This is a genomic window from Streptomyces sp. YKOK-I1 (genome assembly GCF_054660435.1).
Map to the genome: position 1 here is coordinate 2,614,677 of NZ_BAAGDR010000001.1, position 109,659 is coordinate 2,724,335.

Below are 109,659 nucleotides of genomic sequence, written 5' to 3' on the forward strand. Positions count from 1 at the left end.
CGCGGCCACCGAGGTCGAGGCCGGCGGCGGGCTCGTCCAGGAGGAGCAGTTCGGGGTCGGTCATCAGGGCGCGGGCGATGAGGGTGCGCTTGCGCTCGCCCTCGGAGAGGGAGCCGAACGTGCGGTCGAGGTACTCGCTCATGCCGAGGCGGTCGAGGAAGGCGCGGGCGCGCTGCTCGTCGATGGCCTCGTACTCCTCCTGCCAGGCGGCCGTCATGCCGTAGGCGGCGGTGAGGACGGTCTGCAGGACGGTCTGGCGCTTGGGGAGCTTCTCGGCGAGGGCGATGCCGGCCATGCCGATGCGGGGGCGCAGCTCGAAGACGTCGGTACCGGGTGCGCCGAGGGTCTCGTCGAGTACGGAGACGGTGCCCGAGCTGGGGAAGAGGTAGGTGGAGGCGATGTTGAGGAGGGTGGTCTTGCCCGCTCCGTTGGGGCCGAGGATGACCCAGCGCTCGCCTTCCTTGACGGACCACGAGACCTGGTCGACCAGAGCCCTGCCCTCGCGGACCACCGATACGTCCTGAAGCTCCAGAACATCGCTCATGAGCGCGTTGTCTCCCCTTGCAGTGTGGCCGGTCTCGGTTGTCGCGGGTTGCCTGTGGTGGACCGCCGCGCGCGGGTGGGCGCGGCCCCTCGGGAAAATCTACGCCACCGGCCGGGTGGGCCGTTCCATCGGTCCGGTCCTTAGGGTGGGGGGATGTTCTCGGAACCGCGCTCTGGTCGCCTTGCCGCTTGGGGAAATGCCCTGTTGGCCGGACTTGTCTCGCCGGACGACGCCGTCCTCGCCGTCGTCGGGGAGGACGCCGTGCACCGGGTGGAGGGGCTGCCCGGCGAGTCGGCGCCCGTCGGGCTCACGCTGGCGCTGGGCCGGTTGCGGGCGCTGGGGGTGCGGGGGCTGCGGGTGGCGCTGCCCGCGCCGGGGCATCCGCTGGGGCTGAGCGGGCCGCCGGAGTTCAACGCGCGGGCGCTGGAGGCGGAGGAGGCCGTGATCTGTCACGGGGTCGCGCTGGGGCTGGTGCCGGAGGTGTACGAGGCCGGGCCCGCGGGCGATGTCCATGTCGAGGTGGTGTGGCACTGTCTGCCGGTGCGGGAGGCGCCGCCGGCCGATGTGCCGTCGCTGGGCGAGGCCGAGCGGGAGCTGGCGGAGGCGTTGCGGGAGGCCACGTCCGTGCTGTCGAAGCTGGACGTGGCGGGGTCGGGGCCGGTGGCGGAGGCGGCGATCGACGCGTACCGGGCGCGGACGGAGCGGGGGCGGGAGGTGCTGGCGCCGGGGTATCCGCCGCGGGCGGTGCGGGTGCTGGAGCTGGCGCGGCGGGTGGGGTTGCTGGTGTCGCTGGCGGTGGATCGGGGGCATGGGGGCGCGGTGAGTTCCTCCGAGATGGCGGCGCGGGCGGAGGCGTTGCGGCCGGTGGAGCGGACGGCTCGGCGGGCGCAGGTCGCGGCGTACGACGCGTATGTGGAGGAGCAGGAGCGGGGGTGAGCGTCGGGGGTGCCTGAGCGCGTGTGGTGCTCACGTCCCTGGGGTCGCTGCCCCCAGACCCCCGTGTCGGCCCGGACGGCCTCGTCCTCGGACGCCGGACGGGCTGGTCTTTGCTGACGGGCGTCGAGAAGGCCCCGCCAGTCGGTGACTGACGGGGCCTTCGTCGGGCTACCGGTGTCAGTGGTTGACGCCCGTGTTGCCGAAGGCCGGGTTCAGGGCGGCGAGGCCGTTGACCGTGTTGCCGACGATGTTGACCGGGATGTGGACCGGGATCTGGACGGTGTTGCCCGAGGCGAAGCCCGGCGACTTCACGGCCGCGCCCTCGGCGCCGGAGTCGGCGACGGCGGCGCCGGCCGAGGCGCCGGCGGCCACGCCGGCGACGGTGAGGGCCACGGCAGCCTTCTTGGCGATGTTCATGGGGTGCGATCCTCCTGCGTGTGCGTGCGCGTGTCCGACCCGGCCGCGGGTCGTGCGCTGATCAACGGGGAGTGATCGGGAACGGTGTGGGAGGCGGGCCGAGAAGCGCCCGTTCGGATCATTGGAGTGACAAGCGGGTCGGCGGTCCTCAGTCGGCCGCTCCGTGCCGTACGGCCCACAGCGCGGCCTGGGTGCGGTCGGCGAGGTCGAGCTTCATCAGGATGTTGGAGACATGGGTCTTCACGGTCTTCTCGGAGAGGACGAGGGCGCGGGCGATCTCGCGGTTGGAGCGGCCGTCCGCTATCAGGCCGAGCACCTCGCGCTCCCGTTCCGTGAGGGAACCGCCTCTGCCCTGGCCCGAGTTGGACTCCTCCTGGGAGAGCAGGGCGCCGGCGACCTCCGGCTGGAGCAGGATGTGGCCGGCGTGCACCGAGCGGATGGCGCCGGCGAGGGCGTCGGGGTCCACGTCCTTGTAGACGTATCCGGCGGCGCCGGCGCGCAGGGCCGGGACCACCGTGCGCTGTTCGGTGAAGCTGGTGACGATCAGCACGCGCGCGGGGTTGTCGAGTTCGCGCAGGCGGCGCAGGGCCTCGACGCCGTCCATGCCGGGCATCTTCACGTCCATGAGGACGACGTCGGGCTGGAGTTCCTCGGCGCGCTGGACTCCCTCGGCGCCGTCGGCGGCCTCGCCGACGACCTCGATGTCGTCCTGGACCTCGAGGAAGGTGCGCAGTCCGCGGCGGACGACCTGGTGGTCGTCGACGAGCAGCACCTTGATTGCGTCAGCCACCGGGGGCCTCCATCTCGATCGTGGTGCCCTTGCCGGGCGCCGATTGCACCGTCAGGCCGCCGCCGATGCCGCTCGCCCGGTCCCGCATGGAGACGAGTCCGAGGTGGCGGCCGGCTCTGCGGATCGCCGAGGGGTCGAAGCCGGTGCCGTCGTCCGTGACGCGCAGGACCGTGTCGGGGCCGCGTTTGCGCAGGGTCACGTCGACGTGCCGGGCGCCGGAGTGGCGCAGGGCGTTGTGCAGGGCCTCCTGGGCGACCCGCAGCAGGGCCTCCTCCTGGGCGGCGGGCAGGGCGCGCACGCCGTGGCTGGTGAAGGTGACGCGCGCGGTGTGGGCGCGGTCGAGGACCTGGACCTGGGTGCGCAGGGTGGCGACGAGGCCGTCCTCGTCGAGGGCGGCGGGGCGCAGTTCGACGACGGCGGCGCGCAGTTCGTCGGCGGCTTCGGCGGCGAGGGCGGCGACCTGCTGGAGTTCGCCCTTGGCGCGGGAGGGGTCGCGGTCGACGAGGGCGGCGGCGGCCTGGGCGGTCAGGCGCAGCGAGAACAGCTTCTGGGCGACCGCGTCGTGCAGTTCGTGGGCCAGCCGGGAGCGCTCCTCGGCGATGGTGAGTTCGCGGCTGCGTTCGTACAGGCGGGCGTTGGTGAGGGCGATGGCCGCGTGCTGGGCGAGGAGGGCGAGGAGGTCCTCGTCCTCCTCGGTGAAGCCGCAGCCGCCCTCGGGCTTCTGGCGCGGGGGGTGTGGGGGGCTTCCCCCCGCAGGACACAGCTTGTTCGCGAGGAAGAGGGCGCCGATGACCTCGTCGCCGTCGCGGATGGGCAGGCCCAGGAAGTCGGACATGTCGGGGTGGGCGGAGGGCCAGCCCTCGAAGCGGGGGTCCCTGCGGACGTCGGCGAGGCGCTCGGGGCGGGCCTGCTGGAGCATCGCGGCGAGGATGCCGTGCTGGCGGGGCAGCGGGCCGATGGCCTTCCACTGCTCGTCGGTGACGCCGTCGACGACGAACTGGGCGAAGCCTCCGTGGTCGTCCGGGACGCCCAGCGCGGCGTACTGGGCGTCGAGCAGCTCGCGGGCGGAGGCGACGATCGTCTTGAGGACGTCGCGCACCTCGAGATGCCTGCTCATGGCCAGCAGCGCGGAGCTCACCGCGGCGAGGCCGGACCGGGGACCTTGACTCATGTCCTCACGGTACCGGCGGGGTGTGACAGGCCGGATCCGACCTGTGACGGCCGGGGGTAGGGCGGGGGTCCTAGGCCGCAGGTCCTCGGTACGGCGGCGTAGGGCGCCGGGACGGGGTGTGCGGGCTTACGTCGAAGGGCCCCGGCGGACCCGGTCCCGCGCCGGAGGCGGGGCGTGGGAGCGGTTCCTAGGTTGGGGTCACCGCCGAGCGGAGGCGGGCTGACGAGGGGACGGTTGTCATGCCGGTAGCGATCATCACGGGGGCCTCGAAGGGGCTGGGCCGGGCGCTGGCCGAGGCGCTGGCCGCGCGGGGCTGGGATCTGGTGCTGGACGCCAGGAACGAGGGGGTGCTGAAGGAGACGGCGGCCTGGGTGTCGCGGCATGGGACGGAGGTCCGGGCGCCGGCGGGTGACGTCACGGATGCGGGGCACCGGTCGGCGCTGGTGGCGGCGGCCCGGGGGCTGGGCGGGTGCGATCTGGTGGTGAGCAACGCGAGCGCGCTGGGTGCCGAGCCGCTGGTGCGGCTGGACGAGCTGCCGCTGCGGGGGCTGCGGCGGGCGCTGGAGGTGAACGTGGTGGCGGCGCTGGGGCTGGTCCAGGAGGCGCTGCCGCTGCTGCGGGCGGCGCGGGCGGGCGCGGTGATCACCGTGAGCTCGGACGCGGCGGCGGAGGCCTATGAGACCTGGGGCGGCTACGGGGCGTCGAAGGCGGCCCTGGACCACCTCGCGGCGGTGCTCGGCGAGGAGGAGCCGGCGCTGCGGGTGTGGGCGGTGGATCCCGGGGACATGGGGACGGACCTGTACGCGGCGGCCGTACCGGACGACGACGATCCGCGTCCGGAGCCGGGCAGCGTGGTGCCGGCCTTCCTGCGGTTGCTGGACGAGCGTCCGGCGAGCGGGCGGTACGGGGCTCCGGCGCTGCTGGAGGGACGGCGATGACGCTGGCGGTGAGGGTGCCCGGGGAGCTGTCGGCGCGGGTGCCGGTCGAGCAGCGCGGGCCGGGGCGGGGGCGGGACGACGTACGGCTGCTGGTGTCGCGGGGGACGGAGCCGACGCATCACGTGTTCCGGGAGCTGCCGTGTCTGCTGCGGGCCGGGGACCTGCTGGTGGTGAACACCTCGCCGACGCTGGCGGCGGCCGTGAACGGACGGATCGCGCACGCGCGCGTGGTGGTGCACTTCTCGACGCGCGGGGACGCGGCGCACGGCGGTGCGGGGCGGTGGGCGGTCGAGCTGCGGGATCCGGACGGGAGGGGGACGACCCGCGCGCGTGCGGGAGGGCCCGCCGGGACGGAGGTCCGGCTGCCCGGGGGTGTGCGGCTGACGCTGGAGGAGCCGCTGAGTCCCGGGAGCGGGCGGCTGTGGTGGGCGCGGGCGGCCGGCGGGGCGGGGGCCGGCGGCCGGGCCGCGGCCGATGTGCCGGGGCTGTTGCGGGAGCACGGGCGGCCTGTCCGTTACTCCTATACGGAGCGGGACCAGCCGTTGTCCGTGTATCAGACGGTGTTCGCGCTGCCGTCGGCCGACGGGGCGGGCAGCGCGGAGATGCCGAGCGCGGCGCGGCCCTTCACGGCGGGGCTGGTGGCGGAGCTGGTGAGCCGGGGGGTGCAGTTCGCGCCGGTGGTGCTGCACACCGGGGTGGCGTCGGCGGAGGTGCACGAGCCGCCGTATCCGGAGCGGTTCTCGGTGCCGGAGGCCTCGGCGCGGCTGATCAACGCCGTGCGGGCCGGGGACGGGCGGGTGATCGCCGTGGGGACGACGGCCGTGCGGGCGGTGGAGTCGGCCGCGGGTGCGGACGGGGTCGTACACGCGCGTGAGGGGTGGACGGACCTCGTGGTGACGCCCGGGCGCGGGGTGCGGGTGGTGGACGGGCTGCTGACCGGGCTGCACGAGCCGGAGGCCTCGCATCTGCTGATGCTGGAGGCGGTGGCGGGGCGGGCCGCGATCGACCGGGGGTACGAGGAGGCGCTGCGGGGGCGGTATCTGTGGCACGAGTTCGGGGACGTCCATCTCCTCCTGCCGGAGGAGGGTGCGACAGAAGGCCCTCACACAGAGCATTGCTTCAGCAACTGCCCGTGAGAACGGGGGCGGGGCGATGTGAGGCCCCACATAGGGCGCACATCACGTACGAAGGGGCATAGGAGAGAAAGCGGTCCCTTGCGAACGGGGCAGACATTCCAGTCTGTCCCGTTTTGCCCTTCCCTGATCCACTACCGGGGATCGTAGGTCACACCTTTGCCTGGGCATTTTGCGGCCGCTAAGAATTGCTCTCGTCGCTCAGCGCCGCGGGTTTCCGCCGCAGCGTTCGTTCGTGCCAGGAGCACCGTGTCCACCGTCGGACGAGCGACCTCCGCGCTATTTCGAAGAGGTCATTCGCCATGCCCAAGAACGCTCACAAGATCGCGATCGCCGGTGCCGCCACCCTCGGCGCGGCCGCCCTCGCCTTCTCCGTGGTGCCGGCCGACGCGCACACGACCACGACGGACGCCGTCTCCTCGGCCCGGGTCGCGTACAGCACCGAGCCGGTGCAGGGCGTGAAGGGCACGGTGACCGACCAGCTCGCCGGTTCGAACCTGAAGATCGAGGCCATCGAGGCGAAGAAGAAGGCCGCCGCGGACGCCGCCGCGCAGAAGAAGGCCGCCGCCGAGGCCGTGCGCAAGGCCGTCGCCACGAAGAAGCGGGCGGCCGCCGAGGCCGCCCGCAAGGCCGCCGCCGCGAAGGCCGCCGCCGCGCACAAGGCGAAGCAGGCCGCGAGCCGCTCCACGCACCGCGCCGCCGTGAAGCCGGTCGCCGCCAAGAGCTACGCCAACAACCTCGACGGCTGGATCCGCGAGTCGCTCGCCATCATGAAGAAGCACGGCATCCCGGGCTCCTACGAGGGCATCAAGCGCAACATCATGCGGGAGTCCTCCGGCAACCCGAACGCCATCAACGACTGGGACGTCAACGCCGTCAACGGCGTCCCGTCGAAGGGCCTGCTCCAGGTCATCCCGCCGACCTTCAGCGCGTACCACGTCGCCGGCACCTCCTGGAACATCTACAACCCGGTCGCCAACATCACCGCCGCCTGCAACTACGCGGCCGACAAGTACGGCTCCATGGACAACGTCAACAGCGCGTACTGACACCGTCACCACGCGCCGAAGGGCGGCACCCTCGCGCAGGGTGCCGCCCTTCGGCGTCGTACGGGACGGACTACTTGCGCATGACCTCGGGCTCGTGCCGGCGCAGGAAGCGGGCCACGAAGAAGGCGCAGATCACACCGAGGGCGATCAGCGCGATCATGTCCAGGCTCCACGCGCCGACGGTGTGCTCCCACAGCGGGTCGTTGTCGCCGCCGTCCTTGGGCGGGCTGATCTTGTTGAAGTCCAGCGTGGCGCCGGCCGCGCCGACTGCCCAGCGCGAGGGCATCAGGTACGAGAACTCGTTGACGCCGATCGAGCCGTTCAGGGCGAACAGACAGCCGGTGAAGACCACCTGGATGATCGCGAACATGACCAGCAGCGGCATGGTCTTCTCGGCCGTCTTCACCAGCGAGGAGATGATCAGGCCGAACATCATCGAGGTGAAGCCCAGCGCCATGATCGGCAGGCAGAGCTCCAGCAGCGGGGCGCTCTTGAGGATCAGGCCCTCCGTCGGGATCTCCCGGCTGGAGAAGCCGATGACACCGACCAGCAGCCCCTGGACCACGGTGACCAGGCCGAGCACGAACACCTTGGACATCAGGTACGCCGAGCGCGACAGGCCGGTGGCGCGCTCACGCTCGTAGATGACCCGTTCCTTGATCAGCTCACGGACCGAGTTCGCCGCGCCCGCGAAGCAGGCGCCGACCGCGAGGATCAGCAGGACCGTGGTGGCCGTGCCGTTGGGGATGATCCGCCCGCTCTTGGGGTTGACCGGGTTGGGCAGCAGGCTGTTGCCGGAGTCGATCAGCAGGCTCACCGAGCCGAGGACGACCGGCAGGATCAACGACAGGGCGAGGAAGCCCTTGTCCGACACGATCACCGAGGTGTAGCGGCGCACCAGCGTCATGAACTGCGACATCCAGCCCTGCGGCTTCGGCGGCTTCATGGCCTGCATCGGCGGCATCTGTACGGACTGCGGCGCGACGGCGTCGATGTCCGCGGCGTACATCTGGTAGTGCTGCGAGCCCTTCCAGCGGCCCGCCCAGTCGTAGTCGCGGTAGTTCTCGAAGGCGGAGAAGACATCGGCCCAGGTGTCGTAGCCGAAGAAGTTCAGCGCCTCCTCCGGCGGGCCGAAGTAGGCGACCGCGCCGCCCGGCGCCATCACCAGCAGCTTGTCGCAGATCGCCAGCTCGGCCACCGAATGGGTGACCACGAGGACCGTACGGCCGTCGTCGGCGAGACCGCGCAGCAGCTGCATGACATCGCGGTCCATGCCCGGGTCGAGACCCGAGGTGGGCTCGTCCAGGAAGATCAGCGACGGCTTGGTGAGCAGCTCCAGGGCCACCGAGACGCGCTTGCGCTGGCCGCCGGAGAGAGAGGTGACCTTCTTCTCCTTGTGGATGTCCAGCTTCAGCTCGCGCAGCACCTCGTCGATCCGGGCCTCGCGCTCGGCGGCCGTGGTGTCGGCGGGGAAGCGGAGCTTGGCCGCGTACTTGAGGGCCTTCTTGACGGTCAGTTCCTTGTGCAGGATGTCGTCCTGCGGAACGAGGCCGATGCGCTGGCGCAGCTCGGCGAACTGCTTGTACAGGTTCCGGTTGTCGTACAGGACGTCGCCCTGGTTGGCCGGGCGGTAGCCGGTCAGCGCCTTGAGCAGCGTGGACTTGCCGGAACCGGACGGTCCGATCACCGCGATCAGGGACTTCTCCGGGACGCCGAAGGAGACGTCCTTGAGGATCTGCTTGCCGCCGTCGACCGTGACGGTGAGGTGGCGCGCGGAGAAGGAGACCTCACCGGTGTCGACGAACTCCTCGAGCCGGTCGCCGACGATCCGGAACGTCGAGTGGCCGACGCCGACGACGTCGGCCGCGCCCAGCAGCCGCGTGCCGCCCTTGGGGATCGGCTGACCGTTGACATAGGTGCCGTTGTGCGAGCCGAGGTCGCGGATCTCCATGCTGCCGTCGGGCATGGAGCGGAACTCGGCGTGGTTGCGCGACACCTGGAGGTCGGAGACGACCAGCTCGTTCTCCAGGGCGCGGCCGATGCGCATGACACGGCCGATGGAGAACTGGTGGAACGTGGTCGGGCTGCGGTCTCCGTAGACCGGCGGCGCCCCCGCGCCCCCGCCGGAAACGTTCTGCGCGTACGGCTCGTTCGGCCCCGGCTGCTGCGGGACCTGCGGCGCGGCCTGCTGCGGCGGCTGCCAGCCGGCCTGCGGCTGGGCGGCCGGCGGGGCGGTCCAGCCGGGGTTCGCGCCCTGCGCGGCGTAGGGCTGCTGCTGCGGCTGTGCCGCCGGCGCCTGTGCGCCCGACAGGGTCACGCGCGGGCCGTCGTTGGCGTTGCCCAGGTGCAGCGCCGAGCCGGGGCCGATCTCCAACTGGCTGATCCGCTGCCCCTGCGCGAACGTGCCGTTCGTGCTGCCGTGGTCCTCGACGACCCAACTGCGCCCGTTGAAGCTGACCGTGGCGTGGCGCCAGGAGACCCTGGCGTCCTCGAACACGATGTCCCCCTGCGGATCACGTCCGAGGGTGTATGGCCTGGACGGATCGAGCGTCCAGGTACGTCCGTTCAATTCCAGTACGAGTTCCGGCACTCCATACCCCATGAGTAGTCCCCCGAGTTACCCCCATCACAGGGAGTCTAGGGATGTCGAACATCGTCGGGAACTATTTCAGTACCGGCCCCCTGACCGAAAGTCGGGCCTGGAGAGCAGCTTGCACGAGCACATCGGCCGTTCCCGTTGACGGGGTTGAAAACGCCCCGGAGAGTGGTAAACGCACGCGAGGGGGACGGATGCGGCGATCTTCGCCGAACCGCGCCGCGGATCGGGGGGTCTGCATGAGTGCCGGCACTGGGGTGGAGAGCAACGGGCGCGCGCGGTACGGCGGTGGTGTGCCGTGGCTGGACGTGGCGCTGGCCGCGATCGCCTCCGTGAGCTGGGCGTTGATCGGGATGGCGGGGACGGCGGCGCTCGGTCTGCATCTGCTCGGGGCGGACGCGGCGGGTTCGTTGGGCCCGATGACGGCGGCCGTGGTGGCTCTGGGGGCGGGGGGATCCGTCACGCCGTCGGGCGACGTGTCGGCCTTCGGTCTCACCGGGGCCGAAGCGGACACCGCCATCGAGATCACGCCACTGGGGGTGGGCCTGGTCGGCGCGCTGCTGCTGTCGTGGTTGTTCCTACGGTCCCTGCGCGCGGCCGGGGCTGTCATCGCGCCGGGCGAACTCCTCGCCCGGGCGGGCGCGGTGGTCGCGCTGTTCGTGGCGATGCTGGGCGGGCTGGCCTGGGCGGGGCACGACGTGATCACGCTCGACGGCGGCGCGCTGGGGCTGGACGACCTGCCCGGCGGGGGTGGTGGCGGGAGCGGACTGGAGATCCCCGGGCTCGGTGACATCGGGGGGCTGCTGCCCGACCGGATCGGGGATCTGATCGACGCGAAGGCTGCCGTCGGCTTCACCGTCGACACGGCGCCCACCCTGCTGGGCGGGCTCCTCTGGTCGGCGGGGATCCTGCTGATCGCCCTCTTGGCCTCGCGCCGCACCCCGCTGCCGCGCGGGTGGGAGGCGGTGCACCGGGTGGTGCGGCCCGCGGTGTCCGCCGTGGTCACCGTGCTGCTGGTGGCCGTGGCGGCCGGGCTCGCGGCGGCGGCGTACGCGGCGATCGGCGACGCCCATCCGAAACGGATCGCGGGAGCGGCGCTGCTCGGCGCGCCGAATGGGGTGTGGCTGGGCGTCTCGGTCGGCCTGTTCGTCCCCTGGGACGGCCGCGCCACGGGCGCCCTCACGCACGTCCTGCCGGCCCCCCTCGACAGGCTCCTCTCCGTCGGCACGGACCAGCCCGTCACCGTCGGCCGCCTGGCCGACCTGGACGGCCGGGTGTGGCTGCTCGCGGTGGCCACGGCCGTGACGATGCTGTTCGCGGGGGTGCTGGTGGCGGTGCGGACGCCGTTCGGGGTGGCGGCGGGGGCCGGGGCGCGAGGGGCCGGGGCGGGGTGGTTCGTCGGGGCGTGTGCCGTACGGCTGGGGATCGTGACCGCGGTGGCGTTGCCGTCCCTCGGGCTGCTGACGGGGCTGTCCGTGGACGCTTCGCTGTCGGTGCTGGGGTTCGACGCGTTCGGGGCCGGGATCGAGCTGCACGGGCACCTCGGCAGGGCGCTGCTCCTCGGGGCGGCCTGGGGGGCCGGAGCGGGGGCCGCGGGGGCGCTGCTGGCGTGCGCCACGGGGGCGGCGGGACGGCGTGCCGCGCCGTTGGCACTCGGTGACGTGCGGTACGCGGATGGGGGTGGGGCCGCGCGGCACGCCGGGGCGGGGGCGGAGGCTGGGCCGTATGCCCCCAGCGCGTCCTACCGGGCGCCGAACCCCGCGACCAATCCGTATCTCCGGGTGCCGGACGGACCGCCGGAGCCGGAGGACGCGCGCCCCGACGGGTGGCCCGGAGAACACCTTGGCCAGCGGGCCGAAGAGGGGTCCGGCGAGCGGCGCGCAGAGCGGTTCGGCGAGCGGCCGGGACAGGGGGCCGGCCAACAACCCCCAGAGCGGTTCGGCCAGCGGCAGCCAGAGCGATTCGGCGAACGGCCAGGACAGGGGGCCGGCCAACAACCCCCAGAGCGGTCCGGCCAGCGGCCAGGACAAGGGTCCCCCCAGCAGCCCCCAGAGCGGCCCGGCGAACAGCCGGGACAGCGGTCCGGCCAACAGCCCCCAGAGCGGTCCGGCCAGCGGCCAGGACAAGGGTCCGGCCAGCAGCCTGGACAAGGGTCCGGCCAACAGCCCCCAGAGCGGTCCGGCCAGCGGCCGGGACAAGGGTCCGGCCAGCGGCCGGGACAGCGGTCCGATGGCGGGCGGCGTGGGGGCGGGTCGGTGCCGCCCGGTGGCGACGGGCGGGCGGGGCCTTCGGCCGAGGCGCGGCGGTCAGGGGATGTGTTCGGTGCGCCGACCGTGGCGGGACCGGTCGGGCCGGTCGGGCCGGATTCGCGGCGGCCCGGGGGGTCTGCCGGGGACGACGGGCCCCCTCCGCCGCCTCCGCCTCCTCCCCCGCTGCCGCCGAAGCGGCCTGGGCGGCCCGATCGGCCCCGGTGAGTGGGAGGCGGCCCGCTCTACGGGGCCGATCGGTGGACTTCACAAAACCGACATCACCGGTTCGCCCAGTGTTCCGTGTCCGCTAGACGGACCTCTGCGGCGAAAGGCACTGGGTGCCGGATACGGTGGGATACATCATGAGAGCTTCGCAGACTTCGCCGACCTCGTCCTCTGATGCCCCCACGCTCCTTGTCAAGATCTTCGGCAAGGACAGGCCCGGCATCACGGCCGGTCTCTTCGACACCCTCGCGGCCTACTCCGTCGACGTGGTCGACATCGAGCAGGTGGTCACCCGTGGCCGGATGGTGCTGTGCGCGCTCGTGACCGCGCCACCGCGGTCGCAGGAGGGTGACCTCCGCCGCACGGTCCACAGCTGGGCCGAGTCGATCAAGATGCAGGCAGAGATCATCTCGGGTCTCGGTGACAACCGTCCGCGCGGCCTCGGTCGCTCCCTGGTGACCGTCCTCGGCCATCCGCTGACCGCGGAGGCCACCGCCAAGGTCGCCGCCAAGATCACCAAGGCCGGCGGCAACATCGACCGCATCTTCCGGCTCGCCAAGTACCCCGTCACGGCCGTCGAGTTCGCGATCTCCGGGGTGGAGACCGAGCCGCTGCGCACCGCGCTGGTCACGGACGCGCGGGCGCTCGGAGTGGATGTCGCCGTGGTGGACGCGGGTCTGCACCGGCGGGCCCAGCGGCTCGTCGTCATGGACGTCGACTCCACCCTGATCCAGGACGAGGTGATCGAGCTCTTCGCGGCGCACGCCGGCTGCGAGGACAAGGTCGCCGAGGTGACGGCGGCGGCGATGCGCGGTGAGCTGGACTTCGAGCAGTCGCTGCACGCGCGGGTGGCGCTGCTGGAGGGGCTGGACGCCTCGGTGGTGGACAAGGTGCGCGCCGAGGTCCGGCTGACGCCGGGCGCGCGCACGCTGATCCGTACGCTGAAGCGGCTCGGCTACCAGGTCGGGGTCGTCTCGGGCGGCTTCACCCAGGTCACCGACGATCTGAAGGAGCGGCTGGGGCTGGACTTCGCCCAGGCCAACACGCTGGAGATCGTCGACGGCCGGCTGACCGGCCGGGTCACCGGCGAGATCGTGGACCGGGCGGGCAAGGCGCGGCTGCTGCGCCGGTTCGCCGCGGAGGCGGGCGTACCGCTCTCGCAGACGGTGGCGATCGGCGACGGCGCCAATGACCTGGACATGCTGAACGCGGCCGGTCTCGGGGTGGCCTTCAACGCCAAGCCGGTGGTGCGCGAGGCGGCGCACACGGCGGTGAACGTGCCGTTCCTCGACACGGTCCTGTATCTGCTGGGCATCACCCGCGAAGAGGTCGAGGCGGCGGAGACCCACACCGAGTAGGACCACGCTCGCAGGAGAGGCAGGGCCCGGTACCGAGGGGTGCCGGGCCCTCGCGCGTGGGTCGCGGCCGGACGGGTTACTCCTCGGGCGCCCAGTAGTCGGTGAGCGTGGCGACGGCCGGCTCCAGGGACTTCCAGGAGCCGTCGAAGGTGAGGACGGCGAAGGAGGAGGCCGGGAAGCCGCGGCGGGTCATCCGCTCGTGGGCCTCGCTCTCGGCCGAGTCGGTCAGGATGTCGGTGAGGGCGTGGACGCCGGGATTGTGGCCGATCAGGACGACGCTGCGCACGTCGTCCGGCGTCTCGTTGAGCAGGGCGATCAGCTCGCCGGGGGAGGCCTCGTAGATCCGCTCCTCGTAGACCGTTTTCGGCCGGTGCGGGAGTTCATGGACGGCGAGCTTCCACGTCTCCCTGGTCCGGACCGCGGTGGAGCACAGCGCCAGGTCGAGGGGAATGCCGCTGTCGGCCAGTCTGCGTCCGGCGACGGCGGCGTCCATCCGGCCCCGCTCGGCGAGCGGGCGCTCATGGTCGGTCACCTGTGGCCAGTCGGCTTTCGCATGCCGGAAGAGGACGATCCTGCGGGGTTCTGCGACGCTCATGCGTCCCAGCTTCGCATGAAACAGGCCATGGGGCGCAGGGAGTTGACATGGGGCTTTGCCGCTCGTCCCGGGGTGCGGAGCGCGTCCGGGGCGTGCTCGTCACGGCTGGCGCGCGAGGAGACGCTGCACGCGCTCGACGAGGTGGGTGATCGCCGGGTCGCTGCCGGCGGCGTGGGCGTCGGCAGGGTTCAGTATCAGGAGGAGCAGGGTGACGAAGGCGAGGGTCGGCAGGGCGAGGGCCCACCAGGGCAGCCGGGCGTCGATCCGGGCCCGGGCGGCGGTCGGGCGGGGCCGGGTGAGCACAGGGGCCGACATGGATGCCTCCGGTCGTCTTCGAGCGGTCCGTGGTCCGCGTAGTGCGGCCACGTCTCGAAGCTACGGAATCGGCGGCCCGCAACCCATCCGGTGATCCACCCACTTGACCCTGACCCTCACCCCCTAGGGGACAGGGGGGTTAACCCCACCCTCAGGGTGCGGCGATCGTGGCGATGACGGCGATGATCACGAAGATGGCGAGGAACGAGCCGAAGACCATGAGCATCTTCTTCTGGCCGTTCTGGGGGTTCGGGTCGAGCACCATGCGCCCAGTGTCGCACCCGTGGTCCGCCGTGGGGCCGCCGGGGTCAGCGGGCGGCCGCCTCGTCCTCCACCGTGCCAGGGCGGCCCGCCAGGACGCCCACGGCCATCTGCGGGAGCATGAGCGCCGCCATGAGCGCCAGGGGCAGCCCCCAGCCGCCGCTGTGCTGGTAGAGCACGCCGACCAGGAGAGGGCCCGGGATCGAGATCAGATAGCCGGTGCTCTGCGCGAAGGCGGACAGCTGGGCCACGCCCGCGCCGGTCCTGGCGCGCATGCCGACCATGGTGAGGGCGAGCGGGAAGGCGCAGTTGGCGACGCCGAGCAGCACGGCCCAGGCCCAGGCTCCCTCGGCGGGCGCGAGGTACAGACCGGTGTAGCCGGCGAGGCCGCAGACGCCGAGCACGACGACGATCGGGCCCTGCCGCGGCAGCCGGGAGGCGACGCGCGGGATGACGTAGGCCAGGGGCACGCCCATCGCCATGGTGACGGCGAGCAGCAGTCCGGCCTCGCCTGCGGACACGCCCGCGTCCCGGAAGATCTGGGCCATCCAGCCCATGGTGATGTAGGCGGCGGTGGCCTGGAGCCCGAAGAAGACGGCGAGCGCCCAGGCGGTGCGGCTGCGGGTGATGCGCAGTCCGTCCGGTCGCTCCACGCGCGCGTGCGGGGCGGCCGGCCCGCCGGACGCCGGCCGCGCCGGGGCGGGTGTCCCCGACCGCTGCCGGTGTTCCCGGGCGAAGAGCAGCCAGGGCAGTACGGCAGCGGCGGCGAGGCCCGCCCACAGGGCGAGGCCGGGCCGCCAGCCGCCGCCCAGCGCAGAGGTCAGCGGCACGGTGAGCGCGGCGGCGGCCGAGGTGCCGAGGGCGAGGGACATCGAGTAGAGGCCGGTCATGGAGCCGACCCGGTCGGGGAAGTGCCGCTTGACGATGACCGGCATCAGGACGTTGCTGACGGCGATGCCCATCAGGGCGAGGGCGCTGGCGGCCAGGAACCCGGCCGTACCGCCCGTGTACGGCCGTACGAGCAGGCCCGCGGTGATCGCCGCCATGCCCGCGCACACCACGGCGCCGGGGCCGAAGCGGCGGGCGAGGCGCGGGGCCATGACACCGAACACGGCGAAGCAGAGCGGGGGCACGGAGGTGAGGAGCCCGGCCAGGCTGCCGCTCATGCCGAGCCCGTCGCGGACCTCCTCCAGGAGTGCGCCGAGGCTGGTGATGGCGGGCCGGAGGTTGAGCGCGGCCAGCACGATGGCGGCCATGAGCAGCCGGGTGCGCCACGCGCGCGTGGCCGTGTGCGGGGGCTCGGCGGCCGCCGTCGTACGGGTGGGCGGGGGTGTCGTCGTCCTGGTCGTGCTGGTGTCCTCACTGGCCATGCCGCCCATCATAGAATCATGGGATGAATACCTGTCCAGTCCTGTGAAGCCTTGTGAAGCCTTGTGAGAAGGTGTGCCATGCCCCTGAGCCATCCCCGTCGCTCGGCCCTCTCCGAGCAGGTCATCGCCGAGCTGCGCCATCAGATCACCTCGGGCGAGTGGCCGGTCGGCTCGCGGATCCCCACCGAGCCCGAGCTGGTGGAGCAGCTGGGCGTCGCCCGCAACACGGTCCGGGAGGCCGTCCGCGCCCTCGCGCACAACGGGCTGCTGGCCATCCGGCAGGGCTCGGGGACGTACGTCGTGGCGACGAGCGAGCTGGCGGGCGTGATGCACCGGCGGTTCGCGGACGCCGACCCCCGGCACATCGCCGAGCTGCGTTCCAACCTGGAGTCGGGGGCGGCGCGGCTCGCGGCCGAGCGGCGCACGGAGAAGGACCTCAAGCAGCTGGACGCGCTGCTGCTGCGGCGCGAGGAGGCCTGGGAGTCGGGGGACGCGGAGGCCTTCGTCGCGGCCGACGCGACCTTCCACCTGGCGGTGGTGGCAGCCTCCCACAACGACGTCATGACCGCGCTCCACGCCGACCTGGGCGAGGTGCTGCGGGACTGGCTGCGCGAGGACGTCGGCGACGAGCTGACTCCGGAGACGTACATGGACCACACACGGCTGGTGGACGCGATCCGCGCGGGCGACGCGGAGACGGCGGCGGCCGAGGCGGCCGGCTATCCCGTGTCCTGCCGCCCGGGCCGGGTCACGGGGTCCGGCCCGGGCTGAGCGGCGCTCGGCTCAGACCTTCTCGTGGGTGATCCAGACCCGGCCCACCTCCTTCCAGCAGCGCCCGGTGAGCCGTACGGTCAGGGCGGGTCCGGCGTCGACGGGGGTGCCGTCGGTGTCGAGGTCCCACCAGCGCGCGCACTCGATGTGCAGCGTGACACGGTCGATGTCGGCGTAGGGGTTGTGGCAGTGGGCGACGACATGGGAGCCGTCGACGGTGACGCGGCACTCCGCGCCGAAGGGGTCGGGATGCTCGTGGGGCTGCGCCTCATGGGGCGCGCAGAGCACGAGCGCGACGGCGGCGGTCACTGGGGCGAGAGCACGGAACAGACGCACAAGGGAACCTCCTCGGCAGGGCTGGGGAGGGCTGCGCGGAGGTGGACGCGCACTTCATCGTGCCTGTTCGCGGGTGTGTCCCGCCCGGCCTGGTAGGCCGGACGGGTGACACGGAAGGGGTGGCGTCAGGCGCCGATGGCGTGCAGACCGCCGTCGACGTGGATGATCTCGCCGGTGGTCTTCGGGAACCAGTCGCTGAGCAGGGCGACGATGCCCTTGCCGGCCGGCTCCGGGTCCTTGAGGTCCCACTCCAGCGGGGAGCGGCTGTCCCACACCGCGGCCAGGTCGCTGAAGCCCGGGATGGACTTGGCGGCCATGGAGCCGAGCGGGCCCGCGGAGATCAGGTTGCAGCGGATGTTCTGCTTGCCCAGGTCACGCGCGATGTAGCGGCTGGTGGCCTCCAGGGCGGCCTTGGCCGGGCCCATCCAGTCGTACTGCGGCCAGGCGTACTGCGCGTCGAAGGTGAGACCGACGACCGAGCCGCCGTTCTGCATCAGCGGCAGGCAGGCCATGGTCAGCGACTTCAGGGAGTACGCCGAGACGTGCATGGCCGTGGCGACCGACTCGAACGGCGTGTTGAGGAAGTTGCCGCCGAGCGCGTCCTGCGGCGCGAAGCCGATGGAGTGCACGACACCGTCGAGGCCGCCGAGCTCCTCGCCGACGACGTCGGCCAGGCGGCCCAGGTGCTCGGCGTTCGTCACGTCGAGCTCGATGACCTTGGTGGGCTTCGGCAGCTTCTTGGCGATGCGCTCGGTCAGCGTCGGCCGCGGGAACGCGGTCAGGATGATCTCGGCACCCTGCTCCTGGGCCAGCTTGGCGGCGTGGAACGCGATGGAGGACTCCATCAGCACACCGGAGATCAGGACGCGCTTGCCCTCGAGAATTCCGCTCATGGTGATCAGTGACCCATTCCCAGTCCGCCGTCAACGGGGATGACGGCTCCAGTGATGTACGAGGCGTCGTCCGAGGCGAGGAACCGCACCGTCGCGGCGATCTCCTCCGGCTGCGCGTACCGGCCGAGCGGGACCTGCGAGACGATGCCCGCGCGCTGCTCGTCGGTGAGCACCTTGGTCATGTCGGTGTCGACGAAGCCGGGCGCGACGACGTTGAACGTGATGTTGCGCGACCCCAGCTCACGGGCGAGGGAGCGCGCGAAGCCGACGAGGCCGGCCTTGGACGCGGCGTAGTTGGCCTGACCGGGCGAGCCGTAGAGACCCACGACCGACGAGATGAGGACGACCCGGCCCTTCTTGGCGCGCAGCATGCCGCGGTTGGCGCGCTTGACGACGCGGAAGGTGCCGGTGAGGTTGGTGTCGACGACCGAGGTGAAGTCCTCCTCGGACATGCGCATCAGGAGCTGGTCCTTGGTGACGCCGGCGTTGGCGATCAGGACCTCGACGGGCCCGTGCTCGGCCTCGATCTCCTTGTAGGCCTGCTCCACCTGCTCGGCGTCGGTGATGTCGCACTTGACGGCCAGGCAGCCCAATTCGACGAGGGCCTGCGGCGGTTCGCCCGAGCGGTATGTGATCGCGACCTTGTCGCCGGCGTCGGCGAACGCGCGGGCGATGGCGAGGCCGATGCCCCGGTTTCCTCCGGTGACGAGAACCGAGCGGCTCAACGGATCACCCTTTCGATAGGGGTCTACACACCTGCCCGGGACCTGGACGGCAGGCGGCTTCCCTCGAAACCTATCGGTCCGCCGTACCGGGTGCCGAAGCCGGGGGTGACAGGGCGACGGGGCGCTGTCTGTAGGGTTTCCACAGACAGCGCCCCGTCGCCGGGCGCAGGTCGGGCGGCCTCAGTCCGCCATTCCGGGGGCATGGACGGACAGGCCCTCAGCACGTGCCACCTCGAGCATCCTGCGGTCGTACGTCACGAGTGCTGTCAGATCGTCCCGCAGGGAGAGTGCGCTGGCCACATGGATCGCGTCCAGTGTTCTCAGACGCCCGACCAGTACGGCCGCGCCGTCACGCACCTCTCGGGTGAGGAGGATCTCCGTGATCCGCTCATCGAGGTCGTCCATCGCCTTCGGGAAGTGTCCCATGAGATCCAGGGTCCGTACGGTCTCCACGAAGCCGAGCGTGCTTGCGGCGAGAGGCTCAGTGACTCGCCGCCCGAGGAAGGCGTCCAGCTCGGCCCAGTGATTGCGGCGGGTCATCCATGTGACCAGCGCCGAGGTATCCATGTAGATCAACGGTCGTCCGCCTCGCGTTCGGCCAGGAGCAGCGCCACAGGGTCGACGTCCTCCGGTACCTCGTAGTGCGGCATGCCGTGCCGGTCGGCAGCCGTGACCGGCTTCAGCTTGATCTTTCCTTGGGCCACCAGGTGCGCGTACCGCTCCATGGGCCCGCCGGCCGGCGACAGTATCGCGATCACGTTCCCGTGCCGGGTGACCTGGATCGCTTCGCCCTTTTCGACACGGGCGAAGACAGCGCTCGGGTTGTACGAGAACTCGCGTACGGAAATGGTGCTCACAGCCGACTCCCTCGGTACCAGGCGCTGGCTTTGTGCCTACGGCTACATAATTGTACCTACAACCGAGCGCCTCACCGACTATGGCTTTCACCCGAACGCGGGATTTCCACAGCACTTCTTGTACTTGCACCCCGAACCGCACCAACAGGGCCCGTTCCGAGGCGGCGGCCATGCCTCGGCCTGTCCCGTACGGGCCAGCTCCGCCGCGTACGCGGACCGGTCGGCAGGTGTGCCGGCAGACCCGCCCGCTTCGTTCACATGCGCGACCAGCCCACTCACCGTGGCCCGGCCGAGCGCGAGGTGTGTGGCGCCTTGGTCCGACAGCTCGCGCAGGGTGCGCTCGACCTGCCGCAGGTGGCCGGCGTGGTGGTCACCGTACGCGTCCACGACCGTCGGCCAGCGTTCCAGAAGCTGCGCGAACTCATGCGGCGGCCAGAACAGGACGCACGTCCTCAGCGGCCCCGTGGGCGCGTTTTCCTCCTCGTCCGGTTCAGCGGCGAGCTCTTCCATCTCGGCTCGCAGGGCGTCGGCCCCTCCCTCGGCCAGTCGCCTGAGACGGAGCGGGTCGTGCAGTTCGTCCAGGGGACGTACCCGGCCGGGTAGCGGCGCCGCACGCCGGACGTGAAGTTCGTCGGCCACGTGGTCCCAGTCGTCATGCGGCTCGCCGAGCAGGCGCCGCACGCGGTGACGGCCCAAGAGGAGTTCCCCGAGGCCGAAGGAGTCCCGGGAGTCGGCGACCACATCCGCTGTCACCGGAGCGCCGGCACCGAGGGCGTGCGTGACGCCCGTCGTGAACCACTCGGCGGCCGTCGCCGTCTCGTTCACGGACTCGAAGACTTCGGCGACAAGGGCCCAGGCTGCCGCGTCCCTGGGGTGCCGTGCACGGAACGCGGCGGCCGCCGCCCGTGCTTCCTCCTCGCGTCCGGCCTCCCACAACGTGTCGATGCGCCACGCGTCGACCACGTCCGGCTCCCCACAGCCGCCCGACTCGGGATCGAGGAGTCGCTCGAAGAGCGCGAGGGCACGGTCGGGTTCGCCCGCGCTCCGCCAGGCGTCGGCTGCCTCGCGGAGCAGTTCCTCCCGGTCCTCGGGGTACTGCTCCGCCAACCGCTCGCACTCCTTCGCGGCCTCGGAGGGAGTGGGAGTCGCACGGGCCGCCTGACAAGGGACGGAGGCGTGCCTGGTGCGACGGTTCTTGTTGTTCTTGCCGGACGTACGGCGCCTGCTGGCCATGAATTCACGGTAGTGCGGCCCGGGTCGGCGCCGCCGGGGAACCAGAGTGATCACCCGCCCGAGCGGTACGCCGGGCCGACTTCGTGAGCCCACCGGCGCCTCCCGCCCGTCACACGGCGCGCGCCGTGCGCGCCGCGTCGACGGACTCCGCGAGGGCATCGACGGCCGAGGCGAGTTCCCGCCAGGGACGGGACAGGTCGACGACGTGCCTGAAGAGCCTCAACCGCCCCTCTCCCACCGGCACTTCGACGACTCCTTCGCTGCCCTAGGCGTACACGAGGTGCCCCTCGCCGAGGCCGAGACGCATGCAGTACGCCGTCATCTGGTACAGGTCGTCCCGCTGCGGCTTGATCTTGAACTTGGCGTCGAGGACGGCGGCCGGGCGCAGGACGCCGTCGTGCGGTGAGGGCAGGTAGTGCACGAGGTCCGGCTTGAGCCGGTGCCGGCCCGCCGCGTCGAGGAAGTGGCTGCGGTCCTGAGGCTCGGGCCGCCCCCCGACGCGGTGGCGCAGTGCCTCGCCGACCGCCCTGGCGAGGTAGGCCTCGAAGAGCCGCCACATGACGACGAGCATGCCGTCGACGGCGAGGTGGCGGCTGTCCCCGAATTCGTACGAGACGCCGCGGAGGACGAGTTCGGCCAGGCCGAGAGCATGGGCGTAGCGGGCGTTTCGGCGGCCCGGGGTCCATTGCGGCGGGCGGGCTCCCGCGGGCAGGAGACCGACGCCGTCGAGGCGGGCGGTGAGCCGTTGCAAGGCGGCCCGGAGGCCGGGGTCGAGGCCGGGGACACGGAGGAGACGGCGAGCAGCGGCGAGGAGGAGGAGGAGGTTCTCCGCACGACACGGGAGCTGATGAGCGAGACCGCGGAACTGCGGCCCTCCGCGGAGAACGTACCCAGCTTGGCGAGGTCCTTGAGGCGAAGCTGCTCGTACGAGGTGCGGCAGTGCAGGCAGAAGCGGAACGGGGCTGCGATCCACCAGGCGCGCAGATCTCCTCGCGGGCCTCGGCGAACGTGACGCCGGTGGCCATCGTCGCCGATGTCCCGACGCACTGGAGGTCCGGCGCCTCACAGGCATCCCTCAGTCGTCGTACGAGGAGGGCGACGTCGGCGCCCTGGCGGCCCCGGTAGGTGTGCAGCTCGTCGAGAGCGAGGAACCGGAGGCCCCGGGCGGCACCGATCAGTTCTCGCCGCTCGTCGGGGCGAGTGAGCAGGTACTCCAGCATCACGTAGTTGGTGAGCAGGATGTCCGGCTTGTTCCGCAGGACCTGAAGCTTCTGCTCGGAGTCCTCCTGGCTGGTGTACCGGGCGAAGGTCACCTTGCGACGGTCCTCCGGGACGCCCCAGGTGACGTACTTCTTCAGCTCGTGGAGCTGGCTGTTGGCCAGCGCGTTCATGGGATATGGGATAAACGACGATCGCCGAGATCCCGTCGGGATTAGGGTCGCGTAGCACCTGATCGACGATCGGCACGATGTAGGTCAGGCTCTTACCGGAGCCGGTGCCCGTGGTCAGGACGTAGGAGTCACCGCGGTCGGCCGCCACGATGGCCTCCCGCTGGTGCTGGTGGAGGGAGAGGGTACGGCTGCCGGGGTCGTTCTCGTGCTCCTTGTGCCGGAAGTATTCCCGGCACATCGGGTGCAGCAGGCCGTCGTCGCACATCGCGGCAACGGTTCAGCCGCTGCGGAAGGTGGGGTTCAGGGCGAGTTCGGGGTCGGGCCAGCGGGTCCGGCGCCGCCGTTCGTCGTCCAGGTGACGCTCGATGTCCGGGTCCCGCACGGCGACGAGCGAACTCGTGAACGCCTCGTACCCGGCGATGAGGTCGTGATGGACACCGAAGACGTCCATGGATCGGAAGGGCCCCCTCAACTTCGTGAATCCGCTCTGTCACGCTGTGTCCGCGAGCCGACGCCACCGACAGGGTTTGACATGTCACCGGGCGCGCTGCCGGGAACCTATGGTCCCCATGTCGGTCTCCGCGACATGATCGGATCGACCGCCGGTCACTGCCATGCCAACAGGAAGAGACGCAGGTGCCTCATACCATCGACGAAAGCTTCACGGCCCTACCTCTACGCGCCCTCGCCGACGCCGCCCTCGCACGTGCGCGTGCGCTCGGGGCCGAGCACGCGGACTTCCGGTTCGAGCGGGTGCGCAGCGCGTCGTGGCGGCTGCGGGACGCCAAGCCGTCCGGGTCGTCGGACACGACCGACCTGGGGTACGCGGTGCGCGTGGTGCACGGCGGCACGTGGGGGTTCGCGTCCGGCGTGGACCTGACGATGGACGCGGCCGCCCGGGTGGCGTCGCAGGCCGTGGCGATGGCCAAGCTGTCCGCGCAGGTCATCAAGGCCGCCGGGTCCGACGAGCGGGTGGAGCTGGCCGACGAGCCGGTGCACACCGACCGGACGTGGATCTCGTCGTACGAGATCGATCCGTTCACCGTGCCGGACGAACAGAAGACCGCGCTGCTGGCCGACTGGAGCAACCGGCTGCTGGCGGCCGACGGCGTCAACCATGTCGACGCCTCGCTGCTCACCGTCCACGAGAACAAGTTCTACGCGGACACGGCGGGGACGGTGACCACCCAGCAGCGGGTGCGGCTGCACCCGTCGCTGACGGCGGTCTCGGTCGACGAGTCCAGCGGCGAGTTCGACTCGATGCGGACGATCGCGCCGCCGGTGGGCCGGGGCTGGGAGTACCTCACCGGGACCGGCTGGGACTGGGACGACGAGCTGGAGCGGATGCCGGAGCTGCTCGCCGAGAAGATGCGGGCGCCCAGCGTGGACGCCGGGCTGTACGACCTGGTCGTCGACCCGTCCAACCTGTGGCTGACCATCCACGAGTCCATCGGGCACGCCACCGAGCTGGACCGGGCGCTCGGCTACGAGGCCGCGTACGCCGGCACCTCCTTCGCCACCTTCGACCGGCTCGGCAAGCTGCGCTACGGCTCCGACCTGATGAACGTCACCGGTGACCGCACCGCCGAGCACGGCCTCGCGACGGTCGGCTACGACGACGAGGGCGTCGAGGGCCAGTCCTGGGACCTGGTGAAGGACGGCACGCTCGTCGGGTACCAGCTGGACCGGCGGATCGCGAAGCTGACCGGCCTGGGCCGCTCCAACGGGTGCGCCTACGCCGACTCCCCCGGGCACGTCCCGGTGCAGCGGATGGCGAACGTGTCGTTGCGGCCGGATCCGGCCGGGATGTCGACCGAGGACCTGATCGGGAGCGTCGACCGCGGGATCTACGTCGTCGGGGACCGGTCGTGGTCCATCGACATGCAGCGGTACAACTTCCAGTTCACCGGCCAGCGGTTCTTCAAGATCGAGAACGGGCGGATCACCGGGCAGCTGCGGGACGTGGCCTACCAGGCGACGACCACCGACTTCTGGGGGTCCATGGCGGCCGTGGGTGGTCCGCAGACCTATGTCCTCGGCGGCGCCTTCAACTGTGGCAAGGCGCAGCCGGGGCAGGTCGCGGCGGTGTCGCACGGCTGCCCGTCGGCCCTGTTCAAGGGCGTCAACATTCTGAACACCACGCAGGAGGCCGGTCGATGAGCGCCCGTACCAACAAGCCGCACGAGGTCGTCGAGCGCGCCCTCGAGCTGTCGCGGGCCGACGGGTGCGTGGTGATCGCCGACGAGCAGTCCACGGCGAACCTGCGCTGGGCCGGCAACGCGCTGACGACGAACGGCGTCACGCGCTCGCGCACGCTCACCGTGATCGCGACGGTCGACGGCAAGGAGGGCACCGCCTCCGGGGTCGTCTCGCGGGCCGCCGTGACCGCGGACGAGCTGGAGCCGCTGGTGCGGGCCGCCGAGGCCGCCGCGCGCGGCGCCGGGGCCGCCGAGGACGCGCAGCCGCTGGTCGCCCGTGAGGTGGTGGCCCCGGAGTTCACCGAGGCGCCCGCGGAGACCTCGTCCGCGGTGTTCGCCGACTTCGCGCCCGCGCTGGGCGAGTCCTTCGCACGCGCGCGTGCGGGCGGCCGTGAGCTGTACGGGTTCGCCAACCACGAGCTGGTGTCGACGTACATGGGCACGTCCACGGGGCTGCGGCTGCGGCACGACCAGCCGAACGGCACGCTGGAGCTCAACGCCAAGTCCCCGGACCGTACGCGCTCGGCCTGGGCGGGGCGCTCAACGCGGGACTTCAAGGACGTCGACCCGGCGGCGCTCGACGCGGAGCTCGCCGTACGTCTCGGCTGGGCCGAGCGGCGGATCGCGCTGCCGGCGGGGCGGTACGAGACGCTGCTGCCGCCGACCGCCGTCGCGGACCTGCTGATCTACCAGATGTGGTCGGCGTCCGGCCGGGACGCGGCCGAGGGCCGGACGGTGTTCTCCAAGCCCGGCGGCGGCACCCGGCTCGGCGAGAAGCTGTCCGAGCTGCCGCTGACCCTGCGCAGCGACCCGAACGAGCCGGGCCTGGAGACGGCGCCCTTCGTCCTCGCCCACTCCTCCGGGGGCGACTCGTCGGTGTTCGACAACGGGCTGCCGCTGGCCGCCACCGAGTGGGTCGGCGCGGGGGTGCTGAAGAACCTGATCACCAGCCGGCACAGCGCCGGCCTGACCGGGCTGCCGGTCGCGCCCGCGGTCGACAACCTGATCCTCGACGGCGGCGAGGACCGCTCGCTTCAGGAGATGGTCGCGAGCACCACGCGCGGGCTGCTGCTGACCTGTCTGTGGTACATCCGCGAGGTCGACCCGGCGACCCTGCTGCTGACCGGTCTGACCCGGGACGGCGTGTACCTCGTCGAGAACGGCGAGGTCGTGGGCGAGGTGAACAACTTCCGGTTCAACGAGTCGCCGGTCGGCCTGCTGGGCCGCGCCGTGGAGGCCGGGCGCACGGAAAAGACGCTGCCCCGGGAGTGGAGCGACTGGTTCACTAGGGCTGCGATGCCCGCGCTGCGGGTGCCGGACTTCAATATGAGCTCTGTCAGTCAGGGCGTATAACCTCGTACTGACCACGAGCCCACCACAAGGAGATACGAGAACCGTGACGGACATCGTCGACGAGCTGAAGTGGCGGGGCCTGTTCGCCCTGTCCACCGACGAGGACGCCTTGCGCAAGGCGCTCGCGGACGGCCCCGTCACGTTCTATTGCGGCTTCGACCCGACCGCGCCCTCGTTGCACGTGGGGCACCTGGTGCAGGTGCTCACCGTGCGCCGGCTCCAGCAGGCCGGTCACCGGCCGCTGGCGCTGGTCGGCGGGGCCACGGGGCTGATCGGCGACCCGCGCCCGACGGCGGAGCGCACGCTGAACGACCCGGAGACGGTCGCCGGCTGGGTCGGCAAGCTGCGGTCCCAGATCGAGCCGTTCCTGTCCTTCGAGGGTGAGAACGCGGCCGTGATGGTCAACAACCTCGACTGGACCGCGGGCCTGTCCGCGATCGAGTTCCTGCGGGACATCGGCAAGCACTTCCGCGTCAACAAGATGCTGACGAAGGACTCGGTGGCCCGGCGTCTGGAGTCCGACCAGGGCATCAGTTACACCGAGTTCAGCTACCAGATCCTCCAGGGCATGGACTTCCTCCAGCTCTACCGGCGCCACGGCTGCACGCTCCAGCAGGGCGGCAGCGACCAGTGGGGCAACCTCACGGCCGGTCTGGACCTGATCCACCGGCTGGAGCCGCAGGCCGACGTCCACGCGCTGGCGACGCCGCTGATGACCAAGGCGGACGGCACCAAGTTCGGCAAGACCGAGGGCGGCGCGGTCTGGCTCGACCCCGAGATGACGACGCCGTACGCGTTCTACCAGTTCTGGCTGAACGTGGACGACCGGGACATCTCCGGCTACCAGCGGATCCTGTCCTTCAAGTCCCGTGCGGAGCTGGAGGAGCTGGAGCGGGAGACCGCGGAGCGGCCGCAGGCGCGGGCCGCCCAGCGGGCGCTGGCGGAGGAGCTGACCACGCTGGTGCACGGCGCCGACCAGACGGCCGCGGTGATCGCCGCGAGCCGGGCGCTGTTCGGGCAGGGCGAGCTGGGCGACCTCGACGAGCGGACGCTGACGGCCGCGCTCTCCGAGGTGCCGCACATCCAGGTCGCCGAGCTCGGTCCGGTCGTGGACCTGTTCACGGAGGTCGGGCTGGTGGCCAGCAAGTCGGCCGCGCGGCGGACCGTGAAGGAGGGCGGGGCCTACGTGAACAACGTGAAGGTCACGGCCGAGGACGCGGTTCCCGCGAAGGAGGAGCTCCTTCACGGGCGGTGGCTGGTGCTGCGGCGGGGGAAGAAGAGTCTTGCCGCCGTCGAGGTGACGGGAGCGTAAGTGTCGGGGGGCGCCCCTTCGAGTGCGCCTCCCTTCACGCCCGCTGTTTCCTCTTGCCCAGTGTCGCCACATACGCCCTGTCCCCCAGGGCGACCACCACGATCGCTGCCACCAGCTGGAACAGGTGGCGCCACCAGTCGATGCCCGCGGTCTCCTCGACGCCGAAGCCGCGGGCTATGGCGTTGCCGATGACCGCGCCGATGATGCCGAAGATGGTGATCAGCCAGAGCGGGCTGTGCTGCTTGCCCGGGAGGATCGCCTTGGCGATCAGACCGAGTACGAATCCCACGATGATCGCCCACAACCAGCCCATGGCTGCCTCCTCGTACGGCTCGACGTGAGCTTTGCCCACAGTCTTGTTCCGTGCCCCGTACGGCGCATGTCGGGTGCCGCCGTACGCGGTACGGCGCAGCCGGTTCGTCAGTGCGGGAGGCGACCCGGTCTCGAAGGCGGCGCAGCCGCGGCGTAACGTGGAGTGCCGGGGAGTGTTCGATGTGGGTGGACGGTGGAATGCGATGCGGAAGCAGGGTGGCGGCGGGAAGGCCCAGGTGTTCCGGATCACCGGCGCCCGGCAGGGGCTGCAGGAGGACGTGCGCGGCCGGCAGCGGCGGTACGTGATCTCGATGACCGTCCGCACGGTGGCGGTGATCCTCGCGGCGACCCTCTGGAACGTGGAGCGTCATGTCGCCCTCGTGGCTCTGGTGTTGGGAGCGGTCCTGCCGTACATCGCGGTGGTGATCGCCAATGCGGGGCGGGAGAACGCGCCGGGTCTGCCCTCCACGTTCGTCACCGCGCAGGTGCCGCCCATGATCGCGCCGCCCCCGGCGGACGGCTCCGGGACGGAATCGGTTCCGGAGGACCGGGCTGAGCGGCGGCCATGACGGGCCTGTGCGACAAGCTCAGGAAAAGCTCAGATCAATCATGCTGTTCCAGTGCCCTGCGAAGGGTCGGCCGTGACATACTTCGTACGCGCTCCGCATCCCCCGTCGGAGCGACGGACCGACGCCGGGCAGCTCCCCCCGTGGCTGCTCGGCGTCGCCTTTTGTATGGGTATCCGTGGGACGGAACGACGCAACTGTGACTGACGAGACGCCTATCTGTTCCGCCAAGGGGTGCCGGGTCGCCGCGGTGTGGGTGCTGGCGTGGAACAACCCGAAGATCCATACGCCGGAGCGGCGGAAGACCTGGCTGGCGTGCGAGGAGCACCGGGAGCATCTTTCGCAGTTCCTGGGTGTCCGGGGGTTCCTGAAGGACGTGGTCCCGTTGGGCGAGTGGGACGCTCAGGACGTCTGAGGCCCGTCACCCACCGATCGCCGACATCGGGCGGTCCGGCTGGACGAACGACGGGTCGTCCAGGCCCGCTCCCGCCTTCTTGCCCCACATGGCCAGGCGCCAGCGGCGGGCTATCTCCTCGTCGGGGGCGCCGGAGCGCAGGGCCTCGCGCAGATCGGTCTCCTCGCGGGCGAAGAGGCAGGTGCGGATCTGGCCGTCGGCGGTGAGGCGGGTGCGGTCGCAGGCCGCGCAGAACGGGCGGGTGACGGAGGCGATGACGCCGACGCGGTGGGGGCCGCCGTCGACCAGCCAGCGTTCGGCGGGGGCGGAGCCGCGCTCGTCCTGTCCCTCGGGGGTGAGGTCGAAGCGGGTGCGGAGCGAGGCGAGGATGTCCCCGGCGGTGACCATGTCCTCGCGCTTCCAGCCGTGCTGGGCGTCCAGGGGCATCTGCTCGATGAAGCGCAGTTCGTAGTCGTGCTCCAGTGCCCAGGCCAGGAGGTCGGGGGCCTCGTCGTGGTTGAGCCCGGGCATAAGGACGGTGTTGACCTTGACCGGGGTGAGGCCGGCGTCGCGGGCGGCCCGGAGGCCGTCGAGGACGTCCCGGTGGCGGTCGCGGCGGGTGAGGGTCTTGAAGACGTCCGGGCGGAGCGTGTCGAGGGAGACGTTGACCCGGTCCAGGCCGGCCGCCTTGAGCGCGGTCGCCGTGCGCCCCAGGCCGATACCGTTCGTCGTCAGGGACATCCGGGGGCGCGGGGTCAGGGCCGCCACGCGTTCGACGATGCCGACCAGGCCGGGGCGCAGCAGCGGCTCGCCGCCGGTGAAGCGGACCTCCTCGATGCCGAGCGTGGAGACCGCGATGTCGATCAGGCGGACGATCTCGTCGTCCGTGAGGAGGTCGGGCTTGGCCAGCCACTGCAGGCCCTCCTCGGGCATGCAGTACGTACAGCGCAGGTTGCAGCGGTCGGTGAGCGAGACTCTCAGGTCGGTGGCCACCCGGCCGTAGGTGTCGATGAGCACGTGGGCCCCCTCCCCGTTGTGGATCGCGGTTCTTCTGTCGTCACCTGCGAGCCTACGTGACGCCGCTGACAACGAAAGAGGCCGATCCCACGACGTAGGACGCGGCCGCGTCGTGGGGACCCACGACGCGGCCGCGCTCCCGGAGGGGATCAGTGGGCTCCGGTGCCCGTCAGGGAGCGGACCTCCAGCTCGGCGTACTTGCCCTGGTCGGGCTCCTCCTTCGACAGGAGGGTGCCGAGGATGCCGAGGAGGAAGCCGACGGGGATGGAGATGATGCCGGGGTTCTCCAGCGGGAACCAGTGGAAGTCGGCGTCCGGGAACATCGAGGTGGGCTTGCCGGAGACGACCGGGGAGAACAGCACCAGGCCGACCGCGGTGACCAGGCCGCCGTAGATCGACCAGAGGGCCCCGGAGGTGGTGAACCGCTTCCAGAAGAGGCTGTAGAGGATGGTGGGGAGGTTGGCGGAGGCGGCGACCGCGAAGGCGAGGGCGACCAGGCCGGCGACGTTCAGGTCGCGGGCGAGGGCGCCGAGGAGGATGGAGACGGCGCCGATGCCGACGGTGGCGTAGCGGGCCGCGTTGATCTCCTGCTTCTCGGAGGCCTCGCCCTTCTTGATGACGTTGGCGTAGATGTCGTGGGCGAAGGACGAGGACGAGGCCAGGGTGAGGCCGGCGACGACCGCGAGGATCGTGGCGAAGGCGACCGCCGAGATGGTGGCGAGCAGGATCGCGCCCCAGTTGGAGTCGACGCCGCCCAGGTGGAGGGCGAGGAGCGGGGCGGCCGTGTTGCCGGCCTTGTTCGACGCGACGATCTCGTCCGGCTTGATCAGCGCGGCGGCGCCGAAGCCGAGGGCGAGGGTCATCAGGTAGAAGGAGCCGATCAGGCCGATGGCCCAGATGACGGACTTGCGGGCGGCCTTGGCGGTGGGGACCGTGTAGAAGCGGATCAGGATGTGCGGCAGACCGGCGGTGCCGAGGACCAGGGCGATGCCGAGGGAGATGAAGTCCAGCTTGGTGGTGCCGGTGGCGCCGTACTTCAGGCCGGGCTCCAGGAAGGCGGCGCCCTTGCCGCTGTTGTCGGCGGCCGAGCCGAGCAGGTCGGAGACGTTGAAGTCAAACTTCAGCAGGACCAGGAAGGTCAGCAGCAGGGCGCCGGCGATCAGCAGGACGGCCTTGACCATCTGGACCCAGGTGGTGCCCTTCATGCCGCCGATGGTGACGTAGACGATCATCAGGACGCCGACCAGGGCGACGATGCCGATCTTGCCGCCGTCGCTGGTGATGCCCAGGAGCAGCGAGACCAGGACGCCGGCGCCCGCCATCTGGGCGAGGAGGTAGAAGATCGAGACGACGATCGTGGAGGTGCCGGCGGCGGTGCGGACCGGGCGCTGGCGCATGCGGTAGGCGAGAACGTCGCCCATCGTGTAGCGGCCGGAGTTGCGCAGCGGCTCGGCGACCAGGAGGAGGGCGACGAGCCAGGCGACGAGGAAGCCGATGGAGTAGAGGAAGCCGTCGTAGCCGAAGAGGGCGATGGCGCCGGCGATGCCGAGGAAGGACGCGGCGGACATGTAGTCGCCGGAGACCGCGAGTCCGTTCTGGAAGCCGGTGAACTGGCGGCCGCCCGCGTAGAAGTCGGCCGCGTCCTTGGTCTGACGGCCCGCCCAGACCGTGATGACGAGGGTGGCCGCGACGAAGACCGCGAACAGGGTGATGATCAGCGGCCGGTGCTCGCTCGCCTCGCCGGCGGCGAGCAGGGTGGTGTGCTGTGCGGGGCTCATGCGCCGCCCTCCATCCGGGTCTTGATGGCCTCGGCCTTGGGGTCGAGCTTGGCGGCGGCGGTGCGCGCGTACCACCAGGCGATGAGGAACGTGGTGAGGAACTGGGCGAGGCCCAGCACGAGGGCCACGTTGATGTTGCCGAAGAGCTTGGTGCCCATGAAGTCGCCCGCGTAGTTGGAGAGCAGGACGTAGAGCAGGTACCAGGCGATGAAGCCGACGGTCAGCGGGAAGGCGAACCCGCGGTAGGAGCCGCGCAGTTCACCGAACTCCGCGCTCTCCTGCACCGCGACGAACTCCTCGGTGGAGGGGAGTTGGGCTTGGGTTTTCGAGGGGGGCGGTGTCTCGGTGGCCACGGAGTCTCCTCGCTTGCGGACGGTGGGTCGGGCGGGGGCTCGATCGTGCACGGGCTCCCTGTCCAAGGGCACGGCGGCACACCAGGACGGGTTCAACCCGATCGGGTTCTTTCGTAAGTCGTCGCCTTGATCGCCCGATGTCGTTGCTGGGCGGTGAGTCGGGGAGATAGCTTCGGCGCAGCACCACCCGTCATGTACCTGCCCAGACGCTGCGGGCGGGTCCTCTTCTTCCGGATGATGTGGAGACCCCATGGCTCATCTGCCTTCCAGACGCCGCCTCGCTCTCGCGGTGCCCGTCGTGCTGTCGTTGACCGCCGCCGTCGGCTTCCTGCCGACGACCGCCACCGCGACTCCGGCATCGGCCGCGGCCGCGGTGTCGACCGCCCAGGCGGCCGAGGCCGGGACGCTGGCGTATGTCGTCAACACGAAGGTGGACCACCGCACGATCGCGTCGGTGAAGAAGGCGATCGCCGCGGCAGACGGCACCCTGGTGGCGTCGTACGACAGGATCGGCGTGCTCGTCGTGCACTCGGCCAACCCCGAGTTCGGCGCGCAGATACGCGCGGTGCGCGGGGTGCAGTCGGCGGGTGCCACGCGCACCGCGCCGCTGACCGCCGCGGGGACCACCGACGAGGGGGCCGCGCAGGTCCTGTCGAAGGCGGAGGCCGCGAAGATCGAGAAGGCCTCCGACGCGGCGGGCCAGAGCGAGCCGCTCGAGGCCGACCAGTGGGACCTGCGGGCGATCGGCGCCGACAAGGCCGCCACGGTCGACCCGGGCAGCAGGAAGGTCACGGTCGCCGTGATCGACACCGGCGTCGACGACACCCACCCGGACCTCGCGCCGAACTTCTCGGCGTCCCAGTCGGCCAACTGCGTGGGCGGTGTCGCGGACACCAGCGAGGGCGCCTGGCGGCCGTACACCGCGGACGACTACCACGGCACGCACGTCGCCGGTGAGATAGCCGCGGCCCGCAACGGCATCGGTGTGGCCGGTGTCGCCCCGGGTGTGAAGGTCGCCGGCATCAAGGTGAGCGACCCCAAGGACGGCCTCTTCTACCCGGAGAACGTCGTCTGCGCGTTCGTGTTCGCCGCCGACCACGGCGTGGAGATCACGAACAACAGCTACTACGTTGATCCATGGCTGTACAACTGCATGGACGACCCCGACCAGCGGGCCATTGTCGACGCGGTCAACAGGGCTCAGCTGTACGCCCAGAAGAAGGGCACGCTCAATGTGGCCTCGGCGGGCAACTCCAACCACGACCTGGACTCCGACGCGCTGGTGGACTCGTCCAGCCCGGACGACTCCACGCCGGTGACGCGGACGGTCGACCCGCACGAGTGCTTCGACGTGCCGACCCAGCTGCCGGGTGTGGTCACGGTCAGCGCCACGGGCGTCAAGGGCACCAAGTCGTACTACTCCACCTACGGTCTGGGCGCCGTCGACGTGGCCGCCCCGGGCGGCGACAAGTACCAGATCCCGGACACGCCGTCGGCCAACGGCCGCATCCTGTCGACACTGCCGAACAACACGTACGGCTTCCTCCAGGGCACGTCGATGGCGTCCCCGCACGTGGCCGGCGTGGCCGCGCTGCTGAAGTCGACGCACCCCTTCGCGTCCCCGGCCCAGCTGCAGGCGCTGCTCAAGGCGCAGGCGGACAACCCGGGCTGCCCGACCGAGCCGTACGACGGCAACGGTGACGGCGTGGTGGACGCGACCTGCGTGGGCGGCAAGCGTGTCAACGGGTTCTTCGGGTACGGCGTGGTGAACGCGCTGCGGGCCGTCAAGTAGCGACCGCCGACATCTATACATTGATTGAGTCAACCCTGTAAATCAATACTGCACAATACAGTCATGACATCAATCAATGACGTGTGGTCGGAGCTGGGCGGCGATCCCGCCCGGCTCACCCGCGTGTCGACCGTCGTACGCGCGGACGCGCTGCCCGCCCGGCTGCCCGTGCGGGAGCTGGCGCGGGCCTGTGTGGGTGCGTGTGCGCTGGCCGGGGCGGAGCTGGGGGCGCTGCGGGCGGGGCTCGCGCGGGTGCCCCGGGTGCGGGTGGACGACGGCGCGGTGGCGACCGCGTTCACCGGCGAGCGGCGGCTGCTGGTCGACGGGCGGGCGCCGGAGCCGTTCGCGCCGCTGTCGCGGTTCTGGCGGACGGCGGACGGATGGGTGCGCACGCACGCCAACTACCCGCACCACCGCGAGCGACTGCTGAAGGCGCTCGACGTGCCGGACGACCCGGCCGCCGTGGCGGCCGTGGCGGCCGCGATGGCCGGGCGGTCCGCGCGGGGCGTCGAGGACGCGGTGTACGCCGCCGGGGGTCTCGCGGTCGCGCTGCGCACGCCCGAGGAGTGGGCCGCGCACCCGCAGGCGGCCGAGGTCGCCGCGCGCCCGCTCGTCGAACGCGGCCGACTGGACGGCGTACGCAGGCGTACGTTCCCGGCGCTCGCCGGGGCTCCCCTGCTGCCCGCCGCCGGGCTGCGTGTCCTGGACCTCACGCGGGTGCTGGCCGGGCCGGTCGCCACCCGCACGCTCGCCCTGCTGGGCGCGGACGTGCTGCGCCTCGACGCGCCCGGACTGCCGGAACTCCCCGACCAGCACATCGACACCGGGTTCGGGAAACGCTCGGCCCTGCTGGACCTGGCCGCGGACCGGCGCCGTCTCGAGGAGCTGCTCGCGGACGCGGACGTCGTCGTCACGGGCTACCGGCCGGGCGCCCTCGACCGGTTCGGCCTCTCCCCCGGGGTGCTGGCCGAGCGGCGGCCCGGGCTGGTGGTGGCGCAGGTGTCGGCATGGGGTGCGTACGGGCCGTGGGGGGACCGCCGGGGGTTCGACAGCCTCGTCCAGGTGGCCACCGGCATCGCGGCCGTCGAGGGGGCGGCCGGACGGCCCGGTGCGCTGCCGGCGCAGGCCCTCGACCACGGCACGGGCTACCTGCTGGCGGCGGGTGTGCTGCGGGCGCTGACCGAGCAGGCGGACGACGGCGGGAGTCGACTCGTGCGGGTGGCGCTGGCGCGGACGGCGGCGTGGCTCCTGGCGGGGGCCGATCGTGCGGTGGAGGGCGGGGAGGCTTTCCCTGGGGTCGAGGGGTGGCTCGGGGAGACCGACAGCGCGGTGGGGCGGCTTCGGTACGCGTTGCCGCCGGTGTTCTTCGAGGGGGGTCCGGGGGACTGGAGACGGCCGCCGGGGCCCTGGGGGGTTGATCCGGCGATGTGGGCATGAGCGCCCCCGCGCCCCTTTCGGGGCGCTGCCCCGGACCCCGGGTCCCTCAGGAACCGTCTGCCTGGTTCGTCGCCAACACCTTCAGCGCCGTGCGTTCGTCCATCGCCTTGTAGCCGTCCGGTACCGACTCGATGCCCACCCGTGAGGTCGAAGACGGGGGACGGGTCGATCGTGCCGTCGAGGACGTCGGCAGGAGGTCGGGGATGTGGGCGCGGACCGGCGCGACACCGCCGCGCAGGGTGAGGTCGCGGTCGAACATGACGCGCAGATCGAGTCCGGTGCCGCTGCCGTGCGGCACGCCGACGTAGCCGATGGCGCCGCCGTCGCGGGTGATGCCGACCGCCGTGCGCATGGACTGTTCGGTGCCGACGGCCTCGACGACGGCGTGGGCGCCCTGGCCGCCGGTGAGTTCGCGGACGGCCGCGACGGCCGCGTCCCCGCGCGCGGCGACGACGTCGGTGGCGCCGAAGCGGCGCGCGATGTCCGTGCGGACCTGGCGGCGGCCGAGGGCGATGATCCGCTCGGCGCCGAGCCGCTTGGCGGCGAGGACCGCGCACAGTCCGACGGCGCCGTCCCCGACGACGGCGACGGTGGCGCCGGGCCGGGCGCCCGCGCCGAGGGCGGCGTGGTGGCCGGTGCCCAGCACGTCGGAGAGGGTGAGCAGCGCGGAGAGCAGGTGCCCCTCGGAGGCCGCCTCCTTCGGCAGCCGGACGAGGGTGCCGTCGGCGAAGGGCACGCGGACGGCCTCGCCCTGGCCGCCGTCGTAGCCGACGGAGCCCCAGAAGCCGCCGTGCTCGCAGGAGGTGGTGAGACCCTCGCGGCGCAGTAGGCGCACACACCGTCGGACCACATGAACGGCGCGACGACCAGGTCACCGGCGCGGACCGTGCCCACCTCGGAGCCGGTCTCCTCGACCACACCGCGGAACTCGTGCCCGATCCTCCCCCAGTACGACGGCGTCGGTGGGCAGCTGCACCACGGGGTCGGGCACGTCCTCCACCCGCATGTCGCAGGGGGCGTGGATGGTGGTGGCGCGCAGGGCGAGGGTGCTTCTCGTGCGGGTGCGTGGGTGCGCTCAGGGGGTGGTCGAGCGCACTTCACGGTACGCCGTCGGCGGCGCCGCGCGTTCCTGGAGGGTGCCCCGGACCAGCAGGAACTGTGCGGCGGCGTACGTCAGCATGATCCACAGGTCGGGGCGCGGGGGCTGCGGCCAGTCGGCGACGCCGGTGGCGATGAGGGTGTCGGAGAGCAGGAAGAGCACACCGCCGGCGCCGGCGAGGGGGCCGAGGCGGGTGGCGGCGGTGTACGCCATGGCGGTGAGGAGGGTGCTGTAGACGGCGACGGGGGCGCGCAGGTCCGGCGGGAGACCGGGCCACAGGAGGGTGAGGGTGGCGACGAGGACGGCGGCGTAGGCGGGGGCGAGGACGGTGGCACGCGCGCGGGGGTGGCCGTCGCGGGCGCCGGTCGTGAAGAGCACGAGGTAGCAGACGTGTCCGGCGGCGAAGCAGGTCATGCCGGCGAGGAACGCGGGGTCGGCGTCGGACAGGAGGAACACGTCTCCGCCCCAGCCGCACAGGACGGCGGCGAGGAGCAGCCGCGGTGCGCCGCTCACGGCCGCCCACGTGGCGAGGAGGGGCATGAGGAGCGGCTTGGCGACGGCGTGCCCGGGGTGCCAGTCGGCGGCGAGGGAGGCGAGGTCGACGGCCGTCGCGAGGACGAAGGCGGTGAGGAGGGGGCGGGGGCGGAGGGTCACGCGGCGCTGCTCTCCTGGACCGGCGTGGCCGGGTCGGCGACGGGCCGGGCCGGCTGCCATCCCGGCCCCCGGAAGACCCGCCCCGCGCGCTCGCGCCAGCCGCTCGCCGTCTTGATGTCCTTGACGATCGCCACGTACTCATGGGTGGCGACCTTGATCGGGTTGAACGTGTTGATGTTCTTCGTCAACCCGTAGACGGGCCGCTCCAGTTCCGGGACGAAGGAGCCGAAGAGCCGGTCCCACACGATGAGGATGCCGCCGAAGTTGCGGTCCAGATAGCCGCCCTGGGAGGCGTGGTGGACGCGGTGGTGGGAGGGCGTGTTGAGCACGGCCTCGAACCACCGGGGCATCTTGTCGATGCGCTCGGTGTGGATCCAGAACTGGTAGACGAGGTTGGCGGAGGAGCAGAACGCGAGCGCGGCGGGATGGACGCCGAGGGCGATGAGCGGGACGTAGAACGGCCAGACGGTGAGGGTCGTCCAGGGCTGGCGCAGCGCGGTGGTGAGGTTGAACTTCTCGCTGGAGTGGTGGACGACGTGGCAGGCCCACAGGATGCGGACGACATGGTGGCCGCGGTGGGACCAGTAGTAGAAGAAGTCCTGCGCGAGCAGCATCAGCGGGACGGTCCACCACAGGACGGGCACACGCAGCGGGGTCAGCTCGTAGATCGCCGTGTAGAGGGCGACGATGGGGATCTTCCAGAAGAAGTCGAAGACCAGGCTCCCGAGCCCCATGCCGACGCTCGTCGCCGCGTCCTTCGCCTCGTATCCGGCGGCCTCCTCGTCGGGGTGGATGCGGACGCTGATCATCTCGACCACGGTGAGCAGCACGAAGGCGGGTATCGACCACAGCACGACATCGGGCAGGTTCGGCATGTGGGCACCGTAGAACCGCAGGTCGGCCGGGGCTAGACGTGGTTACCGACAAGTATTTGCGGGGGTATGCGCTTGCTTGTTGGCGATCTCCGCCAAGAGCCGGGCGGGTGCTGCCTACGATGCGACGGGGTGACGGACGGGGCGGCGGACGGGGAGGCCGGGGGATGCAGGGGCTGGAGGTCGTGGTGGTGCGGCTGGCGTCGACGGTGGTCTCGGCGGTCGCCCGGTCGGTGCTCAAGCCAGGTCCGGGCGCAAGGCTGGTACCGGATCCGGTACGGCCGCTGCCGAAGCCGGCGGGGCCGGAGAAACTGGCCCGTGTGCTGGGCGGGCGGATCGCCGACGGCCACGCGGGGCTGCCGGAGAACGAGCGGCTGGCGGCGGTCGCGGCGGTGCAGGACACCTTCGAGGCGGCGGGTGAACTCGGCGCCGACCGTCTGTTCGCGGTGGATCTCGACCCGGGACGGCTGGCGGACGAACTGCGGCGTCCCGTCGCCGATCTGGCGGAACCGGCGCAGGACCTCTACGCCGAGCTGCTGGGGCTGTGCTGCGCGCACCTCGTCGAACAGCTCACCGCACAGCCGTCGTTCGCCGCGCGGGCGGCGGTGGAGCAGACCCGGCGGACGGGGGCGCTCCTGCGGGAGCGGACCCTGGAGCGGCGGAGCACCGACGGCGGCTTCGAGCAGCGGTACGCGGACTTCGTCGCCGCGACCCACTCCCGGCTGGAGCTGTTCGGGGTCACCCTCGGCGGCCGTCGCCACGCGGAATGGCCGCTGGACACGGCGTATCTGAGTCTGACGGTGAGCGGGCCACGGCACCACGCCTCCCCGGGCGAGGGGCTGCCCGGCGGGGCGCGTACGCCGGTGCGGGTGGAGCAGGCGCTCGCGGAGCACCGCAGGCTGCTGCTGCGGGGCCCGGCCGGTTCCGGGAAGTCGACCCTGATGCAGTGGCTGGCGCTGAACGCGGCCCGCCGCACCTTCGGCCCGGAGCTCGCGGACTGGAACCTGTGCGTGCCGTTCGTCCTGCGGCTGCGCTCCTTCACGGGACCGGACGGGCTGCCGCTCCCCGAGGACTTCCTGCCGGCGTCGGGCGTACCGCTGCGGGCACCGGCCGGATGGGCCGAGGAACTCCTCGCCGGCGGCCGGGCGCTGGTCCTCGTGGACGGGGTCGACGAGGTGCCGGCGCGCCTGCGCGACCGTACGGAGAACTGGCTGACGTCACTGATCACGGCCTTCCCGCAGGCCCGTTACGTCGTGACGACCCGCCCCTCGGCCGTACCGGAGGACTGGTTGTCGCACCGGCGCTTCACCACGTACTCCCTGATGCCGATGGAGCGCGACGACATCAGGGCGTTCGTCCGGCACTGGCACGACGCGGCGCGGCTGGAGTGCGGTCCGGACGGCGAGCGGGAAGCACTGGACCGGTACGAGGCGCATCTGGGCCAGGCGGTGGCGACCCGCCGTGACCTCGGGCGGCTGGCGACCAATCCGCTGATGTGCGCCCTGCTCTGCGCGCTGAACCGGGACCGGCGAATGCAGCTGCCGCGCGCCCGGAAGGAGTTGTACGACGCCGCGCTCGACATGCTGCTGGTGCGGCGGGACACCGAGCGCGAGATCGCGTCGGTGGAGGGCGTGGTCCTCTCCCGCGACGAGCAGACGGCCCTGCTCCAGCGGCTGGCGTACTGGCTCATCCGCAACGGCCAGGTGGAGGCCTCCCGGGACGAGGTCGTCGCCCTGCTCGACGAGTGGCTGGCGGCGATGCCGCAGGTACGGGAACAGGGGGACGCCGAGCAGGTCTTCGCCCACCTCCTGATCCGCAGCGGGCTGCTGCGCGAACCGGTCCCGGGATACGTCGACTTCGTCCACCGCACCTTCCAGGACTACCTGGGCGCGAAGGCCGCGGTCGAGGCGCGCGACTTCGGAGTGCTGGTGCGCAACGCCCACGACGACCAGTGGGACGACGTGGTGCGCATGGCCGTCGGGCACGCGCGCGTGGAGGAACGGGGGCGGCTGTTACGGCAGTTGCTGCGCCGCGCGGACAAGGTGCGGCGGCACCGGGAGCGGCTGGTGCTGCTGGCGGCGGCGAGCCTGGAGCATGCGCCGGAGCTGGATCCGGCGGTGCGGGGGGAGGTGGAGGCGCGGATGGGGGAGTTGATGCCGCCGCGGACGACGAGGCAGGCGGAGTCCCTGGCCAGGGTCGGGGAGCTGGTGGTGGAGCTGCTGCCGGGGCCGGAAGGAATAACCGATCGGGAAGCCGCGGCCGTGGTGCATACGGCAGGTCAGATCGGCGGCGACGCGGCACTGGGGGTCGTGGCACGCTTCCGGGCCGATGACCGCCTGCGTGTTCGTTCCGCGCTCGATGCAGCTTGGCAGCGCTTCGACGTCGTCGAGTACTTCGAAAGGGTTCTTGAAGGCACGGTTACTGCTGGGCAGATGCTCAACATGCGTGACACGGAGTCGGTGGCGCTGCTTCCGCGGCTCCCACAGCTCACTGAGCTGAACCTGATCGGGGATCACGGCATCCCATCCGTGGTGCTGCGGCACTCGGTGCTGGAATTCCTCGGGCTGGCCCACAACGATGTGGTCAGTGACCTCTCACCGCTGAGGAGACTGCCGCACCTGAAGCAGCTCTCCCTCAACCGCTGTCCGAGCGTCACCGATCTGGGCCCACTGTCCGGCATGCCGTTGACCCACGTCCATCTTTACGACTTCACCGAAGGATTCTCACTCGCGCCCCTGGCGGATCTCCCCGAACTCCGGCACCTGGTCTTCAACTTCGCGGCGGAAGAAACCCGTCTGGACGAATTGTCGTTCGCCCCTCGGCTCACCGGCATCAGGTTCTTCCACCAGGCCTGCGCCACGAAGCTCTCCGGGCTCGATGCCCTGACTTCCCTGGAATCGCTCACGGTCAACGAGAGGCACCAGTGGCACGACTTCCTGGCCGCCGGGGTGTTCTCCTCGTTGAAGACCCTCCACATCCTGGATGTACCTCACATCGATCTCGCGGATCTGGTGCCCCACCAAGGCCTTGCCCAGGTCCTGCTCCGCAAGGTCGAACAAGTGGAGCATCTCGCGGCCCTCACCGAGTTGCCCGAGTTGTCCACGGCCGAGTTCTTGGGCTGCGGCCCCCTCGACCTCACCCCACTGGCCCCCCTCCGGGACGTGACCGTCAATCTCTACGACTGCCCCCAGATCCTCGGCGCCGACCTCTTCCCCCCGGACCGCCTGCACATCGAGTGACGGACTGGGCGCTCACACCCCCGCCGCCCCCAGCAAAACCCCCACCCCGTACGTCACCCCCATCGCCACCGCTCCCCCGCACACGTTCCGCAGGACCGCCCGACGGGGCTCGGCGGCCCCCAGCCGGGCGCTGCTCCAGCCCGTGCAGAACAGGGCGACCAGGACCGACACCACCGTCACGGGCAGGCGCAGGCCGACCGGAGGCAGGACGATCGCGAGGAGGGGCAGCAGCGCGCCGGCGGTGAAGGCGAGGAAGCTCGCCCAGGCGGCGTGCCAGGGGTTGGTGAGGTCGTCGGGGTCGATGCCCAGCTCCACGCGCGCGTGAGCCCGCAGGGCGTCACGTTCCGTCAGCTGGACGGCGGCCTCGCGGGCCACCTCGCGGGTGAGGCCGCGTTCCTCCAGCAGCTCGGTGAGTTCCTCCAGTTCGGCCTCCGGCTGTTCGCGCAGCTCGCGCCGCTCCTGTGCGAGGGCCGCCTTCTCGGAGTCGCGCTGGGTGGACACCGACACGTACTCCCCCGCCGCCATCGACAGGGAGCCGGCCAGCAGACCGGCCAGACCCGCCGTCAGCAGCGCCGCGCGGTCGTCGGTGGCGCCGGCCACACCGACGACCAGGCCCGCGGTGGAGACGATGCCGTCGTTGGCGCCGAGCACGGCGGCGCGCAGCCAGTTCAACCGGGAGCCGAGGGTGCCCTCGTGGCTCTCTCGGTGGGGTGGTTCCGCCTCGGGTCGCGTCTCAGGTTCCGTCACGGGAGGGAGGATGGCATCTGGTGCGTCACCGGTGTCGGCGGCGCCCCGTATCCTCAATGACCATGCTCGCAGACCAGACGACCGCAGCGTCCTCCCCCACGGAGTGGCCGGCCGCGTATCCCCAGGGGTACGCGGTCGTTGACGTGGAGACCACCGGACTGGCCCGGGACGACCGGATCATCTCCGCCGCCGTCTACCGGCTGGACGCGCGCGGTGAGGTCGAGGACCACTGGTACACGCTGGTCAACCCGGAGCGCGACCCGGGTCCGGTGTGGATACACGGTCTGACGAGCGAGGTGCTGGAGGGCGCGCCCCTCTTCCAGGACGTGGCCGAGGAGTTCGCGGAGCGGCTCGCCGGGCGGGTGCTCGTCGCGCACAACGCGGTCTTCGACTGGCAGATGATCGCCCGGGAGTACGCGCGCGCGGAGCGCGAGGCGCCGGTGCGGCAGCGGCTGTGCACGATCGCGCTCTCCAAGGAACTGCGGCTGCCGCTGCCCAACCACAAGCTGGAGTCGCTCGCGGCCCACTTCGGTGTGGTCCAGCGTCAGGCGCACCACGCCCTCGACGACGCGCGCGTCCTCGCGGAGGCGTTCCGGCCGAGCCTGCGGGCCGCGGCGGCGGGCGGGGTGCGGCTGCCGCTGCTCGAGTGCCGGCCGCTGACGGAGTGGACCGACGGGCCCGCGCCCCGCATCGGCCGCCAGGGCGGCGGGGGTTACGGCGGCGGCTACGGCGGCCGGCCGAGCAGCTGGCGGCCGTCGCGCAAGCGGCCCGTCTGTCCGCACCCGAACCCCGGGCGGTACGAAGACGGCAAAAGGCTCAAGCAGGGCATGCGGGTGGCCTTCTCGGGCGACACGTCCGTGGACCGCGAGCTGCTGGAGGACCGGGCCACCGAGGCGGGGCTGCATGTGGCGACCAGTGTGTCCCGGCTGACCAGTCTGCTGGTCACCAACGATCCCGACTCGGGTACGTCGAAGGTGGTGAAGGCGCGGCAGTTCGGGACGCCGGTCCTGGACGAGGCGGCGTTCGGGCAGCTGCTGCGCGACGTCGAGGCCGCCGGCGAGTGAGCCCGCACGGGGCCGGCGGGTGAGCCGTACGTACGGGTGATTACCGGGCGACTCGCCCACCGCCCGCTCGCCCGCGCGGGGGTGAGCGCTCACCCTGTGGCGCATGGCGAGATGCGAAGTTTGCGGCAATGACTACGGAATGACCTTCGAGGTGCACGCGCAGGGCGCCGTGCATGTCTTCGACTGCTTCTCCTGTGCGATTCATCGCATGGCCCCGATCTGCGAGCACTGCCGGGTCCAGATCATCGGCCAGGGCGTCGAGGTCGAGGGCCACTGGTACTGCGGCGCCCACTGCGCGCGGGCCGAGGGGAAGGCGGGCATCATCGACCGCGTCTGAGGAGTCCTGCCCACGGCACCCCTGCGACAGCGCCCCACGGCCCGAGAGGTACGGTCGTGGGGTGTACCGCTTCCTGTTGTCGCGGCAGTGGGTGATCCTCACGTTGGTCGCCCTGCTGCTCATCCCCACGATGATCCGGCTGGGCTTCTGGCAGATGCACCGCCACGACGAACGCGCCGCCCGCAACCAGCTCGTCACCGACGCGCTGTCCGCGAAGCCGGTGCCGGTGGAGCGGATGACGTCGCCGGGACACACCGTCACCCGTGACCAGCGCTACCGCGCGGTGACCGCGACGGGCACCTTCGACACCGCGCACGAGGTCGTCGTACGGCGCCGGGTCAACGCCGACGAGACGGTCGGCTTCCACGTCCTCACCCCCCTCGTGCTGACGGACGGCAAGGTGCTGCTGGTCAACCGGGGCTGGATCCCGGCGAACGGCCCGAGCCAGACCGCGTTCCCGAAGATCCCCGCGCCGCCCGCCGGCGAGGTCACCGTCACCGGGCGGCTGATGCCCGACGAGACGACCGCGGCGAGCGGCATCAAGGACCTCAAGGGTCTGCCGGACCGGCAGATCATGCTGATCAACAGCGAGGAGCAGGCGCGGCGGCTCGATGCGCGGGTGCTCGGCGGGTACATCGCGCAGACGGCGCCCGAGCCGAAGGGCGACACCCCGGAGCTGGTCGGGAAGCCCGGCAGCGAGGACGCGGCGCTGAACTACGCGTACGCCGTCCAGTGGTGGCTGTTCGCCGCGGGCGTCCCCGTGGGCTGGGTGGTCCTGGTCCGCCGGGAGCGCCGGGAGCGTGACGCGGCGGCCGCCTCGGCGCAGGAGAAGGAAGCGGCGCCGGCTGCGGTGTAGCGGCCCTCAGGCCCGGCGGTGGTGCGCCAGGCTGTCCCGCCAGTACGTGAAGGTGCGTTCCGGATCGGGCAGCAGGTCCCACGGGTGGCGGGTCATATGGCGGCCGATGCGCCGGAAGACCGGGGCGGCCTCGTCCGGCCGGTGGGCGCGGGTCAGCGCGAAGGCGAGGAGATTGAGGTCGGCGACGGCCTCGGCGTGGGCCGGGGCGGCGGTGTGGAACCAGCCCGTGAGGGCCAGGTCGATCTCCTGGACCGCGCGCGGTTCGCTCCAGTTGACGTGCGCGCCGAGGGCGTCGAGGGGGGATGCCGCGCCACGATGGGCCGTCAGCTCGACGCGGGCGGCGACGGGGAGCAGGGCCACCGGTGAACCGTGCGGTGCGCGGGCGGCGGCCTGCCAGGCGAACTCCATCATGTCCGGGAGCGTCCCGTGTCCGCGCGGGGAGAGGTATCCCAGCATCCGGTGGTAGGCGGTCCGGTGCCACGGCGCCCGTCGGACGGCCTCACGCCACACGGGCACCGCGTCCTTCACCGGTACGGCGCAGGAGTACATCAGGGACAGCAGGGCCAGCCACGGCGTGGGGTCCTCCGGGCAGGTGTCGGCGGCCCGCAGACAGGTCCGTTCGGCCGCGCGCACGGCGGCGTGCCCCTCGGCGGGCGCGCGGATCGTCTCCACGTGCGCCCTCAGCCCCAGGGCGTCCCCGTCGTCGGGCCGGTCGGCGGACCAGCGCTGCGAGACCACGGCCGGCAGCTGCCCGGCCAGGACGGCGACCCGGTGCGCCCTGCGGTCCCAGTCCCGTCCGGTCGAGCGCAGCAGCCGGGCCGCGGGCTCCCAGACGGGACGCGTGGTGCCCGCGCCGAGCCCGTGGAGCTGCTGGGCGGGCCGGAGCTCGGCGAGGGTCGCGTGGAGCGGGTCGTCGTCGAGCGCGGGACGGATCAGCAGGGAGGACCGGCGTCTGAACATGTTCGTTCCCCGGGTGACGGAGGGCGGGCGGCGGAGAGCGGAGGACGGGTGGCAGAGGGCGGGTCCGGAGGGCGGGCGGCGAGGGCGGGTCCGGAGGGCGGGCGGCAAGGGGCGGGCGGCGAGGGCAGGAGACAGAGGGCAGGTGCGGGGGGCGGGCGGCGAAGGGCAGGCGGCAGAGGGCAGGCGCAGAGAGCGGACGGCGAAGGGCAGGTGCGGAGGGCAGGCGCCGAAGGGCGGGTGGCAGAGAGCGTGCGGCGGAGGGCAGGTGGCAGAGGGCAGGTGCGGAGGGCGGGTGCCGAAGGGCAGGCGGCGGAGAGGGGCCGGCAGAGAGCAGGTGACGGGGGCAGTGGAGCGGGCGGGCGTGCCGTCCGGTGGCATGCCCGCCCTTCGGGGGCGTCAGCAGCAGCGGCCGGGGGAGTCGGCCTCGCGCCCCAGCGTCCGCATCCGCTGGTACTCCCGGCGGGTCGGTACCGGGGCCTGCGGGTGGTGGCGGCGGTGCCGGGCGCAGTAACGGTCGTACTCGGCCTCGCCGCTCAGTTCGCGCGTGTACCAGCGCAGGACGTCCACCGCCCTGCGGACGACGGTCATGAGCCGGCCCCCACCAGCGGCTCGCTGTCGCGGGACGCCGGCCCCTCGATCCGGGAGGCGACGTACGGCGTCTCGGTCGTCGGCAGCGGCTCCGGTGCCCGCAGGGCGCGTGCGCAGACCACCGCGCAGTTGACCAGGACGATCGTGACCAGCAGCAGGAAGACCGCCATGAGGACGCCGTCGACGGTGTTGTTGAGGACGATGGTGTGCATGTCGTCCAGGTCGGCGGCGCCGGGCAGGAGCTTGCCCGCGTCGGCGGCGTCGGCGTAGACGTCGCGCTGGGCGAAGAAGCCGATCTTCGGGTTGTCGGAGAACACCTTCTGCCATCCGGCGGTGAAGGTGACGGCCACGACCCAGGCCAGCGGGGCGCCGGTCACCCAGGCCCAGCGTGCCTTGCCGGACTTGACGAGCATGGTCGTGGTGACGGCGAGGGCGACCGCGGCGAGCAGCTGGTTGGCGATGCCGAAGAGGGGGAAGAGCTGCTTGATCCCGCCCAGCGGGTCGGTGACGCCCGCGTAGAGGAAGTAGCCCCAGGCGCCGACGACGAGGGCGCTGGTGATCCAGATGCCGGGCTTCCAGGTGACCCGGCCGATGGGCTTCCAGACGTTGCCGAGCATGTCCTGGAGCATGAAGCGGCCCACCCGGGTGCCGGCGTCCACGGTGGTGAGGATGAACAGCGCCTCGAACATGATCGCGAAGTGGTACCAGAAGGCCTTGAGGCCGCTGCCGAACACGCTGGAGAAGATCTCCGACATGCCCACCGCGAGGGTGGGGGCGCCACCGGATCGCCCGACGAGGGTCTGCTCCTCGACGGCCTTGGCCGCGGCGGTCAGCTGGTCGGGCGTGATGGCGAAGCCGAGGCCCTTGACCGCCTCGGCGGCGCTCTGCGCGGTCGGGCCGAGCAGGGCGGCCGGGGAGTTCATGGCGTAGTACAGGCCCGGTTCGAGGACGCAGGCGGCGATCAGCGCCATCACGGCGACGAAGGACTCCGTGAGCATCGAGCCGTAGCCGATGAGCCGGACCTGGGACTCCTTCTGGATGAGCTTGGGGGTGGTGCCGGAGGAGACCAGGGCGTGGAAGCCGGAGAGGGCGCCGCAGGCGATGGTGATGAAGAGGAAGGGGAAGAGGGATCCAGCGAAGACCGGTCCGGCGCCGGTGTGGGCGAACTCGGTCACCGCGCCCGCCTTGAGGGTGGGGGCCGCGACCACCACGCCCACGGCCATCAGGGCGATGGTGCCGACCTTCATGAACGTCGACAGGTAGTCACGGGGCGCCAGGAGCATCCACACCGGGAGGACGGAGGCGACGAAGCCGTAGCCGACCAGGCAGAAGACGAGGGTCTCGGGGCTCCAGACGAAGTACTCGGCCAGGGAGGAGTTCTGGATCCAGCCGCCGCCGAGGATGGCGAGCAGCAGCAGGGCCACGCCGATGACGCTGGTCTCCACGACCCGGCCCGGGCGCAGGTAGCGCAGGTAGAAGCCCATGAAGAGGGCGATCGGGATGGTCATGGCGACCGAGAAGGTGCCCCAGGGGGACTCCGCCAGGGCGTTGACGACGACCATCGCCAGCACCGCGAGCAGGATGATCATGATGGCGAAGACGCCGATCAGGGCCGCGGCGCCGCCCACCCTGCCGATCTCGTCCCGGGCCATCTGGCCGAGGCTCTTGCCGTCCCGGCGCATGGAGAGGAACAGCACGATCATGTCCTGGACCGCACCGGCGAAGATCACCCCGCTGATGATCCAGATCGTGCCCGGCAGATAGCCCATCTGCGCGGCCAGCACCGGGCCGACCAGCGGGCCGGCGCCGGCGATGGCCGCGAAGTGGTGGCCGAACAGCACCCGGCGGTCGGTGGGGTGGTAGTCGACCCCGTCCTCCAGCCGCTCGGCCGGGGTGGCCCGGCCGTCGTCGACCTGGAGGACCCGGCGGGCGATGAACCGCGAGTAGAAGCGGTAGGCGATGGCGTACGAGCCGAGCGCGGCCACCACCAGCCAGACCGCGGAGATCTCCTCGCCCCGGGAGAGCGCGAGGACGCCCCAGGCGACGGCGCCGAGCAGGGCGACACCGGTCCACAACGCGAGGGACTTCAGTGACATACGTGACTTTTCCGGCGCCGGACGGCCGGTTTCGGGCAGGGCTGACGCAGGCATGGCGGCTCCTCACCTGGGCGGTGCGGTACGCCTCGGGACCCGAGGCGGGCGAGATCGGCGACCGGTACCAGCGGTGACGGCTCTCCCGTCCGCTGTCGGTCTGTGCAAGAGTTGCCCACCCCCCGACACCGGTTGACAGCGAATCCCCCACCGATTTCCAGAGGATTTCTTGCCGGATTTCCCGCCGGTTCCTGTCAACCGAACGGGCCCCTGGCGCAACTGGACCGGTGAGGGCTCAGGCACACCAAAGGCGGTGACCCATGGCCGACGGCGCCATGACGACGACGTTCCTCGCCGTGATCGGCGGGGCGTCGCTGCTCTCCGTGACCGCGCGCCGGCTGCGCCCCAGCGACCGCCTGCCCGCCCTGGAGGGCTGGGCACTGGCCGACCGCTCCCTCGGCCCCGTGTGGACCTGGCTGCTGCTCGGCGGCACGATCTTCACCGCGTACACCTTCACCGCCGTCCCCGGACTGGCGTACGGCAACGGGGCGCCCGCGTTCTTCGCGGTGCCGTACACGGTGATCGTCTGCCCGCTGGCCTTCGTCCTGCTGAGCCGGCTGGGGGAGGTGGCCCGGCGGCACGGCTATGTCACCGCCGCCGACTTCGTGCGGGGCCGCTACGGCTCTCCGCCACTGGCCCTGGTCGTGGCGCTGACCGGGATCCTCGCGACCATGCCGTATCTGGCGCTGCAACTGCTGGGGATACGGGCGGTGCTGACCGCCGGGGGCGTGTACCCGCGCGGCGCGGCCGGCGATCTGGTGATGGTGGCGCTGTTCGCGGGGCTGGCGGTGGCGACGTACCGGCACGGGCTGCGGGCGCCGGCGGTGATCTCGGCGCTGAAGGCGGTGGCGGTGTTCGTGTCGCTGACCGCCGTGTGCTGGCTGGTGCTGCGGCGGCTCGGCGGGCCCGGACCGGTGTTCGAGGGCGCGGCGCGGCGGCTGGGCGGCACGGACGTGGCCCACTCGCCGCTGGTCCTCACCTCCGCCCAGCAGCCCGCGTACGCGACCCTCGCGCTCGGCTCCGCGCTGGCGCTGCTGATGTACCCCCATGTGCTCACCGCAGGGTTCGCCGCCGACGGGCCGCGCACCCTGCGCAAGGTCTCGGTGGCCCTGCCCGCGTGGACGGGGCTGCTCGCCCTGTTCGGCTTCCTCGGCGTCGCGGCGCTCGCGGCCGGGGTGCGCGCCCCGGCGGGCGGCGCCGAGGCCGCCGTACCGATGCTGGTGGACCGGCTGATGCCGGGGCCGCTGGCCGGGCTGGTGTTCGCCGCGATCACCGTGGGGGCGCTGGTGCCGGCCGCCGTGATGTCGATCGCGGCCGCCACGAGCTTCGTCCGCAACGTCTACGTCGAGTACGTCCAGCCCACCGCCACGCCCAAGCGGCAGGTGCGGATCGCCAAGGCGGTGTCGCTGACGGCGAAGGCCGGGGCGGTGGCGTTCGTCTTCGGGCTGCGCGACCAGGACGCCGTCAACCTCCAGCTGCTGGGCGGGGTGTGGATCCTGCAGATCTTCCCGGCCGTGGCCGTGGGGCTGTTCACCGGGCGGCTGCATCCGCGCGCGCTGCTCGCCGGCTGGGCGGCCGGCATGGCGGCCGGGACCGTCCTGGTCGTCCGCGAGGGCTTCTCCTCCATCGTGACCTTCGGGTTCGGATCGCTGGAGATCTACGCCGGGCTCGCCGCCCTGCTGCTCAATCTGACCGTCGCGGTGACCGGCACCGCGGTCCTGGAACGCCTTGGCGTCGCCCGCGGCGCCGACACCACCGACCTGCCCTCCCGCCTCACCGTCAGGCGGCCCCGTACGACGGGAGCGAACCACCCGTGAGACGCAGACAACCGATCCCCGTGGCCGAGACGTACGCCGACGAGACGTACGCCGAGGAGTACGCCGAGCCGCTCGCGCCCGCCGTGAGCGACCCGGCGGAGCGGGAACGCGAGGCCGGGCTCGCCCGGCTGTTCGAGCTGCACTACTCCTCGATGCTGCGGCTCGCCGTGCTGCTCGGCGCCGACGACCCGGAGAACGTGGTCGCCGAGGCCTACTACCAGATCTACCGCAAGTGGCGGCGGCTGCGGGACGTCCAGGCCGCCGAGGCCTATCTGCGCTCCACCGTCTGCAATCTGACCCGGATGCGGATACGGCACCTCCAGGTCGCCCGCCGGCATGTCGAGAGCCCGCCGGAGCTGCCCGACGAGACCGTCGCCTCCGCCGAGAGCGCCGCGCTGCTCCGCGACGACCAGCGCGTGCTGATCGACGCCCTGCAGCAGCTGCCCGCCCGGCAGCGCGAGGCGCTCGTGCTGCGCCACTGGCTGGGCCTGAAGGAGAGCGAGATCGCCGCCGCGATGGGCATCTCCTGCGGGTCGGTCAAGACCCATACCTCACGCGGCCTCGCCGCACTCACCCAGGCGATGGAGGCCCGGCGATGACGGACACCGGACCCGGGGCGATGAACGACACCGGACCCGACGCGATGAAGGACACCGGACCGCAGGCCATGAACGAGACCGGACCCGGCCCCACCCGGACCGAGCGGGAGCTGCAGGACGCGCTGGAAGCGCTCGCCGGAGGGGTGCGGCCCGCGCGCCCCCTGCCCGACGCGTACCGCACCGCGCGCGGTGAGTGGCTGCGTCGAGAGCGGCGGCGCAGGCTGGTGCTGGCCGTGCTGATCGCCGTCGTCTTCGCGCTGGCCACCCTGATCGGTCTGTGGGTGCTGAACCAGGCGCCCGCCCACCCCGGGGTGATCTTCTCGGGGACGGGGGACGCGGTGAGCCGGGCGTCACTCCCCCGGCCGCACCCCTGATTGCCCGCCCGGCCCGCCGGGAACCCGCAATGGCGTGCACCCCCGCATCGAGGACTACGCCCTCATCGGCGACGAACAGACCGCCGCCCTGGTCGGCCGGGACGGCTCGGTCGACTGGCTCTGTCTGCCCCGCTTCGACTCCGCCGCCTGCTTCGCCCGACTGCTGGGCGACCGGCGCAACGGCCACTGGCGCATCGCGCCCAAGGGCGTCGAGGGTGTCTGCACCCGCCGCGCCTACCGCTCCGACACCCTCGTCCTGGACACCGAGTGGGAGACCGACGGGGGCGCGATCCGGGTCACCGACCTGATGCCGCAGCGCGACCGCCATCCCGACCTGATCCGGATCGTGGAGGGGCTGCGCGGCCGGGTCGCCGTCCGCAGCGATCTGCGGCTGCGCTTCGACCACGGCTCGATCGTGCCGTGGATGCGCCGGGCGGACGGCCACCGGGTGGCGGTCGCCGGGCCGGACGCGGTCTGGCTGCGCAGCGAACCGGCCGTGCGCACCTGGGGCGAGGACTTCGCCACCCACTCCGAGTTCACCGTCGGGGAGGGCGAGTCCGTCGCGTTCGTGCTGACCTGGCACCCCTCGCACGAACGGCGTCCCCCGCTGATCGACCCGCGGGAGGCGCTGCGCTCCAGCGTCGAGGACTGGCGGGCGTGGGCGGCGCGCTGCCGTTACGACGGCCCGCACCGGGACACCGTGGTCCGCTCCCTGATCACCCTCAAGGCGCTCACCTACCGGCCCACCGGGGGCATCGTCGCCGCCCCGACCACCTCCCTGCCCGAACAGCTCGGCGGGGTGCGCAACTGGGACTACCGCTACTGCTGGCTGCGCGACTCCACCCTCACCCTCGGCGCGCTGCTGGGAGCCGGCTACCACGACGAGGCCGAGGCCTGGCGGGACTGGCTGCTGCGGGCCGTCGCGGGCGACCCCGCCGACCTGCAGATCATGTACGGGCTCGGCGGCGAGCGCCGGCTGCCCGAGTTCGAAGTGCCCTGGCTGTCCGGCTACGCGGGCTCCAGCCCCGTACGCGTCGGCAACGAGGCCGTGAACCAGCTCCAGCTCGACGTCTACGGCGAGGTCATCGACTCGATGGCGCTGGCGCGCGCCGCGGGCCTGCCGACGAAACCGCATGTGTGGGCGATCCAGTGCGCGCTGATGAGCTGGCTCAGCGAGAACTGGCGGCAGCCGGACGAGGGGCTGTGGGAGGTACGCGGGGGCCGCCGGCAGTTCGTGCACTCGAAGGTGATGGTGTGGGTGGCCGCCGACCGGGCGGTGCGCGCGCTGGAGGAGAACCCGGAGCTGCGCGGGGACCTCGCGGGCTGGCGGGCGATGCGCGACGAGGTGCACCGGGAGGTGTGCGAGAAGGGCTACGACCCCGAGCGCAACACCTTCACCCAGTCCTACGGCTCCCGTGACCTGGACGCCGCCCTGCTGCTCATCCCGCGTCTCGGTTTCCTGCCGCCGGAGGATCCGAGGGTGGTCGGCACGGTCGACGCGGTCCGCGCGGAGCTGGGGCACGGCGGTCTGGTGCGCCGCTACAGCACCGACGGGACGACGGTGGACGGTCTGCCCGGGGACGAGGGGACCTTCCTGGCCTGCTCGTTCTGGCTGGCGCACGCGCTCCAGGAGACGGGCCGCCCCGAGGAGGGGCGGGAGCTGTTCGAACGACTGGTGGGCCTCACCAACGACGTGGGCCTGCTGGCCGAGGAGTACGACCCCGTCGCCGGCCGCCATCTCGGCAACTTCCCGCAGGCCTTCAGCCACCTCGGCCTGGTGAACACCGCCCTCGCCCTCTACGGGGGCGAGAAGGCAGGATAGGGGCCATGGATCTTGGACTGAAGGACCGGGTGTACGTCGTCACCGGGGCCACGCGCGGACTGGGCAACGCGGCGGCGCGCGAGCTCGTCGCGGACGGCGCGAAGGTGGTCGTGACGGGGCGGGAGGACGAGCGGGTCGCGCACGCGGCGGCCGAACTGGGGCCGAACGCGGTCGGGGTGGCCGTCGACAACGCCGATCCGCAGGCGGCGGAGCGGCTGATCGCCACCGCCCGGGAGACCTTCGGCGGCCTCGACGGGGTGCTGGTGAGCGTGGGCGGGCCGCCGCCGGGTTTCGTCGCGGACAACACCGACGCGCAGTGGCAGTCGGCGTTCGAGTCGGTGTTCCTCGGGGCGGTGCGGCTGGCGCGGGCGGCGGCGGCCGAGCTGGAGTCCGGCGGGGTGATCGGGTTCGTGCTGTCCGGGTCGGTGCACGAGCCGATCCCGGGGCTGACGATCTCGAACGGGCTGCGGCCGGGGCTCGCGGGTTTCGCCAAGTCGCTCTCCGACGAGCTGGGGCCGCGCGGCATCCGGGTCGTGGGGGTGCTGCCGTCGCGGATCGACACGGACCGGGTGCGGGAGCTGGACGGGCTGTCGGCCGACCCCGAGGCGACCCGCGCCGCGAACGAGTCCCGGATCGCGCTGCGGAGGTACGGGACGCCGGAGGAGTTCGGGAGGGTGGCGGCGTTTCTGCTGTCCCCGGCCGCCTCGTATCTCACCGGGATCATGGTGCCGGTGGATGGCGGGATGCGGCACGGGTTCTGATCTCGCGCACGAAGGCCGTTGGGGACCCGGCGCGTTGTACGACGGCTTGGACCACGGCCGTGTCGACGTGGACGGACGCGCACCGGCCGGGCCTGGACGCCAAGAGGACGTCCAACCGGTCGTCACCACCCGATGTCGGACACCCTCCCGGCAGCGTGGACCTGACGGACGAAACGTCGTTGCCACGGCACTTCGACGGCACGGGAGTGGTAGTTCCGCCTCACCCATGTGACCGCTTCCTTGGGATTCATGCCCTCGAACACGCAGATCGCGGAGAGCCCCGTGCCCGTCCGACCGATGCCGCCCCCGCAGCAGACCTCCACGCGTTCGTCCGCGGCGCGGTCGTATGCGGTGCGCAGCTTGCGCATCGCGTCCATGGGGTCGGCGGGAAGCCAGAAATCCCGCCAGGGGATCCACAGGGACTCCCACGGCGGCCTGGGCGGCTCGTGATCCGTCAAGTGCACCGCGAACGTAGGAGTCTGCCCCTCCGGCAGGTCATATCTGAGACCGCGTCCGCGAATCGTCCGCCCCGAGGGGAGCGTGATCACCTTGGGGTCGTCGGTGTTCCATGGTTCGGTCATGATGACTCCCTTTGTGAACAGGCGGGCGAAGTCCGCCGGAACGGTCTTCTGAGTCTGCGTGGTGCCACGCGGCTTCCCGTCCGCATGGACGGTGGGCAGGTCGGACGCCTTGCCGATTCCGCCTCAGCTCACCCTTGCCGCCTTGTGCTTGGCCGCCTTCAGCGTGACGTCCGCGGGGAGTCTCTTCAGGGCCGCCGAGTCCCGGGCGTGGGCCAGGGACTGTCCGGTCAGTTCGCGCAGGGCCGTTCCCGGGTCCACATGGGGTTCCAGGCGCAGGTGTACCCGGGTCTCGGGGGCGTCCCTGCGGCCCGTCAGACGGACCTCGGCGTGGGACACCCCCTCCAGGCCGCCCGCGTCGGCCGTCAGCACCGACTGGAGGGCGCTGCCCCGCAGCAGTGCACCCGCGCCGTCGCCGGTGTCCACCAGGACCTCGGCGAGCCGGCGGCGGCGCAGCACGGACGTGAGCCACCACAGGGCGAGCAGGACGAGGACCGCGAGGACGGCGATGACCGTCGGCCACCACCAGCTCTCGTCGCTCCACTTCGTGCGTTCGGCGGTGCTGAGCAGGACGTCGTGGCGGCCGTCGTGGATCCACCAGGAGGGCGGCGGGACCCCCAGGCCCACGGCCAGCACCGCGCCCCCGACGGCGAGGAGCACCAGCCCGACGAGACCGAGCAGCACCCGGTTGACGGTCCTGAGCACGCCCCTCACCCCTTCTTCCCGGGCCGCCGCACGTACACCGCCAGATGCGGCGGCCGTACGAGGCCGAGGCCCCGGATCGCCTGGGTGAGCACGGTGTCGAGGTCGGCGTACACGGCGTCCAGGTCGCGGAAGTGGGAGAGCGCGCGGACGTCGGCCCTGCGCCGGTGGGCGCGGACCCGTACCGACTGGACGCCGGCGACCTCCATGGCGCGGTCGCGCAGCACCAGCGCCACGGCGTCCCGGTGCAGGCCGGCCCGTACGTCGGGGTGGATGCGGCGCATCGGCAGGACGGCCCGCAGGCCCGGGGTGACGGCGAGCAGGACCAGCCACAGGCCGAGGGCCGCCGCGACACCCGCGCCGACCAGCACCCAGGTGTCGTCGAGGGGGCGTTCGGCGAGCTGGGTGGCGAGGTCGCGGCGCCAGGCGAGCGCGGACCGGCCGGCCCGGACCGCGCAGACGTCGTAGAGGAAGGCGCCCATGACGACGAACAGCACGGCCGCCACGATCCCCGCCGGGACGCGGCGGGCGGACCAGAAGCGGTGCACCTCGCCGGTGCCGGAGGCCTCGGGCGGGTCGCTCGCCCGCGGGGGTTCGTCCAGGACGGGCAGGGGGGTGGTGGCCTCCGAGCCCCGGGCCTCGCTCATCGCGTCCTCCCGTGTGGCGCGCCGTGGGCCGCCGTCAGATGCAGCTTCTCCACCTGGACGGCGACTTCCGGAACCTGCATTCCCACCAACGCGCCTACCCGCTCGGTGACATGTCGACGCACCGTGTGGCAGCGGGGGCCGATGTCGGTGGGGTAGTCGAGTTCGAGGTGGATGTGGAGGTGGGCGGCGTCATGGTGCACGACGACGGTGGCGTGGGGGCGGGCCGCGCCGGGGGGCAGCGGGCGGATCGCCTCCAGGGCGGCCCGGGCGGCGATCTTCGCCACGACCCGGTCCGCGATACGGGTCGCGCCGCGCTCCCCCGGCGGGACGTCGGCGGGCCGTCGCGGGGCCGCGCCCGTCCCCTCGCTCATGTCCGTCACCTGCGGCGGTCGTCACGTGTGCGGAAGAAGTCCCCGACCTCCATGTCCCCTTCCAGGAGTCTGCCGACGACGAACCCGATGGCGCCGAGGGCGGCCACCAGGAGGAAGGCACCGAATCCGCCGAAGTATCCGGCGAAGCCCAGTGCCATGCCGGCGATCATCCCGATCATGGCCCTGCTCATGCTGTGTTCCTCCGCTCGTCGGCCGGTACGTCACTGGATGCGGGGCTCGGGCTCCTCGTCCTCCTCCTCGGGGAGCTTCACGTCGCTCACCGCGATGTTCACCTCGACGACCTCCAGGCCGGTCATCCGCTCCACGGCCGCGATCACGTTCTCCCGGACATCCCGGGAGACCTCGGTGATCGACACTCCGTAGTCGACGACGATCTCCAGGTCGAGCGCGGTCTGCACCTCGCCGACCTCGGCCTTGACGCCGCGGGTCACGGACTTGGCCCCGCCGGGCACCCGGTCGCGCACCGCGCCGAAGGTACGGCTCAGGCCGCTGCCCATCGCGTGGACGCCGACGACGTCCCGGGTCGCGAGGCCCGCGATCTTCTCCACGACACCGTCGGCGATGGTGGTCCGCCCCCGGGTCGAGGGATCACCGCCGCCGCGCCGGGTCGGCTTGCGGGTGGAGACGGTCTCGGTGCCGCCGTCCGTGCCCTGCGTCCGGGTCTGCTCCGTTGCCTCTGTCATGGCCGTACGTCCTTCTCGGTCGTCGTCCCTTCGACCACGGTAAGCGCCGTTGCCCTGCCGCGCCCCGGGGATGCGGCAGGCTGGAGGAATGGATGGGTCGACGAGTGCGACGAGTGCGGTACGGCATCGGCTGGGCCTGGGCAGACTGCTGCCCCTGGGGGGCCCGCGCGACGGGGCGTGGATCGCGGAGGAGGCGGCGAACGGCGTACTGCGGGCGGCGGTCCGGGAGGTGCCGGGGGTGCGGCTGGGGGTGCTGCGGCTGGCCCCGGCCGACCCGGACGACGCGGACGAACCCGTCGTACCGCCTCCGCCGAGCGGGCTGCCGCCGGGACCCCTCCGGGTGACGGCGGACTTCGCGGCGTCCCCCGCGTGGCCGCTGCCCACGACGGCGGGCCGGGTGCGGCGGGCGCTGGCGACGGCGGCGACGCGGCGGCTCGGGCTGACGGTCACGGAGGTGGATCTGCGGGTGACGGACCTGCTCGACGGGGACGAGTCCGCCCCGCGGCCGTCGGCACCCCCGGCCGCGGTGCCCGCCGGCCCGTCCCTCACCGGCGAGGAAGCGCTCGCGGCACAGGCGGCGCTGTCCGTGCCGGGGGTGACGGGCCTGACCGGCGCGCTGGGCAGGGCGGTGCACCTGACGAGCGTCGAGGGCACCGCGGTCGCGGCGCTGCCGCACCGGCACGCCCGTGTGGAGATCACGGTCCGCGCGGACCACCGGGCCGTGGACGTGGCACGGCAGGTCCGCGCGACGGTGAGCCGGGCGCTACCGGATCACCCGACGGTCGCGGTGCTGGTGACGGGGGTGGGCTGACGGGCGGCGCCCGTCATTCGCCGAGGCCGGCCAGGTCGCGCAGCCGCCGTGTCTGGGCGGCCCGCTCGGCGGCGCGCTGCTCGTCGTAGGTGCGGTCCGCGGCGCCGCGCAGCAACGCCTTGGTCTCGATCACGGCCTCGCGCGGCGCGGCGAGCAGCGCGGTGGCCAGCTCCCGTGCCGCCGCGTCGAGTTCCGCCGCCGGCACCGCGCGGTTGGCGAGCCCGGAGTCGACCGCCTCCTGTGCGCCCACGAACCGCCCGGTCAGGCAGATCTCGGCCGCGCGGCCGTAGCCGACGAGGGAGACGAGGGGGTGGGTGCCCGTCAGATCCGGCACCAGGCCGAGGGCGGTCTCGCGCATGGCGAACTGCACGTCGTCGGCGACGACGCGCAGGTCACAGGCGAGCGCGAGCTGGAAGCCCGCGCCGATGGCATGGCCCTGGACGGCGGCGACGGTCACCACGTCGTTCCGTCGCCACCAGGTGAAGCCCTCCTGGAACCCGGCGATGGCGGCGTCGAGTTCGGCGTCACCACTGCGCGCGAGATCGATGAAGGAGGGTTCGCCCTCGATCCCCTTGGGCGTGAACATCTGCCGGTCGAGGCCGGCGGAGAAGGACTTGCCCTCGCCGCGCAGCACGACCACCCGGACGGAGCCCGGCAGCAGCCGCCCGGCCTCGGCGAGCGCCCGCCACATCGCGGGGCTCTGCGCATTGCGCTTGGCCGGGTTGGTCAGCGTCACCGTGGCGAGCGCGTCGTCGACGGTGAGCCGTACGCCGTCCTGGTCGAGCAGGGGAACGAGTTCCTGGTCGGGCGTGGCCATGGGGCGCCTCCGATGCGTGCGGTCAGTCAGCGGTCAGCTGGTGAACAGCTAAGTGACTGCACAGTAACCACCCGGCCGATCGGAGAACCGACCGGGTGGCACCATCGAAGCCGGCGGGCCGCCCGGGTCAGGACGAGGCGGCCTTCTTGCCTCGCGTCGCACCGCCACGCCCACGGAGCGTGACGCCCGACTCGCTGAGCATCCGGTGTACGAAGCCATACGAGCGGCCGGTCTCCTCGGCCAGCGCCCGGATGCTCGCACCGGAGTCGTACTTCTTCTTCAGGTCTGCCGCGAGCTTGTCGCGCGCGGCGCCGGTCACCCGGCTGCCCTTCTTCAGAGTCTCGGCCACCCGTGCCTCCTCATGGGAAGTGCGCTCTGGTCCCCTCATGATCACCCCTCCGGGGCCCGATGGCCACCCATTCGGCAAGGTCCGTGCGAGAGGGTTTTGACGACAGGAGCGCGTCCCCACAAGTGGAACCTGTGATTCCAACCGGAGATGTTCGTACGGCCGAACGGGTTCTTCGGCGAAGTACCAGGTCAGAGACGCACGACGGCCGATCCCTTGTCGACAAAGGGATCGGCCGGAAAATGGATGTAGGACACACCTCGATACGAGGAGATCTCACACAGATGAGGGATCACCCATGGGCCGAATGATCCAAGACGGATGATCCACCACGGATGATCAAGCGAGCGCGACGAGATCCGCGTAGTCGGAGCCCCACAGGTCCTCGACACCGTCGGGCAGCAGGATGATCCGCTCGGGCTGGAGCGCCTCCACGGCCCCCTCGTCGTGGGTGACGAGGACGACCGCTCCCTTGTAGGTACGCAGCGCGCCGAGGATCTCCTCACGGCTGGCGGGGTCGAGGTTGTTGGTGGGCTCGTCGAGCAGCAGGACGTTCGCCGAGGAGACCACGAGGGTCGCGAGCGCGAGGCGGGTCTTCTCACCGCCGGAGAGGACACCGGCGGGCTTGTCGACGTCGTCACCGGAGAACAGGAACGAGCCGAGCACCTTGCGGACCTCCACGAGGTCCAGGTCCGGGGAGGCGGAGCGCATGTTCTCCAGGACGGTGCGCTCCGGGTCGAGGGTCTCGTGCTCCTGCGCGTAGTAGCCGAGCTTGAGGCCGTGGCCGGGGCGGACCTCGCCGGTGTCGGGCTGCTCCACACCGCCGAGCAGCCGCAGCAGGGTGGTCTTGCCGGCGCCGTTGAGGCCGAGGATGACGACCCGGGAGCCCTTGTCGATGGCGAGGTCGACGTCGGTGAAGATCTCCAGCGAGCCGTACGACTTCGACAGGCCCTCGGCCATCAGCGGGGTCTTGCCGCAGGGCGCGGGCTCCGGGAAGCGGAGCTTGGCGACCTTGTCGGAGACCCGGACCGCGTCCAGGCCGGCGAGCAGCCGGTCGGCGCGCTTGGCCATGTTCTGCGCGGCCACGGTCTTGGTGGCCTTGGCGCGCATCTTGTCGGCCTGCGAGTGCAGGGCGGCGGCCTTCTTCTCGGCGTTCTGCCGCTCGCGCTTGCGGCGCTTCTCGTCGGCCTCGCGCTGCTGCTGGTAGAGCTTCCAGCCCATGTTGTAGACGTCGATCTGGGAGCGGTTGGCGTCCAGGTAGAACACCTTGTTGACGACCGTCTCGACCAGGTCGACGTCGTGGGAGATGACGATGAAGCCGCCGCGGTAGGTCTTGAGGTAGTCGCGCAGCCAGACGATCGAGTCGGCGTCGAGGTGGTTCGTCGGCTCGTCGAGCAGGAGCGTGTCCGCGTCGGAGAACAGGATGCGGGCGAGTTCCACACGGCGGCGCTGACCGCCCGAGAGGGTGTGCAGGGGCTGGCCGAGCACCCGGTCGGGCAGGTTGAGGGCGGCGGCGATGGTGGCGGCCTCGGCCTCGGCGGCGTACCCGCCCTTGGTGAGGAACTCCGTCTCCTGGCGCTCGTACTGCCGCATGGCCTTGTCGCGGGTGGCGCCGGTGCCGTTGGCGATGCGCTGTTCGTTCTCCCGCATCTTGCGGATGAGGACGTCGAGGCCGCGCGCGGACAGGATGCGGTCGCGGGCGAGGACGTCGAGGTCGCCGGTGCGCGGGTCCTGCGGGAGGTAGCCGACCTCGCCGGAGCGGGTGACCTGGCCCGCGGCGGGGATGCCCTCGCCGGCCAGGACCTTGGTCAGCGTCGTCTTGCCCGCGCCGTTGCGCCCGACCAGGCCGATGCGGTCGCCCTTGGCGACACGGAAGGAGGCGCTCTCGATGAGGATGCGGGCACCGGCGCGCAGCTCGATGCCGGAGGCGGAGATCACGGTCAGACTCCTGTGCGGGGTCGGTGGCGGGTTGTGCGGCTGAGGACGTTCCCGCCGTCTAATGCGCGAGGAGAATGGCCATGAGGCCAGTCTAACGGCCCCGTGCAAGCACTTTTTCTGGGTTCAGGTGTTCGATCTTGACGAGGGAGTGATCTGCATGACAGGCGCGAGCGGCCGCCCGAGCGTCTATCCCACGCTGCTGTACGCCGACGCGAAGGCGGCGATACGGCAGCTCACCGAGGCCTTCGGCTTCACGGAGCTGTCGGTGTACGAGGGCGAGAACGGCGCCGTGATGCACGCCGAGCTGGTGCAGGGCAACGGCGCCGTGATGATCGGTTCGAAGGGCCGCGGCGGGGTCTTCGACACGGCGATGAAGGACGCGGGCCCGACCGGGGTGTACGTCGTGGTGGACGACGTGGACGCGCACCACCGCCGGGCCGTGGAACAGGGCGCCGAGGTCCTGATGCCCCCTACGGACCAGGACTACGGCTCCCGCGACTACCTGGCCCGCGATCTGGAGGGCAACATCTGGAGCTTCGGCACCTACGCGCCGGACATCCAGACCTGACGGCCCGGGGCCCCGGAAGGCCCCGGACACGGGTCGGCTCAGCCGCCCGTGTGCACCTGGAAGGCGGCCCGGCGGACGGCCTTGGCCAGCGCCGGGTCGGGGTGCGCGGCGGCCAGCGCCACCAGGACCTGCACGGTGCGGGGGTGTCCGACGGCGCGCACCTCGGCGAGCAGCGCGGGCACGGTCGGCTGCAGCGCGGACTCCAGGTGCCGGACCAGCATCGGGGCCTCGCCGTGGTCGGCGACCGCGGCGGCGGTGTCGACCCACAGCCAGGTGGCCTCCTCACGGGTGAGCACCTCGTGGGCGTCCTCGGGGTCGACGCCGTCGTGCTCGGCCAGCCAGAGCAGCGCGTACGGTCTGAGCGCGGCCACCTCCACGACGGCCCGCACATCGGGCTCGGCGGGGGCCCCCACGACGCGCAGCGCCTCGAAGGCCAGGCCGCGCAGCAGGGCGTCCTCGCCGCGGGCGGCGACGAGCAGCTCGGTGACGGCGCTGCCGACGGGACGGGCGGCGAGCCAGGCGCGGTACTCGGCGCGGGCCGCGTTGGGGCGCAGCTGGGCGCAGCCGCGGAGCATGTCCTCCGCGGCCTGCTCGATGTTGCCGGCGGGGCTCTGCGCGGCCACGCAGATCTGCTCCAGCTTGACCCACACCGCCCAGTTGCCCAGCGGGGTGAGGGTGGCCTGGCCGTCGCCGCAGGTGAGGGCGCCCACGGAGGCGAGCGCGTGCAGGGCCCAGTCGAGCAGGGGGGCGAGTTCGGCGTCCCGGGCGGGCTCCGCCGGGTCGGCGTCGGCGGAGGGCCCGGGGGCGGCGGGGGCCGGCGGACCGGCCGCGTCGGCGGCGTAGGGGACCTCGCAGCGCTCGGTGCGCAGCTCGGTGACGCGCTGGCGCAGCAGGTCAAGGAGCTGGTCCACGGGGACGGGCCCGGCGGACAGCTGGAGGAAGGAGAGCACCTGGGGCATCGCCGAGACGACCTCGGCGACGGCCGCGGGCTCCTCCTCGGCGGGTTCCGGGGTGGCGAGGGACCAGGCGTCGAACAGGGCGACCCAGCCGCGCAGGACGGCGGTGTCGTCGCGGTCCCAGGCGCGCAGCCGCCAGCCGGGGCGGGCGCTGTCGCCGTGCACCTCGACGAGGCCCGCCAGCCGGGCGGTGTCCCAGTCGTGGCGGACCTGATCCGGGGTCAGGGCCAGATCGCGGGCCGCGCGTTCGGCGGTCTGGCCGGAGAGCGTGGCCTTGCCGTCGGCGGTCGCGGCGTCACCGCCGGGGCCGAGGACGCCGTCGGCCCAGCGCGCGACACGGGCCGCGGCGGCCAGACCTGAGCGTGCCATTCTGGCCAGCTCCGCCGGGGCCGGAGTGCCCTCCGGGGGGCGGGGCGCGGGGCGGCGCGGGCGCCGCTGGTTCACAGCTGTGGGGGCGGCGGCCAGGGGTCGCGGGCGGACGAGTCGAAGCCTGGAGTCGCGCGGGATACGGGACGTCACGGGTGCAGTCTTCCGGTTGACGGTCCGAAAACCCAAACGGAATGTCACCGCGGGCGACGGGACTGGCCAACGCACGGGGTCCGAGGAGCGGCGAGGAGACGGGTTCAGGCCAGTGGTACGGGCTTAAACGGAACCTTCGGGACCGGTGCGGTGGGGAGGTGCCGCGCGGTTCAGCTGAGGGGGGTGAGGAAGCGGCGGAGGGCCTCTTCGTAGGCCTTGGGGTCGGCGTTCCACATGGCGCCGTGCGGGGCCTGGGCGACGGTGTGGAGGGCGACCAGGTCGGGGCGGCGGGCGGCGAGGCGACGGGAGACGTGCCAGGGGGCCACGGTGTCGTCGGGGCCGTGGAAGATCAGGGTCGGCACGGTCAGCCGGGCCGGGTCGGCGATGTCGTCGCCGTGGCCGTCGGGGGTGGCGTGCAGACTGGTGCGGCCCTGGGCGGCGCGGACGGCGAGCGGCAGCAGCACGCCGGGGGTGTGCCGGGCGGCGGCGAGGGCGCGCAGGGTGGACTGCCAGTCCAGCACCGGGGAGTCCAGGACGAGTCCGGAGACGAGGTCGCGCAGCCCGGAGCGGGCCGCGGCGCGCAGGGCCATGGTGGCGCCGGTGGACCAGCCGAGCAGGACGAGGCGCTCGGCGCCGTAGCGGACGGCGTAGCGCATCGCCGCGTCCAGGTCGCGCCACTCGGTCTGGCCGAGGTGGTTGAGGCCGTCCGTGGGGCGGGGGGCGCCGAGGTCGCCGCGGTAGGACAGGGCGAGCACGGGGAAGCGGCGGTGGTGCAGGAAGCCGAGGAGGTTCAGGGCCTGTTCGCGGGTGGTGCCGAGGCCGTGCACCGCGATGACCCAGGTGCGGCGGGCGCCGGGGACGAACCAGGCGGGCAGGTTGCCGAGTTCGCCGGGGACGTCGACGTCGGCGTGGTCGAGGCCCAGGGTGCCGCTCGGGGTGCCGACGTAGAGGTTGGGGGTGAGCCAGACCGCGTCGCCGGGGTCGAGGGTGCCGTGCGTCACCTGTTCGAGGCGGCGGACGACGGTGTCGGCGGAGTGGGCGGCGCCGGTGAGGACGGGACCGACGACCGCGTGGGAGCCGTCGCCGGCGAGGCCGTAGGTGCCGGGGCGGAGGGTGGCGAGGTGCCGGGTGAGGGTCACCTGGCCGGCGGCGGTGCCGTGCACGGTGAGCCGGGGTTCGGTGGGCAGGGGTCGGCCGGGCGGCGCCTTGAGTGCGGCGTCGCTGGCGAGCCGGCCGGCGGCGACACTGGCGGCGCCGGCGGCCAGGGCTGCGGTGACGGCGGCGGCCGTCGCGGTGACAGTGCGCACCCGTCCAGTGTCCTGGCCATTCCTCTTGACGGCCAGCGGGGGCGGGGTGGCGGTGGAAGTACGGGAGGGTTCGGCACCGCCGACGTGCACCGTCGGGGCGGGAAAAAACGACCGGCCGGAGTCAGGACGGCGGGACAAAGTCAGCGGCTGGAGCGATGGGCGGCCGGGCTGAGGCGGCGAGGGTGCGGGAAGGTTCGGCACCGCCGATGGGCTCCATCACGGCTGAGCGCCGTCGCGGCGGGAAGAAGCGACCGCCAGAAGAGAAGTCGGCGGGACGAAATGACCGGCGGAGAGAGGGCAGCGGGGCGAAGCCACCGGCCGGAGAGAGGGCAGCGGGGCGAAGCCACCAGACGGACAGAGGGCGGCCGGGCTGAGGCGGCGAGGGCGCGGGGAGGTTCGGCACCGCCGATGGGCACCGTCGCGGCTGAGCGCCGTCGCGGCGGGAAGAAGCGGCCGCCAGAAGAGAAGTCGGCGGGGCGACGTCGTTGGGTGGGGAGGTGGCGGGCGGGGTGGAGAAGGTGTTCAGGGCTGTTGGCCGTAGTTCTGGAGGCGGGTGGCTGCCTCTGTCATCTGGGTCCTTGTCAGGAGGGTCGGGGTGTGGCCGGGGACCGAGGAGGCGGTGAGCCAGAGGTGGCACATCCACTCCAGCTGGGCCGTTCGGTCGAACGCCTGGTCGAGCGTGGCGCCGTAGGTGAGGGTGCCGTGGTTCTGGAGGAGGCAGCCGGTGCGGTCGGTCAGCGCACGCAGGGCGTGCTCGGCCAACTCCTCGGTGCAGTACGTCGCGTAGGGGGCGACCCGGACGGGGCCGCCGAGGGCGCCGGCCATGTAGTGGACGGTCGGGAGCTCGGCGACGAGGGTCGAGACGGCGGTGGCGTGCACGGCGTGGGTGTGCACGATCGCGCGGGCGTCGGTGCGGCGGTAGACGGCGAGGTGCAGGGGCAGCTCGCTGGTCGGCACGAGCGTGCCGCGCACCTGCCGGCCGTCGAGGTCGACACCGGTGACGTCGTCCGGGGTGAGGCGGTCGTAGGGCACGCCCGAAGGGGTGACGAGCACGGTGTCGCCGACCCGTACGGAGACGTTGCCGGAGGTGCCGACGACCAGGCCGTCGGCGACGGTGCGGCGGGCCGTCGCCACGAGCGCCGCCCAGGCCTGACGTTCGTCGCTCAGCTGTTCACCCATGCCCCGATCCTGCCAGGGGGCGCGACCGCCCGGCACCGGAGGCCGCCGCGTGAGAAGCGTCTCTTCGGGGGGAGCCGGCGGGGGCGGCGGCCCGGTCGCGCTTGGGCGGCGTGCGAACGTAGTGACGACGACCACATTCGGACACCCTCGCGCCCCCCTCAGTTCACCTTCCGTTTACCCAGGTTACCTACCTTCAACAAACCAATGACTTCGAACGATTGCCTGGGTAAATGGAAAACTTCTCGCTGATCCTCGCGATTGTGGTGGTCACCGCACTCGCGTTCGATTTCACGAACGGTTTCCACGACACCGCCAACGCGATGGCCACCACCATCTCGACCGGTGCACTCAAGCCCAAGGTCGCGGTGGCCATGTCCGCCGTGCTGAACCTTGTGGGCGCCTTCCTCTCGGTGGAGGTCGCGAACACGATCTCCAAGGGTCTCGTCGACGAGACCGGCATCCGTCCCGAGGTCATCTTCGCCGCCCTGGTCGGCGCGATCCTCTGGAACCTGCTGACCTGGCTGGTGGGTCTGCCCTCCAGCTCCTCGCACGCCCTCATGGGCGGCCTGATCGGCGCCACCATCGCCTCGGCCGGCCTGGGCGCGGTGCACGGTGACGTCCTGGTCACCAAGGTCCTGATCCCGGCCGTCGCGGCCCCGATCGTGGCGGGCGTCGCCGCGATGCTCGCCACCCGGCTGTCGTACACGCTGGGCAGGAAGGCCGACGGCAAGGCCGCGGCGAAGGGCTACCGCGCGGGCCAGATCGCCTCGGCCGGCCTGGTCTCCCTGGCGCACGGCACGAACGACGCGCAGAAGACGATGGGCATCATCACCCTGGCCCTGGTCGCGGGCGGCGCCGTCGCCCCCGACTCGGACCCGCCCACCTGGGTCATCCTCTCCGCCGGCATGGCCATCGCGCTCGGCACCTACCTCGGCGGCTGGCGCATCATCCGCACCATGGGCAAGGGCCTGACCGACCTTCAGCCGCAGCAGGGCTTCGCCGCCCAGACCAGCGCGGCGACGGTCATCCTGGCCTCCTCCCACCTCGGCTTCTCCCTGTCCACCACGCACTCCGTCTCCGGTTCGGTGATGGGCGCGGGCCTGGGCCGCAAGGGCGGTGTGGTCCGCTGGTCGACGGCGACCCGGATGTTCGTGGCCTGGGGCCTGACGCTCCCGGCGGCCGCCCTGGTGGGCGCGCTGGCCGAGTCCGTCACCGGCCTGGGCGACTGGGGCACGGGCCTGGTCCTGGTCTTCCTCGTCGCTTCCAGCGCGGCGATCTGGAAGATCTCCCGCCGCGAGGTCGTCGACCACACCAACGTCAACGACCACGACCACGCAGAGCCGGCCGGCGTGGTGACCACGGCGATCGCCGCCGTGGCCGTGCCCCCGGCCCACCCGGTCGCCGAGAACCTGGCGGCCACCATCCCGTCCCCGGCCGCCACGGCCACCACCACGACCGAGCCGACGGCTCCGGCCGCCTGAGCCCGCCCACCCGGTACGAAGGAAGAGAATCAGCATGGACATCGACTGGGCGGCCCTGGGCTCCGTCTTCGGCGTCAGCCTCGTGATCACGGTGGCCCTCGTGGCCCTGTTCACCCTCGGCGTCATGGGCCTGTCCCGCCAGGAGCGGGCCTCCGAAGAGGGCGGCTCCGCCGCTCTCGCGGTCACCGGCGCGTACGCGTGCTTCGCCGCGTGCGCGGCCGCGGTGGCGTACGGGATCTCCCTGATCGTCGCCTGACCCATCTGCTCGACCACCGAAGGGGTGCGGGACGGATCGCCGTCCCGCACCCCTTCTGCATGACCTCTCTGCATGACCTCTCCTCAGGACCTCGCGAACCACCCCCGTGTGGGGTTCTGCACACTCTCCCCGTGCAGGTCAACGGCAAGTTGACGGCCCTTCCAGGGGCGTGGTGGACTGCCGGGGCCATGTACGGCGGCAGAAGAGGAAGCCGGTGAGAATCCGGCGCGGTCCCGCCACTGTCACCGGGGTAGGTAGCCCCGGGAGCCAGGAACTCTCGCCGCCGGTCTCGTCGAACCAGGGCGTGGACACCCTGAGTGAGGACATATCGCCATGCTCGCCTGCCGTTCGGGAGTCCGCCCGGCTCTCAGGTACAGCCCAGGATCGCTGCCCGCCCCCACGGCCGGCTGAGCCGATGCGAGCCGATCGCGTCTTCGCGTACGGCGCCGCTGCCGGCCTCCTCGGTGACCTGCTCCTCGGCGATCCCCGCCGGGGGCATCCGGTCGCCGCGTTCGGGCGGGCCGCCGGTGCCGTGGAGCGGCTGCTGTGGCGGGACCACCGGGGACGCGGCGCCCTGCACACCGCCGTGTGCGCGGGTGGCGCGGTCGCTCTCGGGTCCGCCGCCGAGAGGGCCGTACGCCGCTCCCCCACCGCCTCCGTCGTCCTGACCGCCGCCGCCACCTGGGCCGTGGTCGGCGGGACCTCGCTCGTCCGTGAGGCCCGGACCGTCGGGCGGGCCCTGGAGGCGGGGGACGTCGAGGCGGCGCGGGCCCGGCTGCCGCATCTGTGCGGGCGGGACCCGCAGGCTCTCGACGCCGACGGGATCGCGCGGGCCGTGGTGGAGTCCGTCGCGGAGAACACCTCCGACGCCGTCGTGGGCGCCCTGGTGTGGGGCGCGGTGGGCGGGGTGCCGGGGCTGCTCGGGTTCCGGGCCGTCAACACACTGGACGCGATGGTGGGTCACCGATCCGCCCGTTACCGGCGGTTCGGGTGGGCCTCGGCCCGGCTCGACGACCTCGCCGGGTGGCCGGGGGCACGGCTGACCGCCGTACTCGCCGCGCTGGCCGGGGACGATCCGCGCGGGGCCGTACGGGCCTGGCGGCAGGACGCGGACCGGCATCCCAGCCCCAACGCCGGGCCCGTCGAGGCCTCGTTCGCGGGGGCCCTCGGGGTGCGGCTGGGCGGGACGCTGTCGTACGGGGGCCGGGTCGAGCACCGGCCGGTGCTCAACGGGGAAGGACGCGCCGTCGCCACGGGCGACATCGAGCGGGCCGTACGGCTCTCCCGGCGCGTCGGTCTGCTCGCGCTCGGCGTCTGTGTCGCCGGGCGCCTCATCGCAAGGGGGCACAGGTCATGAGCGGGGGTCTCCTCGTCGCCGGCACCACCTCCGACGCCGGCAAGAGCGTCGTCACGGCCGGGATCTGCCGGTGGCTGGTCCGCCAGGGGGTCAAGGTCGCGCCCTTCAAGGCGCAGAACATGTCGCTGAACTCCTTCGTGACCCGCGAGGGCGCGGAGATCGGGCGGGCGCAGGCCATGCAGGCGCAGGCCTGCCGCATCGAGCCGACCGCGCTGATGAATCCCGTGCTGCTCAAGCCCGGTGGCGAGCAGAGCAGTCAGGTGGTGCTGCTCGGCAGGCCGGTGGGCGAGCTGAGCGCGCGGGGCTACCACGGGGGGCGGCAGCGGCAGCTGCTCGGGACGGTGCTGGAGTGTCTCGCAGAACTGCGGGGCACGTATGACGCGGTGATCTGTGAGGGGGCGGGGAGTCCGGCCGAGATCAATCTGCGGCGCACCGACATCGTCAACATGGGGATCGCCCGGAATGCCGGGCTGCCCGTGCTGGTCGTCGGGGACATCGACCGCGGGGGTGTCTTCGCCTCCTTCTTCGGGACGGTCGCTCTTCTGTCGGAGGAGGACCAGCGGCTGGTCGCCGGGTTCCTGGTGAACAAGTTCCGGGGGGATGTCTCGCTGCTCGAACCGGGGTTGGACATGCTCCACGGGCTCACCGGGCGGCGGACCTACGGGGTGCTGCCCTTCCGGCACGGGCTCGGGATCGACGAGGAGGACGGGATGGGGGTCCGGAACTCCCGCGCCTCCGCCCCGGTCGGCGAGGACGTGCTGCGGGTGGCCGTGTGCGCGGTCCCGCTCATGTCGAACTTCACCGATGTCGACGCGCTCGCCGCCGAACCCGGTGTCGTCGTGCGGTTCGTGGACCGGCCGGAGGAACTGGCCGACGCCGATCTCGTCGTCGTCCCCGGGACGCGCGGGACCGTCCGCGCGCTGGAGTGGCTGCACGAGCGCGGGCTCGCCGACGCCCTCGTCGGCAGAGCCGCGGAAGGGCGCCCGGTTCTCGGCATCTGCGGCGGCTTCCAGATCCTCGGCCGGCACATCGAGGACGAGGTCGAGAGCCGTCGGGGGCAGGTCGAAGGCCTCGGGGTGCTGCCCCTGAGGGTCAGGTTCGCCCCCGAGAAGATCCTTGCCCGGCCGGAAGGGGAGGCACTCGGGGAGCCGGTCTCGGGATACGAGATCCACCACGGGGTCGCCGACGTCCAGGGCGGCGAAGCCTTCTTGGACGGCTGCCGGGTCGGGCAGACCTGGGGCACGCACTGGCACGGCTCGCTGGAGTCCGACGGGTTCCGGCGGGCGTTCCTGCGCGAGGTGGCGGCCGCCGCGGGCCGCCGGTTCGTGCCGGCCCCGGACACCTCGTTCGCCGCGCTGCGCGAGGAGCAGCTCGACCGGCTCGGCGATCTGATCGAACAGCACGCGGACACGGACGCGCTCATGCGGCTCATCGAGTCGGGCGCGCCGCAAGGACTGCCTTTCATTCCACCGGGAGCGCCCGCATGAGCACTGTGTTGTTGTTGTCGACCGCCGACACCGATCTGCTGGCGGCCCGGGCCGCCACCGGCGCCGGCTACCGGATCGGCAACCCGACCCGCGTCGACGTCACGGACGAGCTGCCCGGTCTCCTGGACGGCGCCGACCTCGCCGTCGTACGGCTGCTCGGCGGCAAGCGGGCCTGGGAGGACGGGCTGGCCGTGCTCAAGGCGTCCGGGATCCCGACCGTGCTGCTGGGCGGCGAGAGCGTGCCGGACGCCGAGCTGATGGCCGAGTCGTCGGTGCCGGCCGGTGTGGTGGCCGAGGCGCTGCGGTACCTGGTCGAGGGCGGGCCCGACAACCTCACCGAACTCGCCCGGTTCCTCTCGGACACCGTGCTGCTGACCGGCGAGGGGTTCGTCGAGCCGCGGAAGATGCCCGAGTACGGCGTCCACGGCCCCCGTCCGCAGGAGAGCGGCCGGCCGACCGTCGGCGTGCTCTTCTACCGGGCCCATGAGCTGAGCGGCAACACCGCGTTCGTGGACACCCTGTGCGAGGCGATCGAGGCGCGGGGGGCCAACGCGCTGCCCGTGTACTGCGGTTCGCTGCGCGGGGCGGACGCGGAGCTGTACGAGATCCTCGGCGGGACGGACGCCCTGGTCGCCACCGTGCTCGCCGCGGGCGGCACGCACGCCTCGCAGGCCTCGGCGGGCGGCGACGAGGAGGCCTGGGACATCGGGGCGCTCGCCGAACTGAACGTCCCGGTCCTGCAGGGCCTGTGCCTGACCTCCTCGCGGCAGGCCTGGGACGAGTCCGACGCCGCCCTCTCCCCCATGGACGCGGCGATGCAGGTCGCGATCCCGGAGTTCGACGGCCGGCTGATCACCGTCCCGTTCTCGTTCAAGGAGCAGGGACCGGACGGGGTCCCGGTGTACGTCGCCGACCCCGAGCGGGCCGGGCGCGTCGCCGGGATCGCCGTACGGCACGCGCAGTTGAGGCACAAGCCGAACGGCGAGAAGAAGATCGCGCTGGTCTTCACCGCGTACCCGACCAAGCACTCACGGGTCGGCAACGCGGTCGGGCTGGACACGCCCGCGTCGGCGGTACGGGTGCTGGACGCGCTGCGGGACGCCGGATACGTCGTCGAGGGGCACCCCGACGACGGCGACGAGCTGATCCACCGGCTCATCAGCGCCGGTGGTCACGACGTCGAGTGGCTCACCGAGGAGCAGCTGGCCGCCGCGCCCGCCCGCGTGCCGCTCGCCGACTACCGGGTGTGGTTCGACCAGCTCGACCCGGAGCTCAGGGACGGCATGCTGGAGGCGTGGGGTGAGCCGCCGGGGACCCTTTACGTCGACGGGGACGAGATCGTCCTCGCCTCCCTGCAGTTCGGGAACGTCGTGGTGATGATCCAGCCGCCGCGCGGCTTCGGGGAGAACCCGATCGCGATCTACCACGACCCCGACATGCCGCCGTCGCACCACTACATGGCCGCCTACCGGTGGCTGGAGAACAGTTTCGGTGCCGACGCGGTCGTGCACATGGGCAAGCACGGCACGATGGAGTGGCTGCCCGGCAAGGGGCTCGGGCTCGGCCCCGGCTGCGCCCCGGACGCGGTCCTCGGCGATCTGCCGCTGATCTACCCGTTCATCGTCAACGACCCCGGTGAGGGCACCCAGGCCAAGCGGCGCGGGCACGCCACCGTCGTCGACCATCTGGTGCCGCCGATGGCCCGGGCGGACACCTACGGCGACCTGGCGAAGCTGGAGCAGCTCCTCGACGAGTACGCGCTGGTCTCCGACCTGGACCCGGTGAAGGCGCCGGCGGTGCGGGCGCAGATCTGGACGCTGGTGAAGGCGGCCGAGCTCCACCACGACCTGCACGTGGACGAGCAGCCGGACGAGGACGACTTCGACGAGTTCGTCATGCACATCGACGGCTATCTGTGCGAGATCAAGGACGTGCAGATCCGCGACGGTCTGCACATCCTGGGCGGTGGCCCGGTCGACGAGGCGCGGGTGAACCTGGTGCTCGCCGTGCTGCGGGCCTCGCAGGTGTGGGGCGGGCAGGCGAACGCGCTGCCGGGGCTCCGGGCGTCCTTCGCGGCCCATTTCGGGCTGGTCGAGAAGGAGTTGCTGGCCGAGCCGGGGGCGCCGGTGAAGGTGCCCGTGGAGCTGTCGGACCTGGTCGAGGGTCCGGCGCGCACGGCGGCCGACGCGATCGATCTGCTGGAGCAGCTGTGCCGGCGGGTCGCGGAGGGCATGGAGTCGCGCGGCTGGGACGTCACGGCCGCCCGGCCGCTGGTGCGGGACGTCCTCGGCACCGAACTCCCGGCCGCCGTAGCGGTGCTGGAGTTCGCCTGCGCCGAGGTGGTGCCGCGGCTGGCGCGGACCACGGACGAGATCGGGCACGTCCTCAAGGCGCTGGACGGCGGTTACGTCCCGGCCGGCCCGTCGGGCTCGCCGACCCGCGGTCTGGTCAACGTCCTGCCGACCGGCCGGAACTTCTACTCCGTCGACCCCAAGGCGATCCCGTCCCGGCTGAGCTGGGAGGTCGGGCAGTCGCTCGCCGACTCCCTGGTGCAGCGCTATCTCCAGGACACCGGTGAGTACCCGAAGTCCGTCGGTCTGACGGTCTGGGGCACCTCCGCCATGCGGACGCAGGGCGACGACATCGCCGAGATCCTCGCCCTGCTGGGCTGCCGTCCCGTCTGGGACGACGCCTCGCGCCGGGTCACCGGCTTCGAGGTGATCCCCCCGGCCGAGCTGGGCCGGCCGCGCATCGATGTCACGGTCCGTATCTCCGGCTTCTTCCGGGACGCGTTCCCGCACGTGGTGGGCCTCATCGACGACGCCGTGCGCACGGTGGCCGAGCTGGACGAGCCGGCCGGGAGCAACTTCGTGAAGGCGCACGCCGACGAGGACACCGCCGCGCACGGCGACCGGCGGCGCGCGACGGCCCGGGTCTTCGGCTCCAAGCCGGGGGCGTACGGGGCGGGTCTGCTGCCGCTGATCGACGCCCGCAACTGGCGCAGCGACGCCGACCTCGCCGAGGTGTACGCCGTCTGGGGCGGTTACGCCTACGGGCGCGGGCTCGACGGGCGGGCGGCGCGCGGGGACATGGAGACCGCGTTCCGGCGGATCGCCGTCGCCGCCAAGAACGTCGACACCCGTGAGCACGACCTCGTCGACGCCGACGACTACTTCCAGTACCACGGCGGCATGGTCGCCATGGTGCGGCATCTGACGGGTGCCAGCCCCGAGGCGTACGTCGGCGACTCCGCCGTTCCGGACCAGGTGAAGACCCGCACGCTGGGCGAGGAGACGCACCGGGTGTTCCGTGCCCGGGTGGTCAACCCGCGCTGGATGGCGGCCATGCGCCGGCACGGCTACAAGGGCGCCTTCGAGATGGCGGCGACCGTCGACTACCTCTTCGGCTACGACGCGACGGCGGGCGTGGTCGACGACTGGATGTACGAGAAGCTCAGCGCCGAGTACGTCTTCGAGCCGGAGAACCGGGACTTCATGAAGAAGTCCAACCCGTGGGCCCTGCGCGGGATCACCGAACGCCTGCTGGAGGCCGCCGAGCGCGGGCTGTGGGCGGAACCGGACGCCGACACCCTGGAGCGGCTGCGGGCCACGTATCTGGAGCTGGAAGGCGACCTGGAGGGCGACCAGTGAGCAGCATCCCCTTTCCGTTCACGGCCGTCGTCGGCCAGGACGACCTGCGGCTCGCGCTGCTGCTGAACGCCGTGTCACCGGCGGTCGGCGGGGTGCTGGTGCGCGGGGAGAAGGGCACCGCCAAGTCGACGGCCGTGCGTGCCCTTTCGGCGCTGTTGCCGCCGCTCGAGGTCGTGGTCGGCTGCCGGTTCTCCTGCGATCCCGGCGCCCCCGACCCCGGCTGCCCGGACGGGCCGCACGAGCCCGCGTTCGAGACCCGGCCGGCGCGGATGGTGGAGCTGCCGGTGGGCGCCTCGGAGGACCGGCTCGTGGGCGCGCTGGACATCGAGCGGGCGCTGGCGGAGGGCGTGAAGGCCTTCGAGCCGGGGCTGCTGGCCGACGCGCACCGCGGGATCCTGTACGTCGACGAGGTCAACCTGCTCCACGACCATCTGGTCGACCTGCTGCTGGACGCGGCGGCGATGGGGGCGTCGTACGTCGAACGCGAGGGTGTGTCCGTCCGGCACGCCGCCCGCTTCCTGCTCGTCGGGACCATGAACCCCGAAGAGGGCGAGCTGCGGCCGCAGTTGCTCGACCGGTTCGGGCTGACCGTGGAGGTGGCCGCCTCGCGCGAGCCCGACCAGCGGGTGGAGGTCGTACGGCGCAGGCTGGCCTACGACGACGATCCCGCCGGATTCGCCGGGCGATGGGCGCACGAGGAGACGGCTGTACGGCAACGTATCGTCGCCGCGCGGGAGTTGTTGCCGTCGGTGCGGCTCGGCGACGGGGCGCTGCGGCAGATCGCGGCGACCTGCGCGGCCTTCGAGGTGGACGGGATGCGGGCCGACATCGTGATGGCGCGGACGGCGACCGCGCTGGCGGCCTGGGCCGGGCGGACCGATGTGCTCGCGGAGGACGTCCGGCAGGCGGCGCTGCTGGCCCTGCCGCACCGCAGGCGCCGTAACCCCTTCGACGCGCCGGGACTCGACGAGGACAAGCTCGACGAGACGCTGGAGGAGTTCGGCGGCGCGGACGACCCCGACCCCGACCCCGACCCGGACGACGACGGGCCGGGCGGAGGCGGTGGACAGCCGGCCCCGGACGAGGGTCCGCAGGGCGGTGACACGGGTGCGCGGCCCGAGGCCGGGGAGGGCGGTGAGCCGCAGGCGTCGGGGGCGGGCGAGCAGTCCGCCGTACGGGCGGCCGAACCGTTCCGCACCAAGGCGCTGAGTGTGCCCGGGATCGGTGCGGGCGCGGCCGGGCGGCGTTCGCGGGCGCGGACCGAGCACGGGCGGACCACGGGGGCGAGGCGGCCCCAGGGGGCCCTGACCAAGCTGCATCTGGCGGCGACCGTGCAGGCCGCGGCGCCGCACCAGAAGGCCCGTGGGCGGTCCGGCCGGGGGCTCGTCGTGCGCCGGGACGATCTGCGGCAGGCGACGCGGGAGGGGCGTGAGGGCAACCTCGTGCTGTTCGTCGTGGACGCCTCCGGGTCGATGGCGGCGCGGCAGCGGATGAGCGCCGTGAAGGGGGCCGTGCTGTCGCTGCTGCTCGACGCCTATCAGCGGCGGGACAAGGTGGGGCTGGTGACGTTCCGGGGGGCGGCGGCCGAGGTCGCGCTGCCTCCGACGTCGTCGGTGGACGCCGCCGCGGCCCGGCTGGAGTCGCTGCCCACCGGGGGCCGTACTCCGCTCGCCGCGGGACTGCTGAAGGCGCACGACGTGCTGCGCGTGGAGCGGCTGCGCGATCCCGCGCGGCGGGCGCTCGTCGTGGTCGTCACGGACGGGCGGGCCACCGGCGGTCCGGAGCCGCTGGCGCTCGCGGGGCGGGCGGCCCGGCTGTTCGCCGCCGAGGGCGTGGCGTCCGTCGTCGTGGACTGCGAGTCGGGGCCGGTGCGGCTCGGGCTCGCCGGACGGCTCGCGGGTGAGCTGGGCGGGACGGCGGTGACGCTCGACGAGCTGCGGGCGGACTCGATCGCCGGACTGGTGAAGGACGTGCACAGTCGTTCGAGGAGGGCCGCGTAATGCCGCAGGGACAGCCGAGTGTCGTGCCCGATGACGGTCTGACCACGCGTCAGCGCCGTAACCGGCCGCTGGTGGTCGTGCACACGGGGATCGGGAAGGGGAAGTCCACCGCCGCCTTCGGGCTCGCGCTGCGGGCCTGGAACCAGGGGTGGCCCATCGGGGTGTTCCAGTTCGTCAAGTCGGCGAAGTGGAAGGTCGGCGAGGAGAACGCGCTGCGGGTGCTGGGCGCCTCCGGCGAGGGCGGCACCGTCGACTGGCACAAGATGGGCGAGGGCTGGTCCTGGGTGCAGCGCGATGCGCAGATGGACAACGAGGAGAAGGCCCGGGAGGGCTGGGAGCAGGTCAAGCGGGACCTGGCCGCCGAGACGTACCGGCTGTACGTGCTCGACGAGTTCGCCTACCCGATGCACTGGGGGTGGGTGGACACGGACGAGGTGGTCGAGGTGCTGCGGGACCGGCCCGGCACCCAGCACGTCGTGATCACCGGGCGGAACGCTCCGGAGAAGCTGGTGGAGTTCGCCGATCTGGTGACCGACATGTCCAAGGTCAAGCACCCGATGGACGCCGGCCAGAAGGGCCAGAAGGGCATCGAGTGGTGACTGCGGTACCCCGGCTGGTCATCGCCGCGCCGTCGTCCGGCAGCGGCAAGACCACCGTCGCCACGGGGCTGATGGCCGCGTTCGCCGCGCGGGGGCTCACCGTGTCCCCGCACAAGGTCGGGCCGGACTACATCGACCCCGGGTATCACGCACTCGCGACCGGGCGGCCGGGGCGCAACCTCGACGCGTACCTGTGCGGGCCGGAGCTGGTCGCTCCGCTGTTCCTGCACGGGGCGCGCGGGTGCGACCTCGCCGTCGTCGAGGGCGTGATGGGGATGTACGACGGCGCGGCGGGCGAGGGGGAACTGGCGTCCACCGCTCAGGTCGCGAAGCTGCTGGGGGCGCCGGTGGTGCTCGTCGTGGACGCGTCCTCGCAGTCGCGGTCGGTGGCGGCGCTGGTGCACGGGTTCGTCTCCTGGGATCCAGAGGTGCGGGTGGGGGGCGTGATCCTGAACAAGGTCGCGTCGGACCGGCACGAGGCGTTGTTGCGGGAGGCGTTGGAGTCGGCGGGGGTGCCGGTGCTCGGTGCGTTGCGGCGGGCGCCGCAGGTGGCCACGCCTTCTCGCCATCTCGGGTTGGTTCCTGTTGCCGAACGGCAGGGCGCTGCTGTCGAGGCTGTTGCTTCCATGGCCGCGCAGGTTGCGGATGGGTGTGATCTTGCGGCGTTGGAGGCGCTTGCCCGGGGTGCTGGTGCCGTACCAGGGGGCTCCGCCCCCTGGACCCCCGGCTTGCCCACCCACGGCCACCCGTCTCGGTCGGGTGAGAAGCGGGCCGACGAGAAACCTGTCGTCGCCGTTGCCGGTGGGGCCGCCTTCACCTTCTCCTATGCCGAGCAGGTCGAGCTGCTCACCGCCGCCGGTGCCGATGTCGTCGTCTTCGATCCGTTGCGGGACGAGCAACTCCCGGACGCCACCGCCGGGCTCGTCGTCGGGGGCGGGTTCCCCGAGGTGTACGCGGCCGAGCTGTCGGCCAACGAGCCCCTGCGCAAGGAGGTCGCCGCGCTCGCGGCGTCCGGCGCGCCCGTCGCCGCCGAGTGCGCGGGGCTGCTGTATCTGTGCCGGGAGCTGGACGGGCGGCCGATGTGCGGGGTGCTGGACGCCACCGCGCGGATGTCGGAGCGGCTGACCCTCGGCTATCGGGACGCGGTCGCCGTGAGCGACAGTGTGCTGGCGCCGGCCGGCACGCGCATGCGGGGGCACGAGTTCCACCGGACCGTCGTGGAGCCGGGGGCCGGGGAGAGCCCCGCGTGGGGCCTGCGCGCCCCCGCCCGCCGCGTCGAAGGCTTCGTACAACAAGGTGTGCACGCGAGTTATCTGCACACGCACTGGGCGGCCGAGCCCGGTGTGGCCCGTAGGTTCGTGGAGAGGTGCCGGACGTCATGAGCGAGCGCAGCAGGCTGGTCGGGGTCGGGGTGGGTCCCGGGGATCCGGAGCTGGTGACCGTGAAGGGGGTCAACGCGCTGCGGGCCGCCGATGTCGTCGTCGTGCCGGTCATGGACACCGGGGAGCGTGGTCGTGCCGAGGCGACCGTGCTGCACTACGTGGCGCCGGAGAAGGTCGTCCGCGTGGTGTTCGCGCTGAACGAGCGGACCGACCGGGGGCGGCGGGAGGCCGCCTGGGACGCGGCCGGGGAGCGGGTCGCCGCGCTGCTGAGGCGGCACGGGTCCGTGGCCTTCGCGACCATCGGGGACCCGAACGTGTACTCCACCTTCACCTATCTCGCGCAGACGATCGCCGAGCTGGTGCCGGGGACGGAGATCGGGACCGTCCCGGGGATCACCGCCATGCAGGACCTCGCCGCCCGCTCGGGCGCCGTGCTCACCGAGGGCACCGAGCCGCTGACGCTGGTGCCGGTGACCGCGGGTTCGGCCGTGCTGAAGGACGCGCTGACCGGGCCGGGGACGGTCGTGGCGTACAAGTTCGGGCGGCAGGCCGCCGAGGTCGCCGAGGCGCTGCGGGAGACCGGGCGGCTCGAGGACGCGGTGTGGGGGTCGGCGCTGGGGCTCGCGGAGGAGTCCATCCGGCCGGCCGGTGAGCTGGACGGCGAGCCGCTGCCCTACCTCTCGACGCTGATCGCGCCCGCGCGGCGCGAGGGCGGGCGGGGCGGCAAGCTGTGAGAGCGGTCGGCTCAGGCCGCCAGGCCCACCACCAGCCAGATGAAGGCCGCGCCCGCGATCGTGCACAGCACGGTCGAGCGGGCGGGGTGTTCGTGATGGGCCTCGGGGAGGATCTCGGCGGCCGCGAGGTAGAGCAGCGCGCCGCCGAAGAGGCCGAGATAGCCGCCGAGCAGTTGCTCCGGGACGGTGACGACGGTCGCCGCCGCCGCGCCGGCCACGGGGGCCGCCGCGTCCGCGAGCAGCATGAACTGGGCCCGTCGGCGGGCGTTCCCGTACAGGCTCGTGATCGTGTACGTGTTGAAGCCGTCGGCGAAGTCGTGGGCGATCACCGCCACGGCCACCGCCAGGCCCATGCCGCCGCCGACCTGGAAGGCCGCGCCGATCGCCACACCGTCCATGGCGCTGTGGCCGACCATCGCCGCGGCGGCCGTCAGGCCCACCTCGGGGACCCGGCCGTCGTGCTCGTCGGCGCCGTGCGCGGCCTGGCGTACCGCGAGCAGGCGTTCCACCAGATGGGCCAGCAGGAAGCCCGCCACGAACAGCAGGAGCGCCGCCGGGACGCCGAAGACCTCGGTGCCGGCCGCGTCCAGGGCCTCCGGCAGCAGGTCCAGGCCGACGACGCCCAGCATGAGGCCGCCGGCCAGGCCGAGGACGAGGTGGCGGCGGTCGGTGACACGTTGTGCCGTCCAGCCGCCGGCCAGCGTCATGAGGAACGCGCCGAGCGCGACGAAGACCGCCATGGGCCCTTCGTATCCGATCAGCCCCCGGCCGCGCACATCCGGCCACGTCCCTGACCCGCCGCACGACCCGTCGTGCACCCGTTGCGCCCCGCAACGAACCCTTATGAGAGGACCCGAAACCATGGCCGATGCCCCTGCCGGCAAGGTGACCTTCGTCGGTGCCGGCCCCGGCGCCGCCGATCTGCTGACGTTCCGCGCCGCGCGCGCCATCGCCGAGGCGGACGTCGTGATCTGGGCCGCGAGCCTGGTGCAGGCGGAGGTCCTGGACCATGCGCGGGAGGGCGCGGAGATCCTCGACTCGGCGACGATGTCCCTGGAGGACGTGGTGGCCGTATACGAGCGGGCGCTGCGGGAGGGGCTGAGGGTGGCCAGGATCCACTCCGGGGACCCGGCCCTGTGGGGCGGTACGCAGGAGCAGCTCGACCGGTGCGAGGCGCTCGGGATCGAGACGGAGATCGTGCCGGGGGTGTCGTCGTTCTCCGCCGTCGCCGCGCTCGCCCGGCGTGAGCTGACGATCCCCGAGGTGGCGCAGTCCGTGGTGCTCACCCGGCTGGGCGGCGGCAAGACGCCGATGCCGCCGGGTGAGGAGGTGCGGGAGTTCGCCCGGCACGGCACCACCATGGCGGTGTTCCTGTCGGCCGCCCGCAGCGGGCAGCTGGTGCGGGAGCTGCTGGAGGGCGGCTACCCGACGGACACGCCGGTCGTGGTCGCGTACCAGGCGACCTGGCCGGAGGAGCTGGTCGTGAAGTGCACGATCGGCACGCTGGAGGAGACGGTGAAGGAGCACAAGCTCTGGAAGCACACCCTCTTCCTGGTCGGCCCGGCGCTGGACGCGCACGGCACGCGTTCGCACCTGTACCACCCGGGCCACTTCCACGGCTTCCGCAAGGCCGACCCTCAGGCGCGGCGGGCGCTGCGCGAGCGGGGTGCGAGTACATGATCACGGTCATCGGCACGGGCACGGGCGCCCCGCCCGGCCCCGCGGAGCTGGCCGGCGCCGAGCTGGTCGTCGGCGGGCGGCGCCATCTGGACGCCGTACGGCTGCCCGAGGGGGCCGGGCGGATCGTCCTCGGTCCGCTCGCGCCGGCCCTGGAGGCGATCGCGGAGTACGACGCGAAGGACCGGGCGGTGGTGGTGCTGGCCTCGGGCGATCCGGGGTTCTTCGGGATCGTGCGGACGCTCGCCGAGCGGTTCGGGCCGGAGCGGCTCATGGTGCGTCCCGGGGTGTCGTCGGTCGCCGCCGCGTTCGCCCGGCTGGGGCTGACCTGGGACGACGCGGTCGTGGTCAGCGCGCACGGACGGGATCCGCGGACGGCGGTCAACGTGTGCCGGGCGTATCCGAAGGCAGCCGTGCTGACCGGGCCCGGCGCCGGGCCCGCCGAGCTGGGGGCCGCGCTCGCGCGGTCGGGGCGGACGCTCGTGGTCGCCTCCGCGCTGGGCGACCCGGAGGGCGAGCGGGTGGTGCGGATCCCCGCCGCCGAGGCCGCGCAACGGGAGTGGGGTACGGCGGTGAGTGTCGTCCTCAGCCTGGACGAGAGCCGGGTCCTGTCTCCCGTGCGGACGCTCGCCGGGCCCGCCGTCCGCCCGGGCGGGTGGGCGCTGGCCGAGGACGCCTTCGCGCACCGTGACTCGATGATCACCAAGTTCGAGGTGCGGGCGCTGGCCCTGGCCCGGCTCGGGCCGCGCCCCGGCGACCTGGTGTGGGACGTCGGATCCGGCTCGGGCTCGGTGGCCGTGGAGTGCGCCCGGCTCGGCGCGGCCGTCGACGCGGTGGAGCGGACGGCGGACGGGGTGGAGCGGATCCGTGCCAACGCCCTCGCGCACGGTGTCTACGTCGACGCCGTGCACGGCCGGGCGCCTCGGGCGCTGGCCGGCCTCGACGATCCCGACGCCGTGTTCGTGGGCGGCGGCGGCGCGGAGCTGGCCGACATCGTGGGGGTGTGCGCGCGGCGGGCCCGGCGGACGGTGGTGGTCGCGCTGGCCGCCCTGGACCGGGTGCCGGCGGCGCGGGCCGCGCTGCTGGACGCCGGGTACGACGTGGACGGCGTCCTGCTCCAGTCCTCTCGGCTCGCTCCGCTGCCGGGGGACGTGACCCGGCTCGCGGCGGCCAATCCCGTTTTTCTGCTGTGGGGTGTGCGCGCCCCGGTGTCCAGTGAAGGAGTAGCTCAGTGATCGGCCTCATTTCCGCCACCGCGGCGGGGGCGGCGGCGCGGGACCGGCTGGCCGTGGCGTGGCCGGACCGCACGCGGGTGTACGACGGGCCCGTGGGGGACGCCGTCCGGCGGGCGTTCGCGGAGTGCGAGCAGCTCGTGTGTTTCCTCGCGACGGGGGCCGTGGTGCGGCTCGTCGCCCCGCTGCTCGGCGACAAGGCCGCCGACCCGGGGGTGGTCTGCGTCGACGAGGGCGGGCGGTTCGCCGTGCCGCTGCTCGGCGGGCACGCCGGGGGTGCCAATGAACTCGCCCTGGAAATAGGGGAGTTGATCGGCGCCCAGCCAGTGGTGACCACGGCGACGGACGCCGTCGGCCTGCCCGGCCTGGACACCCTCGGGCTGCCCGTGGAGGGCGCGGTCGCCGCGGTGACCCGGGCCCTGCTGGACGGGGAACCGGTGGCGCTGGAGACGGAGGTGGCGTGGCCGCTGCCACCGCTGCCGTTCGCCTCCGCGGGGACGTACGTCGTACGGCTCACGGACCGCGCGGTCGAGCCGGCCGCCCATGAGGTGCTGCTGCGTCCGCCCTCCCTGGTCGTCGGGGTCGGCGCGTCCAAGGGGGCGCCGGCCGAGGAGGTGCTCGACGTGATCGAGGGGGCCCTGCGGGACGCGGGACTGTCTCCCCGGAGCGTCGCCGCACTCGCCACCGTCGACGCCAAGGCGGAGGAAGCGGGGATCGTCACGGCCGCCGCCCGGCTCGGGGTGCCCCTGGTGACGTACCCGGCCGGGGAGCTGGCGTCCGTGGCGGTGCCGAACCCCTCCGACGCGCCGCTCGCCGCCGTCGGCACCCCTTCCGTCGCCGAGGCCGCCGCCCTGCGCGAGGGGGGCGAACTCCTCGTGCCCAAACGGAAGTCGGGCGGCTCCCCCGCGATGGCGACCTGTGCCGTCGTACGGCGTCCGGGGCGCGGGCGGCTCGCGGTGGTCGGGCTGGGGCCGGGCGCCCGGGACCTGCTCACCCCGCGCGCCCGGGACGAGCTGCGGCGGGCCTCCGTGCTCGTCGGGCTCGACCAGTACGTCGACCAGATCCGCGATCTGCTGCGGCCCGGGACCCGGATCCTTGAGTCGGGTCTCGGCGCCGAGGAGGAGCGGGCGCGCACGGCCGTCGCCGAGGCCCGGCGCGGGCACGCGGTCGCGCTGATCGGCAGCGGGGACGCCGGCGTGTACGCCATGGCCTCCCCGGCGCTCGCCGAGGCCTCCGCGGACATCGACGTGGTCGGGGTGCCCGGGGTGACCGCGGCGCTCGCCGCGGCCGCGCTGCTCGGCGCGCCGCTCGGCCACGACCATGTCTCCATCAGCCTGTCCGATCTGCACACGCCGTGGGAGGTCATCGAGCGGCGGGTGCGGGCGGCTGCCGAGGCGGACATCGTCGTCACCTTCTACAACCCGCGTTCGCGGGGCCGCGACTGGCAGCTGCCCAAGGCGCTCGCGATCCTCGCGGAGCACCGGGAGCCGGGCACGCCCGTCGGGGTCGTGCGCAACGCCTCCCGCCCGGACGGCACCGCCCGGGTGACGACCCTGGCCGCACTCGACCCGGCGACGGTCGACATGATGACCGTCGTGACCGTGGGCAACACCGCGACCCGGACCGTCGCGGGGCGCATGGTGACGCCCCGCGGCTACCGCTGGCAGGAGGAGCCCAAGTGACCGGCCCGCTGCCCGCCCAGACCCTTTCGAAGCACCCCGTTCCCGCCGAGGAGAAACAGTGACCACCCCGCCGCCCGCCCTGCTCATCGCCGGCCACGGCACCCGGGACGAGGCCGGAGCCGAGGCGTTCCGCGACTTCGTACGGGAGCTGGGGCGCCGCCACCCGGAGCTGCCCGTCGCGGGCGGATTCATCGAGCTGTCTCCTCCCCCACTGGGCGAGGCCGTGACCGAGCTGGTGGAGCGCGGGGTGCGCCGGTTCGCCGCCGTCCCGCTGATGCTGGTGTCCGCCGGGCACGCCAAGGGGGACATCCCGGCCGCGCTGGCCCGCGAGAAGGAACGGCACCCGGGGATCTCGTACACCTACGGCCGTCCGCTGGGCCCGCACCCCGCGCTGCTGAACGTGCTGGAGCGGCGTCTCGACGAGGCGCTGGGCAGCCCGGCGGGGCGCACCCCGGACGACCGGTCCGACGTCACGGTGCTGCTGGTCGGGCGCGGGTCGACGGACCCGGACGCCAACGCCGAGGTGCACAAGGCGGCCCGGCTGCTGTGGGAGGGACGCGGATACGCGGGCGTGGAGACGGCGTTCGTGTCGCTGGCCGCGCCGGACGTGCCGAGCGGCCTGGACCGGTGCGTGCGCCTGGGCGCCCGCCGGATCGTCGTCCTGCCGTACTTCCTGTTCACCGGCATCCTGCCGGACCGGGTGCGCCGGCAGACCGAGGGCTGGGCGGCCGCGCACCCGGAGGTGGAGGTGCGCTCGGCGGACGTCATCGGTCCCGAGCCGGAGCTGCTCGACCTGGTGATGGAGCGGTACGAGGAGGCGCTCAAGGGCGATCTGCGGATGAACTGCGACTCGTGCGTGTACCGGATCGCGCTGCCCGGGTTCGAGGACAAGGTGGGCCTGGCGCAGCAGCCGCACTTCCATCCCGACGACGACGGCGACCATCACGGACACCACGGGCACCACCATCACGGCGGACACGCCCATGCGCACTGACGGGCACGATCTGCGGCACCACGGGGACGCCGAGGTGCGCGACGACGGCTCCGCGCTGGTCGACCTCGCGGTGAACGTCCGCGCGGACACGCCCCCGCGCTGGCTGCGCGAGCGCATCGCCGCCTCGCTGACCGGCCTCGCGGCCTACCCGGACGGGCGGGCCGCGCGGGCGGCGGTGGCGGCGCGGCACGGGCTGCCGGTGGAGCGGGTGCTGTTGACGGCGGGCGCGGCGGAGGCGTTCGTGCTGCTGGCGCGGGCGCTGAAGGTGCGTCGGCCGGTCGTGGTGCACCCGCAGTTCACCGAGCCCGAGGCGGCGCTGCGGGACGCCGGGCACAGCGTGGACCGGGTGGTGCTGCGGGCCGGGGACGGTTTCCGGCTGGATCCGGCGGCGGTGCCGGAGGACGCCGACCTGGTGGTGATCGGCAATCCCACGAACCCCACCTCGGTGCTGCATCGTGCGGAGACGCTCGCGCGGCTGGCCCGGACGGGGCGGACGCTGGTGGTCGACGAGGCGTTCATGGACGCCGTGCCCGGCGAGCGCGAGGCCCTCGCCGGGCGCACGGACGTGCCCGGTCTCGTGGTGCTGCGCAGCCTCACCAAGACCTGGGGGCTGGCCGGACTGCGGATCGGATACGTGCTGGCCGACCCGGAGACGATCGCCGCGCTGGAGCGCGCCCAGCCGCTGTGGCCGGTGTCCACGCCGGCGCTGGCCGCGGCCGAGGCGTGCGTCTCCCCCCGGGCGCTGGCGGAGGCGGCGCAGGCCGCGGACCGGGTCGCCACGGACCGGGCCCATCTCGTCGCAGGACTGGAGGAGTTCGCCTCCGACGGGGTGCGGGTCGCCGGACCGGCCGAGGGCCCCTTCGTCCTGGTCCGGCTGCCGGGGGCGGCGACGGTGCGCCGGCATCTGCGGGACCTGGGGTTCGCGGTCCGGCGCGGGGACACCTTCCCCGGGCTCGACGAGGAGTGGCTGCGGCTCGCGGTCCGGGACCGGCCCACGGTCAACTCCTTCCTCCAGGCCCTGGACCGGGCGATGACCCTGGCCGACCACTGACCGCGGCACCGGCCTCCGCCCCGGCCACCGGGGCGTACGGGACGGCCTTGCCCTAGCCGCGGCGGCGGGCCAGGGCCACCGCTCCCCCGCCCGCTGCCAGCAGTGCCACCGCCCCGCCCGCGAGGTACGGCGTGAGCGGGCTGCCGCCGGTGCTGGCGAGGTCCGCCCCGGCGGGCGCGCTCTGCGGCTTGATGTCGGTCTCGGGGCTCGGCCCGGCCGCCCGCTCGACCGCGGGCGGGGTCGCGCAGCGCGCCTCGGCCAGGGTCAGGGTTCCGGTGACCTCGGCGACGTTCAGCTTCAGCGGGTCGACGGAGACGGTGAGCCGCAGGGCGGTCGCGGCGGCCGTGCGGGAGGTGGTCTCGCGCTGGGACCACGCGAGCCGGACCTCGCCCACGCCGGGCACCCGCACGTCCGTGGGGCCGCCGGCGCTCACCGCGACCTTCTTGCCGAGGACCGTCACCGAGCCGGGGAGGCGGGAGGTGGCGACCGGGGTTCTCCCCGCCTCGCAGGTCGCCGTGGAGGTGACCGCGTCGAGCTCGATCAGGGAGAGCAGGGGCAGACCGGGGACGTGCAGCCGGGCACGGGCGAGCCGGGTGGAGGCCTCGGCCTTGGTGCCGTCGACGGCGGCCTTCGCCTCGGCGACGTCGGCGCGCAGGACGCTGAAGGTGTCCCCGCCGTCGACGCCGTCCAGCCGGGCTGTCAGCGCGGTCTGCTTCTCGGTCTGTTCGGCGCTCTGTGGTGCCCGCACCTCGTTGAGGGAGACGGCGAGCGGCATCTCCACGGATCTGTTCACCAGGGCCACGTCGAGGCCGGTGCGCAGGACGGTGGCGCTCGCGCTCCCCTCGGTGCCGGTGGCGTGTGCCGGGCCCGCGCCGGCGAGGGCGGTGGGGCCGGCGGCCAGGGCGCCGGCCGCCGCGACGACGGCGATACGGCGTGCGGGCATGCGGAAGGACAGGGTGCTCATGGGTGGGACCCCCGGAAGAGACGTGCTTCGGGACCCCGCAAGAATTACGTACGAAGGGTGAACGGTCAGTGAGCTGACGGGAGTTCACTCCAACGTGAGTGTGCCGCACACGTCTTCGACTCGTGCGGCACCAAGGGGTCAGCCCACGACCCTGCCGTTCACCACCACCCGGCGAGGATCCGCGAGCACCCGGACGTCGGCGCGCGGGTCGGCGTCGTAGACGACGAGGTCGGCCGGGGCGCCCTCGTCGAGGCCGGGGCGGCCGAGCCAGCGGCGGGCTTCCCAGGTGGTCGCGGCGAGCGCCGTCAGGGGCGCAAGGCCGGCCCCGGTCACCAGCTCCGCCACCTCGGCGGCCACCAGACCGTGCGGAAGGGTGCCGCCGGCGTCCGTGCCGACGAAGACCGGGATACCGGCGTCGTGGGCGGAGCGCACGGTGTCGTAGCGGCGCTCGTGCAGCCGGCGCATATGGGCCGACCAGCGCGGGAACCTGCTCTCGCCGCCCGCGGCGAGCCGGGGGAAGGTCGCGATGTTGACGAGGGTCGGGACGATCGCGACGCCGTGCTCGACGAAGAGCGGAATCAGCTCCTCGGTGAGGCCCGTCGCGTGCTCGACGCAGTCGATGCCCGACTCGACGAGGTCGCGCAGGGAGTTCTCGGCGAAGCAGTGCGCGGTGACCCGGGCGCCCAGCCGGTGGGCCTCCGCGATGGCCGCCTCGGCCGCCTCCCGGGGCCAGCTGGGGGCCAGGTCGCCCGCCTCGCGGTCGATCCAGTCGCCGACCAGCTTGACCCAGCCGTCGCCGCGCCGGGCCTCTCGGGCGACGTACGCGACGAGGTCCTCGGGCTCGATCTCGTGGGCGTAGCCCCGGATGTAGCGGCGGGTCCGGGCGATGTGCCGGCCGGCCCTGATGATCTTCGGGAGGTCGGCGCGGTCGTCGACCCAGCGGGTGTCGGAGGGCGAGCCGGCGTCGCGGATCAGCAGGGTGCCGGCCTCCCGGTCGGTCACCGCCTGCTTCTCGGCGACGTCGGGCCCGACCGGGCCCTCGGGTCCGAGGCCCACATGGCAGTGGGCGTCGACCAGCCCGGGCAGGGCCCAGCCCTGGACGGTCCGTACGTCGCGGGCGCCGGCCGGACGGTCGTAGGAGATCCGGCCGGCGACGACCCACAGTTCGTCGCGGACGTCGTCGGGTCCGGCCAGGACCCTGCCCTTCACGTGCAGCACCGCGTGATCGCTCATGGGCGTCAGCCTAGGACGACGGGCAGTCCCTCCTCGATACGGGCCAGCAGCCGGCCTCCGTGCACCCGCGGGGCGTCGAAGCAGCGCAGGTCGTCGGAGTCGTCGCCGCCGTCGGCGCGGAGCACCTCGGGGACCAGGAGGGCGGCCGGGTCGACGTCCTGGGCGAGGTCGAGGTAGGCGGGCGCGAGGACCGGGCCGTGCAGGGTGCCGCCTATCAGGTCGGGCGCGAACTCGCTGGACAGCACGGTCACGGCGGCCTTCAGATCGCCCTGGATCATCACCAGCTTCTCGGTCATGTTCCCGATGAACGCGCCCTCCACCGTGACCGAGCCGAGCACCAGCAGCTTCACGTCCCCTTCGAGGTAGACGTCGGCCGCCTTGAGGTCGCCGAGGACGATCAGCGCCGGGCAGCCGTCGTCCACATTGAGGAGGGCGCCCTCGACGGTCAGATCGCCGTCGACGACGACGCCCGTGTCCTGCGTCCAGTCCTCGGCGTCCAGGTCGAGCGCGCCCCGGATCACGAGGGGGCCGGGGCGCAGGTCGTAGGTCTCGTCGTAGAGGTTCTCGTACGACGACTCGGGCAGGCCCCGGCGCTCGAACACGGCGACGGTCTCGTCCCACGCGAGAGAGGTGGTCTCGGTCATGCTCCGCAGCCTGTCACAGAGCACCGACAACCGGCCCCGGTCAGGACTTCTCCTCCTCCACCTCCGCCATCGCCGGGTCGAGCAGCCGGGAGAGGAAGTGACGTGTGCGCTCGTTCTGCGGGTTGCCGATGACCTGGGCGGGGGTGCCGTCCTCGACGACCACTCCGCCGTCCATGAACACGACCCGGTCGGCGACCTCGCGGGCGAAGGTCATCTCATGGGTGACCACCATCATCGTCATGCCCTCGCGGGCGAGCCGGCGCATGACCGCGAGGACGTCCCCGACCAGTTCGGGGTCGAGCGCCGAGGTCGGCTCGTCGAACAGCATGACCTCGGGGCCCATGGCGAGGGCGCGGGCGATCGCGACGCGCTGCTGCTGGCCGCCGGAGAGGGAGGAGGGGTAGGCGTCCGCCTTCTCCGCGAGGCCGACGCGCTTTAGGTTCTCCGCGGCGGTCCGGGCGGCGCTCGCCCTGTCGCGGCGGAGCACCCGGCGCTGCGGCAGGGTGAGGTTCTCGGTCACGGTCAGGTGCGGGAAGAGGTTGAACTGCTGGAAGACCATGCCGATACGGCGGCGTACGGCGTCGATGTCGACGTCCGGGTCGGTGACCTCGGTGCCGCCGACGAAGACCTGGCCCTTCGTCGGCTCCTCCAGCAGGTTCACACATCTCAGCAGGGTCGACTTGCCCGAGCCGGAGGGGCCGATGACACAGACGACCTCGCCCTGGCCGATCTCCAGGTCGATGCCGCGCAGCACCTGGTTGTCACCGAAGGACTTGTGCAGGCCGCGGACTTCGATCTCGGGCCGGGTCATCTGACGGCCTCCTGGGCCTTGCCCTCCATACGGCGTACGACGAGGCCGAGGGGGATGGTCACCAGCAGGTAGCACAGGCCGGCGACCAGGATGGGGGTGGAGTTGGCGGTGGTGCTGGCGAGGTCGCGGCCGTACTTGGACAGTTCGCGCTCCTCCAGGGTGACGCCGAGGAACAGCACCAGCGAGGAGTCCTTGAAGAGCAGGACGAGTTCGTTGGTGAGGGGCGGCAGGATGATCCGGAAGGCCTGGGGGACGATGATCGAGATCATGGCGCGGGCGGGTGAGAAGCCCAGCGAACGGGCGGCCTCCATCTGCCCCTTGGGGACGGCCTGGATGCCGGCGCGGATGGTCTCCGCCATGTAGGCGGCGGCGACCAGGCCGAGGGCGAGGGCCACCTTGCCGTACGTCCCGCCGACGATCTCGGTGCCGGGGAAGGCCAGCGGGACGGCCACGCCGATGAAGATGAAGATCAGCAGGGCGGGCAGCCCGCGGAAGATCTCGATGTAGATCCCGGCCAGCCAGCGGTAGGGGCCGACGGAGGACAGCCGCATCAGCGCGATCAGCATGCCGAGCGCCAGTCCGACGGCGAAGCCGGACACCGTGTAGAGCACGGTGTTCTTCAGGGCCAGGGTGATGACGTCCGGGAACATCTGTTGTGCGATGTCCCCCTGGGCGAACTGGTTCTTCAGCCGGCCCCAGTCCGCCGAGACCGCGAAGGCGATCACGGCGGCGACGAAGACGACGTACTGCGCGCCCCGGGACAGTCTGCGCTTCTGGCGCCGGGTCAGGCCCATCTTCTTCGGCTTCAGCGGTACGTCCGCGGCGGTCATGACGCGGACGGCGACGCGGACGGTGAAGCGGCCGAGGCGTCGTAGGGGCCGATCCACTGCTCGTAGAGCTTCTTGTACGTGCCGTCCGCCTTGGCGTCGGCGAGCGCCTTGTTGATGGCGGCGAGGAGCTCGGTGTTGCCCTTCTTCACCGTGAAGCCGTACTGCTCGCCGGTGTTGAGGTTGTCGACGACCTTGAAGGCGTCGGCGTTGGCCTTGTCCTTCAGCCAGCCCTGGACCACCGGGTAGTCGATGATGACGGCCTTGACCTGGCCGGTGCGCAGTCCGTTGAGGACGGCGTCGGAGGACTCGAAGGAGACCGGGTCGAAGCCCTGGTTCTTGGCGTAGTCCTCGCCGGTGGTCTGCGCCTGGGCGCCCAGCTTGACGTTCTCGGACTTCACGTCGGCGAGGGAGTTCACCCCGGCGTTCTTGTCGACCAGGACGGCCTGGGTGGCGTCGAAGTAGGGGTCGGAGAAGTCGACGTTCTTCTTGCGCTCCGCGGTGATGGTCATGCCGGCCGCGGCCAGGTCGCACTCGCCCGCGTTCAGGAAGGCGCCCGTCTTGAAGTTCTCGAACGGCGTGTCGAGGATCTGCTGCTTCACTCCGAGGTCCTTGGCGACCAGGTCGATCAGCGAGACGTCGAAGCCCTGCACCTTGCCGTCGATCTCCGACTGGAACGGCGGGTACGGGAGGTGGGTGCAGGTGGTGAGCTGTCCGGCCTTGACCAGCTCGACCCCGCCGGCGGCGGTCTTGGAGCCGCTCGAGCCGCTGTCGCTGGAGGTGCAGGCGGAGACGAGCACCAGACCGGCCGTCGCGGTGAGGGCGGCCAGGACGCGGGGCAGGGTGCGGGCCCGGCGGCCGGGGACGGTGTTCACGGGGACCTCCTGTGAGGGAACTATGGGTTCCGATTATAAGGAGATGTTTGGGTCTCTCAAATTAAACCGATGGTTGCAGGGCGGTCCGACCTAAGAAGTCACCGGTCGGGGGTCGTGGTGGGGTGGCGGTTACTCTCGTGACCTCTACCCCGTGAGTGAGAAGAGAGCACCCCTGTGACGCACCCGTTCCTGGACCTGTCCCCGCTGAGCGCCGCCCGTTTCGCGTCGATCGAGGACCGGGTGGCGCGCCTGCTGCGCACCGAGCAGGACGTCGTGATCATGCAGGGGGAGGCGCTGCTGCCGCTGGAGGGGGCGATCCGGGGGACCGCGGGGCCGGGCACCGTGGCGCTGAACGTGATCACCGGTCCGTACGGGCAGACCTTCGGGGACTGGCTGCGGGACTGCGGCGCCACGGTGATCGATCTGGCGGTGCCGTTCCACACGGCGGTGACGGCGGCGCGGATCCGGGAGGCGTTCGCCGAGCACCCGGAGATCGACTTCGTGTCGCTGGTGCACGCGGAGGCGGCGACCGGCAACACCAACCCGGTCGCGGAGATCGGCGAGGTGGTGAAGGAGCGGGGGGCGCTCTTCTACCTGGACGCCGTGGCCTCCGTGGGGGCCGAGCCGGTGCTGCCGGACGCGTGGGGCGTGGACCTGTGTGTGATCGGCGCGCAGAAGGCCATGGGCGGACCGGCGGGTGTGTCGGCGGTGTCGGTCAGTGAGCGGGCGTGGGCGCGGATGGCGGCGAATCCGCGGGCGCCCCGGCGGTCGTACCTCTCGCTGCTGGACTGGAAGGCGCGGTGGATCGACGGCGGACGCGCGGCGCTGCCGCACGCGCCGGCGCAGCTGGAGATGCTGGCGCTGGAGGCATGCGCGGAGCGGATCGAGGCGCAGGGGCTGGAGACCGTGATGCGCCGCCACGCGACGGCCGCGGCGGCCACGCGTGCGGGGGCGGTGGCGCTGGGCGGGGGCCTGGAGCCCTACGTCCACCGGGCGGCGGAGGCGGCGCCGGTGGCCACGACCCTGCGGGTCCCCGCGGGGCTGGTGGCGTCGGAGCTGGTGGGACGGGCGCTGGCGACGGACCCCGCACTGCCGCTGGCGGCGGGCGGGGGTGCGCTCGCCAAAGAGATGATCCGGGTGAACCACTACGGGGTGGACGCGACGCCGAGCGCGGTACGGGGGAGCCTGGTGGGCCTGGGCCAGGCGCTGGCCGAGGCGGGGCTGGACGTGGACGTGACGGGGGCGCTGCGGGCGGTGGAGGAGGTCTGGGCGTAGCCGGGCCTCCCCTCCCGGGGATCACACGCCGTCGGGCGGGACGGGTGTGGCCTGGTGGTAGTACATCCGCCACGGTGCGGCCGCACCCTGCTTGCGCCAGAGGGAACTCCGCCGTGCCCGCCTCCCGTCCAGCACGGTCTCGTAGGTGACGTGCACCAGCCCGGGGGCCAGCAGGACACCGGTGAACCGCGAGGGCTCGTAGCGCATGCCGCTCCCCGTGGCACCGGCCATCCCGGGCAGCTCGGCGAGCATCTCCTCGTACGTCCATCGCCGCCCCGAAGCGCCGACCTCCACGAAGTCCGGGTCGAACAGCTGCCGGGCGAGCGAGGGCGACGCGCGCACCGTGGGATCCATCAGACGCAGTTCGCCTGCGATCGCTTCGCGGACCTCGTCCGCCTCCTGGCTCATACGGGCATCTTCACCCGGCCGACCGGCCCCGTCGCAACCGGGTTACCGCGGCGCGGCGTCCCGCGTGCCATGCTCGGCGCATGACCACCGACGCGCCCCAGAGGCTTCCCGACGGCCGGCCTGTTCCCTTGTTGGCCGCTGATGAACTCCCCACGCTGGAGAGCTGGTTGGACTTCCACCGGGCCACGCTGGAGGTGAAGTGCGCGGGGCTCGACGACCGGCAGGTGCGGCTGGCTTCGGCGGCGCCGTCGGAGTTGACGCTGCTGGGGCTGGTGCAGCACCTCGCCGAGGTGGAGCGGAACTGGTTCCAGCGGGTGTTCGCCGGGCTGGACGTGCCGGTGGTCTTCGAGGAGGAGACCGGGTACGCCCTGAACCCGGCGCGGGGGCTGGAGGAGGTGCTGGCGGTGTGGCGGCGGGAGGTCGCGCGCGGGCGTGAGCTGATCGCCGGGCGGTCGCCGGAGGAGACCGGGCGGATCACCGACGGGCCGATGGCCGGAGCGGTGGTCAGTCTGCGGTGGGTGCTCATTCATCTCGTCGAGGAGTACGCCCGGCACAACGGCCACGCCGACATTCTCCGGGAACATATCGACGGGGTTACCGGATTCTGAATCCAGGGAATTCCCGAGTTCTTCTGCCCGGTTTTCCCGCCACTAAACCCGGCAGATTCCCCACCCCTTGCACGGGCGTGACGCATTGCACAGGCGGGGCATTATGCGGCTTTTGAGGTAGCAGAAAAGCCGCATAACCTCACCACGTCTCACCTGCGTCACGGAATCCCCACGGCCTCTCCATGCGTTATCGAATTCGCCTGGGTAGGTTCCTTCCGCATGACTTCCGCACCAGCAGACCTTCTCATCGACCGTCCGTCCGTGGCCGACGGCGCCGCACTCTGGCGTATTGCCAAGGAATCGGGAAGCCTGGATCTGAACTCGTCCTACAGCTATCTGCTGTGGTGCCGCGACTTCGCCGGCACCTCGGCGGTGGTGCGTGCGGAGGGCGGGGAACCGGTCGGGTTCGTCACCGGGTACGTACGGCCGGCGGACCCCGGCACCCTGCTGGTCTGGCAGGTGGCCGTGGACGCCGCGTACCGGGGCCGCGGTCTCGCCGCCGCCCTGCTGGACGGGCTGACGGCGCGGCTCGCCGCCGAGCGCCCGATCACGGCCGTCGAGACCACCGTCACCCCGGGCAACACCGCCTCCGAGCGGCTGTTCACCTCGTACGCCGCCCGGCACGGCGCCGAGGTCCGCCGCGAGGTGCTGTTCGGCACCGGGCTGTTCCCGGACGGACCGCACGATCCCGAGGTGCTGTACCGCATCGGCCCCCTCGCCCACCCCCGCTGACCCCCCTCACCTCCCCTCCCCCCACACCGAGGAGCGATTCGTCGTGACCATCACCCAGCCCGACCTCAGCGTGTTCGAGACCCTCGAGTCCGAGGTGCGCAGCTACTGCCGCGGCTGGCCCGCCGTCTTCGACCGTGCGCGGGGCAGCCTCCTGTACGACGAGGACGGCCACCGGTACCTGGACTTCTTCGCCGGCGCCGGATCCCTCAACTACGGCCACAACAACCCCGTGCTGAAACGGGCGTTGATCGACTACCTGGCACGGGACGGGATCACCCACGCGCTCGACATGTCGACCGTCGCCAAACGGACGTTCCTGGAGACCTTCCGGGAGTCGGTGCTGCGGCCGCGCGACCTGCCGTACAAGGTGATGTTCCCGGGGCCGACCGGCACCAACGCCGTGGAGTCCGCGCTGAAACTGGCGCGCAAGGTGAAGGGGCGCGAGGCGATCGTGTCGTTCACCAACGCCTTCCACGGCATGTCGCTCGGGTCGCTGGCCGTCACCGGGAACGCCTTCAAGCGGGCCGGGGCCGGGATTCCGCTGGTGCACGGCACGCCGATGCCCTTCGACAACTACTTCGAGGGGACCGTGCCGGACTTCCTGTGGTTCGAGCGGCTCCTGGAGGACCAGGGGTCCGGGCTCAACAAGCCGGCCGCGGTGATCGTGGAGACCGTGCAGGGCGAGGGCGGGATCAACGTGGCCCGGCCCGCATGGCTGCGCGCCCTCAAGGAGTTGTGCGAGCGGCGGGACATGCTGCTGATCGTCGACGACATCCAGATGGGGTGCGGGCGCACCGGCGCGTTCTTCTCCTTCGAGGAGGCCGGGATCACGCCCGACGTCGTCACCGTGTCGAAGTCCATCAGCGGGTACGGGCTGCCCATGTCGCTGTGCCTGTTCCGGCCGGAGCTGGACGTGTGGGAGCCGGGCGAGCACAACGGCACCTTCCGCGGCAACAACCCGGCGTTCGTCACCGCGACGGCCGCGCTGGAGGCGTACTGGACCGACGGGTCCGTGATGGAGAAACAGACCCGGGCGCGCGGCGAGCAGGTGGAGGAGGGGCTGATCTCGATCACCGAGGAGAACCTCGCCGATGTGAAGGAGTACCGGGGGCGCGGTCTCGTGTGGGGGCTGGAGTTCCACGAGAGGGAACGGGCCTCGCGGGTCGCCCGGCGCGCCTTCGAGCTGGGGCTGCTGATCGAGACCTCCGGCCCGGAGAGCGAGGTCGTCAAGCTGCTGCCGGCCCTGACCATCACCCCGGAGGAACTGGACGAGGGGCTCAGCGTCCTCGCCCGGGCCGTCCGCGAGACCGTCTGACAGGGAGAGGGGCACGATGATCGTCCGTTCGTTCAAGGACATCGAGAACACCGACCGGCATGTGCGGGCCGCGTCCGGCACCTGGGAGAGCAAACGGATCGTGCTGGCCCGGGAGCGTGTGGGGTTCTCCCTGCACGAAACGATTCTGTACGCCGGCACCGAGACGTCGATGCGGTACGCGAACCACATCGAGGCCGTGGTCTGTGTGGAGGGCGCCACCGAGCTCACCGACCACGAGACCGGGAGGACGTACGCGATCACTCCCGGAACCATGTACCTCCTGGACGGCCATGAGCGGCACACGCTGCGCGTCCTGGAGGACTTCCGCTGTCTCTGTGTGTTCAACCCGCCCGTGACAGGCCGGGAGGACCACGACGAGAACGGCGTCTACCCCCTGCTCACCGAGCCCGAGGAGGTGTGAGTAGCGTGACCACGCTCACCGATCTCTATCCCACCCGCGGCACCACCGAGGTGTCCGTCCCCCGCCGGGACCCGGTCGTCTGGGGCTCCCCCGAAGCGCCGGGCCCGATCCCGGCGGGCGGCCTGCGGACGTACGAACGCGACGGCTTCCTCACCGTCGAACAGCTCATCGGCGACGACGAGGTGGCCGTCTGCCGACGGGAGCTGGAGCGTCTCCTCTCCGACCCGGAGATCCGGGCCGACGAGCGGTCGGTCGTGGAGCCACGCTCCCAGGAGATCCGCTCGGTCTTCGAGGTGCACCGGCTGAGCCCGGTGTTCGCGGCGCTGGTGCGGGACGAGCGGGTCGTCGGGCGGGCCCGGCAGATCCTCGGCTCGGACGTGTACGTGCACCAGTCCCGGATCAACGTCAAGCCGGGCTTCGGGGCCGGCGGCTTCTCCTGGCACTCCGACTTCGAGACCTGGCACGCCGAGGACGGGCTGCCGAACATGCGGACGGTGTCCGTCTCGATCGCGCTGACCGAGAACCTCGACACCAACGGCGGGCTGATGATCATGCCTGGCTCGCACCGGACGTTCCTCGGCTGCGCCGGTGCCACGCCGGAGGACAACTACAGGAAGTCGCTGCAGATGCAGGACGCGGGCACCCCGTCGGACGAGGCGCTGACCGCGATGGCCGACGCCCACGGCATCAGGCTGTTCACCGGCCGGGCCGGTTCGGCGACCTGGTTCGACTGCAACTGCATGCACGGGTCCGGCGACAACATCACGCCGTACCCGCGCAGCAATGTGTTCATCGTGTTCAACAGCGTGGAGAACGCGGCGGTGGAGCCGTTCGCGGCGCCGGTGCGGCGACCGGAGTTCATCGGCGCGAGGGACTTCACCCCGGTGCGCTGAGGGCCGGTTCCTACAGCCACGCCAGCGACGCCGTCCGCTCCAGTACGTCCCGTACGGCGGCGGCGTCGCCCGTGGCGGTGTGCGGCACGGTGTCCGGGGCGCGTCGGCCGCCCGCCAGGAAGCAGAAGTCGACCGGTTCCAGGGCGAGTTCGGCGCGCATCGGACCGGCCGGGGCGCCGAGGGTCCACGCGCCGATGCCGGTGACCGTGAAGCGCAAGGGCGGTACGCCGGGGCCGAGGGCCTGGCCGAGGACGCCCGCCGCCAGCCGGACCAGCCGCTCCAGATGCGGGGCGGGCGGCGGCGGGACCTGCAGACCGAGGGCGCGGCCGATGTCGTCGGTGTGGATCCAGGTCTCGAAGGCCCGGACGGCGAAGTGGTCGGCGACGGGCAGCCGCATCCCCATCAACTCCACCGGCCGCGCGGCCCGTCCGGCGTCGTGGGCTTCGGGCGTGGCGAGCAGGGCGGCCGTCTGGGACTGCCAGGCGTGGTGGGTCAGCTCGGCCGCGTGCGCGAGTTCATGGCGGATGGTGTCGGCCGTGCGCCGGTTCCAGTACGCCTCCCAGCCCTCGTCCGCCACGGCCGGTGACGGCGGCACCCTCGGCTCCACCCCCAGCTCCACCGCGAGCTGTTCGTCGGCGGCGAGCAGATGGGCGAGGGTGGCCTGGACGTTCCAGTCGTGCACGACCGGCATCCTCCAGCGGTCGGCGTCCTCGCCGCCGTACACATGCGGCAGCAGTGCGGTGAGGGACGCCACGGCTCCGGCGTAGGGGGCCGCGTGCTCCGCCACCGGAGCGGCGGCCGGGCGGGGGCGCTCCCCCCGGAGGCGGCGGCTCTCGGACAGCGCGGCCACCGCAGGGGCCGGCTCGGACGGCTGCCCGCCGGTGTCCTCCCCCGGCGGCACGTCCAGCAGACGTACGGTCTCGCGCAGCCGGTCCGCCTCGGCCGCGCACGCGGCGCAGCCGCCCAGGTGCCGTGCCACCGTCTCCCGCTCGGTGGGCGTGACGGCGTCGAAGGCCGCTGCGGCCACCAGATCGCGCAGCTCGTCGTGGGTGCCGTGGGTGCTCACCGGTCGCCTCCTTCCGCCGTCTCAGCCGTCCCCATCATGCGCCTCTTCCCAGGGACGGTTCGGGCGGGTCGGCCAGTGTCTCGGCCAGTCTGCGCAGGGCGGTGCGCAGCCGGGTCTTGGCGGTGCCCTCGGGGATGCCGAGTTCGGCGGCGGCCTCGCGGTAGGTGCGGCCCGCGAAGTAGGCGAGGTGCACCACCTCCCGCTGGGACGGCGGGAGTTCGGCGAGCGCGGAGTGCAGCAGCAGGGAGCGTTCGCGGTCCATGACCGTCTCGTCGGGGCCGGGCGCCGCGTCCGGGAGGGTGTGCAGGGCGCTGTCGTCGGCGGGGGCGGCCTTGCGGTGCCGTGCCTCGTGGCGCACCCAGTCCACGGCCCGCCGGTGCGCGAGCATCGACAGCCAGGTGCGCAGGCTGCCCCGGCGCGCGTCGAAGGCGTAGGGCCGGGACCACAGTTCGGTGAAGACCTCCTGGGCGATGTCCTCGACGGCGGCCGGGCTGCGGGTGACGCGCAGGGCGATCCGCCGCACCAGCCCGCCGTACACGGCGTACGTCTCGGCCAGCGCGGCCGCGTCCCCGTACACCAGCCGCCCGTGCAGCTCGGCGTCCGCGGCGGGGCGGGCGCGCGCACGGCCCGCCCCCGCCGCACCATCCGTGTCCGCGTCCGTCGGATCCACCGGCACCACCACCCCTGGTGCCCTTTCCTAGCGTCCCGGGCACACGGGCGGCAAGGGGGGGATCAGCCCGACAGTGCGTCCAGCAGGCGGTCGACGTCGGCGGGTGTGTTGTAGAGGTGGAAGGAGGCGCGCAGATGGCCCGCCCGGTTGGACACCTCGATGCCGGCCTCGCTCAACTCGGGCTGGCGCACGCCGAGTCCGGGCACGGAGACGATCGCGGAGCCGGGGGCGGGCACGGGCTCGTGGCCCAGGGAGGCGAGTCCGGCGCGGAAGCGGTCGGCGAGGGCGAGGTCGTGGGCGCGGACGGCGTCCAGGCCCAGCTCCTCGAGGAGTTCGAGGGAGCGGCGCAGACCGGCGTAGGTGAAGAGGGCGTGGGTGAGGTCGAACCGCCGTGCCGAGCGGGCGAGTTCGGTGACCGGCCCGTAGCAGCTGTCCCAGGGCCGCTCGCCCGCGACCCAGCCGGCCAGCACCGGGGTCAGCCCGCCGAAGTCCTCGGGGACGACGAGGAAGGCCGCGCCGTGCGGGCCGAGCAGCCATTTGAAGCAGACGGCGGCGCTGTAGTCGTACCCGTCGGCGTCCAGGGGCAGCCAGCCGGCGGCCTGGGAGAAGTCGACGTAGGTGCGGGCCCCGTGCGCGCGGGCCGCCTCGCGCAGCGCGGGCAGATCGGCGATCCGTCCGTCGGCGGACTGCGCGGCGCTGACGGCGACGAGCGCGGTGCCCGGGCGGACCGACTCGGCGATCCGCTCGAGGGGTACGGCGCGCACCTTGAGGTCGCCGCGGACGTGGAACGGGTTGAGGACGGAGGTGAAGTCGTCCTCGGCGGTGAGCACCTCGGCGCCGGCGGGCAGCGCGGCGGCGATCACGCCGGTGTGGGCGGCGACGGAGGCTCCGGCCGCGACCCGCTCGACGGGGACCCCGGCCAGCCGGGCGTAGGCGGCGCGGGCCGCCTCGACGTCGGCGTACAGCGAGGTCAGCGGCCTGCCTTCGGCCCGTACCAGGGCGGCCTCGTGGAGGGCCGTCACGGTACGGGCCGGCAGCAGCCCGTTGCTCGCGGTGTTGAGGAAGGTGTTCTTCGGGGCGAACTCGGAACGGACGAGGCTCTCGAAGGTCTCCATGGCACCACTGTGCGGCCGGGCGAAGTCGAAGTCCATTGCGGATTTCTGAGCGGAACTCCTAAGGAACGCTTATACGTCCGTCCTGACCTGCGGTTCCGTCCCGACCTGCGGTTCTCAGTGCTGGGGCACCGCGCACCCGTCCGGGCCGCAGGCCTCCGCGCCGCCGTCGTCGATCAGCTTCAGCGGGGAGCGGTCGCCCCAGGCCTGGGTGAGCGCCTGGGCGAAGACCTCGGCGGGCTGGGCGCCGGAGACGCCGTAGGCGCGGTCGAGGACGAAGAAGGGGACGCCGCCCGCGCCAAGCTGGGCGGCCTCACGCTCGTCGGCGCGGACGTCGTCGGCGTAGGCGGCCGGGTCGGCGAGGACCGCGCGGACGGCGTCGGCGTCCAGGCCGGCCTCGACGGCCAGCTCCACGAGCCGCTCCTCGCCCTCGGTGAAGACGGACCGCTCCTCGGCGAAGTTCGCCCGGTAGAAGAGCTGGATCAGCTCGTCCTGGCGGCCCTGCTCCTTGGCGAAGTGCAGCAGGCGGTGCATGTCGAAGGTGTTGCCGTGGTCGCGGCCCCGGGTGCGGTACTCCAGTCCCTCGGCGGCGGCCTGGGTGCCCAGGTTCTCCTCACCGGCCTGGGCCTGCGCCTCGCTCATGCCGTACTTCTTGGTGAGCATCTTGATCACGGGCTGGACGTCGCCCTTGGCGCGTCCCGGGTCGAGCTCGAAGGAGCGGTGCACGACCTCGACCTGCTCGCGGTGCGGGAAGGCGGCGAGGGCCTTCTCGAAGCGGGCCTTGCCGACGTAGCACCAGGGACAGGCGATGTCCGACCAGATCTCGACGCGCATCTTCTCGGCTCTCTCCAGCTCTTACGGGGGACGGAGACTCCCTCCGCCGAGTGCATGAACGTTCAAGCAGCGGGGTTCATTCCCCGGCGGCTCCCCCGTTCACCGGGAAGCGCAGGTAGAGATGGTGGTCGTCCTCCGCGGGCGGGTTCTCCGGGTCCGGGACCCAGCCCTGACGCGCGTAGAAGGCCTGGGCGCGGCGGTTGTCGACATGCACGTCGAGCACGGCGGTACGGCGGCCGTCCGCCCGCCACTGCTCCACACAGGCGGTGTGCAGGGCCGTACCGATGCCCGCCCGCCAGTGGCCGGGGTCGACATGGAACTGGAACAGCTTGACCGTGTCCGCGTCGGCGCCCTCCGGCACCCGGAAGGAGGCCAGCGCGACGATCCGCCCCCGCTCCACGACGCACAGCACCTGCCCGTCGGGCCGGCCGAGGGCGGTGCGCCAGGCGCCGAGCCAGTCGGTGCCGTCCTCGGGGACGCCGTCGGGATAGTAGGTGGCCCGGGCGCGCGCGTGCAGCGCGGTGACGGCCTCCGCCTCGGCGGGTACGGCGGTGCGGATGACACGGCCCGGGGTGGGGGATTCTCCGATCATGCCCCGGAGGACGTGGCGGCGGCCGGACCGGTTCCGCCCGCCGCTCAGCTGCCGTCGCGCAGATCGTCCGGCCAGCTGTCCCGGAACTCGATGTGGTCGTACGTCACCACACAGCCCTCGCCCATCGGCGACTGGGTCATGAAGCCGACCAGGGCGGCACCGGTCTCCTTCTCGTCGCCCAGGGTGAAGAGCCGGACGAAGGTCCAGCGCTTGCCGTCACGGGAGGCGTGGAAGGCGAAGGCCCGCCCGGTCCGGCTCACCCGGAGCCAGACCGAACTGCCCTCCACGGTGAAGGAGTTGGCGTCGTCGGAGTGTCCCCGGGTGACGACCGTGCAGACGGTCGCCACATCCGGGGAGTACTCCAGACAGAGCTTGGCCCAGGCGCGTTCGCCCACATGGACGTACAACACCCCGGCGTCGAAGGCCCAGTTGAACCCCACGGTGACCCGTGCGATCAGCTGGAAGTCCCCCTCGGGCGCCCCGAGCAGCCGCGGCGCGTCCCCGGCGGGCTCCAGCGCCTCCCCGGTGGGCGTGACGAACCGATCCTGCCGGGGCCCGGCCCAGGCACTGAGCACCCCGTCCTCATGGGCCCAGTGCCCATCGGGACCGTACGTACGAAGAGCGAAGGGCAGTTCGGGAAGCGAGACGTCCATGATCTGATTATCCAGGCGACCGGAGCGACTCAGGGGCGCGGGACTGTGCCGATATGCGGCTCCGCCGCGTGGGCGCGAACGGCCACGACGGCGCCGCACCCGCCCCCCACCCGCACCCCTACGGCGCACGCGCGGAGCGCTACCGCTCGAGACGCCCGTCGATCCGCCGCGGCAGCCCCAGCTCGTTCTCGTCCCGAAGCTCCACCGGCAGCAGCGCGACCGGGGCGTTCTGGTAGACGACCGGCCGCAGCCACCGCTCGATCGCGGTCCCGCCCACGGAGGTCGACGTGGACGTCGTGGCCGGGTAGGGCCCGCCGTGATGCTGGGCGGCGGCCACGGCGACCCCGGTCGGCCACCCGTTCACCAGGACACGCCCCGCCAGCGGCGTCAGCTCGGCGAGGATCTCCCCACCGCGCCCCTGCCCGGCGGCCTCCTCGTCGGACAGCTGCACGGTCGCCGTGAGGTTCCCCGGCAGCCGCGACAGCACCGCCCTGACCTCGGCGTCGTCCTCGTAGCGGGCCACTACGGTGACCGGTCCGAAGCACTCCTCCAGCAGCAGATCGTGGTCCCCGGCGGCGGCCAGCCGGCCCGCCGGCACCGTGAGGAAGCCCGCGCTGACGGTGTGCTCGGAGCCCGCGCCGGGCGTCACCGGCGACTCGACCTCGGGCAGCTCCGCCCGCTCGGCCACCCCGGCGATGAAGTTGTCCCGCATCCGGTGGTCGAGCAGCACGCCCGCCTCGGTGGCGCTCACCGCGTCCGTGAGCGACTTGACCAGCCCGTCACCGGCCGCGCCGGCCGGGACGAGGACCAGTCCGGGCTTGACGCAGAACTGGCCGACGCCCAGGGTCATCGAGCCCGCGAGGCCCGTGCCGATGGCCTCCGCGCGCTCGGCGGCGGCGGCCTCGGTGACGACGACGGGGTTCAGCGAGCCCAGCTCGCCGTGGAAGGGGATCGGCACCGGCCGGGCCGCCGCCGCGTCGAACAGCGCGCGTCCGCCCCGGATGGACCCGGTGAAGCCGGCCGCGGCGACCAGCGGGTGCTTGATCAGCTCGACACCGGCCTCGAAGCCGTGCACGAGACCGAGGACGTCCTCGGAGATGCCGTGCGCGGCGGCGGCCGTGCGCAGGACCTTGGCGACCAGCTCGGACAGCGCCGGGTGGTCGGGGTGCGCCTTGACGACGACCGGGTTGCCCGCCGCCAGCGCGCTCGCGGTGTCACCGCCGGCGACGGAGAAGGCGAAGGGGAAGTTGGAGGCCGAGTAGACGGCGACCACGCCGAGCGGCACCTTGTAGCGGCGCAGGTCCGGGATCGGCGGGGTGGCGGTGTCGTCGGGGTGGTTGATCACGACGTCGAGGAAGGCGCCCTCGTCGACGATCCCGGCGAACGCGCGCAGCTGGTAGCAGGTGCGCGCCAGCTCGCCGTTCAGCCGCACCGGGCCGAGCGCGGTCTCCGCGTCGGCGACCTCGACGAGCTGCTCCCTGGCCGCCTCCAGCTTGTCGGCGGCGGTGCGCAGGAAGGCGGCGCGGACGGCGCGGTCGGTGAGGGAGCCGCGCGTGGCGTGCGCGGCGCGGACGACGGTGTCCACCTCCTGGGCCGTGGCCTCCACCGCAACCTGTTCACGCTGCTTCCCGGTTCGGGGGTCGACACTCCAGACTGGTGCTGCTGCCACCGCGGGTCCCTCCACGCTTGCTCCTGGCCACGTTTGGTACTGGCTGTACTGGCTGATTCACCAGGGATGTTCGATATACTGAACGGCGTTTCTCATGGTGAATATGCTGTCGGAGACTATTTCCCGTCGAACGAAGGGGTCAAGGGCGATGTCGGCTGGCGAGACGGGGGGCGGGGCCCAGGTCAAGTCCGCGGTGCGGACGGTTGAGCTGCTGGAATACTTCGCCGGCCGCCCCGGCATGCACTCCCTCGCGGCGGTCCAGGAGGCCGTCGGCTACCCCAAGTCCAGTCTCTACATGCTGCTGCGCACGCTGGTGGAACTCGGCTGGGTGGAGACGGACGCGACGGGCACCCGGTACGGCATCGGGGTGCGGGCGCTGCTCGTCGGTACCTCCTACATCGACGGCGACGAGGTCGTGGCCGCCGCCCGGCCGACCCTGGACCGGCTCTCGGACGACACGACCGAGACCATCCACCTGGCCCGGCTCGACGGGACGAACGTGGTCTACCTCGCCACCCGCCAGTCCCAGCACTATCTGCGGCCCTTCACCCGCGTCGGCCGCCGGCTGCCCGCCCACTCCACCTCGCTGGGCAAGGCGCTGCTGAGCACGTACTCCGACGAGCAGGTCCGCAAGCTGCTCCCGGAGACGCTCCCGGCGCTCACCGAGCACACCATCACGGACCGCGAGAAGCTCATCGAGGAGCTGCACCAGGTGCGCGAGCAGGGCTTCGCCGTGGACCGCGAGGAGAACACGCTCGGTCTGCGCTGCTTCGGCGTGGCGATCCCCTACCGCACCCCGGCGCGGGACGCGATCAGCTGCTCGGTGCCGGTGGCCCGCCTCACCCCGGCGCACGAGCAGCTGGTGAAGGACGCCCTGTTCGACGCGCGGGACCGGCTGACGCTCGCCACCCGCCGGCTGTGAGCCCGACCGGCGTAGGCTCGGACGATGGAAATCGTCCTGCGCCCGGTCCACGACAGTGATCTGCCGGTGTTCTACCGGCTGTTGAACGACCCCGAAGCTCTACGGATGGCCGCCTTCACCCCGGAGCATCCCGCCGACCGGTCGCGCTTCGAGGACCACTGGAAGCGCGTCAGGGCCTCCTCCGCCCTGACCCGCACGGTCCTGGCCGACGGGGACGTCGTCGGCCACGCGGCGGTGTACGGGGAACCGGGCGAGCGCGAGGTGACGTACTGGGTGGACCGCGCCCACTGGGGCAAGGGCATCGCGACCGCGGCTCTGCGGGCGCTGCTGGCCGAGGCCCCCGAGCGCCCGCTGTACGCCCGGGCGGCGGCCGACAACGCCGGTTCCCTCAGGGTGCTGGAGAAGTGCGGCTTCCGCGTCACGGAACACGCCTCGGGCTTCGCCCACGCACGCGGCGAGGAGACCCCGGAGGTCGTCCTCCGGCTGGACGCATGAACGTACGATGAGAAGAGCGGCCGAAGGGAACGAATCCCTTCGGTCCTTCGTCTTTCCGATCGCAATGAACAAGACGATCAGGCGTGCCTCGGTCTTCTCGCTGCTGCTGGTGTTCGCCCTGCTGATCCGGGCGACCTGGGTGCAGTTCTATGAGGCCCAGGCTCTCGCGGACGACACAAGCAACCGGCGCAACGCGATTCTGACGTACTCGCAGCCGCTGGGGAACATCATCGTGGCCGGGAAGGCGGTCACCGGCTCGGCCCGGACGACGGGCGGCGACCTCAGGTACAAGCGCACGTACACGAACGGCGAGCTGTACGCGGCGGTGACGGGATACGCCTCGCAGGCCTACGCCCCCACCCAGCTCGAGGGCATCTACGCCGACCTGCTCAACGGGACGGACACCCGGCTGAAGACCGTGATGGACACGGTCACCGACCAGCGGGCCGACCCGGGCGATGTGCTCACGACCATCGATCCGGCCGTGCAGAAGGCGGCGTACGACGCCCTCGGAGACAAGAAGGGCGCGGCCGTCGCGATCGACCCGAAGACCGGCAGGATCCTGGCGGTCGTGTCGACACCGTCGTACGACCCGTCCTCGCTCACCGACGCCAACACCGCGGGCACGGCCTGGAAGAAGCTGACCGCCGACTCCGACAAGCCGCTGGTCAACCGGGCGCTGCGGCAGCCGCTGGCGCCGGGCTCGACGTTCAAGCTGGTCGTGGCGGCGGCCGCGCTGGAGGACGGCCTGTACGCGTCGGTGGACGAGAAGACCGACAGCGAGGACCCCTACACCCTCCCCGGCACCCGGACGGTCCTGAAGAACGAGAACACCTCCGCACCCTGCGAGAACGCCTCGATCCGGGTGGCGCTCCAGTACTCCTGCAACAACGTGTTCGCGCACATGGCCGTACAGCTCGGGCAGGACAAACTCAGGGCGATGGCCGAGAAGTTCGGCTTCAACGACGACTCGCTGGACGTGCCGGTACGGGCATACGCGAGCGTGTACCCCTCCGACATGGACGAGTCGTCCACCGCCCTGACCGGTATCGGCCAGTTCGACGTGACCGCGACCCCGCTGCAGATGGCCATGGTGTCGGCCGCGATCGCCAACGGCGGTGAGCTGGTCTCGCCGCACATGGTCGCGCAGATCACCGACAGCGGCGGTGACGTGCTGAAGGACTACGACGACGACGCGTCCACCACGCGGATCGTCAGCGCGTCCACCGCCGAGCAGTTGCAGTCGGCGATGCAGACGGTGGTCGAGAAGGGCACCGGCACGAACGCGCTCATCGACGGCGTCACCGTGGGCGGCAAGACGGGCACCGCCCAGAACGGCGAGAACAACAGCAAGGCCCCGTACGCCTGGTTCACGTCCTACGGCAAGACCGACGGCAAGGAGGTGGCCGTGGCGGTGGTGGTGGAACAGTCCGACGCGGCCCGCTCGGAGGTCAGCGGCAACGGCCTGGCGGCCCCGGTGGCCAGGGCGATGATGAAAGCAGCGCTCAAGTAACCCACCTGGGAGGGGCGCGGGGAACTGCGCGACCGGCCACGGCGAACCCGCACCGGCCGCGCAGTGAACCCTTACTTCACACCCAGAAGCTGCTCGATCGGGTCAATGGCGAAGTACACCACGAACAGCGCCGAAGCCCCCCACAGCAGCCAGTGCACGTCCCGCGCCTTGCCCAGCACCGTCTTGATGACGACGTAGGCCAGGAAGCCCGCCCCGATGCCGTTGGTGATGGAGTACGTGAACGGCATCACGGCGATGGTCAGGAACGCCGGGATGGCGATCTCGTACTTGTCCCAGTCGATGGACTTGACCTGGGTCATCATCAGGAACCCGACCGCGACCAGCGCGGGTGCCGCCGCCTGGAGCGGGACGATCGTCAGGACCGGGGTGAGGAACAGCGCGAGCGCGAACAGAGAGCCGGTGACGAGGTTGGAGAAGCCCGTGCGCGAGCCCTCGCCGACACCGGCGGCGGACTCGATGTAGGAGGTCGCGGAGGACGAGGACGCCGCGCCGCCGGCGACCGCCGCCGCACCGTCGATGAGCAGCACCCGGCCGAGGTTGGGCACCTCGCCCTGCTCGTTCAGCAGTCCCGCCTCGGCGCTGATGCCGACGACCGTGCCCATGGTGTCGAAGAAGTCGGACAGGATGAGGGTGAAGACCAGCAGGACGACGGTGAGGACACCGGTCTCGCCGAACGCGCCGAACAGGCTGAAGTGACCGATCAGCCCGAAGTCGGGGGCGTCGACGAGCTGGTCGGGCCAGGCCGGGGTGGTCAGGCCCCAGCTCTTCACGTCGGCGAGCGAGTCGATGACGATCGCGAGCACGGTCATCGCGACGATGCTGATCAGGATGGCGCCCTTGACCTTGCGGGCGAGCAGCGCGACGGTCAGCAGCACACCGAGGCAGAAGACCAGGACCGGCCAGCCGGTCAGGGCGCCGCTGCCGCCGAGCTGCACCGGGACGGTGGTGTTCGCGACGTCCGGGATCCGGCTGACGAACCCGGCGTCGACGAAGCCGATGAAGGCGATGAACAGGCCGATGCCGACGCTGATGGCCTGCTTCAGCGGCTGCGGGATGGCGTGCATGACGGCCTCGCGCAGACCGGTCAGCACCAGGACGCAGATCAGCAGGCCTTCGAGGACGATCAGGCCCATCGCGTCGTCCCAGCTCATCAGCGGGGCGATCTGGAACGCGACCACCGCGTTGAGGCCGAGGCCGGCGGCGAGCGCGAGCGGGAGATTGCCGCCGACGCCCATGACGATCGTCATCACCGCGGCCACCAGGGCGGTGGCGGTGGTGAGTTGGACACTGTCGAGCGTGTGGCCGAACTTGTCCTTCGCGTTCCCGAGGATGATGGGGTTCAGCACGAGGATGTAGGCCATGGTGAAGAACGTGGCGAAGCCGCCGCGTATCTCCCGGCCGAAGGTGGAACCCCGTTCGGAGATCTTGAAGAACTGGTCGACTCTGTCCACGTGTGACTCCCTGCTACCTGTTCGAACTTGTGCGGATGCTGGCTGGATTGTTGCGTCGTTGAACCGTGCTCAGGTTTTCTGCGTGTTACGGATTCGGGCTCCCGGGCAGCTCCGGGCGGCCACATGATGTTCGAACCCCAGCACCAAAGCAAAGGGATGATCACTGCTACGCTTCCGGATCTCGTCCCGACTCCTTCTCGGGACATCCCCATGTCATTCACATGACACGCACAGCAGCCACCGAGAAGAGGTCACCCGTGGGCACAGTCGTCGACGACGCCGCCTCCGTGGAATTCCATGCCTTCTTCGACCGTCACTACGCCGAACTGGCCCGGCTCGCCCACCTTCTGACGGGTGAGGCGGACGCCGCCGACGACCTGGCGGCGGACGCGCTCCTCGCGCTGTGGAACCGCTGGGACCGGGTCCGCGCGGCCGAGCATCCGGTGGCGTACGCCCGCGGCGTCGTCGCCAATCTGGCCCGCACCCGGATCCGCAGCGCGGTCCGCGAGCGCCGCAGGATCGCCCTGTTCTGGTCGCAGCGCGAGGAGAAGACCGAGAACCCCGATGTCGCCGGCGTTGTGGACGTACAGTCCGCGCTGCGTAGACTCCCCTTCCGCAAACGGGCCTGCGTGGTGCTCCGGCACGCCTTCGACCTCTCGGAGAAGGACACCGCGCTCGCGCTGGGGGTCTCGGTGGGTACGGTGAAGAGCCAGACCTCCAAGGGAATGGCCGAGCTGCAGAAGCTGCTCGGCGCACAGAGAGCTCCGCTCACGGTGCACGCGATGGCGCGCACCCGCGAGACCTCGGGAAGGAACCGATGACGATGCAGCGGGACGTGCACGACGAGCTGCGCGCCCGGCTGCACCAGGCGGCCGAGGCGTACGAGCCGGACCGGGCGCGCATCCTCGCCCGGGTCGAGCGCGGCATGGCGGGTGAGACCGAGGTCCAGGACCGGCGCGCGCACCGCGCGACCCGCCCGCTGGTCTGGGGCTGGACGCGGGTCGTGGGAGCCACGGCCGCGGTCGCGGGCATGCTCGCGATCGGCGGATACGCGGTGGCGTCCGCGGTGAAGGACGACACCCGGGTCGAGCAGACGGTCTCCGTCTCGCCGACGCCGGTGCGGTCCCCCGACGCCACGAGCCGGCCGCCGGCCTCCCCGAAGGCCACCGAGACCTCCGGGTCCGGCGGCGGCGAGTCCAAGGAGCCGGAGAAGCCGAGCGGTTCCCCGACGCCCTCCGCCACCTCGTCCCCGACGACGTCGGCCGTCGTGCTCCTGCCGGGCACCGACGACGATGACGACGGGCCGCTCTGGTCGGACGGCTCGGTCGATCCGCACAGCAACGACTTCTGGGCGCAGAGCAACATCACCATCCGGGCGAAGCAGGTCGCCACCGCGCTCACCGTGCAGCTGAGGATCGCCCAGACCGGCGGGGTGTCCAACGCCGGGGCCTGGCGGTCGCTGCCGGAGCAGGACTTCGACCTCACGGTCACCGAGCAGGACGGCTTCCTGGTCTACACCTGGGTGCTCAAGGAGGGCCGTACGGTCCCCGTGGGCGAGTGGGTGTTCGCCGGGCAGTACGACCACGACCGCGGCGGCCGGGACGCGGGCGGCGACAGCTATGTCATCACGGGCCAGTCGGACGGCAGGGCCCGCACCCTGGGCAGCGGTTTCGCCTCCCAGGACACCTCGGGCGGCGACTCCTAGAAGAATTCTCCGGAACGGCGGCAACCCTTTCCTCACCGGTGGCGACCTGACAGCGCAAGAGTCACCACCACCTGAGGATCCGGCACATGACTGCTTCCGCAGAACCGCGCACCCGGCACCGCCGCAGCGTCACCAACCGGCGGGCGCTGATCGCGGGCTCCACCGCCCTGGGCATCACCGGCGCGGCGCTCGTCACCACGACGCTGCTGTCCTCGGCGGGCGCCGCGACCGCCTGGCCCACGGCGACCGGCAGCAAGGCCGTCTCCTCGACGATCAAGGTGTCCGGGACCTACGACGGCAAGCTGAAGAAGTTCTACGGCAAGGGCGCGCTCGGCACCTCCGACCAGGACGAGTCGCAGGGCGCTCTCTTCGAACTGGCCGACGGCGCGGTCCTGAAGAACGTGGTCATCGGTTCCCCGGCGGCGGACGGCGTGCACTGCAAGGGCTCCTGCACGCTGCAGAACGTGTGGTGGCTGGACGTCGGTGAGGACGCGGCCAGCTTCAAGGGCAAGTCGTCCTCGGCCGTGTACAAGGTCATCGGCGGAGGCGCGAAGAACGCCGACGACAAGGTGCTCCAGTTCAACGGCGCCGGCAAGCTGACCGTGACCGGTTTCCGGGTGGAGAACTCCGGCAAGCTGGTGCGGTCCTGCGGCAACTGCAAGACGCAGTACAGGCGCACGATCGTGCTGAGCGACATCGACGTGGTGGCGCCGCTGAAGGCGATCGTCGGCGTCAACGCCAACTACGGCGACACCGCCACCCTGTCGAAGATCCGCATCCAGAACGACCCGAAGAAGAAGGTCAAGGTCTGCGTGCGGTTCAAGGGCAACAACACCGGCAAGGAGCCGACCGAGATCGGGTCGGGTGCGGACGGAACCACCTGCAAGTTCTCTTCATCTGCCATCACGTACAAGTGACACAACCCGCACAGAGCGACGGAGAACGGCCCTTGAGTACGCACAGAAGACGACCTCTCACGCGGCGAGGCGTGCTCGGGGCCTCCGCGATCGGGGTCGCCGCCACGGGCGCCGCCGTCGCGGGCGGCGCGGGACTGCTCTCGTCCGCGTCGGCAGCCGCGTTCGGCTACAAGGACGACGGCAGGAACTACGTCGTGGACACCGGGTCCTCGCTCGTCTTCAAGGTCTCCAAGACGACAGGTGACCTCACCTCCCTCGCCTACAAGGGCAAGGAGTACGAAGGCTACGGCGGCAAGCACTCGCACGTGGAGTCCGGCCTCGGCGCCTCCACGGTGACGATCAGGCAGTCGGGATCCACGATCCTGATCAAGGTGGTGCACGGCGCGATCACCCAGTGGTACGCGGCCCGCAACGGCGAGAACAACGTCTACCTGTGGACCGACAAGGCGGACGCGTCCTTCACCGCCACCCGCTACATCGTCCGCCTCAAGCCCGGCATGTTCCCCAACACCGGCTCGGACTCCTGGATCGAGGCCTCGGACACGGTCATCGAGGCCGGGGACGTCTGGAAGCGGGCGGACGGCACCACCCACTCCAAGCACTACTCGGGCAAGCGGACGATCGACTACGACCACATCGGTTTCACCACCGGCTCGGTCGGCCTGTACCTGGTCCGCTCCAGCCACGAGAAGGCCTCGGGCGGCCCCTTCTACCGCTCGCTGCTGCGCCACTCCAACGACAAGGGCGCGGGTCTCTACGAGATCCTGCACTACAACGAGGCCCAGACCGAGGCGGAACGCTTCGGCCTCCAGGGCCCGTACGTCCTCGCCTTCACGGACGGCGGCACGCCCCCCTCGTCCCTGTCCGCCGCCAACCTGGACACCTCCTGGGTGGACGGCCTCGGCATCACCGGCTGGGTCGGGAAGGCCGGCCGCGGCAAGGTGGCGGGCGTGGGCCTGAAGGGCATGGACGCCCGGTACCCGTACACGGTCGGCTTCGCCGACAAGGACGCCCAGTACTGGGCGAGGGCGGCGGCCGGCACCGGCGCGTTCTCCTGCAAGGGGATGCTGCCGGGGACGTACACGCTGACCGTCTTCAAGGGCGAACTGGCGGTCCTGACCCAGCAGGTGAAGGTGACCGCGGGCGCCACCACGAGCCTGCACACCCTCACGATCACCGGCGACCCCTCCACGGCGAAGACCGTCTGGCGCCTCGGCGACTGGGACGGCACGCCCGGGGAGTTCAAGAACGCCCGGCTCATGACGTACGCGCACCCCTCCGACGCCCGCGCGGCGAAGTGGACCGGCAACGTCACGATCGGCGGCGCCGACCCCGCCCCGTCCTTCCCCGCGTACCTGTGGAAGGACGTCAACGACGGCGTCCTGATCTACTTCAAGCTCACGA

Annotated in this window: 108 protein-coding genes, 3 pseudogenes and 1 riboswitch (2 of these 112 running past the window's edge); of the genes and pseudogenes, 53 read left to right on the forward strand and 58 right to left on the reverse strand. The window is 72.3% G+C overall.

The window, feature by feature from the left end; genetic code table 11:
- A protein-coding gene (locus ACYQ8Q_RS11130) for an ABC transporter ATP-binding protein (RefSeq protein ID WP_055638680.1) crosses the window boundary here: on the reverse strand, window positions 1-544 show its 5' portion. Its footprint begins 254 nt before the window's first position; 544 of the gene's 798 nt are visible here — the first part of the coding sequence; the start codon lies at window positions 542-544; its stop codon lies beyond the left edge, outside the window.
- Window positions 545-697: 153 nt separating this feature from the next.
- On the opposite strand from ACYQ8Q_RS11130, the gene ACYQ8Q_RS11135 reads away from it, so the two are divergent.
- Window positions 698-1,480, forward strand: a complete 783-nt coding sequence (locus ACYQ8Q_RS11135) for a hypothetical protein (protein WP_460064098.1) — start codon at window positions 698-700, stop codon at window positions 1,478-1,480.
- A gap of 177 nt (window positions 1,481-1,657) precedes the next feature.
- On the opposite strand, the gene ACYQ8Q_RS11140 is transcribed toward ACYQ8Q_RS11135, so the two are convergent.
- From ACYQ8Q_RS11140 to ACYQ8Q_RS11150, 3 genes are all read right to left on the reverse strand, one after another.
- Window positions 1,658-1,897 (reverse strand): chaplin, encoded by a 240-nt coding sequence (locus tag ACYQ8Q_RS11140; RefSeq protein ID WP_460064100.1) that lies wholly within the window; start codon window positions 1,895-1,897, stop codon window positions 1,658-1,660.
- A 148-nt stretch (window positions 1,898-2,045) separates the two neighbouring features.
- On the reverse strand, window positions 2,046-2,687 hold the full coding sequence (locus ACYQ8Q_RS11145; protein WP_460064101.1) for a response regulator: 642 nt from the start codon (window positions 2,685-2,687) through the stop codon (window positions 2,046-2,048).
- On the reverse strand, window positions 2,680-3,858 hold the full coding sequence (locus ACYQ8Q_RS11150) for a GAF domain-containing sensor histidine kinase (RefSeq protein ID WP_460064102.1): 1,179 nt from the start codon (window positions 3,856-3,858) through the stop codon (window positions 2,680-2,682). Before ACYQ8Q_RS11150 ends, ACYQ8Q_RS11145 begins: the two co-directional genes overlap by 8 nt.
- Before the next feature lie 239 nt (window positions 3,859-4,097).
- Here ACYQ8Q_RS11150 and ACYQ8Q_RS11155 point away from each other — a divergent pair, with 239 nt between their 5' ends.
- From ACYQ8Q_RS11155 to ACYQ8Q_RS11165, 3 genes are all read left to right on the forward strand, one after another.
- Window positions 4,098-4,796, forward strand: coding sequence for an SDR family NAD(P)-dependent oxidoreductase (locus ACYQ8Q_RS11155; protein WP_460064104.1), 699 nt, complete (start codon window positions 4,098-4,100; stop codon window positions 4,794-4,796).
- The gene (locus ACYQ8Q_RS11160) at window positions 4,793-5,932 is read left to right on the forward strand and encodes an S-adenosylmethionine:tRNA ribosyltransferase-isomerase (RefSeq protein WP_460064106.1); all 1,140 of its coding nucleotides are present in this window, start codon (window positions 4,793-4,795) and stop codon (window positions 5,930-5,932) included. The genes ACYQ8Q_RS11155 and ACYQ8Q_RS11160 overlap by 4 nt, the downstream gene beginning before the upstream one ends.
- Before the next feature lie 299 nt (window positions 5,933-6,231).
- A complete protein-coding gene (locus tag ACYQ8Q_RS11165; RefSeq protein ID WP_460064108.1) occupies window positions 6,232-6,978 on the forward strand; it encodes a transglycosylase SLT domain-containing protein in 747 nt (248 codons plus the stop codon).
- A gap of 70 nt (window positions 6,979-7,048) precedes the next feature.
- On the opposite strand, the gene ACYQ8Q_RS11170 is transcribed toward ACYQ8Q_RS11165, so the two are convergent.
- Window positions 7,049-9,580 carry an ABC transporter ATP-binding protein/permease gene (locus ACYQ8Q_RS11170; RefSeq protein ID WP_460064110.1) on the reverse strand — a complete coding sequence of 844 codons (2,532 nt, stop codon included), beginning with the start codon at window positions 9,578-9,580 and terminating at the stop codon, window positions 7,049-7,051.
- Between the two features lie 233 nt (window positions 9,581-9,813).
- Between ACYQ8Q_RS11170 and ACYQ8Q_RS11175 the strand changes: the two genes are divergently transcribed.
- A complete protein-coding gene (locus tag ACYQ8Q_RS11175) occupies window positions 9,814-12,048 on the forward strand; it encodes a streptophobe family protein (protein WP_460064112.1) in 2,235 nt (744 codons plus the stop codon).
- Window positions 12,049-12,185: 137 nt separating this feature from the next.
- On the forward strand, window positions 12,186-13,406 hold the full coding sequence (gene serB / locus ACYQ8Q_RS11180) for a phosphoserine phosphatase SerB (RefSeq protein ID WP_460064114.1): 1,221 nt from the start codon (window positions 12,186-12,188) through the stop codon (window positions 13,404-13,406).
- A 76-nt stretch (window positions 13,407-13,482) separates the two neighbouring features.
- Here the strand turns inward: serB and ACYQ8Q_RS11185 are convergent, their stop codons facing one another.
- The 4 genes from ACYQ8Q_RS11185 to ACYQ8Q_RS11200 all read right to left on the reverse strand — a co-directional run bounded on the left by ACYQ8Q_RS11185 (window position 13,483) and on the right by ACYQ8Q_RS11200 (window position 15,959).
- Window positions 13,483-14,001, reverse strand: a complete 519-nt coding sequence (locus ACYQ8Q_RS11185) for a SixA phosphatase family protein (protein WP_460064116.1) — start codon at window positions 13,999-14,001, stop codon at window positions 13,483-13,485.
- Between the two features lie 99 nt (window positions 14,002-14,100).
- Window positions 14,101-14,316, reverse strand: a complete 216-nt coding sequence (locus tag ACYQ8Q_RS11190; protein WP_460064118.1) for a hypothetical protein — start codon at window positions 14,314-14,316, stop codon at window positions 14,101-14,103.
- Window positions 14,317-14,467: 151 nt separating this feature from the next.
- Window positions 14,468-14,581, reverse strand: a complete 114-nt coding sequence (locus ACYQ8Q_RS11195) for an SGM_5486 family transporter-associated protein (RefSeq protein ID WP_099054046.1) — start codon at window positions 14,579-14,581, stop codon at window positions 14,468-14,470.
- A 43-nt stretch (window positions 14,582-14,624) separates the two neighbouring features.
- Window positions 14,625-15,959, reverse strand: coding sequence for a CynX/NimT family MFS transporter (locus ACYQ8Q_RS11200; RefSeq protein WP_460064120.1), 1,335 nt, complete (start codon window positions 15,957-15,959; stop codon window positions 14,625-14,627).
- Between the two features lie 66 nt (window positions 15,960-16,025).
- Here ACYQ8Q_RS11200 and ACYQ8Q_RS11205 point away from each other — a divergent pair, with 66 nt between their 5' ends.
- Entirely contained in the window at window positions 16,026-16,718 is a 693-nt protein-coding gene (locus tag ACYQ8Q_RS11205) for a FadR/GntR family transcriptional regulator (RefSeq protein WP_460064122.1), read from the forward strand.
- 12 nt (window positions 16,719-16,730) lie between these two features.
- Here ACYQ8Q_RS11205 and ACYQ8Q_RS11210 read toward each other — a convergent pair whose 3' ends face one another.
- From ACYQ8Q_RS11210 to ACYQ8Q_RS11255, 10 genes and pseudogenes are all read right to left on the reverse strand, one after another.
- Entirely contained in the window at window positions 16,731-17,054 is a 324-nt protein-coding gene (locus ACYQ8Q_RS11210) for a hypothetical protein (RefSeq protein WP_460064123.1), read from the reverse strand.
- Window positions 17,055-17,179: 125 nt separating this feature from the next.
- On the reverse strand, window positions 17,180-17,947 hold the full coding sequence (fabI, locus tag ACYQ8Q_RS11215) for an enoyl-ACP reductase FabI (protein WP_460064125.1): 768 nt from the start codon (window positions 17,945-17,947) through the stop codon (window positions 17,180-17,182).
- 5 nt (window positions 17,948-17,952) lie between these two features.
- Entirely contained in the window at window positions 17,953-18,672 is a 720-nt protein-coding gene (gene fabG, locus ACYQ8Q_RS11220; RefSeq protein ID WP_358993567.1) for a 3-oxoacyl-[acyl-carrier-protein] reductase, read from the reverse strand.
- A 180-nt stretch (window positions 18,673-18,852) separates the two neighbouring features.
- A complete protein-coding gene (locus ACYQ8Q_RS11225; RefSeq protein ID WP_460064127.1) occupies window positions 18,853-19,239 on the reverse strand; it encodes a type II toxin-antitoxin system VapC family toxin in 387 nt (128 codons plus the stop codon).
- Between the two features lie 5 nt (window positions 19,240-19,244).
- A complete protein-coding gene (locus tag ACYQ8Q_RS11230) occupies window positions 19,245-19,529 on the reverse strand; it encodes a type II toxin-antitoxin system Phd/YefM family antitoxin (protein ID WP_460064129.1) in 285 nt (94 codons plus the stop codon).
- An 87-nt stretch (window positions 19,530-19,616) separates the two neighbouring features.
- Window positions 19,617-20,762, reverse strand: coding sequence for an SEC-C domain-containing protein (locus ACYQ8Q_RS11235; protein ID WP_460064131.1), 1,146 nt, complete (start codon window positions 20,760-20,762; stop codon window positions 19,617-19,619).
- Between the two features lie 265 nt (window positions 20,763-21,027).
- Window positions 21,028-21,834 carry a 5-methylcytosine restriction system specificity protein McrC gene (locus tag ACYQ8Q_RS11240; RefSeq protein WP_460064133.1) on the reverse strand — a complete coding sequence of 269 codons (807 nt, stop codon included), beginning with the start codon at window positions 21,832-21,834 and terminating at the stop codon, window positions 21,028-21,030.
- Window positions 21,794-22,153 (reverse strand): annotated as a pseudogene (locus ACYQ8Q_RS11245) (DEAD/DEAH box helicase); the annotation flags it as partial. The gene ACYQ8Q_RS11240 and the pseudogene ACYQ8Q_RS11245, both read right to left, overlap by 41 nt.
- 16 nt (window positions 22,154-22,169) lie before the next feature.
- A pseudogene (locus tag ACYQ8Q_RS11250) lies at window positions 22,170-22,418 on the reverse strand (DEAD/DEAH box helicase); the annotation flags it as partial.
- 12 nt (window positions 22,419-22,430) lie between these two features.
- Window positions 22,431-22,604 carry a hypothetical protein gene (locus ACYQ8Q_RS11255; protein WP_460064134.1) on the reverse strand — a complete coding sequence of 58 codons (174 nt, stop codon included), beginning with the start codon at window positions 22,602-22,604 and terminating at the stop codon, window positions 22,431-22,433.
- A gap of 185 nt (window positions 22,605-22,789) precedes the next feature.
- Between ACYQ8Q_RS11255 and ACYQ8Q_RS11260 the strand changes: the two genes are divergently transcribed.
- The 3 genes from ACYQ8Q_RS11260 to tyrS are packed head-to-tail and all read left to right on the forward strand — an operon-like array spanning window position 22,790 to window position 27,016.
- Entirely contained in the window at window positions 22,790-24,313 is a 1,524-nt protein-coding gene (locus ACYQ8Q_RS11260) for a TldD/PmbA family protein (protein ID WP_460064135.1), read from the forward strand.
- A complete protein-coding gene (locus ACYQ8Q_RS11265; protein ID WP_460064137.1) occupies window positions 24,310-25,704 on the forward strand; it encodes a metallopeptidase TldD-related protein in 1,395 nt (464 codons plus the stop codon). The genes ACYQ8Q_RS11260 and ACYQ8Q_RS11265 overlap by 4 nt, the downstream gene beginning before the upstream one ends.
- Before the next feature lie 43 nt (window positions 25,705-25,747).
- Window positions 25,748-27,016 carry a tyrosine--tRNA ligase gene (gene tyrS, locus ACYQ8Q_RS11270; RefSeq protein ID WP_460064138.1) on the forward strand — a complete coding sequence of 423 codons (1,269 nt, stop codon included), beginning with the start codon at window positions 25,748-25,750 and terminating at the stop codon, window positions 27,014-27,016.
- A gap of 34 nt (window positions 27,017-27,050) precedes the next feature.
- Here the strand turns inward: tyrS and ACYQ8Q_RS11275 are convergent, their stop codons facing one another.
- Window positions 27,051-27,329 carry a GlsB/YeaQ/YmgE family stress response membrane protein gene (locus tag ACYQ8Q_RS11275; RefSeq protein ID WP_460073259.1) on the reverse strand — a complete coding sequence of 93 codons (279 nt, stop codon included), beginning with the start codon at window positions 27,327-27,329 and terminating at the stop codon, window positions 27,051-27,053.
- Between the two features lie 202 nt (window positions 27,330-27,531).
- Between ACYQ8Q_RS11275 and ACYQ8Q_RS11280 the strand changes: the two genes are divergently transcribed.
- Window positions 27,532-27,897 (forward strand): DUF3099 domain-containing protein, encoded by a 366-nt coding sequence (locus ACYQ8Q_RS11280; protein ID WP_460064139.1) that lies wholly within the window; start codon window positions 27,532-27,534, stop codon window positions 27,895-27,897.
- 196 nt (window positions 27,898-28,093) lie between these two features.
- Complete coding sequence (locus tag ACYQ8Q_RS11285) at window positions 28,094-28,309, forward strand: hypothetical protein (RefSeq protein ID WP_460064140.1); 216 nt, start codon at window positions 28,094-28,096, stop codon at window positions 28,307-28,309.
- Between the two features lie 6 nt (window positions 28,310-28,315).
- Here ACYQ8Q_RS11285 and moaA read toward each other — a convergent pair whose 3' ends face one another.
- From moaA to ACYQ8Q_RS11300, 3 genes are all read right to left on the reverse strand, one after another.
- Window positions 28,316-29,305, reverse strand: a complete 990-nt coding sequence (gene moaA, locus ACYQ8Q_RS11290; RefSeq protein ID WP_460064141.1) for a GTP 3',8-cyclase MoaA — start codon at window positions 29,303-29,305, stop codon at window positions 28,316-28,318.
- Window positions 29,306-29,454: 149 nt separating this feature from the next.
- Window positions 29,455-31,083 carry a solute symporter family protein gene (locus ACYQ8Q_RS11295; RefSeq protein WP_460064142.1) on the reverse strand — a complete coding sequence of 543 codons (1,629 nt, stop codon included), beginning with the start codon at window positions 31,081-31,083 and terminating at the stop codon, window positions 29,455-29,457.
- Window positions 31,080-31,436 carry a DUF485 domain-containing protein gene (locus ACYQ8Q_RS11300; RefSeq protein ID WP_460064143.1) on the reverse strand — a complete coding sequence of 119 codons (357 nt, stop codon included), beginning with the start codon at window positions 31,434-31,436 and terminating at the stop codon, window positions 31,080-31,082. The genes ACYQ8Q_RS11295 and ACYQ8Q_RS11300 overlap by 4 nt, the downstream gene beginning before the upstream one ends.
- Before the next feature lie 250 nt (window positions 31,437-31,686).
- Between ACYQ8Q_RS11300 and ACYQ8Q_RS11305 the strand changes: the two genes are divergently transcribed.
- Window positions 31,687-33,228, forward strand: coding sequence for a S8 family serine peptidase (locus ACYQ8Q_RS11305; protein WP_460064145.1), 1,542 nt, complete (start codon window positions 31,687-31,689; stop codon window positions 33,226-33,228).
- A 63-nt stretch (window positions 33,229-33,291) separates the two neighbouring features.
- Window positions 33,292-34,665 carry a CoA transferase gene (locus tag ACYQ8Q_RS11310; protein WP_460064147.1) on the forward strand — a complete coding sequence of 458 codons (1,374 nt, stop codon included), beginning with the start codon at window positions 33,292-33,294 and terminating at the stop codon, window positions 34,663-34,665.
- Window positions 34,666-34,711: 46 nt separating this feature from the next.
- On the opposite strand, the pseudogene ACYQ8Q_RS11315 reads toward ACYQ8Q_RS11310, so the two are convergent.
- The 3 genes and pseudogenes from ACYQ8Q_RS11315 to ACYQ8Q_RS11325 form a co-directional block, all read right to left on the reverse strand.
- Window positions 34,712-35,704, reverse strand: a pseudogene (locus ACYQ8Q_RS11315) (zinc-binding dehydrogenase).
- Between the two features lie 36 nt (window positions 35,705-35,740).
- Window positions 35,741-36,418, reverse strand: coding sequence for a lysoplasmalogenase (locus ACYQ8Q_RS11320; RefSeq protein ID WP_460064148.1), 678 nt, complete (start codon window positions 36,416-36,418; stop codon window positions 35,741-35,743).
- Window positions 36,415-37,293 carry a sterol desaturase family protein gene (locus ACYQ8Q_RS11325; protein ID WP_460064150.1) on the reverse strand — a complete coding sequence of 293 codons (879 nt, stop codon included), beginning with the start codon at window positions 37,291-37,293 and terminating at the stop codon, window positions 36,415-36,417. Before ACYQ8Q_RS11325 ends, ACYQ8Q_RS11320 begins: the two co-directional genes overlap by 4 nt.
- A 164-nt stretch (window positions 37,294-37,457) precedes the next feature.
- Here ACYQ8Q_RS11325 and ACYQ8Q_RS11330 point away from each other — a divergent pair, with 164 nt between their 5' ends.
- Complete coding sequence (locus tag ACYQ8Q_RS11330) at window positions 37,458-40,529, forward strand: NACHT domain-containing protein (RefSeq protein ID WP_460064152.1); 3,072 nt, start codon at window positions 37,458-37,460, stop codon at window positions 40,527-40,529.
- A gap of 12 nt (window positions 40,530-40,541) precedes the next feature.
- Here the strand turns inward: ACYQ8Q_RS11330 and ACYQ8Q_RS11335 are convergent, their stop codons facing one another.
- Window positions 40,542-41,276 (reverse strand): VIT1/CCC1 transporter family protein, encoded by a 735-nt coding sequence (locus tag ACYQ8Q_RS11335; protein WP_460064154.1) that lies wholly within the window; start codon window positions 41,274-41,276, stop codon window positions 40,542-40,544.
- Window positions 41,277-41,338: 62 nt separating this feature from the next.
- Here ACYQ8Q_RS11335 and ACYQ8Q_RS11340 point away from each other — a divergent pair, with 62 nt between their 5' ends.
- The 3 genes from ACYQ8Q_RS11340 to ACYQ8Q_RS11350 all read left to right on the forward strand — a co-directional run bounded on the left by ACYQ8Q_RS11340 (window position 41,339) and on the right by ACYQ8Q_RS11350 (window position 43,533).
- Window positions 41,339-42,340, forward strand: a complete 1,002-nt coding sequence (locus ACYQ8Q_RS11340) for a DEDDh family exonuclease (RefSeq protein ID WP_460064155.1) — start codon at window positions 41,339-41,341, stop codon at window positions 42,338-42,340.
- 103 nt (window positions 42,341-42,443) lie between these two features.
- The gene (locus ACYQ8Q_RS11345; RefSeq protein WP_079061473.1) at window positions 42,444-42,677 is read left to right on the forward strand and encodes a hypothetical protein; all 234 of its coding nucleotides are present in this window, start codon (window positions 42,444-42,446) and stop codon (window positions 42,675-42,677) included.
- Between the two features lie 61 nt (window positions 42,678-42,738).
- Complete coding sequence (locus ACYQ8Q_RS11350) at window positions 42,739-43,533, forward strand: SURF1 family cytochrome oxidase biogenesis protein (protein ID WP_460064158.1); 795 nt, start codon at window positions 42,739-42,741, stop codon at window positions 43,531-43,533.
- A gap of 6 nt (window positions 43,534-43,539) precedes the next feature.
- Here the strand turns inward: ACYQ8Q_RS11350 and ACYQ8Q_RS11355 are convergent, their stop codons facing one another.
- The 3 genes from ACYQ8Q_RS11355 to ACYQ8Q_RS11365 form a co-directional block, all read right to left on the reverse strand.
- Entirely contained in the window at window positions 43,540-44,493 is a 954-nt protein-coding gene (locus ACYQ8Q_RS11355) for a hypothetical protein (RefSeq protein WP_460064160.1), read from the reverse strand.
- Window positions 44,494-44,889: 396 nt separating this feature from the next.
- Window positions 44,890-45,081 (reverse strand): YbdD/YjiX family protein, encoded by a 192-nt coding sequence (locus tag ACYQ8Q_RS11360; protein WP_460064162.1) that lies wholly within the window; start codon window positions 45,079-45,081, stop codon window positions 44,890-44,892.
- Complete coding sequence (locus ACYQ8Q_RS11365) at window positions 45,078-47,231, reverse strand: carbon starvation CstA family protein (protein WP_460064164.1); 2,154 nt, start codon at window positions 47,229-47,231, stop codon at window positions 45,078-45,080. Before ACYQ8Q_RS11365 ends, ACYQ8Q_RS11360 begins: the two co-directional genes overlap by 4 nt.
- Here ACYQ8Q_RS11365 and ACYQ8Q_RS11370 point away from each other — a divergent pair.
- The 6 genes from ACYQ8Q_RS11370 to ACYQ8Q_RS11395 all read left to right on the forward strand — a co-directional run bounded on the left by ACYQ8Q_RS11370 (window position 47,180) and on the right by ACYQ8Q_RS11395 (window position 52,604).
- Complete coding sequence (locus ACYQ8Q_RS11370) at window positions 47,180-47,308, forward strand: hypothetical protein (RefSeq protein WP_276206717.1); 129 nt, start codon at window positions 47,180-47,182, stop codon at window positions 47,306-47,308. The genes ACYQ8Q_RS11365 and ACYQ8Q_RS11370 overlap by 52 nt on opposite strands.
- A 183-nt stretch (window positions 47,309-47,491) precedes the next feature.
- Window positions 47,492-49,048 carry a sodium:solute symporter family protein gene (locus ACYQ8Q_RS11375; protein WP_460064166.1) on the forward strand — a complete coding sequence of 519 codons (1,557 nt, stop codon included), beginning with the start codon at window positions 47,492-47,494 and terminating at the stop codon, window positions 49,046-49,048.
- Window positions 49,049-49,068: 20 nt separating this feature from the next.
- The gene (locus ACYQ8Q_RS11380; protein WP_460073261.1) at window positions 49,069-49,647 is read left to right on the forward strand and encodes an RNA polymerase sigma factor; all 579 of its coding nucleotides are present in this window, start codon (window positions 49,069-49,071) and stop codon (window positions 49,645-49,647) included.
- Window positions 49,648-49,691: 44 nt separating this feature from the next.
- Window positions 49,692-50,021, forward strand: a complete 330-nt coding sequence (locus tag ACYQ8Q_RS11385) for a hypothetical protein (protein WP_460073263.1) — start codon at window positions 49,692-49,694, stop codon at window positions 50,019-50,021.
- 34 nt (window positions 50,022-50,055) lie between these two features.
- A complete protein-coding gene (locus ACYQ8Q_RS11390; protein ID WP_460064167.1) occupies window positions 50,056-51,843 on the forward strand; it encodes a glycoside hydrolase family 15 protein in 1,788 nt (595 codons plus the stop codon).
- 5 nt (window positions 51,844-51,848) lie between these two features.
- Window positions 51,849-52,604, forward strand: a complete 756-nt coding sequence (locus ACYQ8Q_RS11395) for an SDR family oxidoreductase (RefSeq protein WP_460064169.1) — start codon at window positions 51,849-51,851, stop codon at window positions 52,602-52,604.
- Window positions 52,605-52,726: 122 nt separating this feature from the next.
- Here the strand turns inward: ACYQ8Q_RS11395 and ACYQ8Q_RS11400 are convergent, their stop codons facing one another.
- The 6 genes from ACYQ8Q_RS11400 to ACYQ8Q_RS11425 form a co-directional block, all read right to left on the reverse strand.
- The gene (locus ACYQ8Q_RS11400; RefSeq protein WP_460064170.1) at window positions 52,727-53,185 is read right to left on the reverse strand and encodes a protein-tyrosine phosphatase family protein; all 459 of its coding nucleotides are present in this window, start codon (window positions 53,183-53,185) and stop codon (window positions 52,727-52,729) included.
- A gap of 123 nt (window positions 53,186-53,308) precedes the next feature.
- Window positions 53,309-53,887 (reverse strand): alkaline shock response membrane anchor protein AmaP, encoded by a 579-nt coding sequence (gene amaP, locus ACYQ8Q_RS11405; RefSeq protein ID WP_460064172.1) that lies wholly within the window; start codon window positions 53,885-53,887, stop codon window positions 53,309-53,311.
- A gap of 5 nt (window positions 53,888-53,892) precedes the next feature.
- Complete coding sequence (locus ACYQ8Q_RS11410; RefSeq protein ID WP_460064174.1) at window positions 53,893-54,531, reverse strand: DUF6286 domain-containing protein; 639 nt, start codon at window positions 54,529-54,531, stop codon at window positions 53,893-53,895.
- Window positions 54,528-54,902: an Asp23/Gls24 family envelope stress response protein gene (locus ACYQ8Q_RS11415; protein ID WP_460064176.1), complete on the reverse strand. Its 375-nt coding sequence runs from the start codon at window positions 54,900-54,902 to the stop codon at window positions 54,528-54,530. Before ACYQ8Q_RS11415 ends, ACYQ8Q_RS11410 begins: the two co-directional genes overlap by 4 nt.
- A 5-nt stretch (window positions 54,903-54,907) precedes the next feature.
- Window positions 54,908-55,093 carry a hypothetical protein gene (locus ACYQ8Q_RS11420; protein ID WP_460064177.1) on the reverse strand — a complete coding sequence of 62 codons (186 nt, stop codon included), beginning with the start codon at window positions 55,091-55,093 and terminating at the stop codon, window positions 54,908-54,910.
- A gap of 30 nt (window positions 55,094-55,123) precedes the next feature.
- Window positions 55,124-55,606, reverse strand: coding sequence for an Asp23/Gls24 family envelope stress response protein (locus tag ACYQ8Q_RS11425; RefSeq protein ID WP_460064179.1), 483 nt, complete (start codon window positions 55,604-55,606; stop codon window positions 55,124-55,126).
- An 88-nt stretch (window positions 55,607-55,694) separates the two neighbouring features.
- On the opposite strand from ACYQ8Q_RS11425, the gene ACYQ8Q_RS11430 reads away from it, so the two are divergent.
- Window positions 55,695-56,417, forward strand: coding sequence for a nucleopolyhedrovirus P10 family protein (locus ACYQ8Q_RS11430; protein ID WP_460064181.1), 723 nt, complete (start codon window positions 55,695-55,697; stop codon window positions 56,415-56,417).
- 13 nt (window positions 56,418-56,430) lie between these two features.
- On the opposite strand, the gene ACYQ8Q_RS11435 is transcribed toward ACYQ8Q_RS11430, so the two are convergent.
- From ACYQ8Q_RS11435 to ACYQ8Q_RS11445, 3 genes are all read right to left on the reverse strand, one after another.
- Complete coding sequence (locus ACYQ8Q_RS11435) at window positions 56,431-57,234, reverse strand: enoyl-CoA hydratase/isomerase family protein (RefSeq protein ID WP_460064182.1); 804 nt, start codon at window positions 57,232-57,234, stop codon at window positions 56,431-56,433.
- 127 nt (window positions 57,235-57,361) lie between these two features.
- Window positions 57,362-57,583 carry a helix-turn-helix domain-containing protein gene (locus ACYQ8Q_RS11440; RefSeq protein WP_004002281.1) on the reverse strand — a complete coding sequence of 74 codons (222 nt, stop codon included), beginning with the start codon at window positions 57,581-57,583 and terminating at the stop codon, window positions 57,362-57,364.
- A 336-nt stretch (window positions 57,584-57,919) separates the two neighbouring features.
- Window positions 57,920-59,518 (reverse strand): ABC-F family ATP-binding cassette domain-containing protein, encoded by a 1,599-nt coding sequence (locus ACYQ8Q_RS11445; RefSeq protein ID WP_460064184.1) that lies wholly within the window; start codon window positions 59,516-59,518, stop codon window positions 57,920-57,922.
- A 157-nt stretch (window positions 59,519-59,675) separates the two neighbouring features.
- Between ACYQ8Q_RS11445 and ACYQ8Q_RS11450 the strand changes: the two genes are divergently transcribed.
- Window positions 59,676-60,086: a VOC family protein gene (locus tag ACYQ8Q_RS11450; protein ID WP_460064186.1), complete on the forward strand. Its 411-nt coding sequence runs from the start codon at window positions 59,676-59,678 to the stop codon at window positions 60,084-60,086.
- A gap of 38 nt (window positions 60,087-60,124) precedes the next feature.
- Here the strand turns inward: ACYQ8Q_RS11450 and ACYQ8Q_RS11455 are convergent, their stop codons facing one another.
- The 3 genes from ACYQ8Q_RS11455 to ACYQ8Q_RS11465 all read right to left on the reverse strand — a co-directional run bounded on the left by ACYQ8Q_RS11455 (window position 60,125) and on the right by ACYQ8Q_RS11465 (window position 64,047).
- Entirely contained in the window at window positions 60,125-61,561 is a 1,437-nt protein-coding gene (locus ACYQ8Q_RS11455; RefSeq protein WP_460064187.1) for a hypothetical protein, read from the reverse strand.
- Between the two features lie 170 nt (window positions 61,562-61,731).
- Window positions 61,732-62,868, reverse strand: coding sequence for an alpha/beta hydrolase (locus ACYQ8Q_RS11460; protein WP_460064188.1), 1,137 nt, complete (start codon window positions 62,866-62,868; stop codon window positions 61,732-61,734).
- Between the two features lie 522 nt (window positions 62,869-63,390).
- Window positions 63,391-64,047, reverse strand: a complete 657-nt coding sequence (locus ACYQ8Q_RS11465; RefSeq protein ID WP_460064190.1) for a class II aldolase/adducin family protein — start codon at window positions 64,045-64,047, stop codon at window positions 63,391-63,393.
- 230 nt (window positions 64,048-64,277) lie between these two features.
- Between ACYQ8Q_RS11465 and ACYQ8Q_RS11470 the strand changes: the two genes are divergently transcribed.
- From ACYQ8Q_RS11470 to cobI, 9 genes are all read left to right on the forward strand, one after another.
- The gene (locus tag ACYQ8Q_RS11470) at window positions 64,278-65,528 is read left to right on the forward strand and encodes an inorganic phosphate transporter (RefSeq protein WP_460064192.1); all 1,251 of its coding nucleotides are present in this window, start codon (window positions 64,278-64,280) and stop codon (window positions 65,526-65,528) included.
- A gap of 34 nt (window positions 65,529-65,562) precedes the next feature.
- Complete coding sequence (locus ACYQ8Q_RS11475; protein ID WP_460064194.1) at window positions 65,563-65,784, forward strand: hypothetical protein; 222 nt, start codon at window positions 65,563-65,565, stop codon at window positions 65,782-65,784.
- A gap of 156 nt (window positions 65,785-65,940) precedes the next feature.
- Window positions 65,941-66,083, forward strand: a riboswitch (cobalamin riboswitch).
- Window positions 66,084-66,199: 116 nt separating this feature from the next.
- Window positions 66,200-67,141, forward strand: coding sequence for a cobalamin biosynthesis protein (locus tag ACYQ8Q_RS11480; protein ID WP_460064196.1), 942 nt, complete (start codon window positions 66,200-66,202; stop codon window positions 67,139-67,141).
- Window positions 67,138-68,628: a cobyric acid synthase gene (locus ACYQ8Q_RS11485; protein WP_460064198.1), complete on the forward strand. Its 1,491-nt coding sequence runs from the start codon at window positions 67,138-67,140 to the stop codon at window positions 68,626-68,628. Before ACYQ8Q_RS11480 ends, ACYQ8Q_RS11485 begins: the two co-directional genes overlap by 4 nt.
- Window positions 68,625-72,278 (forward strand): cobaltochelatase subunit CobN, encoded by a 3,654-nt coding sequence (gene cobN / locus ACYQ8Q_RS11490; protein ID WP_460064199.1) that lies wholly within the window; start codon window positions 68,625-68,627, stop codon window positions 72,276-72,278. Before ACYQ8Q_RS11485 ends, cobN begins: the two co-directional genes overlap by 4 nt.
- Window positions 72,275-74,278 (forward strand): putative cobaltochelatase, encoded by a 2,004-nt coding sequence (locus tag ACYQ8Q_RS11495; protein ID WP_460064200.1) that lies wholly within the window; start codon window positions 72,275-72,277, stop codon window positions 74,276-74,278. Before cobN ends, ACYQ8Q_RS11495 begins: the two co-directional genes overlap by 4 nt.
- On the forward strand, window positions 74,278-74,877 hold the full coding sequence (gene cobO / locus ACYQ8Q_RS11500) for a cob(I)yrinic acid a,c-diamide adenosyltransferase (RefSeq protein WP_460064202.1): 600 nt from the start codon (window positions 74,278-74,280) through the stop codon (window positions 74,875-74,877). Before ACYQ8Q_RS11495 ends, cobO begins: the two co-directional genes overlap by 1 nt.
- A complete protein-coding gene (locus tag ACYQ8Q_RS11505; RefSeq protein ID WP_460064203.1) occupies window positions 74,871-76,259 on the forward strand; it encodes a cobyrinate a,c-diamide synthase in 1,389 nt (462 codons plus the stop codon). The genes cobO and ACYQ8Q_RS11505 overlap by 7 nt, the downstream gene beginning before the upstream one ends.
- Window positions 76,244-76,993, forward strand: a complete 750-nt coding sequence (gene cobI, locus ACYQ8Q_RS11510) for a precorrin-2 C(20)-methyltransferase (RefSeq protein WP_460064204.1) — start codon at window positions 76,244-76,246, stop codon at window positions 76,991-76,993. The genes ACYQ8Q_RS11505 and cobI overlap by 16 nt, the downstream gene beginning before the upstream one ends.
- Window positions 76,994-77,004: 11 nt before the next feature.
- Here the strand turns inward: cobI and ACYQ8Q_RS11515 are convergent, their stop codons facing one another.
- Window positions 77,005-77,733, reverse strand: coding sequence for a ZIP family metal transporter (locus tag ACYQ8Q_RS11515; RefSeq protein ID WP_460064206.1), 729 nt, complete (start codon window positions 77,731-77,733; stop codon window positions 77,005-77,007).
- Window positions 77,734-77,854: 121 nt separating this feature from the next.
- On the opposite strand from ACYQ8Q_RS11515, the gene cobM reads away from it, so the two are divergent.
- The 5 genes from cobM to cobC are packed head-to-tail and all read left to right on the forward strand — an operon-like array spanning window position 77,855 to window position 83,629.
- Window positions 77,855-78,673: a precorrin-4 C(11)-methyltransferase gene (cobM, locus tag ACYQ8Q_RS11520; protein ID WP_460064208.1), complete on the forward strand. Its 819-nt coding sequence runs from the start codon at window positions 77,855-77,857 to the stop codon at window positions 78,671-78,673.
- Window positions 78,670-79,905, forward strand: coding sequence for a precorrin-6y C5,15-methyltransferase (decarboxylating) subunit CbiE (cbiE, locus tag ACYQ8Q_RS11525; protein WP_460064209.1), 1,236 nt, complete (start codon window positions 78,670-78,672; stop codon window positions 79,903-79,905). The genes cobM and cbiE overlap by 4 nt, the downstream gene beginning before the upstream one ends.
- Window positions 79,902-81,584: a precorrin-3B C(17)-methyltransferase gene (gene cobJ / locus ACYQ8Q_RS11530; protein ID WP_460064210.1), complete on the forward strand. Its 1,683-nt coding sequence runs from the start codon at window positions 79,902-79,904 to the stop codon at window positions 81,582-81,584. The genes cbiE and cobJ overlap by 4 nt, the downstream gene beginning before the upstream one ends.
- Window positions 81,585-81,642: 58 nt before the next feature.
- Window positions 81,643-82,578: a sirohydrochlorin chelatase gene (locus ACYQ8Q_RS11535; protein ID WP_460064211.1), complete on the forward strand. Its 936-nt coding sequence runs from the start codon at window positions 81,643-81,645 to the stop codon at window positions 82,576-82,578.
- The gene (gene cobC / locus ACYQ8Q_RS11540) at window positions 82,568-83,629 is read left to right on the forward strand and encodes an Rv2231c family pyridoxal phosphate-dependent protein CobC (RefSeq protein ID WP_460064213.1); all 1,062 of its coding nucleotides are present in this window, start codon (window positions 82,568-82,570) and stop codon (window positions 83,627-83,629) included. Before ACYQ8Q_RS11535 ends, cobC begins: the two co-directional genes overlap by 11 nt.
- Window positions 83,630-83,681: 52 nt before the next feature.
- Here cobC and ACYQ8Q_RS11545 read toward each other — a convergent pair whose 3' ends face one another.
- From ACYQ8Q_RS11545 to ACYQ8Q_RS11570, 6 genes are all read right to left on the reverse strand, one after another.
- A complete protein-coding gene (locus ACYQ8Q_RS11545) occupies window positions 83,682-84,593 on the reverse strand; it encodes an SCO1860 family LAETG-anchored protein (protein ID WP_460064215.1) in 912 nt (303 codons plus the stop codon).
- Between the two features lie 138 nt (window positions 84,594-84,731).
- Window positions 84,732-85,826 carry an amidohydrolase family protein gene (locus tag ACYQ8Q_RS11550; RefSeq protein ID WP_460064216.1) on the reverse strand — a complete coding sequence of 365 codons (1,095 nt, stop codon included), beginning with the start codon at window positions 85,824-85,826 and terminating at the stop codon, window positions 84,732-84,734.
- Window positions 85,827-85,831: 5 nt separating this feature from the next.
- Entirely contained in the window at window positions 85,832-86,470 is a 639-nt protein-coding gene (locus ACYQ8Q_RS11555; protein ID WP_460064217.1) for a hypothetical protein, read from the reverse strand.
- A gap of 40 nt (window positions 86,471-86,510) precedes the next feature.
- On the reverse strand, window positions 86,511-87,281 hold the full coding sequence (locus ACYQ8Q_RS11560) for an amino acid ABC transporter ATP-binding protein (RefSeq protein ID WP_460064219.1): 771 nt from the start codon (window positions 87,279-87,281) through the stop codon (window positions 86,511-86,513).
- The gene (locus ACYQ8Q_RS11565) at window positions 87,278-88,111 is read right to left on the reverse strand and encodes an amino acid ABC transporter permease (RefSeq protein WP_460073265.1); all 834 of its coding nucleotides are present in this window, start codon (window positions 88,109-88,111) and stop codon (window positions 87,278-87,280) included. Before ACYQ8Q_RS11565 ends, ACYQ8Q_RS11560 begins: the two co-directional genes overlap by 4 nt.
- Window positions 88,108-88,983, reverse strand: a complete 876-nt coding sequence (locus ACYQ8Q_RS11570) for a transporter substrate-binding domain-containing protein (protein WP_460064221.1) — start codon at window positions 88,981-88,983, stop codon at window positions 88,108-88,110. The genes ACYQ8Q_RS11565 and ACYQ8Q_RS11570 overlap by 4 nt, the downstream gene beginning before the upstream one ends.
- Before the next feature lie 174 nt (window positions 88,984-89,157).
- Between ACYQ8Q_RS11570 and ACYQ8Q_RS11575 the strand changes: the two genes are divergently transcribed.
- Window positions 89,158-90,258, forward strand: coding sequence for a pyridoxal-phosphate-dependent aminotransferase family protein (locus tag ACYQ8Q_RS11575; RefSeq protein ID WP_460064222.1), 1,101 nt, complete (start codon window positions 89,158-89,160; stop codon window positions 90,256-90,258).
- Window positions 90,259-90,279: 21 nt separating this feature from the next.
- Here ACYQ8Q_RS11575 and ACYQ8Q_RS11580 read toward each other — a convergent pair whose 3' ends face one another.
- Window positions 90,280-90,666 (reverse strand): nuclear transport factor 2 family protein, encoded by a 387-nt coding sequence (locus ACYQ8Q_RS11580; RefSeq protein WP_460064224.1) that lies wholly within the window; start codon window positions 90,664-90,666, stop codon window positions 90,280-90,282.
- Between the two features lie 80 nt (window positions 90,667-90,746).
- On the opposite strand from ACYQ8Q_RS11580, the gene ACYQ8Q_RS11585 reads away from it, so the two are divergent.
- The 5 genes from ACYQ8Q_RS11585 to thpD all read left to right on the forward strand — a co-directional run bounded on the left by ACYQ8Q_RS11585 (window position 90,747) and on the right by thpD (window position 94,635).
- Window positions 90,747-91,274: a DinB family protein gene (locus ACYQ8Q_RS11585; RefSeq protein ID WP_460064226.1), complete on the forward strand. Its 528-nt coding sequence runs from the start codon at window positions 90,747-90,749 to the stop codon at window positions 91,272-91,274.
- A gap of 219 nt (window positions 91,275-91,493) precedes the next feature.
- The gene (ectA, locus tag ACYQ8Q_RS11590) at window positions 91,494-92,006 is read left to right on the forward strand and encodes a diaminobutyrate acetyltransferase (protein WP_460064228.1); all 513 of its coding nucleotides are present in this window, start codon (window positions 91,494-91,496) and stop codon (window positions 92,004-92,006) included.
- 43 nt (window positions 92,007-92,049) lie between these two features.
- A complete protein-coding gene (gene ectB / locus ACYQ8Q_RS11595; protein ID WP_460064230.1) occupies window positions 92,050-93,321 on the forward strand; it encodes a diaminobutyrate--2-oxoglutarate transaminase in 1,272 nt (423 codons plus the stop codon).
- A gap of 16 nt (window positions 93,322-93,337) precedes the next feature.
- Entirely contained in the window at window positions 93,338-93,742 is a 405-nt protein-coding gene (locus ACYQ8Q_RS11600) for an ectoine synthase (RefSeq protein WP_460064232.1), read from the forward strand.
- Window positions 93,743-93,747: 5 nt separating this feature from the next.
- A complete protein-coding gene (gene thpD / locus ACYQ8Q_RS11605) occupies window positions 93,748-94,635 on the forward strand; it encodes an ectoine hydroxylase (RefSeq protein ID WP_460064234.1) in 888 nt (295 codons plus the stop codon).
- A 10-nt stretch (window positions 94,636-94,645) separates the two neighbouring features.
- Here thpD and ACYQ8Q_RS11610 read toward each other — a convergent pair whose 3' ends face one another.
- The 7 genes from ACYQ8Q_RS11610 to ACYQ8Q_RS11640 all read right to left on the reverse strand — a co-directional run bounded on the left by ACYQ8Q_RS11610 (window position 94,646) and on the right by ACYQ8Q_RS11640 (window position 101,231).
- Window positions 94,646-95,701: a maleylpyruvate isomerase family mycothiol-dependent enzyme gene (locus ACYQ8Q_RS11610; protein WP_460064235.1), complete on the reverse strand. Its 1,056-nt coding sequence runs from the start codon at window positions 95,699-95,701 to the stop codon at window positions 94,646-94,648.
- Window positions 95,702-95,735: 34 nt separating this feature from the next.
- Entirely contained in the window at window positions 95,736-96,383 is a 648-nt protein-coding gene (locus ACYQ8Q_RS11615; RefSeq protein WP_460064237.1) for an RNA polymerase sigma factor, read from the reverse strand.
- Window positions 96,384-96,433: 50 nt separating this feature from the next.
- On the reverse strand, window positions 96,434-97,486 hold the full coding sequence (locus ACYQ8Q_RS11620) for an aminotransferase class V-fold PLP-dependent enzyme (RefSeq protein WP_460073267.1): 1,053 nt from the start codon (window positions 97,484-97,486) through the stop codon (window positions 96,434-96,436).
- 114 nt (window positions 97,487-97,600) lie between these two features.
- On the reverse strand, window positions 97,601-98,317 hold the full coding sequence (locus ACYQ8Q_RS11625; RefSeq protein ID WP_460064238.1) for a DsbA family oxidoreductase: 717 nt from the start codon (window positions 98,315-98,317) through the stop codon (window positions 97,601-97,603).
- A 76-nt stretch (window positions 98,318-98,393) separates the two neighbouring features.
- Complete coding sequence (locus ACYQ8Q_RS11630) at window positions 98,394-98,909, reverse strand: N-acetyltransferase family protein (protein WP_460064240.1); 516 nt, start codon at window positions 98,907-98,909, stop codon at window positions 98,394-98,396.
- 44 nt (window positions 98,910-98,953) lie between these two features.
- Window positions 98,954-99,562 carry a DUF1349 domain-containing protein gene (locus ACYQ8Q_RS11635; RefSeq protein WP_460064242.1) on the reverse strand — a complete coding sequence of 203 codons (609 nt, stop codon included), beginning with the start codon at window positions 99,560-99,562 and terminating at the stop codon, window positions 98,954-98,956.
- Window positions 99,563-99,701: 139 nt separating this feature from the next.
- Complete coding sequence (locus ACYQ8Q_RS11640) at window positions 99,702-101,231, reverse strand: aldehyde dehydrogenase (NADP(+)) (RefSeq protein ID WP_460064244.1); 1,530 nt, start codon at window positions 101,229-101,231, stop codon at window positions 99,702-99,704.
- A 148-nt stretch (window positions 101,232-101,379) separates the two neighbouring features.
- On the opposite strand from ACYQ8Q_RS11640, the gene ACYQ8Q_RS11645 reads away from it, so the two are divergent.
- The 3 genes from ACYQ8Q_RS11645 to ACYQ8Q_RS11655 all read left to right on the forward strand — a co-directional run bounded on the left by ACYQ8Q_RS11645 (window position 101,380) and on the right by ACYQ8Q_RS11655 (window position 104,161).
- A complete protein-coding gene (locus ACYQ8Q_RS11645) occupies window positions 101,380-102,153 on the forward strand; it encodes an IclR family transcriptional regulator (protein ID WP_358993765.1) in 774 nt (257 codons plus the stop codon).
- A 24-nt stretch (window positions 102,154-102,177) separates the two neighbouring features.
- Complete coding sequence (locus ACYQ8Q_RS11650; RefSeq protein WP_460064246.1) at window positions 102,178-102,648, forward strand: GNAT family N-acetyltransferase; 471 nt, start codon at window positions 102,178-102,180, stop codon at window positions 102,646-102,648.
- Window positions 102,649-102,712: 64 nt separating this feature from the next.
- Window positions 102,713-104,161, forward strand: a complete 1,449-nt coding sequence (locus ACYQ8Q_RS11655) for a peptidoglycan D,D-transpeptidase FtsI family protein (RefSeq protein WP_460064248.1) — start codon at window positions 102,713-102,715, stop codon at window positions 104,159-104,161.
- Window positions 104,162-104,232: 71 nt separating this feature from the next.
- Here ACYQ8Q_RS11655 and ACYQ8Q_RS11660 read toward each other — a convergent pair whose 3' ends face one another.
- Window positions 104,233-105,633: an NCS2 family permease gene (locus ACYQ8Q_RS11660; RefSeq protein WP_460064250.1), complete on the reverse strand. Its 1,401-nt coding sequence runs from the start codon at window positions 105,631-105,633 to the stop codon at window positions 104,233-104,235.
- A 257-nt stretch (window positions 105,634-105,890) separates the two neighbouring features.
- Here ACYQ8Q_RS11660 and ACYQ8Q_RS11665 point away from each other — a divergent pair, with 257 nt between their 5' ends.
- The 4 genes from ACYQ8Q_RS11665 to ACYQ8Q_RS11680 all read left to right on the forward strand — a co-directional run.
- Window positions 105,891-106,454, forward strand: coding sequence for a SigE family RNA polymerase sigma factor (locus ACYQ8Q_RS11665; protein ID WP_340381480.1), 564 nt, complete (start codon window positions 105,891-105,893; stop codon window positions 106,452-106,454).
- Complete coding sequence (locus ACYQ8Q_RS11670) at window positions 106,451-107,338, forward strand: hypothetical protein (protein WP_460064253.1); 888 nt, start codon at window positions 106,451-106,453, stop codon at window positions 107,336-107,338. The genes ACYQ8Q_RS11665 and ACYQ8Q_RS11670 overlap by 4 nt, the downstream gene beginning before the upstream one ends.
- Window positions 107,339-107,424: 86 nt before the next feature.
- Window positions 107,425-108,255: a pectate lyase gene (locus tag ACYQ8Q_RS11675; protein ID WP_460064255.1), complete on the forward strand. Its 831-nt coding sequence runs from the start codon at window positions 107,425-107,427 to the stop codon at window positions 108,253-108,255.
- 32 nt (window positions 108,256-108,287) lie between these two features.
- On the forward strand, window positions 108,288-109,659 hold the 5' portion of the coding sequence (locus tag ACYQ8Q_RS11680) for a rhamnogalacturonan lyase B N-terminal domain-containing protein (RefSeq protein WP_460064257.1). It continues 314 nt past the right edge of the window; the window shows 1,372 of its 1,686 coding nt (coding positions 1-1,372); it begins with the start codon at window positions 108,288-108,290; its stop codon lies off the right edge, out of view.

What these genes read in the sequence shown, in the direction of transcription:
- ACYQ8Q_RS11135 (WP_460064098.1), top strand. Translation starts at nt 698, where the DNA reads ATGTTCTCGGAACCGCGCTCTGGTCGCCTTGCCGCTTGGGGAAATGCC.
- ACYQ8Q_RS11140 (WP_460064100.1), bottom strand. Translation starts at nt 1,897, where the DNA reads ATGAACATCGCCAAGAAGGCTGCCGTGGCCCTCACCGTCGCCGGCGTG.
- ACYQ8Q_RS11150 (WP_460064102.1), bottom strand. Translation starts at nt 3,858, where the DNA reads ATGAGTCAAGGTCCCCGGTCCGGCCTCGCCGCGGTGAGCTCCGCGCTG.
- ACYQ8Q_RS11155 (WP_460064104.1), top strand. Translation starts at nt 4,098, where the DNA reads ATGCCGGTAGCGATCATCACGGGGGCCTCGAAGGGGCTGGGCCGGGCG.
- ACYQ8Q_RS11160 (WP_460064106.1), top strand. Translation starts at nt 4,793, where the DNA reads ATGACGCTGGCGGTGAGGGTGCCCGGGGAGCTGTCGGCGCGGGTGCCG.
- ACYQ8Q_RS11165 (WP_460064108.1), top strand. Translation starts at nt 6,232, where the DNA reads ATGCCCAAGAACGCTCACAAGATCGCGATCGCCGGTGCCGCCACCCTC.
- ACYQ8Q_RS11170 (WP_460064110.1), bottom strand. Translation starts at nt 9,580, where the DNA reads ATGGGGTATGGAGTGCCGGAACTCGTACTGGAATTGAACGGACGTACC.
- ACYQ8Q_RS11175 (WP_460064112.1), top strand. Translation starts at nt 9,814, where the DNA reads ATGAGTGCCGGCACTGGGGTGGAGAGCAACGGGCGCGCGCGGTACGGC.
- serB (WP_460064114.1), top strand. Translation starts at nt 12,186, where the DNA reads ATGAGAGCTTCGCAGACTTCGCCGACCTCGTCCTCTGATGCCCCCACG.
- ACYQ8Q_RS11185 (WP_460064116.1), bottom strand. Translation starts at nt 14,001, where the DNA reads ATGAGCGTCGCAGAACCCCGCAGGATCGTCCTCTTCCGGCATGCGAAA.
- ACYQ8Q_RS11190 (WP_460064118.1), bottom strand. Translation starts at nt 14,316, where the DNA reads ATGTCGGCCCCTGTGCTCACCCGGCCCCGCCCGACCGCCGCCCGGGCC.
- ACYQ8Q_RS11195 (WP_099054046.1), bottom strand. Translation starts at nt 14,581, where the DNA reads ATGGTGCTCGACCCGAACCCCCAGAACGGCCAGAAGAAGATGCTCATG.
- ACYQ8Q_RS11200 (WP_460064120.1), bottom strand. Translation starts at nt 15,959, where the DNA reads ATGATGGGCGGCATGGCCAGTGAGGACACCAGCACGACCAGGACGACG.
- ACYQ8Q_RS11205 (WP_460064122.1), top strand. Translation starts at nt 16,026, where the DNA reads ATGCCCCTGAGCCATCCCCGTCGCTCGGCCCTCTCCGAGCAGGTCATC.
- fabI (WP_460064125.1), bottom strand. Translation starts at nt 17,947, where the DNA reads ATGAGCGGAATTCTCGAGGGCAAGCGCGTCCTGATCTCCGGTGTGCTG.
- ACYQ8Q_RS11225 (WP_460064127.1), bottom strand. Translation starts at nt 19,239, where the DNA reads ATGGATACCTCGGCGCTGGTCACATGGATGACCCGCCGCAATCACTGG.
- ACYQ8Q_RS11235 (WP_460064131.1), bottom strand. Translation starts at nt 20,762, where the DNA reads ATGGCCAGCAGGCGCCGTACGTCCGGCAAGAACAACAAGAACCGTCGC.
- ACYQ8Q_RS11240 (WP_460064133.1), bottom strand. Translation starts at nt 21,834, where the DNA reads ATGCCTGTGAGGCGCCGGACCTCCAGTGCGTCGGGACATCGGCGACGA.
- ACYQ8Q_RS11255 (WP_460064134.1), bottom strand. Translation starts at nt 22,604, where the DNA reads ATGGACGTCTTCGGTGTCCATCACGACCTCATCGCCGGGTACGAGGCG.
- ACYQ8Q_RS11265 (WP_460064137.1), top strand. Translation starts at nt 24,310, where the DNA reads ATGAGCGCCCGTACCAACAAGCCGCACGAGGTCGTCGAGCGCGCCCTC.
- ACYQ8Q_RS11275 (WP_460073259.1), bottom strand. Translation starts at nt 27,329, where the DNA reads ATGGGCTGGTTGTGGGCGATCATCGTGGGATTCGTACTCGGTCTGATC.
- ACYQ8Q_RS11280 (WP_460064139.1), top strand. Translation starts at nt 27,532, where the DNA reads ATGCGGAAGCAGGGTGGCGGCGGGAAGGCCCAGGTGTTCCGGATCACC.
- ACYQ8Q_RS11295 (WP_460064142.1), bottom strand. Translation starts at nt 31,083, where the DNA reads ATGAGCCCCGCACAGCACACCACCCTGCTCGCCGCCGGCGAGGCGAGC.
- ACYQ8Q_RS11305 (WP_460064145.1), top strand. Translation starts at nt 31,687, where the DNA reads ATGGCTCATCTGCCTTCCAGACGCCGCCTCGCTCTCGCGGTGCCCGTC.
- ACYQ8Q_RS11310 (WP_460064147.1), top strand. Translation starts at nt 33,292, where the DNA reads ATGACATCAATCAATGACGTGTGGTCGGAGCTGGGCGGCGATCCCGCC.
- ACYQ8Q_RS11325 (WP_460064150.1), bottom strand. Translation starts at nt 37,293, where the DNA reads ATGCCGAACCTGCCCGATGTCGTGCTGTGGTCGATACCCGCCTTCGTG.
- ACYQ8Q_RS11330 (WP_460064152.1), top strand. Translation starts at nt 37,458, where the DNA reads ATGCAGGGGCTGGAGGTCGTGGTGGTGCGGCTGGCGTCGACGGTGGTC.
- ACYQ8Q_RS11340 (WP_460064155.1), top strand. Translation starts at nt 41,339, where the DNA reads ATGCTCGCAGACCAGACGACCGCAGCGTCCTCCCCCACGGAGTGGCCG.
- ACYQ8Q_RS11345 (WP_079061473.1), top strand. Translation starts at nt 42,444, where the DNA reads ATGGCGAGATGCGAAGTTTGCGGCAATGACTACGGAATGACCTTCGAG.
- ACYQ8Q_RS11355 (WP_460064160.1), bottom strand. Translation starts at nt 44,493, where the DNA reads ATGTTCAGACGCCGGTCCTCCCTGCTGATCCGTCCCGCGCTCGACGAC.
- ACYQ8Q_RS11360 (WP_460064162.1), bottom strand. Translation starts at nt 45,081, where the DNA reads ATGACCGTCGTCCGCAGGGCGGTGGACGTCCTGCGCTGGTACACGCGC.
- ACYQ8Q_RS11365 (WP_460064164.1), bottom strand. Translation starts at nt 47,231, where the DNA reads ATGCCTGCGTCAGCCCTGCCCGAAACCGGCCGTCCGGCGCCGGAAAAG.
- ACYQ8Q_RS11375 (WP_460064166.1), top strand. Translation starts at nt 47,492, where the DNA reads ATGGCCGACGGCGCCATGACGACGACGTTCCTCGCCGTGATCGGCGGG.
- ACYQ8Q_RS11385 (WP_460073263.1), top strand. Translation starts at nt 49,692, where the DNA reads ATGAAGGACACCGGACCGCAGGCCATGAACGAGACCGGACCCGGCCCC.
- ACYQ8Q_RS11395 (WP_460064169.1), top strand. Translation starts at nt 51,849, where the DNA reads ATGGATCTTGGACTGAAGGACCGGGTGTACGTCGTCACCGGGGCCACG.
- ACYQ8Q_RS11400 (WP_460064170.1), bottom strand. Translation starts at nt 53,185, where the DNA reads ATGACCGAACCATGGAACACCGACGACCCCAAGGTGATCACGCTCCCC.
- ACYQ8Q_RS11410 (WP_460064174.1), bottom strand. Translation starts at nt 54,531, where the DNA reads ATGAGCGAGGCCCGGGGCTCGGAGGCCACCACCCCCCTGCCCGTCCTG.
- ACYQ8Q_RS11415 (WP_460064176.1), bottom strand. Translation starts at nt 54,902, where the DNA reads ATGAGCGAGGGGACGGGCGCGGCCCCGCGACGGCCCGCCGACGTCCCG.
- ACYQ8Q_RS11420 (WP_460064177.1), bottom strand. Translation starts at nt 55,093, where the DNA reads ATGAGCAGGGCCATGATCGGGATGATCGCCGGCATGGCACTGGGCTTC.
- ACYQ8Q_RS11425 (WP_460064179.1), bottom strand. Translation starts at nt 55,606, where the DNA reads ATGACAGAGGCAACGGAGCAGACCCGGACGCAGGGCACGGACGGCGGC.
- ACYQ8Q_RS11430 (WP_460064181.1), top strand. Translation starts at nt 55,695, where the DNA reads ATGGATGGGTCGACGAGTGCGACGAGTGCGGTACGGCATCGGCTGGGC.
- ACYQ8Q_RS11435 (WP_460064182.1), bottom strand. Translation starts at nt 57,234, where the DNA reads ATGGCCACGCCCGACCAGGAACTCGTTCCCCTGCTCGACCAGGACGGC.
- ACYQ8Q_RS11450 (WP_460064186.1), top strand. Translation starts at nt 59,676, where the DNA reads ATGACAGGCGCGAGCGGCCGCCCGAGCGTCTATCCCACGCTGCTGTAC.
- ACYQ8Q_RS11465 (WP_460064190.1), bottom strand. Translation starts at nt 64,047, where the DNA reads ATGGGTGAACAGCTGAGCGACGAACGTCAGGCCTGGGCGGCGCTCGTG.
- ACYQ8Q_RS11470 (WP_460064192.1), top strand. Translation starts at nt 64,278, where the DNA reads ATGGAAAACTTCTCGCTGATCCTCGCGATTGTGGTGGTCACCGCACTC.
- ACYQ8Q_RS11475 (WP_460064194.1), top strand. Translation starts at nt 65,563, where the DNA reads ATGGACATCGACTGGGCGGCCCTGGGCTCCGTCTTCGGCGTCAGCCTC.
- ACYQ8Q_RS11480 (WP_460064196.1), top strand. Translation starts at nt 66,200, where the DNA reads ATGCGAGCCGATCGCGTCTTCGCGTACGGCGCCGCTGCCGGCCTCCTC.
- ACYQ8Q_RS11485 (WP_460064198.1), top strand. Translation starts at nt 67,138, where the DNA reads ATGAGCGGGGGTCTCCTCGTCGCCGGCACCACCTCCGACGCCGGCAAG.
- cobN (WP_460064199.1), top strand. Translation starts at nt 68,625, where the DNA reads ATGAGCACTGTGTTGTTGTTGTCGACCGCCGACACCGATCTGCTGGCG.
- cobO (WP_460064202.1), top strand. Translation starts at nt 74,278, where the DNA reads ATGCCGCAGGGACAGCCGAGTGTCGTGCCCGATGACGGTCTGACCACG.
- ACYQ8Q_RS11515 (WP_460064206.1), bottom strand. Translation starts at nt 77,733, where the DNA reads ATGGCGGTCTTCGTCGCGCTCGGCGCGTTCCTCATGACGCTGGCCGGC.
- cobM (WP_460064208.1), top strand. Translation starts at nt 77,855, where the DNA reads ATGGCCGATGCCCCTGCCGGCAAGGTGACCTTCGTCGGTGCCGGCCCC.
- cbiE (WP_460064209.1), top strand. Translation starts at nt 78,670, where the DNA reads ATGATCACGGTCATCGGCACGGGCACGGGCGCCCCGCCCGGCCCCGCG.
- cobC (WP_460064213.1), top strand. Translation starts at nt 82,568, where the DNA reads ATGCGCACTGACGGGCACGATCTGCGGCACCACGGGGACGCCGAGGTG.
- ACYQ8Q_RS11545 (WP_460064215.1), bottom strand. Translation starts at nt 84,593, where the DNA reads ATGAGCACCCTGTCCTTCCGCATGCCCGCACGCCGTATCGCCGTCGTC.
- ACYQ8Q_RS11550 (WP_460064216.1), bottom strand. Translation starts at nt 85,826, where the DNA reads ATGAGCGATCACGCGGTGCTGCACGTGAAGGGCAGGGTCCTGGCCGGA.
- ACYQ8Q_RS11555 (WP_460064217.1), bottom strand. Translation starts at nt 86,470, where the DNA reads ATGACCGAGACCACCTCTCTCGCGTGGGACGAGACCGTCGCCGTGTTC.
- ACYQ8Q_RS11560 (WP_460064219.1), bottom strand. Translation starts at nt 87,281, where the DNA reads ATGACCCGGCCCGAGATCGAAGTCCGCGGCCTGCACAAGTCCTTCGGT.
- ACYQ8Q_RS11565 (WP_460073265.1), bottom strand. Translation starts at nt 88,111, where the DNA reads ATGACCGCCGCGGACGTACCGCTGAAGCCGAAGAAGATGGGCCTGACC.
- ACYQ8Q_RS11580 (WP_460064224.1), bottom strand. Translation starts at nt 90,666, where the DNA reads ATGAGCCAGGAGGCGGACGAGGTCCGCGAAGCGATCGCAGGCGAACTG.
- ACYQ8Q_RS11585 (WP_460064226.1), top strand. Translation starts at nt 90,747, where the DNA reads ATGACCACCGACGCGCCCCAGAGGCTTCCCGACGGCCGGCCTGTTCCC.
- ectA (WP_460064228.1), top strand. Translation starts at nt 91,494, where the DNA reads ATGACTTCCGCACCAGCAGACCTTCTCATCGACCGTCCGTCCGTGGCC.
- ACYQ8Q_RS11600 (WP_460064232.1), top strand. Translation starts at nt 93,338, where the DNA reads ATGATCGTCCGTTCGTTCAAGGACATCGAGAACACCGACCGGCATGTG.
- ACYQ8Q_RS11620 (WP_460073267.1), bottom strand. Translation starts at nt 97,486, where the DNA reads ATGGAGACCTTCGAGAGCCTCGTCCGTTCCGAGTTCGCCCCGAAGAAC.
- ACYQ8Q_RS11625 (WP_460064238.1), bottom strand. Translation starts at nt 98,317, where the DNA reads ATGCGCGTCGAGATCTGGTCGGACATCGCCTGTCCCTGGTGCTACGTC.
- ACYQ8Q_RS11630 (WP_460064240.1), bottom strand. Translation starts at nt 98,909, where the DNA reads ATGATCGGAGAATCCCCCACCCCGGGCCGTGTCATCCGCACCGCCGTA.
- ACYQ8Q_RS11635 (WP_460064242.1), bottom strand. Translation starts at nt 99,562, where the DNA reads ATGGACGTCTCGCTTCCCGAACTGCCCTTCGCTCTTCGTACGTACGGT.
- ACYQ8Q_RS11645 (WP_358993765.1), top strand. Translation starts at nt 101,380, where the DNA reads ATGTCGGCTGGCGAGACGGGGGGCGGGGCCCAGGTCAAGTCCGCGGTG.
- ACYQ8Q_RS11650 (WP_460064246.1), top strand. Translation starts at nt 102,178, where the DNA reads ATGGAAATCGTCCTGCGCCCGGTCCACGACAGTGATCTGCCGGTGTTC.
- ACYQ8Q_RS11655 (WP_460064248.1), top strand. Translation starts at nt 102,713, where the DNA reads ATGAACAAGACGATCAGGCGTGCCTCGGTCTTCTCGCTGCTGCTGGTG.
- ACYQ8Q_RS11670 (WP_460064253.1), top strand. Translation starts at nt 106,451, where the DNA reads ATGACGATGCAGCGGGACGTGCACGACGAGCTGCGCGCCCGGCTGCAC.
- ACYQ8Q_RS11675 (WP_460064255.1), top strand. Translation starts at nt 107,425, where the DNA reads ATGACTGCTTCCGCAGAACCGCGCACCCGGCACCGCCGCAGCGTCACC.